General features: G+C 55.1%; 112 protein-coding genes (1 of these 112 running past the window's edge). 55 read left to right on the top strand and 57 right to left on the bottom strand.

Going from position 1 to position 115,343, the window contains the following annotated elements:
* From ACYX34_RS20005 to ACYX34_RS19955, 11 genes are all read left to right on the top strand, one after another.
* Positions 1-88, top strand: the end of a protein-coding gene (locus ACYX34_RS20005) for a hypothetical protein (RefSeq protein ID WP_462078344.1). 824 nt of this gene lie to the left of the window's left edge; the window shows 88 of its 912 coding nt (coding positions 825-912); the start codon falls outside the window, past its left edge; it ends in the stop codon at positions 86-88.
* 130 nt (positions 89-218) lie between these two features.
* Positions 219-914 carry a VIT1/CCC1 transporter family protein gene (locus ACYX34_RS20000; protein WP_462078343.1) on the top strand — a complete coding sequence of 232 codons (696 nt, stop codon included), beginning with the start codon at positions 219-221 and terminating at the stop codon, positions 912-914.
* Between the two features lie 453 nt (positions 915-1,367).
* Positions 1,368-1,865: a BCAM0308 family protein gene (locus ACYX34_RS19995; protein WP_462078342.1), complete on the top strand. Its 498-nt coding sequence runs from the start codon at positions 1,368-1,370 to the stop codon at positions 1,863-1,865.
* 115 nt (positions 1,866-1,980) lie between these two features.
* The gene (locus tag ACYX34_RS19990) at positions 1,981-2,157 is read left to right on the top strand and encodes a hypothetical protein (RefSeq protein WP_462078341.1); all 177 of its coding nucleotides are present in this window, start codon (positions 1,981-1,983) and stop codon (positions 2,155-2,157) included.
* Positions 2,158-2,274: 117 nt separating this feature from the next.
* A complete protein-coding gene (locus ACYX34_RS19985) occupies positions 2,275-2,502 on the top strand; it encodes a hypothetical protein (protein WP_462078340.1) in 228 nt (75 codons plus the stop codon).
* A 58-nt stretch (positions 2,503-2,560) separates the two neighbouring features.
* Positions 2,561-2,725 carry a hypothetical protein gene (locus tag ACYX34_RS19980; protein WP_462078339.1) on the top strand — a complete coding sequence of 55 codons (165 nt, stop codon included), beginning with the start codon at positions 2,561-2,563 and terminating at the stop codon, positions 2,723-2,725.
* Positions 2,726-3,023: 298 nt separating this feature from the next.
* Positions 3,024-3,380 (top strand): TraR/DksA family transcriptional regulator, encoded by a 357-nt coding sequence (locus ACYX34_RS19975; protein WP_462078338.1) that lies wholly within the window; start codon positions 3,024-3,026, stop codon positions 3,378-3,380.
* A gap of 580 nt (positions 3,381-3,960) precedes the next feature.
* Positions 3,961-4,893 carry a DnaJ C-terminal domain-containing protein gene (locus tag ACYX34_RS19970; protein WP_462078337.1) on the top strand — a complete coding sequence of 311 codons (933 nt, stop codon included), beginning with the start codon at positions 3,961-3,963 and terminating at the stop codon, positions 4,891-4,893.
* A gap of 10 nt (positions 4,894-4,903) precedes the next feature.
* Complete coding sequence (locus ACYX34_RS19965) at positions 4,904-5,218, top strand: chaperone modulator CbpM (RefSeq protein ID WP_462078336.1); 315 nt, start codon at positions 4,904-4,906, stop codon at positions 5,216-5,218.
* A gap of 321 nt (positions 5,219-5,539) precedes the next feature.
* A complete protein-coding gene (locus ACYX34_RS19960; RefSeq protein WP_462078335.1) occupies positions 5,540-5,722 on the top strand; it encodes a Clp protease N-terminal domain-containing protein in 183 nt (60 codons plus the stop codon).
* A gap of 399 nt (positions 5,723-6,121) precedes the next feature.
* Complete coding sequence (locus ACYX34_RS19955; RefSeq protein ID WP_462078334.1) at positions 6,122-7,324, top strand: phosphoglycerate kinase; 1,203 nt, start codon at positions 6,122-6,124, stop codon at positions 7,322-7,324.
* Positions 7,325-7,394: 70 nt separating this feature from the next.
* Here the strand turns inward: ACYX34_RS19955 and ACYX34_RS19950 are convergent, their stop codons facing one another.
* The 8 genes from ACYX34_RS19950 to ACYX34_RS19915 form a co-directional block, all read right to left on the bottom strand.
* Positions 7,395-8,588, bottom strand: a complete 1,194-nt coding sequence (locus ACYX34_RS19950; RefSeq protein ID WP_462078333.1) for a dihydrolipoamide acetyltransferase family protein — start codon at positions 8,586-8,588, stop codon at positions 7,395-7,397.
* Between the two features lie 13 nt (positions 8,589-8,601).
* A complete protein-coding gene (locus ACYX34_RS19945) occupies positions 8,602-9,570 on the bottom strand; it encodes a pyruvate dehydrogenase complex E1 component subunit beta (RefSeq protein ID WP_462078332.1) in 969 nt (322 codons plus the stop codon).
* A gap of 7 nt (positions 9,571-9,577) precedes the next feature.
* Entirely contained in the window at positions 9,578-10,543 is a 966-nt protein-coding gene (gene pdhA / locus ACYX34_RS19940) for a pyruvate dehydrogenase (acetyl-transferring) E1 component subunit alpha (protein ID WP_462078331.1), read from the bottom strand.
* 71 nt (positions 10,544-10,614) lie between these two features.
* The gene (locus ACYX34_RS19935; protein ID WP_462078330.1) at positions 10,615-12,255 is read right to left on the bottom strand and encodes an acetolactate synthase large subunit; all 1,641 of its coding nucleotides are present in this window, start codon (positions 12,253-12,255) and stop codon (positions 10,615-10,617) included.
* A 96-nt stretch (positions 12,256-12,351) separates the two neighbouring features.
* Positions 12,352-12,507 (bottom strand): hypothetical protein, encoded by a 156-nt coding sequence (locus tag ACYX34_RS19930; RefSeq protein WP_462078329.1) that lies wholly within the window; start codon positions 12,505-12,507, stop codon positions 12,352-12,354.
* 208 nt (positions 12,508-12,715) lie between these two features.
* Complete coding sequence (locus ACYX34_RS19925) at positions 12,716-12,895, bottom strand: hypothetical protein (protein WP_462078328.1); 180 nt, start codon at positions 12,893-12,895, stop codon at positions 12,716-12,718.
* Between the two features lie 243 nt (positions 12,896-13,138).
* Complete coding sequence (locus ACYX34_RS19920) at positions 13,139-13,309, bottom strand: hypothetical protein (protein WP_462078327.1); 171 nt, start codon at positions 13,307-13,309, stop codon at positions 13,139-13,141.
* A 421-nt stretch (positions 13,310-13,730) separates the two neighbouring features.
* Positions 13,731-13,862 carry a hypothetical protein gene (locus ACYX34_RS19915; protein ID WP_462078326.1) on the bottom strand — a complete coding sequence of 44 codons (132 nt, stop codon included), beginning with the start codon at positions 13,860-13,862 and terminating at the stop codon, positions 13,731-13,733.
* A gap of 159 nt (positions 13,863-14,021) precedes the next feature.
* Between ACYX34_RS19915 and ACYX34_RS19910 the strand changes: the two genes are divergently transcribed.
* From ACYX34_RS19910 to ACYX34_RS19895, 4 genes are all read left to right on the top strand, one after another.
* Entirely contained in the window at positions 14,022-14,423 is a 402-nt protein-coding gene (locus ACYX34_RS19910; protein WP_462078325.1) for a hypothetical protein, read from the top strand.
* A gap of 568 nt (positions 14,424-14,991) precedes the next feature.
* On the top strand, positions 14,992-15,324 hold the full coding sequence (locus ACYX34_RS19905; RefSeq protein WP_462078324.1) for a hypothetical protein: 333 nt from the start codon (positions 14,992-14,994) through the stop codon (positions 15,322-15,324).
* Between the two features lie 298 nt (positions 15,325-15,622).
* Positions 15,623-15,994 carry a PepSY domain-containing protein gene (locus ACYX34_RS19900; protein WP_462078323.1) on the top strand — a complete coding sequence of 124 codons (372 nt, stop codon included), beginning with the start codon at positions 15,623-15,625 and terminating at the stop codon, positions 15,992-15,994.
* Positions 15,995-16,195: 201 nt separating this feature from the next.
* Positions 16,196-16,597, top strand: a complete 402-nt coding sequence (locus ACYX34_RS19895) for a hypothetical protein (RefSeq protein ID WP_462078322.1) — start codon at positions 16,196-16,198, stop codon at positions 16,595-16,597.
* Between the two features lie 749 nt (positions 16,598-17,346).
* On the opposite strand, the gene ACYX34_RS19890 is transcribed toward ACYX34_RS19895, so the two are convergent.
* The 13 genes from ACYX34_RS19890 to ACYX34_RS19830 form a co-directional block, all read right to left on the bottom strand.
* Entirely contained in the window at positions 17,347-17,529 is a 183-nt protein-coding gene (locus ACYX34_RS19890) for a hypothetical protein (protein ID WP_462078321.1), read from the bottom strand.
* Complete coding sequence (locus ACYX34_RS19885; protein ID WP_462078320.1) at positions 17,510-17,752, bottom strand: hypothetical protein; 243 nt, start codon at positions 17,750-17,752, stop codon at positions 17,510-17,512. The genes ACYX34_RS19890 and ACYX34_RS19885 overlap by 20 nt, the downstream gene beginning before the upstream one ends.
* Positions 17,753-17,778: 26 nt before the next feature.
* Positions 17,779-18,324, bottom strand: coding sequence for a transcriptional repressor LexA (lexA, locus tag ACYX34_RS19880; RefSeq protein ID WP_462078319.1), 546 nt, complete (start codon positions 18,322-18,324; stop codon positions 17,779-17,781).
* Between the two features lie 435 nt (positions 18,325-18,759).
* Positions 18,760-18,963 (bottom strand): TOBE domain-containing protein, encoded by a 204-nt coding sequence (locus ACYX34_RS19875; RefSeq protein WP_462078318.1) that lies wholly within the window; start codon positions 18,961-18,963, stop codon positions 18,760-18,762.
* Between the two features lie 191 nt (positions 18,964-19,154).
* A complete protein-coding gene (locus ACYX34_RS19870) occupies positions 19,155-19,547 on the bottom strand; it encodes a TOBE domain-containing protein (RefSeq protein WP_462078317.1) in 393 nt (130 codons plus the stop codon).
* Positions 19,548-19,785: 238 nt separating this feature from the next.
* The gene (locus ACYX34_RS19865) at positions 19,786-20,367 is read right to left on the bottom strand and encodes a hypothetical protein (protein ID WP_462078316.1); all 582 of its coding nucleotides are present in this window, start codon (positions 20,365-20,367) and stop codon (positions 19,786-19,788) included.
* 35 nt (positions 20,368-20,402) lie between these two features.
* Positions 20,403-21,059, bottom strand: coding sequence for a molybdopterin-dependent oxidoreductase (locus ACYX34_RS19860; protein WP_462078315.1), 657 nt, complete (start codon positions 21,057-21,059; stop codon positions 20,403-20,405).
* On the bottom strand, positions 21,056-21,649 hold the full coding sequence (locus tag ACYX34_RS19855) for a hypothetical protein (protein WP_462078314.1): 594 nt from the start codon (positions 21,647-21,649) through the stop codon (positions 21,056-21,058). Before ACYX34_RS19855 ends, ACYX34_RS19860 begins: the two co-directional genes overlap by 4 nt.
* 34 nt (positions 21,650-21,683) lie before the next feature.
* Positions 21,684-22,775 (bottom strand): molybdenum ABC transporter ATP-binding protein, encoded by a 1,092-nt coding sequence (gene modC / locus ACYX34_RS19850; RefSeq protein WP_462078313.1) that lies wholly within the window; start codon positions 22,773-22,775, stop codon positions 21,684-21,686.
* Positions 22,772-23,446, bottom strand: coding sequence for a molybdate ABC transporter permease subunit (gene modB, locus ACYX34_RS19845; RefSeq protein WP_462078312.1), 675 nt, complete (start codon positions 23,444-23,446; stop codon positions 22,772-22,774). Before modB ends, modC begins: the two co-directional genes overlap by 4 nt.
* A 9-nt stretch (positions 23,447-23,455) precedes the next feature.
* Complete coding sequence (gene modA, locus ACYX34_RS19840) at positions 23,456-24,211, bottom strand: molybdate ABC transporter substrate-binding protein (protein WP_462078311.1); 756 nt, start codon at positions 24,209-24,211, stop codon at positions 23,456-23,458.
* Positions 24,212-24,223: 12 nt separating this feature from the next.
* Entirely contained in the window at positions 24,224-25,768 is a 1,545-nt protein-coding gene (locus ACYX34_RS19835; protein ID WP_462078310.1) for an alginate export family protein, read from the bottom strand.
* A 70-nt stretch (positions 25,769-25,838) separates the two neighbouring features.
* Entirely contained in the window at positions 25,839-27,020 is a 1,182-nt protein-coding gene (locus ACYX34_RS19830) for a substrate-binding domain-containing protein (RefSeq protein WP_462078309.1), read from the bottom strand.
* Positions 27,021-27,248: 228 nt separating this feature from the next.
* On the opposite strand from ACYX34_RS19830, the gene ACYX34_RS19825 reads away from it, so the two are divergent.
* From ACYX34_RS19825 to ACYX34_RS19790, 8 genes are all read left to right on the top strand, one after another.
* The gene (locus ACYX34_RS19825) at positions 27,249-27,425 is read left to right on the top strand and encodes a YezD family protein (protein WP_462078308.1); all 177 of its coding nucleotides are present in this window, start codon (positions 27,249-27,251) and stop codon (positions 27,423-27,425) included.
* A 165-nt stretch (positions 27,426-27,590) separates the two neighbouring features.
* Positions 27,591-29,165, top strand: coding sequence for an OprO/OprP family phosphate-selective porin (locus tag ACYX34_RS19820; RefSeq protein ID WP_462078307.1), 1,575 nt, complete (start codon positions 27,591-27,593; stop codon positions 29,163-29,165).
* A 45-nt stretch (positions 29,166-29,210) separates the two neighbouring features.
* Positions 29,211-30,224, top strand: a complete 1,014-nt coding sequence (locus ACYX34_RS19815) for a sulfate ABC transporter substrate-binding protein (RefSeq protein ID WP_462078306.1) — start codon at positions 29,211-29,213, stop codon at positions 30,222-30,224.
* A gap of 33 nt (positions 30,225-30,257) precedes the next feature.
* Complete coding sequence (locus ACYX34_RS19810; protein WP_462078305.1) at positions 30,258-30,575, top strand: DUF2325 domain-containing protein; 318 nt, start codon at positions 30,258-30,260, stop codon at positions 30,573-30,575.
* Positions 30,568-31,359, top strand: a complete 792-nt coding sequence (locus ACYX34_RS19805; RefSeq protein WP_462078304.1) for an aspartate/glutamate racemase family protein — start codon at positions 30,568-30,570, stop codon at positions 31,357-31,359. The genes ACYX34_RS19810 and ACYX34_RS19805 overlap by 8 nt, the downstream gene beginning before the upstream one ends.
* A 71-nt stretch (positions 31,360-31,430) precedes the next feature.
* Positions 31,431-32,285, top strand: coding sequence for a sulfate ABC transporter permease subunit CysT (cysT, locus tag ACYX34_RS19800; protein ID WP_462078303.1), 855 nt, complete (start codon positions 31,431-31,433; stop codon positions 32,283-32,285).
* 14 nt (positions 32,286-32,299) lie between these two features.
* A complete protein-coding gene (gene cysW / locus ACYX34_RS19795) occupies positions 32,300-33,184 on the top strand; it encodes a sulfate ABC transporter permease subunit CysW (protein ID WP_462078302.1) in 885 nt (294 codons plus the stop codon).
* A gap of 34 nt (positions 33,185-33,218) precedes the next feature.
* Positions 33,219-34,286 (top strand): sulfate/molybdate ABC transporter ATP-binding protein, encoded by a 1,068-nt coding sequence (locus ACYX34_RS19790; RefSeq protein ID WP_462078301.1) that lies wholly within the window; start codon positions 33,219-33,221, stop codon positions 34,284-34,286.
* Between the two features lie 122 nt (positions 34,287-34,408).
* On the opposite strand, the gene ACYX34_RS19785 is transcribed toward ACYX34_RS19790, so the two are convergent.
* The 3 genes from ACYX34_RS19785 to galE all read right to left on the bottom strand — a co-directional run bounded on the left by ACYX34_RS19785 (position 34,409) and on the right by galE (position 36,536).
* Complete coding sequence (locus tag ACYX34_RS19785) at positions 34,409-34,951, bottom strand: metal-dependent hydrolase (protein ID WP_462078300.1); 543 nt, start codon at positions 34,949-34,951, stop codon at positions 34,409-34,411.
* 21 nt (positions 34,952-34,972) lie between these two features.
* Positions 34,973-35,437, bottom strand: coding sequence for a tRNA (uridine(34)/cytosine(34)/5-carboxymethylaminomethyluridine(34)-2'-O)-methyltransferase TrmL (gene trmL / locus ACYX34_RS19780; protein WP_462078299.1), 465 nt, complete (start codon positions 35,435-35,437; stop codon positions 34,973-34,975).
* A gap of 73 nt (positions 35,438-35,510) precedes the next feature.
* Complete coding sequence (galE, locus tag ACYX34_RS19775; protein WP_462078298.1) at positions 35,511-36,536, bottom strand: UDP-glucose 4-epimerase GalE; 1,026 nt, start codon at positions 36,534-36,536, stop codon at positions 35,511-35,513.
* Positions 36,537-36,736: 200 nt separating this feature from the next.
* On the opposite strand from galE, the gene ACYX34_RS19770 reads away from it, so the two are divergent.
* A complete protein-coding gene (locus ACYX34_RS19770; RefSeq protein ID WP_462078297.1) occupies positions 36,737-38,476 on the top strand; it encodes a tetratricopeptide repeat protein in 1,740 nt (579 codons plus the stop codon).
* A gap of 475 nt (positions 38,477-38,951) precedes the next feature.
* Here ACYX34_RS19770 and bioB read toward each other — a convergent pair whose 3' ends face one another.
* The 8 genes from bioB to rplU form a co-directional block, all read right to left on the bottom strand.
* A complete protein-coding gene (bioB, locus tag ACYX34_RS19765; protein ID WP_462078296.1) occupies positions 38,952-39,974 on the bottom strand; it encodes a biotin synthase BioB in 1,023 nt (340 codons plus the stop codon).
* A gap of 150 nt (positions 39,975-40,124) precedes the next feature.
* The gene (locus ACYX34_RS19760) at positions 40,125-41,525 is read right to left on the bottom strand and encodes a tetratricopeptide repeat protein (protein WP_462078295.1); all 1,401 of its coding nucleotides are present in this window, start codon (positions 41,523-41,525) and stop codon (positions 40,125-40,127) included.
* A gap of 15 nt (positions 41,526-41,540) precedes the next feature.
* On the bottom strand, positions 41,541-41,951 hold the full coding sequence (gene rsfS / locus ACYX34_RS19755) for a ribosome silencing factor (protein ID WP_462078393.1): 411 nt from the start codon (positions 41,949-41,951) through the stop codon (positions 41,541-41,543).
* The gene (gene nadD, locus ACYX34_RS19750) at positions 41,935-42,675 is read right to left on the bottom strand and encodes a nicotinate-nucleotide adenylyltransferase (RefSeq protein ID WP_462078294.1); all 741 of its coding nucleotides are present in this window, start codon (positions 42,673-42,675) and stop codon (positions 41,935-41,937) included. Before nadD ends, rsfS begins: the two co-directional genes overlap by 17 nt.
* Before the next feature lie 30 nt (positions 42,676-42,705).
* The gene (gene proB / locus ACYX34_RS19745; protein WP_462078293.1) at positions 42,706-43,827 is read right to left on the bottom strand and encodes a glutamate 5-kinase; all 1,122 of its coding nucleotides are present in this window, start codon (positions 43,825-43,827) and stop codon (positions 42,706-42,708) included.
* Positions 43,809-44,834, bottom strand: a complete 1,026-nt coding sequence (gene obgE / locus ACYX34_RS19740; protein WP_462078292.1) for a GTPase ObgE — start codon at positions 44,832-44,834, stop codon at positions 43,809-43,811. Before obgE ends, proB begins: the two co-directional genes overlap by 19 nt.
* A 128-nt stretch (positions 44,835-44,962) precedes the next feature.
* Positions 44,963-45,226: a 50S ribosomal protein L27 gene (gene rpmA, locus ACYX34_RS19735; RefSeq protein WP_462078291.1), complete on the bottom strand. Its 264-nt coding sequence runs from the start codon at positions 45,224-45,226 to the stop codon at positions 44,963-44,965.
* Between the two features lie 24 nt (positions 45,227-45,250).
* On the bottom strand, positions 45,251-45,565 hold the full coding sequence (rplU, locus tag ACYX34_RS19730) for a 50S ribosomal protein L21 (protein ID WP_462078290.1): 315 nt from the start codon (positions 45,563-45,565) through the stop codon (positions 45,251-45,253).
* Between the two features lie 214 nt (positions 45,566-45,779).
* Between rplU and ACYX34_RS19725 the strand changes: the two genes are divergently transcribed.
* Positions 45,780-46,124 (top strand): PilZ domain-containing protein, encoded by a 345-nt coding sequence (locus tag ACYX34_RS19725; protein WP_462078289.1) that lies wholly within the window; start codon positions 45,780-45,782, stop codon positions 46,122-46,124.
* A 193-nt stretch (positions 46,125-46,317) separates the two neighbouring features.
* A complete protein-coding gene (locus ACYX34_RS19720) occupies positions 46,318-47,232 on the top strand; it encodes a branched-chain amino acid transaminase (RefSeq protein WP_462078288.1) in 915 nt (304 codons plus the stop codon).
* Between the two features lie 82 nt (positions 47,233-47,314).
* Here the strand turns inward: ACYX34_RS19720 and secG are convergent, their stop codons facing one another.
* The 4 genes from secG to gap all read right to left on the bottom strand — a co-directional run bounded on the left by secG (position 47,315) and on the right by gap (position 50,816).
* Entirely contained in the window at positions 47,315-47,674 is a 360-nt protein-coding gene (gene secG, locus ACYX34_RS19715) for a preprotein translocase subunit SecG (protein ID WP_462078287.1), read from the bottom strand.
* Positions 47,675-47,680: 6 nt separating this feature from the next.
* A complete protein-coding gene (gene tpiA / locus ACYX34_RS19710) occupies positions 47,681-48,463 on the bottom strand; it encodes a triose-phosphate isomerase (RefSeq protein ID WP_462078286.1) in 783 nt (260 codons plus the stop codon).
* 39 nt (positions 48,464-48,502) lie between these two features.
* Positions 48,503-49,702 carry a phosphoglycerate kinase gene (locus ACYX34_RS19705; RefSeq protein ID WP_462078285.1) on the bottom strand — a complete coding sequence of 400 codons (1,200 nt, stop codon included), beginning with the start codon at positions 49,700-49,702 and terminating at the stop codon, positions 48,503-48,505.
* Between the two features lie 100 nt (positions 49,703-49,802).
* On the bottom strand, positions 49,803-50,816 hold the full coding sequence (gene gap / locus ACYX34_RS19700; RefSeq protein ID WP_462078284.1) for a type I glyceraldehyde-3-phosphate dehydrogenase: 1,014 nt from the start codon (positions 50,814-50,816) through the stop codon (positions 49,803-49,805).
* 233 nt (positions 50,817-51,049) lie between these two features.
* Between gap and ACYX34_RS19695 the strand changes: the two genes are divergently transcribed.
* The 6 genes from ACYX34_RS19695 (at position 51,050) to ACYX34_RS19670 (ending at position 66,626) form a co-directional block, all read left to right on the top strand.
* Positions 51,050-53,467, top strand: coding sequence for an endonuclease MutS2 (locus ACYX34_RS19695; protein ID WP_462078283.1), 2,418 nt, complete (start codon positions 51,050-51,052; stop codon positions 53,465-53,467).
* 374 nt (positions 53,468-53,841) lie between these two features.
* Positions 53,842-55,497, top strand: a complete 1,656-nt coding sequence (locus ACYX34_RS19690; protein ID WP_462078282.1) for a hypothetical protein — start codon at positions 53,842-53,844, stop codon at positions 55,495-55,497.
* A gap of 1,660 nt (positions 55,498-57,157) precedes the next feature.
* Positions 57,158-62,398, top strand: a complete 5,241-nt coding sequence (locus ACYX34_RS19685) for a hypothetical protein (RefSeq protein WP_462078281.1) — start codon at positions 57,158-57,160, stop codon at positions 62,396-62,398.
* 31 nt (positions 62,399-62,429) lie between these two features.
* Positions 62,430-64,448 (top strand): YncE family protein, encoded by a 2,019-nt coding sequence (locus tag ACYX34_RS19680; protein WP_462078280.1) that lies wholly within the window; start codon positions 62,430-62,432, stop codon positions 64,446-64,448.
* A 7-nt stretch (positions 64,449-64,455) separates the two neighbouring features.
* Positions 64,456-65,019, top strand: a complete 564-nt coding sequence (locus ACYX34_RS19675; protein ID WP_462078279.1) for an SCO family protein — start codon at positions 64,456-64,458, stop codon at positions 65,017-65,019.
* An 8-nt stretch (positions 65,020-65,027) separates the two neighbouring features.
* Positions 65,028-66,626, top strand: coding sequence for a cytochrome c/ABC transporter substrate-binding protein (locus ACYX34_RS19670; RefSeq protein ID WP_462078278.1), 1,599 nt, complete (start codon positions 65,028-65,030; stop codon positions 66,624-66,626).
* Positions 66,627-67,079: 453 nt separating this feature from the next.
* On the opposite strand, the gene ACYX34_RS19665 is transcribed toward ACYX34_RS19670, so the two are convergent.
* The 5 genes from ACYX34_RS19665 to queG form a co-directional block, all read right to left on the bottom strand.
* Positions 67,080-68,417 carry a sigma 54-interacting transcriptional regulator gene (locus ACYX34_RS19665; RefSeq protein ID WP_462078277.1) on the bottom strand — a complete coding sequence of 446 codons (1,338 nt, stop codon included), beginning with the start codon at positions 68,415-68,417 and terminating at the stop codon, positions 67,080-67,082.
* A gap of 255 nt (positions 68,418-68,672) precedes the next feature.
* Positions 68,673-69,131, bottom strand: coding sequence for a c-type cytochrome (locus tag ACYX34_RS19660; protein WP_462078276.1), 459 nt, complete (start codon positions 69,129-69,131; stop codon positions 68,673-68,675).
* Positions 69,132-69,382: 251 nt separating this feature from the next.
* Entirely contained in the window at positions 69,383-69,826 is a 444-nt protein-coding gene (locus ACYX34_RS19655; RefSeq protein ID WP_462078275.1) for a group I truncated hemoglobin, read from the bottom strand.
* 61 nt (positions 69,827-69,887) lie between these two features.
* A complete protein-coding gene (locus tag ACYX34_RS19650) occupies positions 69,888-70,841 on the bottom strand; it encodes a multicopper oxidase domain-containing protein (RefSeq protein ID WP_462078274.1) in 954 nt (317 codons plus the stop codon).
* 614 nt (positions 70,842-71,455) lie between these two features.
* Positions 71,456-72,454: a tRNA epoxyqueuosine(34) reductase QueG gene (gene queG, locus ACYX34_RS19645; RefSeq protein ID WP_462078273.1), complete on the bottom strand. Its 999-nt coding sequence runs from the start codon at positions 72,452-72,454 to the stop codon at positions 71,456-71,458.
* A gap of 34 nt (positions 72,455-72,488) precedes the next feature.
* On the opposite strand from queG, the gene ACYX34_RS19640 reads away from it, so the two are divergent.
* The 4 genes from ACYX34_RS19640 to thiE all read left to right on the top strand — a co-directional run bounded on the left by ACYX34_RS19640 (position 72,489) and on the right by thiE (position 75,302).
* Positions 72,489-72,683: a hypothetical protein gene (locus tag ACYX34_RS19640; protein WP_462078272.1), complete on the top strand. Its 195-nt coding sequence runs from the start codon at positions 72,489-72,491 to the stop codon at positions 72,681-72,683.
* A gap of 249 nt (positions 72,684-72,932) precedes the next feature.
* Positions 72,933-74,045 (top strand): DGQHR domain-containing protein, encoded by a 1,113-nt coding sequence (locus ACYX34_RS19635; protein WP_462078271.1) that lies wholly within the window; start codon positions 72,933-72,935, stop codon positions 74,043-74,045.
* Positions 74,029-74,622, top strand: coding sequence for an SRPBCC family protein (locus tag ACYX34_RS19630; protein ID WP_462078270.1), 594 nt, complete (start codon positions 74,029-74,031; stop codon positions 74,620-74,622). Before ACYX34_RS19635 ends, ACYX34_RS19630 begins: the two co-directional genes overlap by 17 nt.
* Before the next feature lie 5 nt (positions 74,623-74,627).
* A complete protein-coding gene (gene thiE, locus ACYX34_RS19625) occupies positions 74,628-75,302 on the top strand; it encodes a thiamine phosphate synthase (RefSeq protein ID WP_462078269.1) in 675 nt (224 codons plus the stop codon).
* Here the strand turns inward: thiE and bioD are convergent.
* Positions 75,253-75,990, bottom strand: a complete 738-nt coding sequence (gene bioD / locus ACYX34_RS19620; protein WP_462078268.1) for a dethiobiotin synthase — start codon at positions 75,988-75,990, stop codon at positions 75,253-75,255. The two genes, thiE and bioD, sit on opposite strands and share 50 nt — an antisense overlap.
* A gap of 135 nt (positions 75,991-76,125) precedes the next feature.
* Positions 76,126-76,902 carry an SDR family NAD(P)-dependent oxidoreductase gene (locus tag ACYX34_RS19615; protein ID WP_462078267.1) on the bottom strand — a complete coding sequence of 259 codons (777 nt, stop codon included), beginning with the start codon at positions 76,900-76,902 and terminating at the stop codon, positions 76,126-76,128.
* 153 nt (positions 76,903-77,055) lie between these two features.
* Here ACYX34_RS19615 and ACYX34_RS19610 point away from each other — a divergent pair, with 153 nt between their 5' ends.
* Positions 77,056-77,829, top strand: coding sequence for a TapB family protein (locus ACYX34_RS19610; protein WP_462078266.1), 774 nt, complete (start codon positions 77,056-77,058; stop codon positions 77,827-77,829).
* Here the strand turns inward: ACYX34_RS19610 and ACYX34_RS19605 are convergent.
* A complete protein-coding gene (locus ACYX34_RS19605; protein WP_462078265.1) occupies positions 77,823-80,771 on the bottom strand; it encodes a proline dehydrogenase family protein in 2,949 nt (982 codons plus the stop codon). The two genes, ACYX34_RS19610 and ACYX34_RS19605, sit on opposite strands and share 7 nt — an antisense overlap.
* A 198-nt stretch (positions 80,772-80,969) precedes the next feature.
* Between ACYX34_RS19605 and ACYX34_RS19600 the strand changes: the two genes are divergently transcribed.
* The 6 genes from ACYX34_RS19600 (at position 80,970) to lipA (ending at position 84,903) form a co-directional block, all read left to right on the top strand.
* On the top strand, positions 80,970-81,833 hold the full coding sequence (locus ACYX34_RS19600; protein WP_462078264.1) for an acyl-CoA desaturase: 864 nt from the start codon (positions 80,970-80,972) through the stop codon (positions 81,831-81,833).
* Between the two features lie 166 nt (positions 81,834-81,999).
* Positions 82,000-82,875, top strand: a complete 876-nt coding sequence (locus ACYX34_RS19595; RefSeq protein ID WP_462078263.1) for an Mrp/NBP35 family ATP-binding protein — start codon at positions 82,000-82,002, stop codon at positions 82,873-82,875.
* 24 nt (positions 82,876-82,899) lie between these two features.
* On the top strand, positions 82,900-83,205 hold the full coding sequence (locus ACYX34_RS19590) for a Rieske (2Fe-2S) protein (RefSeq protein ID WP_462078262.1): 306 nt from the start codon (positions 82,900-82,902) through the stop codon (positions 83,203-83,205).
* A gap of 42 nt (positions 83,206-83,247) precedes the next feature.
* Positions 83,248-83,613: a hypothetical protein gene (locus ACYX34_RS19585; RefSeq protein ID WP_462078261.1), complete on the top strand. Its 366-nt coding sequence runs from the start codon at positions 83,248-83,250 to the stop codon at positions 83,611-83,613.
* A 3-nt stretch (positions 83,614-83,616) separates the two neighbouring features.
* On the top strand, positions 83,617-83,982 hold the full coding sequence (locus ACYX34_RS19580) for a hypothetical protein (protein ID WP_462078260.1): 366 nt from the start codon (positions 83,617-83,619) through the stop codon (positions 83,980-83,982).
* 6 nt (positions 83,983-83,988) lie between these two features.
* Positions 83,989-84,903 carry a lipoyl synthase gene (gene lipA, locus ACYX34_RS19575; RefSeq protein WP_462078259.1) on the top strand — a complete coding sequence of 305 codons (915 nt, stop codon included), beginning with the start codon at positions 83,989-83,991 and terminating at the stop codon, positions 84,901-84,903.
* A 2-nt stretch (positions 84,904-84,905) separates the two neighbouring features.
* On the opposite strand, the gene ACYX34_RS19570 is transcribed toward lipA, so the two are convergent.
* The 3 genes from ACYX34_RS19570 to pgm all read right to left on the bottom strand — a co-directional run bounded on the left by ACYX34_RS19570 (position 84,906) and on the right by pgm (position 89,054).
* Positions 84,906-85,700, bottom strand: coding sequence for a class I SAM-dependent methyltransferase (locus ACYX34_RS19570; protein WP_462078258.1), 795 nt, complete (start codon positions 85,698-85,700; stop codon positions 84,906-84,908).
* A gap of 216 nt (positions 85,701-85,916) precedes the next feature.
* Positions 85,917-87,356 (bottom strand): glutamine synthetase family protein, encoded by a 1,440-nt coding sequence (locus ACYX34_RS19565; protein WP_462078257.1) that lies wholly within the window; start codon positions 87,354-87,356, stop codon positions 85,917-85,919.
* A gap of 51 nt (positions 87,357-87,407) precedes the next feature.
* Entirely contained in the window at positions 87,408-89,054 is a 1,647-nt protein-coding gene (gene pgm / locus ACYX34_RS19560) for a phosphoglucomutase (alpha-D-glucose-1,6-bisphosphate-dependent) (RefSeq protein WP_462078256.1), read from the bottom strand.
* A 237-nt stretch (positions 89,055-89,291) separates the two neighbouring features.
* On the opposite strand from pgm, the gene ACYX34_RS19555 reads away from it, so the two are divergent.
* Positions 89,292-92,690 carry a YhdP family protein gene (locus tag ACYX34_RS19555; protein WP_462078255.1) on the top strand — a complete coding sequence of 1,133 codons (3,399 nt, stop codon included), beginning with the start codon at positions 89,292-89,294 and terminating at the stop codon, positions 92,688-92,690.
* On the opposite strand, the gene ACYX34_RS19550 is transcribed toward ACYX34_RS19555, so the two are convergent.
* Entirely contained in the window at positions 92,659-92,793 is a 135-nt protein-coding gene (locus ACYX34_RS19550) for a hypothetical protein (protein WP_462078254.1), read from the bottom strand. The genes ACYX34_RS19555 and ACYX34_RS19550 overlap by 32 nt on opposite strands.
* Before the next feature lie 144 nt (positions 92,794-92,937).
* Between ACYX34_RS19550 and ACYX34_RS19545 the strand changes: the two genes are divergently transcribed.
* The 5 genes from ACYX34_RS19545 (at position 92,938) to ACYX34_RS19525 (ending at position 99,206) form a co-directional block, all read left to right on the top strand.
* Positions 92,938-94,086: a M24 family metallopeptidase gene (locus ACYX34_RS19545; protein WP_462078253.1), complete on the top strand. Its 1,149-nt coding sequence runs from the start codon at positions 92,938-92,940 to the stop codon at positions 94,084-94,086.
* Positions 94,087-94,117: 31 nt separating this feature from the next.
* Positions 94,118-94,552, top strand: coding sequence for an archease (locus ACYX34_RS19540; protein ID WP_462078252.1), 435 nt, complete (start codon positions 94,118-94,120; stop codon positions 94,550-94,552).
* Positions 94,549-96,000 carry an RtcB family protein gene (locus tag ACYX34_RS19535; protein ID WP_462078251.1) on the top strand — a complete coding sequence of 484 codons (1,452 nt, stop codon included), beginning with the start codon at positions 94,549-94,551 and terminating at the stop codon, positions 95,998-96,000. Before ACYX34_RS19540 ends, ACYX34_RS19535 begins: the two co-directional genes overlap by 4 nt.
* A gap of 571 nt (positions 96,001-96,571) precedes the next feature.
* Positions 96,572-98,776 (top strand): putative bifunctional diguanylate cyclase/phosphodiesterase, encoded by a 2,205-nt coding sequence (locus ACYX34_RS19530; RefSeq protein ID WP_462078250.1) that lies wholly within the window; start codon positions 96,572-96,574, stop codon positions 98,774-98,776.
* A gap of 79 nt (positions 98,777-98,855) precedes the next feature.
* The gene (locus ACYX34_RS19525; protein WP_462078249.1) at positions 98,856-99,206 is read left to right on the top strand and encodes a PilZ domain-containing protein; all 351 of its coding nucleotides are present in this window, start codon (positions 98,856-98,858) and stop codon (positions 99,204-99,206) included.
* 19 nt (positions 99,207-99,225) lie between these two features.
* Here ACYX34_RS19525 and ACYX34_RS19520 read toward each other — a convergent pair whose 3' ends face one another.
* From ACYX34_RS19520 to ACYX34_RS19500, 5 genes are all read right to left on the bottom strand, one after another.
* Positions 99,226-99,879 (bottom strand): response regulator, encoded by a 654-nt coding sequence (locus ACYX34_RS19520; RefSeq protein WP_462078248.1) that lies wholly within the window; start codon positions 99,877-99,879, stop codon positions 99,226-99,228.
* Between the two features lie 264 nt (positions 99,880-100,143).
* On the bottom strand, positions 100,144-100,515 hold the full coding sequence (locus ACYX34_RS19515; RefSeq protein ID WP_462078247.1) for a hypothetical protein: 372 nt from the start codon (positions 100,513-100,515) through the stop codon (positions 100,144-100,146).
* Between the two features lie 33 nt (positions 100,516-100,548).
* Positions 100,549-100,782: a hypothetical protein gene (locus tag ACYX34_RS19510; RefSeq protein ID WP_462078246.1), complete on the bottom strand. Its 234-nt coding sequence runs from the start codon at positions 100,780-100,782 to the stop codon at positions 100,549-100,551.
* Positions 100,783-100,910: 128 nt separating this feature from the next.
* Positions 100,911-102,326 carry a Si-specific NAD(P)(+) transhydrogenase gene (gene sthA, locus ACYX34_RS19505; RefSeq protein ID WP_462078245.1) on the bottom strand — a complete coding sequence of 472 codons (1,416 nt, stop codon included), beginning with the start codon at positions 102,324-102,326 and terminating at the stop codon, positions 100,911-100,913.
* Positions 102,323-103,186: an HDOD domain-containing protein gene (locus tag ACYX34_RS19500; RefSeq protein ID WP_462078244.1), complete on the bottom strand. Its 864-nt coding sequence runs from the start codon at positions 103,184-103,186 to the stop codon at positions 102,323-102,325. The genes sthA and ACYX34_RS19500 overlap by 4 nt, the downstream gene beginning before the upstream one ends.
* A gap of 131 nt (positions 103,187-103,317) precedes the next feature.
* Here ACYX34_RS19500 and ACYX34_RS19495 point away from each other — a divergent pair, with 131 nt between their 5' ends.
* Together ACYX34_RS19495 and ACYX34_RS19490 are read left to right on the top strand one after the other, a co-directional pair.
* Positions 103,318-103,752, top strand: coding sequence for a sll1863 family stress response protein (locus ACYX34_RS19495; RefSeq protein WP_462078243.1), 435 nt, complete (start codon positions 103,318-103,320; stop codon positions 103,750-103,752).
* A gap of 41 nt (positions 103,753-103,793) precedes the next feature.
* Positions 103,794-104,117 carry a cupin domain-containing protein gene (locus ACYX34_RS19490; protein WP_462078242.1) on the top strand — a complete coding sequence of 108 codons (324 nt, stop codon included), beginning with the start codon at positions 103,794-103,796 and terminating at the stop codon, positions 104,115-104,117.
* 97 nt (positions 104,118-104,214) lie between these two features.
* Here ACYX34_RS19490 and ACYX34_RS19485 read toward each other — a convergent pair whose 3' ends face one another.
* From ACYX34_RS19485 to ACYX34_RS19470, 4 genes are all read right to left on the bottom strand, one after another.
* Complete coding sequence (locus ACYX34_RS19485) at positions 104,215-104,676, bottom strand: c-type cytochrome (protein ID WP_462078241.1); 462 nt, start codon at positions 104,674-104,676, stop codon at positions 104,215-104,217.
* A gap of 286 nt (positions 104,677-104,962) precedes the next feature.
* Positions 104,963-106,828, bottom strand: coding sequence for a transketolase (locus ACYX34_RS19480; RefSeq protein WP_462078240.1), 1,866 nt, complete (start codon positions 106,826-106,828; stop codon positions 104,963-104,965).
* Positions 106,829-106,999: 171 nt separating this feature from the next.
* Positions 107,000-107,848 (bottom strand): sulfite exporter TauE/SafE family protein, encoded by an 849-nt coding sequence (locus ACYX34_RS19475; RefSeq protein ID WP_462078239.1) that lies wholly within the window; start codon positions 107,846-107,848, stop codon positions 107,000-107,002.
* Positions 107,849-107,854: 6 nt separating this feature from the next.
* On the bottom strand, positions 107,855-108,289 hold the full coding sequence (locus tag ACYX34_RS19470) for an RrF2 family transcriptional regulator (RefSeq protein ID WP_462078238.1): 435 nt from the start codon (positions 108,287-108,289) through the stop codon (positions 107,855-107,857).
* Between the two features lie 248 nt (positions 108,290-108,537).
* Here ACYX34_RS19470 and ACYX34_RS19465 point away from each other — a divergent pair, with 248 nt between their 5' ends.
* The 4 genes from ACYX34_RS19465 (at position 108,538) to ppdK (ending at position 115,243) form a co-directional block, all read left to right on the top strand.
* Positions 108,538-109,473 (top strand): glycine--tRNA ligase subunit alpha, encoded by a 936-nt coding sequence (locus ACYX34_RS19465; RefSeq protein ID WP_462078237.1) that lies wholly within the window; start codon positions 108,538-108,540, stop codon positions 109,471-109,473.
* 6 nt (positions 109,474-109,479) lie between these two features.
* Complete coding sequence (glyS, locus tag ACYX34_RS19460) at positions 109,480-111,669, top strand: glycine--tRNA ligase subunit beta (RefSeq protein WP_462078236.1); 2,190 nt, start codon at positions 109,480-109,482, stop codon at positions 111,667-111,669.
* Positions 111,670-111,732: 63 nt separating this feature from the next.
* Complete coding sequence (locus tag ACYX34_RS19455; protein ID WP_462078235.1) at positions 111,733-112,224, top strand: hypothetical protein; 492 nt, start codon at positions 111,733-111,735, stop codon at positions 112,222-112,224.
* A gap of 184 nt (positions 112,225-112,408) precedes the next feature.
* Positions 112,409-115,243 (top strand): pyruvate, phosphate dikinase, encoded by a 2,835-nt coding sequence (ppdK, locus tag ACYX34_RS19450; protein WP_462078234.1) that lies wholly within the window; start codon positions 112,409-112,411, stop codon positions 115,241-115,243.
* Positions 115,244-115,343: the final 100 nt, after the last annotated feature.

Genomic DNA, 115,343 nt, shown 5'->3' with positions numbered 1-115,343 from the left:
CAAACTCTCTGGGATGAAAGAGGGAACGTCGATTACCATTGAACTCAACGAAGCAGGCGATGTGATCGAGATCCGGAAGCCCGGATAAAAAGGGGCGGGTCGATAGAACCTACGGCATGGTCAAACTGATCATGGGGGGTATCTATTCTCTACCAAACCGCCGGCCCGTTCTGGAGGATCACAGGTGTCCATCCGCGCGCGCTGCACGAGGCGATATCATGCCACTGACCCCGCATATCGAGAGGCATTTTACCGCAACGGCAACCGTTCGCGATATCGTGATCGGCATGGCCGACGGATTGACGGTCCCGTTTGCACTGGCGGCAGGCCTTTCCGGTGTCGTTGCGTCATCTGGGATCGTCGTGACCGCTGGTCTTGCCGAGATTGCCGCGGGTTCAATCGCGATGGGGCTTGGTGGATATCTCGCCGCCAGGACCGATGCGGACCATTATGACTCGGAGCGAAGGCGGGAGCGACGGGAGGTTGAGCAACATCCACTCAGGGAAGAGGACGAGGTCACCAGCATTTTGGGATGCTATGGACTCAGCCGTGAGCACATTGCTCCTGTGGTCGCAACGCTGCGGGCAAACCCGGATCAATGGGTGGACTTTATGATGCGATTTGAACTGGGGCTTGATGTGCCGGATCCCAAGCGCGCTGGTGTGAGCGCGCTGACTATTGCCGGGTCCTACATTGTCGGGGGGCTCATCCCGCTCCTACCCTACATCTTTCTGGACAATATCTTCACGGCGCTCTGGGGGTCGATTGCCGTGACCCCCGTGGCCCTGTTCATCTTTGGATATGTGAAAAGTGGGTTCACGGGCACTCCGCCGTTGCGGGGAGGGCTTCAAACCGTGCTCGTCGGAGGGTTGGCGGCGGCCGCGGCCTTTGGTATTGCGCGACTGATCGGGTGAACCCTCGCTTCAGAGTGTTTCAGCGTGGCATGAAATGGGAGCAAGCAACAGCTCATTTGCGCCGCAGTGCCACGATCCGGGATCACTGTGACGGGAAGAAGGCGAAGAGTTGCACGGGGTCAGGAGATGTGGGCGGTCACTGTTCACAGCCGACAGCCAGACCCAGACGCACGTGAAGCCTTCCCCTCCCCGAGACTGTGGCATTAGGGGACAAGACTTTTACCTCTCTCTGCCCCCCAATGCCACGCTCTCAATAGAGAGTGCTCTGCAGCTAGGTTGGACTATTCTCTTGCTACTCGTCATTCCCACAGTGTTGAGCCTGTTGCAGAGTGGCATGCCACGTGCAGATTCATCATGTAGAGGACGATGAGGGGTTGGAGAGAGATGAGTCAGGAGAGAGCTCCAGCCGGAATTACCCAAAGATCTCTCATGCGAGAGAGCAAAGGAGCTGGTATGGCGACGTCGCATCTTCCCCGAGACAAGAAAGATCGATCGGTTCGACCCCGAAAGCACGACCCGTACAAAGCCAATGGCAAACTCCAAGGGACGTCGGTGTGTCGTGAGTGCCAGGCGGTGTACCACAAGGGGCGGTGGATGTGGGGTCCTGTGCCGTCGGACAGTCAGGACGTGGTGTGTCCGGCCTGCGAACGGATCCGGGACCATGCGCCGAGCGGGGTGCTGCTGCTGACCGGTGAGATCGTCGTCAGGCATCGAGATCAGGTACTCGGGCTTGCCCGGAATGAGGAGGCTCGCCTGAAGGCCGAACATCCGTTGGCTCGGATTATCACGATCGAGGACCAAACCGAAACACCCCGAGGGGTGGTCATCACCACGACTGATCCCCATCTGGCGCGGCATATCGGCGAGGCGTTGCATCACGCGTATCGGGGCACCTTGACCTGCCGGTATGAGGAAAATGAGGACCTGCTTCGGGCGAACTGGGAGAGCTAAGTGGGTGGGCACGAATGAGACCTCCCTGCCGATCGGGTGAGGGAGAGGAGACGCGGTCTGGTCTCTTTTTCAGTCTCTGCGAGCAGATGATGTGGAGTTTATGAAGGAGAAGCTTATGCAGCTGACACTGACACCTCAGGAACAGGCGGTATTGTTGGAGGCAGTTACAAGTGCCATCTCGGACGTAGGTACCGAGGTTGGGCACACGGACAACCAGGCCATGCGGCAAGGCTTACAACAGAACAAGAAAGTCCTGTTGGCAATTCTTGACCGGCTCAAAGGCACTGCGTGAGATGGTCGCATCTCTGAATGCGAGGGTGACGGACTTCGAGAGACCGAGGCGGCGTATCTGACGAACTGTGTCCCATTACCCTTCGGGCAATGGCCGATTCAGGAGGTGGACAAGAAGATGGCCACGTCAGCTTGGCGTATGAAAGCAACGCAGCGGTGGGGAAGTCATGCCCGATGGCTCAGTGGGGAGGGACCATTTGCCGTAATCGCCCCCTGTCGGGAGTTTTCTTTCTCCCTCTGGGCCACGAAGGATGCTGCGGAAAACGCCAAAGCCCGTCTCAACCAGGCAGGCTGTGGTGTGGGTTGTAACCCGCTGCTTCATCAAGTCGTGGATCTGGGTGAATGACATCGAGCAATCGACGGAAGAAATTGGCATGTCAGCCTCACACGATCGGAGCTAAATCATGACATCCGAAGAGCAAATCGCGAAGATGAAGAGAGCGATCAATCAAGCTATCAAGGTGATGGGGGATCGATTTGGTTCCACGGAGACAGATGTTGCCAAGGCTATCGAAGAACTAAAGATATCGATGCAGGCCAATGACACCACGGCTACGCCACTTCCCTGAACGTAGCTTCGTCAAGATGGGGGAGCCGCGGCCGGAGTGGTGGCAGCGCTTTTTCTTGCCCTGAAGTCGGGGAATAGATTCGTCGGGCCGTGAAGGGAGATGCCAGGTGGACGGAGGAAGACGTCCTAGAGAAGGCGAATGAGATGAGATCGTCCTTGATGAAATAATCGAGCGTGGGAAGCATGTTCTCGCTGAGAAAGCGACGGATGACGAGGCGGCAGTCAACGCTCGACGACAGACAATGAGAAACAGATATAAGTTGTAGCTGACATGGGCGTCGTCAGGGAGGGATATTGCTATGCTACTAGTCGAGGGTATTCGAAAGAAACTGTTAAGCCAACGGCGAGACTTGTTTCGCCAGGTTGCTCAGACTGAAGAGGAACTACGCTGGTTCCAACGTGATATCGAAAGCGAAGTAGAGGAGCGAGGGCAGGACGAGACCATGGTTCAGCTGCTTGATCGCCTGGATGGGCGAGCAAAGGCCGAGATCGAGGCGATCGACCGGGCACTCTTCAAGCTGGGGACAGAGCGGTACGGATCATGCGAGCAATGCGGAACCGGCATTCCCCAGTCTAGGCTGGAGGCAGTCCCTGCCGCAGCCTTCTGCCTGACATGCGAACAGGCGGAGGAGAGTCAGGCGACGCTGAGGAAATGACTGATGCGAACCGTTCATTCTTACGGCCAATGGAGGCAGAGGAGTGGGCACATATCCTTGGGCGTTAGTTGGTTGATGCGTCTCTCACATTCCTATGCCCACAGTTGTGCGGCCAGGAGGGAACCACCATTTTGGAAGAGGCGATGAAGACGGTCGCAATCCTAGCAGCCTCCGCTCATTGGTGCCTGTGCTCCGAGGGACCATGACAAGCACTTCGTGTCTGTAGATATCTGGTGTACCGATACTAAAGGCGATTGTGAATCGTTTCCGCAACGCCGCTGAAGAGATCCTGAACTCCAAAGAGGCCACCGCAACTACACCCTGAAAGTCCCGTATCTGAGAGGGGCAGGCACAGCAGCATCAAATTTTGTCGCATGCTCCAGTCTGGCAGAAGAGGATGATAATGACGGTCGAAGGTGTGTCTGCCTGGTTTGTCCTGGCTTTTGGGCGAGTGGTCAAGGCGAGTGTGGCTCTTGGGATTCGCCCATGTCGATGCTGTGAGGCCCATGCGCTTACCCAGCACAACGAACACCCAGGGAGCTTCCGATGTGGTTGACGAAACAGCCGGAAACGAATCGATATGGAATTTAAGGACTACTACAAACTCCTCAAGGTTGACCGCACGGCGACCGCCGACGACATTAAAAGTGCCTACCGGAAGCTGGCGCGAAAATATCATCCGGACGTGAGTAAAGAGCCGCAAGCGGAAACGCGCTTTAAGGAAATCGGTGAAGCCTACGAAGTGCTCCAGGACCCGGAGAAGCGCGCCGCCTACGACCAACTAGGCAATCGCTGGCGGGCAGGACAGGAATTTACCCCTCCGCCGGAGTGGGCTGCAGGCTTCGAGTTCACTCCCGGCGGCGCGTCTGCAGCTGAAGATACCGGCTATAGCGATTTCTTTTCCACCTTGTTTGGCAACTTCGCCCGTCACACCGCTCCCCCCCGTACTCATGGCGAGGACCATCATGCGAAAATTTTCATTGCTCTCGATGATGCGTTTCACGGCGGTACCCACATGGTTACCCTGCGTGCCCCGCAGGTGAATGCAGAAGGCCAGGTGGTGTTGCGGGAGCGGTCGCTGCATGTGCAAATCCCCAAAGGCGTCCATGAAGGTCAGCATATCCGACTGGTAGGGCAAGGTGTTCCGGGAATCAACGGGATGCCTGCAGGGGACCTCTATCTCGAAATCTGTTTTCATCCTCACTCCCTATATCAGGTACAAGGCCGTGATCTGTCTCTCTCATTGCCGCTTGCACCATGGGAAGCGGCCCTCGGAGCCACAGTCAAAGCACCGACACCGACCGGCGTGGTTGAAGTCAAAGTCCCCCCGGGCTCACAGAGTGGGCGAAAACTACGGCTCAAGGGACGAGGTATTCCCGGTGAACCGCCTGGCGATCTCTATCTTGTCCTGGCAGTAGTCCTTCCGGCAGCGGAGACGGAGCAGGCACAACAGATCTATCGCACCATGGCGCGGGAACTGACATTCAATCCGCGCCACTCACTCGGAGTCTGAGGAAATGGATATGGAGAACGAGATTCTGATCGGGAGTGTGGTTGGTGATGAGGGTGTGCTAGCGCTTGAAGAGTTGGCCAGGGCCTGCGGGGCAGAGGTCGAGTGGATTGTCGAATTGGTGGCGGTGGGCGTATTGGCACCGGAAGGAAGAGTGACTACGGATTGGCGATTTCGTGCGGCGGATCTCACATGTGCTCGACGAGTTGCCCGGCTGCAGAGAGATTTTGGAGCGAGCATGGAGGCGGCTGCAGTGATGATCGATCTCCTGAAACAGATCGATCAGTTACATGCGCGCCTGAAGCAGGCAGGTCTGAATGTGGATTAAGTACGGGATGTCGTGTGGAAGCAGGGACATGGCCCGTTTGCTAGCCTGTCCCACCCGTGCTGCCAGTGCGTGCGCCGATACTCTCTGGCGAGATTCTCTAGTCTCTACTACTTTGTTCGTGCAGGGTGGTGACGAGCAAGATCCCATCAATCTTAGAAACTCTTCTTGGACAACATTCCTCTCGTGGAGTGATCGACAGACCATGCAATGCGGCCACGCTCACCGGGTGATCTTGGCTGTCTACACCCAGACCCGCGGGATGAAGGGGGTGCCGATCCGGCTAACATGGATGAGGAACAAGCGTCACGTTGGGAGGAACGTATGGACATGAATCGCATGACGCTGAAGCTCCAGGAGGCACTGCAGGCTGCTTCAGCCAACGCGATGCGCCGAAGCCATCAAGGCATTGACATCGAGCACCTGCTGCTCGCGCTGATGGAACAAGAAACAGGTCTGCCGGTCTGCTGCTTGAATAGGCGGGTGTCTCTCCGGAGGCGGTATTGAAGGTCACCGAGGCGGCCTTAGACAAGCTCCCACAGGTACCGAGTGGACAAGGAGTTCGGTCATCTAAAGATCGCGCTGTCCATTGGCGTGCATAGGTGTGGATTGAGATTCTGAAATCGTGGCGCCTCATCCTTGATGAGTGGAATCAGGCCGTGGAGTCGATGATTTCCAGCGTCATCCACGCTGCAAAGGCGAAGGGGAAAATTGGAATCTGTGGGTCAGGCCTCCAGAGACTATCCGGACTTCACGAAGTTTTTGGTCGAACAGGGCATTGATAACATCTCGCTCAATCCCGATACGGGTTCTCAAGACGACCGTGACTCTCCTGAAAATGGAAAGCGTGTTACAGCGGTGAAACTCAGGACGAGCTGGCGCCATTCGAGTGAAGGTTGCTGACTCATGAAACGAGTCATTTCCGATCTGCCAGATGATCGCTATACAGGGAGACGTGTCTTCGTTCGGGTGGATTTCAACGTCCCCATCAGCAACGGGAAGATTCGAGAGGATCACCGCCTCCGATGCGCTATCCCGACGATCGAATACCTTTCCCAGCGGGGCGCGACAGTAATCCTGGCCTCTCATCTAGGAAAGCCCAAAGGGACTGTGGTGCCGGCGCTGTCATTGAAGCCCGTCGCCGATCGACTCAGGGAGATGCTGAAGGTTCCCGCGGTGAAATTCGTCAACGCGGTCGTTGGTGAGCCGGTGAAGCACGCCATCGCTGCCATGAAACCTGGAGAGGTTCTGCTGCTTGAGAATCTGCGGTTTGAACGGGGAGAGGAAGCGAATGACCCTGTCCTGGCGAAGCAGCTTGCCTCACTGGCGGACCTCTATGTGAATGATGCCTTTGGCACCAGCCACCGTGCACACACATCGACCTATGGGGCGGCTCAACTGTGTGCTGAGCGGCTGGCTGGTTTGTTGGTGGGGAGGGAGATCGACGCCTTGAGCCATGTTCGAGATTATCCTACCCGTCCCTTCCGGGTGGTGGTCGGTGGTCTTAAGATTCAAGACAAGCTGGCGGCACTGAAGACGCTCCTTCCCAAGGCCGATACCGTCCTTCTCGGTGGAGGGATTGCGTATACGTTCCTGGCGGCGCAAGGCGTGGCGACCGGCGATTCGCCGGTGGAGCAGGACTTCATCCCCTGGGCTCAAGAAATGCTGACGAAGTATCGGGAACACATTCTTCTGCCGCAGGACCATGTGATCGCGAGGAGTATGGAGCAACCAGATGGCATCCAGATCGTCCACGGGACGATTCCTGCCGGGTTCAAAGGATTGGATATCGGACGCAATACGTCACTGGCTTTCGCGCACGAGGTGCTCACAGGCACGGGCTCTGTGTTCTGGAATGGCCCGTTGGGTGCCTATGAGGTCGACGAGTTCGCAGATGGTACGGTCGACATCGCTCGCGCCATGGCGCTGGCGCGGTGGCGTGGGGCTTTCACCGTCGTAGGGGGTGGCGACACCGTCGCTGCGGTACGCAAGGCAGAAGTGTTGGAGACGGAGATCAGCCATGTGTCAACCGGCGGAGGGGCTTCGTTGAAATTCATCGGGGGCGAAGAGCTGCCCGGAATCGCTGTGCTCAGCGAGGCACCACAATAACTTATGGCCAGCCCGCGAGGCGCATGATCTCTATGAAGAAAATGAACGTTGTCGTCAGAGCAGAGCCCCATCACCCGGCTGCTGTCGAACTCGCAAGCTCGTGCGGGTCTTCAAGGAGGCGCTTCAGCTCCGTCAAAAACCTCGCGCCCGTTACCCCATCGATAGCCCGGTGATCGCACGATAGCGTCACCTGCATGCTGCGGCCGGCTTTCACGGCTCCCGCTACGATGACTGGCATGTCCCGAACAGCACCGACGGCGAGCGAGGCGGCTTGCGGCGGGATGAGCACGGCGAGAAAATTATCCACGCCGAACATGCCGAGATTGGAGATTGAAAAGGTGGCGCCGTTGTATTCCTGTGGTTGCAACCGCTTCTGTTTGGCCCGCTCGATGAGCGCCCGAGATTCTGCTGAGATCGTTTCCAGCGTTTTGGTGCCACAATCACGAATGACGGGCGTAATCAGGCCGTCCTCCAGTCCGACCGCCACGCCGATATCGACGCGCTCATACCGCCGGATCGCCTCGCCGGAATAGGACACGTTCAGTTCCGGATGCTTGCGGAGCGCCAGAGCCACGGCTTTGATCAGCAGGTCGGTCATTGAGGGATGGGATTGCCGCTCTTTCTTGAACTGACGGCGAAACTGCTCCGCCGCTTCCATATTGATTTCTCTCGTCAGATAGAAGTGCGGTACCGGCGCTTTACTCTGGACCGTAGCCCTAGCGATAGCTTTCCGCATTTGGGTCAGGGGCTGGTCGGTCCCAGCCGGTAGGGCAGGTGCGGCAGGCTCTTGCGCGTTGGCCACATCCTCTTCGACGATTCGACCACTAGGACCGGTGCCGGTCACTGTGGAGAGATCGACCCCTCGTTTAGCAGCCAGAGCCCTGGCCCGTGGGGAGGCGATGATGCGACTCTCTTCTGTGGGCATGGGTGAGGGAGCAGGCGAGGTTGCCGCTGCAGCGGCGGGCTTGGCGCTGGTCGCAGCCGCAGACATGATCGTGTCAGACAAGGCCTCCGTGATGTCTTCATCCGCCTCGCCGATAACGCCCAATAGTTTTCCAGACTCTACCGTTTCCCCATTCTGCACAAGAATCTTCCGGAGAATACCGGAGGCGAACGCCTCAAGATCCATGATCGCTTTGTCGGTTTCAATTTCGGCGAGCGCCTCTCCGGCCTGCACCGGATCGCCCTCACGCTTCTTCCATTCGAGGAGCACGCCCTCTTCCATCGTATCGGTGAGCTTGGGCATTACAACACGGCTGGCCATGGCTGTCCTCCCCTCACAGTAGCGACTTGACCGCCTCGATCACGCGCGAGAGGTCCGGAATCGCCGCATCTTCCAGCGGACGGCAATAGGGCATGGGTACATCTTCACCGGTGACTCGCCGGATCGGACCGTCCAAATAGTCGAACGCGGTCGAGTACACGCTCTCGGCAATCTGCGCTCCCAGGCCGCAGAAATGCCAGCCTTCTTCGACGATCACCAGCCGGCCGGTCTTCCTGACCGATGTCACGATCGTCTGGAGATCCAACGGTTTGAGCGTGCGTGGATCGATTACTTCCGCCTCAATACCTTCGCGACTCAGCACGTCGGCAGCCTCCAATGCGAGCAACAGCATTTTGGAATAGGCGACGATGGTGACATCCCGTCCCATCCGTTTCACCTCAGCCACCCCGATCGGAATGGTGAACTCACCCTCTTGGACCTCACCCTTCGTCCTGTACAACAGCTGCGCTTCGATGAAGATGACCGGGTTGGGGTCTCGGATCGCACTTTTGAGCAGACCCTTCGCATCATGCGGCGTGGCGGGCGCGATGACTTTCAGCCCCGGCACATGGCAGAACCAGGCCTCCAGGCTTTGGGAATGTTGAGCCCCCAGCTGGTGGGCAGCGCTTCCGGGGCCACGAATGACGAGCGGCACCGACAATTGTCCTCCGGACATGTAACGGAGTTTGGCGGCGTTGTTGACAATCTGATCGAGTGCCAGGATGCCGAAATTCATCGTCATGAGTTCGACGATCGGACGCAGTCCCGCCATGGCTGCCCCAATGGCCAGGCCGGTAAAGCCAGCTTCGGTGATGGGCGTATCAATCACGCGCTGTGGCCCGAATTCTTCAACGAAGCCTTTGCTGACCTTAAAGGCGCCTTGATAGTAGGCGACGTCCTCACCGATCAAAAAGATGCGCTGGTCTCTGCGCATCTCCTCTCGCATGGCCTGATTGAGGGCTTCACGATACGACAACTCCATGACTCGTTTACTCCTGCAAGACGTCGGCGCGCAGATCCGACCGGGCGGGAAACGGACTTTCTTCTGCAAACTTCGCGGCAGCCCGCACGACTTCGCCGATTTCCCGTTCCAGCTGTTTGAAATCCCCCTCACCCGCCAGCTGCTGAGCCAGCACCGTATCTTTCAACAAGAGAAGCGGATCGCGCTTCCGGTACTCCTCCACCTCTTCCTTGGTCCGGTAATGGCCATGCGCAGGGTCTGCCATCGAGTGGCCCATGAACCGGTAGGTCCTCGCCTCGATGAACCAGGGCCCATGTCCCGCACGAACCTGCGCCACCACCCGCTGCATCGCCGAGCGGACCGCGAGCACATCCATGCCGTCCACTGATTCGGCCATAATGCCGTAGGATCGAGCGGTTTCGGCCACATCCGCATAGAGCGCGATGGCCCGCTCGGCCGGAGTACCCATGCCATAGCGATTGTTCTCGCAGATAAAGATCACCGGCAGTTTCCACAGGGCGGCCAGGTTGAACGCCTCGTGTGCTTGCCCACTTGGCAGCGCCCCTTCCCCAAAAAAACAGACCGTGACGAGATCGAGCGATTGATACTTATTCGCAAAGGCCAGACCCGTTGCGAGCGGGATGTGACCTCCGACGATGGCATACCCACCCATAAACCTGTGTGTCAGATCTACCAGGTGCATCGATCCGCCCTTGCCTTTACAGAGGCCGGTCGCCTTGCCGAACAACTCAGCCATGACTCGGCCCGGATCGGACCCACGCGCGAGACAATGTCCATGGTCGCGATAGGCACTGATGACATAATCGTCCTGTCGAAGGGAGGCGATAGCACCGACCGCGATCGCTTCCTCACCGATGTATAAGTGAAGAAAGCCGGCGATCTTCGTAAGGGCATACATCTCCGCCGATTTCTCTTCGAATCGGCGGATCAGCAACATCTGACGATAGAGAGAGAGGAGATCAGCTCGGTCCATATTGACCATTATGCAAGTCGGCTCGGAGCCGACTCAACCAGAATCGTGTGACGATATAGAGAGAAACTGGCTCAGTACGGAAGGGCCTGGAGACGTTCCGTCAGGCGAAGATTCTCGGCATAATCAACCGGGCAATCGATCACCACCGGCACCGTACTCTTGAGTGCTTCGGTGAGCATGGGCCGAAGTTCGGATTGGTCCGTCACGCGATACCCGACAGCGCCGAAACTCTGGGCATAGCGCACAAGATCCGGATTCCCGAAATCCACCGATGAAGTCCGTCCGAAGCGCACCTGCTGCTTCCAGCGGATCACACCGTATCCATCGTCCCGCCAGATCAAGATGACCAGCGGCAATCCCACACGCACCGCCGTTTCCAGCTCCTGCGAGTTCATGAGAAAACCTCCGTCGCCGGTCACCGCCACCACGCGCCGTTCAGGATACAGTAACTTCGCGGCGATCGCACCCGGGAGAGCAATCCCCATCGCAGCAAAGCCGTTCGAGATGATGCACGAATTGGCAACCTCGCACGGAAACATCCGAGCCATCCAGAGTTTATGCGCACCAACGTCACAGATCACCAGATCGTCAGGCTCAAGCACGGCGCGCAGATCCTGCACGATGTGCTGCGGCCGCATCGGCCAGGACCGCATCAGGGCCAGCTCGGCGTCGAATCCATCGACGACTGTCTTCCGGGCTTTCCCGACCCATGGGGAGTCGAACGGCATCACCTTCCCCGCCAGAAGATCCAAGGAAAGACGGAGATCCCCCAGCACACCGACCTCGACGATGTAGTGTGCGTCAACCTCTGCCGGTGACACATCAAGGTGCACGATGCGCTTGTCCCGGCGCGGGTTCCAGAGACAGGGCGCGTATTCCACGAAATCATATCCCAACGTAATCACCACGTCCGCCTGCTCCATGACCACCGAGGCATAATCTCGTGCGAGAAGGCCGATCGTGTACAGTGAGAGCCGATCGCTGTCCGGAAGAACCCCTTTGGACATGAAGGTGTGGAGCACAGGAATCTGCAGGCGCCGAGCGAACTGTTGAACCGCCTCGTGCGCACGACCGCGGATCACCCCGTTCCCGGCAAGGATGACAGGGCGCTGTGCGGCGGCGATCGCTCGAACTGCTCGGGAGATCTGGCTGGGTGCCGGCTCAGGTGTGACCGGTGCTTGCACAAAGAGAGGCTCCATCCCGCCGGCATCGCCGAGCTCTTCATCTGCCACATCTTCCGGAAGCTCCACATGAGTCGCACCCGGCTTTTCCGCCTGCGCAATCTTGAACGCCTTTCGAATCGCTTCGGGAATGACCTCTGCTTTCGGAATCGAGGTGTTCCATTTTGTGATGGGCTTGAACAGTGAGATGACCTCGATGTACTGGTGAGATTCCTTGTGGCGGCGATTCAATGCCGCTTGTCCTGTAAGGGCAACCAGAGGAGCTCGATCTAGGTTGGCATCAACCACGCCGGTCAGCAAATTGGTCGCGCCGGGTCCCAGCGTCGACAGGCACACCCCTGCCTTCCCGCTCAGTCGTCCATAGACGTCGGCCATGAAGGCTGCCCCCTGTTCATGCCGCGTCTCGATAAAGCGAATGCGGGAATCGAGGAAGGCATCCATCAATTCCAATGTTTCCTCGCCGGGCAGGCCAAAGACAAGCTGGACGCCTTCATTTTCCAAACATCGAACCAGCAGTTCTGCCGCCTTCATGAGAGCCTTGTTCCTTGTCAACAACTGGGAGGCTTCGTACCGGTCGGTTTTACGAAACAGACGAACATTGGCTGAACCATCCAATTCGCCTCCCGCCTAACCAGGTTGGTCAACATGTTCATCTTTGCGACAGAACAACGAATTCTCTGGGACGATTAATGCCAGCATGGCCCCGTGTGTTCCACTCATCATCTCGTGCATCCGCTTCTCATGGGCCACCTCGGCATGTGTTAGCGACCCATCTGTGTGCATGATGACCTCCTGAATGTGGCCGTCCTCGTGACACCTCCTGCGAGCACACCACACACTGCATTTGTTGCCATGATCATTTGGATCCAGCTCATAACTCCTCGCCTCATGTTAGTCGGTCAAACGAATGCACTCCGAAACTCTGCATCCCATCGATACACAATACGCCGTTGTGCCCAAGCGTTCATGATCGAATTGTCGCCTCTGGTTGTCACCTGAGCCCCTGATACGGATCATCAAAGATCGCACCACATTCGAGACAGCGCACCTGGCTGGTCCGTTTCCCTCTTTTCGTCAGGACATCATCGATAAGCCGCCCGTGCACGCAAGTCGTCACCGGCGCTGTGTCACCCGAGGGTTTAAGTGTCTTGGCTTCCATGTAAGGCTTCATGGCCACCTCCTTCTGTCCTCGAGTCAGATGTTCGTCTCCCCAATGGAGAGAATTGCTCTTGCCTTGAATTCTTTCGGCCAGGTATCCATGGATCACCCCGCGCCGGGTGCACTGATGCCGACTTTAGGAACCGTTTCGTTTGCGTTTCACAGATCGTGCATCATGGGAAAAAGATGACCAATCACGCTTCAGCCACAAGTACTACAACGGCACCCAGGAGGTCCGGTTAGCATCCGGCGTCCGTCATACCTGACCTGTTCGAGTCAAATAGTCGATCGCCAGAAAGACTTGATCTTCTGTCAGGTTGGAACAGAGCCCCACAACATCATCCACCGAACACCGCTTTCCCTGTTGCTGCAGCACCATCAGGACCTGATCAATTTGGTTGCGATTAATGGCGATACCCATAGACATCCATCAACCCCCCTGCTGTTGCCCGCTGCCACTCGACGCGTGGCAATTGGGAGAAGAGGTTATTGTGACGAACCATAAATCGCATATTCCTCAAACAATGACTGGTCAATAGTGATCACTCTCGCACGAAGACGTTAGCCCGGTGCAAAAGTGCTCACGAACGGCCTCTGCACGTGCAGAGTGCGGTCCTCGCTGTGGTGCTCACAACAAGGGGTCCCAAACGGCTTTCGGGACATTAATTCTGGCGAGTCCGGACAGGAGGCGTCTGGGCTCGCCACCATGGTGAACTCGATCTCTCCTGAGCAATTATGACCAGACGACAGCCGGCCGCTCCAGTATGCTTATTCAGAGGGGTTCTATGCATCACGATGGTTCGCCAAGGCCTGTAAGGAGTGGGGGATGACATGTCAGTGACCGCGCGTCAGACGCCCGATGTGCGTACGATCAGCGTCAGACCATGCAGCAAGACTTGCAAAAAGAGAAAGGCCTGTTGGGGATTCTTGACCGGCCCGAAGACACCGTCTGACGGCGCCTCAACTCGGGAGGTAGGCATGTTATCTCTCAAGCTGGAAAGAGGGCTTCAGTGTTGAACTACGGAGAGCAATCTTCAGTGAAGCGAGTATGTATCTAAAGCGGGTGCCTCGTCTGTTCTCTTCAGCTCTAGTTGGACCGGTACGAATGTCTTTTCATGCTGTTTAGGAAGGAGCAGTTTATGTTGGTCTATCTAGTGGTCCTTGCAATTGTCATTGGATTTCCAGTCTCAGCCTTCCCTCAGTTTATGGATAAAGGCGAGTATGTCGAGGTCGCCAAAGGAACGAAGCTGTGTCCGAACGTTATCCTGGAATCCTCGAAACGACTGTATGATTCAGAGAACCTCTATTGGCGAGTCACCAGTAAGGCACGGGCGAATGGGACACAGACCGTCGCCGTGTTTATCGTTGAAGCTCTGTACGATCGCGAAAGCGGAGAAACCAGGATCAAAGAACGCCGATATGATGAGGACTATGCCACGTTCTTCAAGAGAGATTCTGAGCACAAGGGGATGCTCCTCATCATCAGCCCCAAAGACGGACGAGTTGAAGGGACAGTAGGGGTTTGCAGAAAGAAGAAATAGAGCCGACATCCGATGTGTTTTGATATGCACTCAATGGTGCCTGCTCCTGATGCTTCTCATCTAGATCGCTCCGTTCACGACGTATGTAGCTCGGTTGACTGTGAGTAGGACGGTGAGGCTCGACTAGCGGGATTAACTATAAATGGTTAAGTATTGAAAGTGTATTAAAGCTATGAAACATATAACTTGACTATTTGTGGTAACTTTGTGTAGGTTGATGAATGAGGTGTCAGGTCTCTTAGAGCGAAGTGTTCCTGAGCTCTTGGACGCTATGAAAGTGAGGAACGTAACGTTGGCGAATTTGTTTACACTCTGACGTTCCGGTTTTTCTGACTGTCCCATCCTTTGCGCTTCTCGCATCCTTCCCGGCGCGATCGATTCCTCAGTCCTCGCTGCTTCAACGCCAGAGTGCCGACGATGTTCTACGGTCTGGTGAGGGTGTCTTCACCGACTGATCGTGAGAGCGTCCGTATGTCACCGTCTCTGACAGAGACGACTTCCTGGTCATGGATTGGGATCGTCCTCTATCGAGGCAATCGTGTCGTGTTCAGCGAGGGAGGTCTTCATCATGAGACTCTATATGATTGCGTGGACAGGACTTGTGTTTATCGGAATGAGCGCACTTGCGATGGCGAATCCAGCAATGCTGCCCAAGCATCCAGGGTATCCATCAAGAGGAGAGTTTGCGAACGATACGGGTCAGTCAAACTTGACCTATAAGCAATCGATTCAAGAGGCGGCGAAATCCGGAGATTCGTACATGGCTCCGGTGCTGCTGGACCCGAATAGTGCCAGGTTGCTGGAGCACCAGGGGGCTGGTCGACTCCCGATCGTTGAAGGGGTGACCAAGGAGATTGAATTGCCGGCGAAGGAAGGAAGCCTGATGCCGACGAAGCGGTAGTGAATGGGGTGAAAAAAATAGTTTCCTCGTTCCCCAATAGTTTCGAATATTCTGAGTGAAGAGGAGTGAGAGGATCAGAGGGAGGGGCTGTGGATATGTACGGCAGACGGCGCCATGCCTTGGTGGTCAAGAATGGCGCTTGCTGACGAAGATGTGACGTGTGCCGGAGGGAGGTATTGGGCCGAGAATGGTGACGATGATCCATCTTTGAACGATGGGTGAGGGACGAGTGATCGCAATTGCCTGGAGGCTTGCGGTCATGTTCCTCCGTCTCGAGCCAAGTAGGAAGGAGGCAACCATGACGAACAAAACTTTTACGATGTGGCGAACAATCTTGATTGCAGGGATTGTGATCGGCCTAGCGGGAATTGTCGGCGAAATGATCTGGAACGCTGATAACGGTCAACTCAAGCGGGTGGAACTTATCGGCATGGCGACTTCCACCAAGATCACGATCGACGAGGCAGTGGAGAAGGCTTTGGAAAACATTGTGGGGCAAGTCATTGTGGCCGAATTGGAGAAGCGGGGAGGAATGACGATATGGAATGTCGAGATCTTAACCACCGAGGAAGCGATTGTTGCGATTTCTATCGATGCCGTTTCCGGGTCGGTGTTGATTTCCGAGGAAAAGGCGGTTGGGAAGAGGCTGGTTCACGACAAGACATCGTAACGTGGCTTGCGCCAGCCTGGAGCCATCGCCGTTTGTCAGGAAAGGGTGACGGTTCTAGGCCGGTGTGTGGGAAGGGTCTGGATAAAAAAACGGAACGACCGCCAAATGATCGCTATTGGAGGTTCGTCCGGTATGTAGTTCCATTGAATCTGATCGGCCACGCACAAATGCCGTTCCACTTTTGCGACAGCGGAGGATCACATGTCTAGATACCTATACATTCTTGCCATCATTGTTGGGTTTCCCCTATCAGGTTTTGCTCAATTTGTGGATAGAGGTGAATATGTGGAGGTATTGAAAGGTGTGAAGTTGTGTTCGAATGCCACCATGGATGTCTCGAACGGGATGTTTGATCCAGAAAACCGGTTCTGGCGCGTCATGAGCAAACCGCGGTTGAATGGCACGCAAACTGTGGAGGCATTCGTCCTCGAAAGTATATATGATCGCAAGAGTGGAGAGACCACGATCGAAGCCCACCCATACGATGAGGGTTATGCGACTCGATTTAAGAGGGCTACAGAACACAAGGGAATGCTGTTGATGGTTAGTCCAAGAGATGGTCAAGTTGAAGCGACCGTCGAGATTTGCAAGAAATTGAAGTAGGTGTGGGTTTTCGGTTGCAATGGCCAACATGAATGGCCAGAGATTGCGATGTCATCATTCATGAGCAGGTAAGAGGTGTCACTCATCCAGATAGAGCCGCAGCAGATCTCAGTTGATGCGAGTGATCGGTGAGGTTCCCACCAGGTGGGCGCAACATAGGAGCTAATGCACTTGCCTCTTTCTAGTCTGGTTTTTCGTCACGCTACTCAACGTATAAGCGTGATATCCCAAGTGTATTTAAGCGGGTTCGAGTCATCCCATGAAAATTAGAGTCGGCCTTAAATCGGCTGTCATTGATGATTTGTACGATGGGCCCTAATGCCCTGCGAGGAGATCAACAACCTTTTCGGAAGAGCTGCGCCGGACTGTGGCGCGGAGCCTCCCAGGCAGGCGAAGGATCGACCGCGCCAGAGAATGGCTAGATGAGCGCCTTCCACGACGGGTCAGGAAGCCTCGCCAAAATCAGACGTATCTAGATAGAAACCCTACGTGTTCCCGGCGTGTTCTCTTCACAGCAAAATAGGCCCCAATTCCCCTCAAGTGGACTGACTCAAACTGAGTCCATAAAACGGCACAACGCCTCTCCTGTAGCGTGGTTTCGCTGTGCTGACACGGACTTGGAGGGATCGCTTGGAAAGGTTTAGGAAACCGCTGCTCTATCCAACTGAGCTACGGGGGCGTAGGCCGAACTGTAGCGCATCGGCGGGACGATTGGAAGGGGATGAAAGGAGCTTCTTCTTGCCGTGCTCTTACCCGCAGCATCCGCCCGCGAAGATCTGCTGTTGCTTGTGGGCATTCCAACAGGCGGGGCAGAGTTGAATAGTGGAATGGGTGAAACCATCGACTGATTCCACCCGTTGTTCGACGACCGTTCCACAATCGGAACAGGGGCTTGCTGCAATGGGCTGTGAACTATGCTCTTGGACCATCATGGGCTGTCACTTTCATGTTGGGACGAACATGTCGATTACACACGGCCGACATGAGTGTCTGTTTCGGTTTGGATCCCATCAGGTTCCACAAGCGTTTGGTAAAGGAGTGTCTTTTTGCCTGTTGCATGCCGCACTGGATCATCTGGACGCGGTGGTCCAAGGTCACGATGGTCTTTTCCAAATCGATCAACCGGTCGTTTGGGACTGAGGTGTGTCGCATCATGATCGGGAGGTCCTCCTTCCGCTCATTTAGACTGCACAATGCCGAATGACGCCGATGACAAGCCCTTCGATCTGAAACTCGTCGGAGGGGTGAACGATGATCGGCTGCATCGTGTCGTTGGCCGGACGCAGCTCGATATGGCGTTCTTTCTTATAGTAGACTTTGATCGTCGCTTCTTGATTGACCAAGGCCACGACGGTTTGTCCATTCTTCGCTGTTTCTTGTTTGCGAACGATGACCAAATCGCCGGGTAGAATGCCGTCGTCTTTCATCGACTCACCCTTGACTTTTAAGGCGAAGGTCTTTCCGTCCTGGAACATACTTGGTGGGACGTCGACCAGTTCTGACTGCGGGACTGGCTCGATCGGAGTCCCTGCGGCAACAAGGCCGGCCATGGGAATCTCAGTCTTCTGTCGCAAGTGATTCAGTACGACCGAGACGATGCCAGGAATCCTCCGCATGCCCGCTTCATACCGTGCGACTGATACGCGAGTGGTCTGTAGGGCATCGGCTAGTTGTTGTTGCGTGAGCCCCAATTCTTGTCGAAGACGTCTGACGTCTTGTGGTTTCATTATGTATCCAATGGTAACGTACTGTTATGCTTTCGTCAAGTGGATCAAGATCTGTAGCGAGTTTTACGCAGGAGGCGAGCAAGCAAGATAACATACTTGGTCAAATGGGTTCGTACAGAATGTCGCGGGGGGCGCGATTGTGGTGATGACCAAAAACTAGGCAAGAAGCTCGATCTGAGTGCATGACGTGTGTTTGGCGACGATGGGGATACTTAACCACAGACTTATCCACAGAAATTGGGGAGAGTGACCCCTAGCGATGTGAACGTGCGATTGACGAGACATGAGGTGGGCGGCCATGTGAATGTTGCTAACACGGTATCGATTGTGTGGTAAGAGCGGCAAGAGTAAATCCGCGTGTCGTCGTAGCATCAGGGATGCTACGACGACATGAAGAACGATCCGGTTTTGTACTACGAAGGGGAAGCGACAGTCTTACTTACCGATCATCACTTCGGTGGCCTTGATAGCGACAGTCACTGAGTCATTCACCTTCAAGCCCATGTGTTTCACTGAGCCTTCGGTAATGGCTGCGACAAATTCGAGCTGACCGACCTTGACCAGCACCTCAGCCATAGCCTGGCCTTCAGTAACCTTGGTGACCGTTCCTTGAAATTGATTGCGTGCGCTGAGTTTCATGGTCTGTCCTCCTTAGTGTCGGGAAAGAAAGTGTAGGGAAAGAACTCTCACGGCTTTTAGTGGTAGGGTAACATCGGCTAATGAGAAAATGGCTGATATTCGATGAGAATTTATCGCTAGTCCGTATAAGATTGCTCAGTGGGAAAAGGCTGAGATTTAACCGGTGGTGGATGGTCGCTTGATAGAGCAGGTTAGTCTTTTACGATCATGACTTCAGTCGCTTTGACCAAGGCAATCGCGGTATCCCCGATGCGGAGCCCGAGTTCGTCCAGCGCATCGCGAGTGATCACGGCGGTGATCTTATGAGAGCCGATGTCGACGTCGACTTGCGCCATGATCGCGTCTCGTTTGATCGCCGTCACACGCCCGACGAGCTTATTTCGACCACTGACATCATCGGCGCCTGAGGATTTCTTACCCAACCACCGGTCCAGCAAGGTTTTTGTAAAGCGATATCGGCGCCCAATCTTCGGAGCCTCAATTTTACCTTCCCATATATATCGGTAGAATGTTGGCAAGGTCAGCCGAACATATCGTGCCGCTTCCTGAGCCGTCAGGACATCGCCCATCATCCTTTTCGCCATCGGTGCTCCCATACTCTAACCGCTACCGTATTGGGTTTGCTCACTTCCATCCACGCGATTGACCATGCCGAAGTTATTTACGGCACCGGTGATCAATAATAAGGGGAGAGCTGTGACTAGTTGGAGTGGCTCTCCCCTGATCCGAAGGTGCTGAAACAACCATACTCCTTCGGATGCAAAGGCCTTGCAATGGGAGGGCATATCCGTTGCAGGCCTTTCTGATTCAGCCGCTTGATGGTTATTGTTGTAGTTGGTCGAATCCTATTAAGAATCCCTCCGGCCCGTAGACTTCCAAACGATCGACTTTCCGATGGTTGCGCATCACGCCCGGCTTCAATTGGAACCGCACAATCTTGTCACGTGTTTCGGCATCAAGCGTCGCGAATGCGGTATGAGCCGTCGCCTCCAGTTCCTGTTGCAAGGCGGCGACATCGCTCGTTACAAAGTTCACTTGCACCCAACCGGTTGGATGGGGTGTGCGGAGATCTTGGCGGATGACGATGAGTACGTCGCGATAGCAATAGGCTCGAATGCGATCCGTTTGAGGATGGTCCAGTGACTGCACGAGAGAGGCATGGAGCACGGACTCGAACAACCGTACATGAAGCTGAATGTCCGCTGTTTCAATTTGAATGTTCTCGAATAGACTGCCGTCCGATACTCGACAGTACGCGTTGGTTGGGTGTCCCATCTCTGTATGCGGTTCGCGCGGTACCGTATCCTGCGCCGGTGCCGGAGGCACCGGCGGCAGGTACGATAGGATACCGAAACCGATGGAGAGCCAAAGTGCAATCCGTGGTGTCGTCATATGATTAGCCATGTGCTTTGGATGTCCATTAAGGACCATTCGTCATCTCAGTTGGGTGCCTGCAGCGGCAACGGTGGATCGATTACCTGAATGCGAATAATATTCGAGACGTTGCGCGCTCCGGACCTGTCACCGGGATTGATGATCCGAGCAAATCCATCGGATGATAACAGCACGCCATCCTTCGCATAGGCAACGATGACTTGGTGTTGCCCGCCGATGGCTGGAACCAGTTCGCCCATGGAAAAGGCCTGCTGATAACAATCGCTCCCGGTCACGAGGATGATCTTACGATTCAGGTCGTTTTTCATTCCGGAATTCAGCGTGATTTGGGCTTGCTGAAGCAGATCGTACAGCAAGACACCCGTCCATTCACCGGTCTCGAAGCCGGTGGGGCTCCCTCCTGATCGATAAAACGCCCAGACGGTGGTCTGAGTCAATTGGCCCCGAAGGGTATCGAGGGTGAAGCTTCTCGGATTCTTCACTTTTCCGCCCAGACGGAATTGAGCGGACGGTCCGCCGGGGCAGTTGAGAAAATGCTTGCGCGATTCCTCTGGTGACATGTTCGTCGGCGCCGGTTGGCTGTTTTGCGCCGCCTCCAGCCCTTCAATTTCCTGAGCTTGGAGCACGGGCGTGGCAAACAGACTCGAACATCCCAAGAAGCTCACCAGCGCAATGAACATCAGTCGCATGGATACCTTCATAGAAACTCCTTTGTTGTGAAGAGTGAAGAAACGTTGCCCATGAGGGCTCCTCCGCCGTTGATAGACCTGCCGGGATTGTCTCGGGTTATCGGTTTCAATGGAACTGGCTCCCAGTCCGGGACAAGTTCGACCGCCCCGGGATTGACGACGATATTGACCGGGTCCCATGCGCGAAGTGGCTGAGCCGCTCCTAATACGTGCATCGTGCTCATCAAGGATAAACCTTCGCCATGGACTTTCGCGGTCAAAGTCAGACTCGCATGATGCGAGGCAACAAGCACGATTCGACCGTACCAACGGTTCCACCGTTGTCTGCTTCGACGGAATAAGCTGGCTTGCAAGCGAACGGCCTCGGCGGGAATAACGGCGATGACCGGCTGTCCCATGACGAAACGGCGTTCGTCCTCAAGAGAGAGTTGTATGCGGAGGTCGAGCCGTCGCCCTATGCGGATATGGACTGTGGTGCGAACCGGTCCGATCTGTTGACAGTGAACGACCCCTTTAATTACGGTGACGATGGGATCAGGGGTGCAGACGCTGTTGCCGGGGTGGTTCAGTGCACCGCAGGCATAGACGTGCTCGTCGCTCATCGTCGAACCTCCCTCCAGAAGATGGTTCACGCCGCTATTCCACCAATTCTTCGTTCAACGCGACTGCTTTGACATGGGCAAACACGCGCTGACCTGGTTTCAATCCTAAAGACATCAGCGATTTTCTCGTGATGCTGGCGACCAGCGGTGCGCCGATGTGTAACAGCACGTCGACCGAGGACTGGTTCGTTTCCTGTATCTCCACAATCGTGGTTTCCAGAATGTTCAGTACGCTGGTTGGCACAACGGTTTTCCCTAAGACTAGACTGACATCGTTGGAAAGAATATGGACACGCACAAGGTTTCCGACGGCGACAGACTGAAGCGGCACAAAGAGGGAGTGGCCATTGAATTCCAATTGGGTCAGACCGTATTCCGCGTCATGCGCAGCGACACGAGCATCCAAGATGGCGCCGATTCGATGGCCCACAAACTGTCCACGGAGCTTCATGGACGTGATCATCTCATTGAGCGTACCTGCCGCTGTCACCGTCCCGTCTTTCAAAAAGACGACTCGGTCGGCCAGTTGCAGAATTTCGGCGATCGCGTGACTCACGTACAGCACGGGGATGTGCAGTTGTTCGTGGAGCTGACGGATATAAGGAAGCACTTCTTGCTTTCGCTGAAGATCAAGCGAGGCGAGCGGTTCATCCAACAGGAGCAATTTGGGACTGGTCAGCAGTGCGCGCCCGATCGCCACCCGCTGTTGCTCACCGCCGGAGAGCTTGTGAATGCGGCGATCTAGGAGATGGCCGATTCCCAGGATCTCAATCACCTGTTCCGGAGCAACTCGACGTGCGTCGAGAGGGATCCGTTTGTAGCCGTACAGAAGATTCGAGCGCACGTCATAATGAGGAAACAGGCGCGGCTCTTGGAAGACATACCCGATCGGGCGTTCGTAGAGCGGTAGACAGCGCCCGCGGCTCTCATCCTGCCACACCTCCTCGCCGAATTGCATGAAGCCCTGCGGTGCCCGTTCAAGTCCGGCCAGACATCTCAACAGCGTGGTCTTGCCTGATCCAGAGGGGCCGAAGATGGCGGTAATGCCTGATATCGGTACATCGAGATCCACGTTGAGACGGAACGTCGACAATTGTAGATCGAATCGTGCTCGTAAGTGACTCATGAGACGTGGATGGGAAATCGGCGGTTCACGACGTACACCGCCAGCAAGACGAGAAAGGAAAAGATCAACATGAAGGCAGAGATGGCATGCGCCTGAGCGTATTCCATCACTTCGACATGCTCAAAGATCGTCGTCGAGAGGACGCGCGTTTGCCCCGGGATCGATCCTCCCACCATGAGGACGACCCCAAATTCTCCCATCGTATGTGCAAAGCCGAGCACGATGGCGCTGATATAGCCGCGCAGAGCGATCGGAGAGACGACGGTCAGGAAGGCATCGAATTTTGAGGCGCGGAGTGACCACGCTGCTTCGAGGGGAGCCTTGCCAATGGCTTCAAAGACACCTTGCAGCGGCTGGATCACGAATGGCATGGAATAGAAGACCGACGCGATCACCAACCCGGTGAAGGTGAAGGCAAGTGAAAGGTTTGCCAGTTGGCCGAGCGGTCCATGGGGACCCAGCGCGACGAGAATGTAGAATCCCAGGACGGTGGGAGGAAGGACAATGGGGAGCGCAACCAGGGCCTCAATGATCGGTCTGATGCCTGAGCGGGTATGGGCCAGCCACCAGGCGAGTGGCGTGCCCACAATCAGCAGGACGATCACCGTCACCGTCGCCAGTCGCACGCTGACCCACAGCGCGCTCAGATCGAGGTTCGTTAAAATGTCCATGTGTAGGCTCTATTTCAACTCATATCCATAGCGTTCGATAATCTTCTTGGCTTGCGGGCCGCCAATGAATTCCATCAGCGCTTTTGCCGCCTGGTTGTCTTTTGCTTTTGCCAGCAAAATCACGTCCTGATTAATCGGTTCGTGCAGATTAGCGGGGACATCCCAGCGACTGCCTTTCCCTTTGATCTTCGGGTCCAGCACCTGTGACAAGGCGACAAACCCCAATTGAGCATTCCCGGATTCAATGAACCCCATGGTTTGGCCGAGACTCTCCCCCATGACGAGTTGGGGCTGAAGGCTGTCCCACAGTGTCAGCTTTTGCATGGCCTGCATGGCTGCCACACCGTACGGTGCGGTCTTGGGATTGGCCATGGCTAGCCGCTTGTATTGTTTCGATCGTAGTGTCTCCTCCCCCTTGATCAGGTTCTCGTTCGGACTCCACAGCACCAGACGACCGATAGCATACGTGAAGCGGGAATCCTTGACACCTAGGCCTTCGTTTTCCAAGAGCTTGGGGCGTTCCATATCGGCAGAGAAGAACACATCGAACGGCGCGCCGTTCTTGATTTGTGAATAGAAATTACCGGAGGACCCTCCCGCGACCTGCAGTTGATGGCCGGTCGATTGTTCAAACTCCAGCGCGATCTCGCGGAACGGTGGAATGAAATTGGCTGCAACCGCGACCAACACCTGTTCGGCAAAGGCCGACGTCGCCGCCGTACTCACGATCACACATAGGCACCAGGCCAGTAGTCTCTGTTTCATACCCAATCCTTTCTAGATCCTGACTCGCACGGAGGCATAGAAATAATCGCTGTCCTTGTTCCCGCCGGACGGCATTTGGCTGAGGATGGCGGGGTTGTCGAAATACGAGCCCTTGAACCAATGGACGTACCCGAAATCGAAGTCCAAGTTGGCGTTGACGGCATACTGGGCACGCAGCTCCAGATCATGCCCGAGCGAGCCACCGGCCTTTCCGGTGATATCCCGCAGGCCGGAGCTGCCGAAGAAGTCCTTGTTCTGGGCGAGGTACCAGACGCGATGCTTAAGCTGCAACGTCAGGTTTGGCATCGGCGTGACGATGATGCGCCAGCCAGGCGAAATGAGGTTCGTTCTGAAAAATGGAAGGAAGACACCGGTCGGGCCGTACTCCCATCGCCGGGCGCCGAATAAGGTATCGAACCCTTCGTCCTGACTATCATTTGGCTTGTGATCTCCGCTCGCATAGTCGAAGTGAAAGAGTAGTCTGGGGGTCCAGGGCAAATCGAACATATAGCCGATATCCAGATGCTGAAAATGGGCAAAGTGGTCGGTTATCCCTCTCGTCCCGAACTGCCAGGTGGTCTCGATTTCATAATCCATTTCTCCCGGCTTGGGGTCCTTGTACAAACGGCCTCCGAACGTGGAATAGGTCCGACGGTTGGCGACATTCCTCAACCTGACATCGTTCAACCCGAAGTAGTAGGCATCTGTCTGAAACCAGGGGAAATGCTTGCTTTCAAAGTAGGTTCCCCAAAAAAGTGACTTGTCGTTTTGACGGTCGAGGGTCACAAAATCTCGGATGACCGGTTCAACAAAGAATCCCCGGAAGCGCCAGGTCTGACCTTGGCCGATTTGCCAGTGGAATCCATCAAAAGAGTTGGAGGTGTTCCGGAAATCATTGCGTGCAACCAGTCGCCGTCGTCCGAAGTCCATCGTCATACGGCCGAAATGGAAATCGGTTCGTAATCCGGTTCCCATGAGATTGTTCACAGTCAATGAACCGAGTAATTGCAAAATGTCGAATTCATTGACGGTGGTAGTATCGCGGAAATCTCCGCGGTCTCCATTTAACAAGGAACGGGAATCCTGCCCTTCGAACAGGAATCGTAGTGGCCCGTCCCCACCCAAACCGAAACGAATGCGTGACCGCATTGCAATTTGGTCGTCCGTTCGTCCATTGCCGATCACTTGATTCGTCCGCCAAGGGTGGTCCACCGACTCAAAACGGGTTCGTTGTTCGAGGCCGAGATCGATCCAGTCCGGCAAGTGGAGGCCGGTTTTGAGGTAGCGATTCCAGTCGAGTTCTCTCCGCTGGTTGAGTACGGCATCGGCCGGCTCGATCCAATTTTTGCCGGTTCGCTCTGAAACTTGAATATAGCGCTCATTGGAGATCCACCCAATATCACGCATGAGCTTGAATACGGGATCTTCCGTATTCTTGAACTCCCATTTCCCATCCTTTTGAACCAGTTCGCCATATTCGACGGCGTGGACTGGGCTGGTTGCTGCAACGGTGAGGAGGGTGAATGCGAACGCCCAGTACAACATGCTCTTCAACATCGAAACTCCTTTCCTGCTTCTGATCGTAACTCGCAATAAGGGTAACCTGCCATTTGGGTACGCAAACGGACTAGGTGGCGCGTACGGTGTGGACTTTTCCCGTTTCACTCGTGTCATATCCGCCAAGAGCGGCAATCTCATTGCGGAATGGGCGGCTGACCAGCGTCTCAAAGAGGTGCGGCAAGGTTGGATGGGACTTGAGGTATGATTTCGGCACTACCAGGTCATAGCGGGCTGCCTGGAGCGGCACAAAGTCCAAATCAAAGTGTTGGGCAGCAGATCGTATTCCAATTCCGACGTCTGCGTGTCGTTCGGCAATAGTTCTCGCAACCTCAAAGTGCGACGATACGATCCGGTCGTACCCTTGCACATGCATCGGGACAACTCCGGAGGATTGCAGCCGCTGGTCCAGCAACAATCTCGCCCCAGAGCCCTCTTCCCGATTCACCACTGTCACCATGGACTCTGCAAGGTCTGCAGCCGTACGAATAGACTTTGGATTGCCCCGTCGAACGAGGAACCCTTCCTCCCAGGTGGCGAACGTTACGACATCGTAGCTGGACTCTTTCACCGTTCGTTTAAGAAACGGCAGATTGGACTCACCTGTGATTGGATCAAAGAGATGGAGTCCTGCGACATGCACCTCGCCGCGCTGCAGGGCTTGGAGTGCCGCCATGCTTCCCATCTGCCAACCTACGACGCTTGTTCGGTCTCTGTGGTGCCGTAAATGTTCGCCGACCAAGAAAATCGCCGGGTCACAACCGGCCACGGATATTTCTTGTGCGATCGCGTCTCGATCGCGTGAAAGTGTGACCAGGACCGCATTACCGGACAGCGTTCTGTCTGCTGCGGTGACATAGCCGTCGGCTGGAACGGCGAAGGACAGTTGATCGCCCAGATCGGTGACAGGCCGTACGACCGTTCGCTTTCCAACGGTAGAGACTTTCACGCGGATCGGTTGAGTACTTGTCTCGGCATATGGGAGATGGCCAATCAGAGTCCCCTCAATGCGGTCCTCAGTGGGAGCAAGGCTGAACAGATCCTCGACATGGCACTCCAAGACCGACGCCAGCTTCAGGGCAACGGCCGTCGTGGGGAGGTAGAGGTTTGATTCAATAGCCGAGACGGCTTGTCGGGTAACGCCCGCTCGCGTAGCAAGTTCGCCCTGAGAAAGCCCCAACTTCATGCGAACAGATCGGAGGCGGTTCGTGAACTGAACTGTGTCTTGAGCGCGTTGATCTTGGGTGCGCATGCTTCAGTGTGTAGCAATATAGCTTTGCATATGTCAACTATACTTTCTCAAATTGTTTATATTTTAATTGGATTTTTAGAATCAGTTAGAATTTATATTTGATAAATATTCACAAATGTAGTTTGTTGACAATGTTTATTAACTTGTATTATAAACAGTAAAAGTTAATCTTGATCGGAAATATAGTGATTTGGCGGATCGATTCGAGAGTTTGTTCAAGAGAGGATAATGACTGTGTCTCAGATTGACCAGGAGGCGAGAAGACCGTATGCGGATCAGGAAGTTGAGCAGGCAATTCGATTCGCATTGAAAGGGATTCGATTTGGGTCTGTTGAAATTACCGTCCACGACTCGAGAGTGGTGCAGATTGAACGGAAAGAGAAAATACGAATCGAACGTTCCTAGCTGCTTGGCCTAAGTGTGGTGATTCGACGCTGTCGACAGAATTAGGAGAACACGCGACGCCTCGGCCACCCAGACAGCGGGATGCCGACGTCGCAGCATTCAAGATGGCAATCGGTGAATTGACCGGACCACCGGAGATTCCTCTCATGATAAGGAGATTGTTCAATGAGGAGTTCGTGGTTGTTCGGTGGAGTCATCGTGTTGGCGAGCATGAGCATCGGACCGTGGGAACCGGCTCATGCGCAAGAGGCAGGACCCCAGCAGAAGTCGCTTGAACAGCGATTTGAGGAGTTGGATCAGGAAGTGCGTATTCTCAAGCGAAAACGTGAAGTGGAACAGGAAGCGGCGGAGGCTGCCAAAAAATCGGTTCCGGTCGTGAAGACCGGTAGCTCAGGGCTCTCCGTTGAGTCTGCGGATGGGAACTTTAGCTTTCGGTTTCGCGGTATTGTGCAAGCCGATCACCGGCTCTTTTTCGACGGTGTGAACGATATCCGCAATCGGACAGACCAACGTGCCGGGGATCTCAATTCGGACGGCTTCCATGCTTCCAATAATTCGTGGCTCCTGCGCCGACTGCGTCCGACATTCGAAGCCACCTTCTGGGGGAAATACGACATCCGCATCATGCCTGATTTTGCCAACGGCACCGTATCGTTATTCGACGGATACCTTGATGCCCGCCTTGATCCGGCGTTCAAGATACGGGTTGGGAAATTCAAAAGCTTCGTCGCATTGGAACGTTTACAGGGCGGGAGCGATATCAAGTTGATCGAACGGAGCTACGTCTCCAATACGCTGCTGCCCAATCGTGATTTGGGGATCGCCGTCCACGGTGATGTGTTGAACAACACCTTGAGTTACGCATTCGGGCTGATGAACGGTGTGAGTGATGGTGGAAATATCAATACAGGACCGCAATTCAGCGGACGCAAAGAGTTTACCGGGAGAATTTTCGCCACACCGTTCGTCAATCATGAGACGGTATTGCGCGGCCTTGGCATCGGGGTGGCTGCTACCTATACGAGTGTGAACGGCGAACGAAACCTGAATTTTACGGATACCTCTCCGGCGGACCAGACGCGAAACGGCCTGGTCGGTTATCTGACCGACGGTCAGAATACCTTCTTTCGATATAGCGGGGCGACGGTGTCCGACGGCGCACGGATCCGTGTGTCCCCTCAAGCCTATTATTTTGTCGGTCCGCTGGGAATCATCAGTGAATATGCACGCGTGATTCAAGACGTCAGTTTGACGACCGGTGGCTCACCGGCTGAGGGCGGAGCAGGAACGAATACGGTCTTTACTCCAAACAGCGGGCGCAGGCTGCATCATCAAGCGTGGCATGTGACGGTGGCCTATGTCCTCACCGGAGAAGACAACTCTTTTCAAGGAGTCAAACCCAGGCACAATTTTGAGTTTGGCCGTGGCTGGGGTGCCTGGGAGTTTGTGGGGCGATACAGTGAAATTCATCTCGATTCCGATACATTTAAAAATCCAGCCGGGACGTCCTTCACGGGAGGATATGCCAATCTCGCTGATAGTGCGAAATCGGCACGCTCGTGGACGATCGGGTTGAACTGGTATTTGAACCCAAATGTCAGATTTGCCGTGAACTATTCAGAAACAAAGTTTAGTGGTGGGGCGGGAAACGGTGTCGCTCCCATCAATGCAGCTGGAACCAACGTGCTAGACCGTCCTGATGAGCGTGTGTTCCTCAGTCGGATGCAGTTGGCGTTTTAAGCGTGTTATGACCGTCACATCACATATGAAGGAAGGGCATCTACTATGAAGAGGCCGTGGAAGATATTTATTGCACTAGGCGCGCTGCTCATCGCAGCCCACCCACTAATCGGACAGGCGGAGGAGATTACCCTGTTGAATGTCTCCTATGATCCGACGCGGGAATTGTACCAAGGCTTCAACGCCGCATTTGCGAAGTATTGGCAGAAGGAAAAAGGTCAACCCGTTGTCGTGAAGCAATCGCATGCAGGCTCCAGCAAACAGGCGCGGGCCGTGATCGATGGGCTGGATGCCGACGTGGTAACGCTGGCCCTGGCCTACGACGTGGATGCGATTGCAAAGGCCAAGCTCTTACCGACGGATTGGCAGAAGCGGTTGGCGCACAATAGTTCCCCCTATACCTCAACGATCGTGTTTCTCGTGCGTAAAGGGAACCCGAAGGGCATTCGAGATTGGGACGATCTCGTGAAGCCCGGAGTCGCGCTCATTCCGGCGAATCCCAAAACCTCAGGGGCTGCGCGGTGGGCGTACCTGGCGGCTTGGGGGTATGCGCTGAAAAAGTATGGCAATGATGAGGCGAAGGCGAAGGAGTTCATCGCAAAGTTTTACGGCAATGTGCCGGTCCTCGACTCCGGGGCACGGGGTGCCACCACCACATTTGTGGAACGGGGGATCGGTGACGTGCTGGTGGGGTGGGAGAATGAAGCGTACTTGGCACTCAGGGAATTCGGCGCAGGCAAGTTTGAGATCGTGACCCCAACGATCAGCATTCTGGCTGAACCGACCGTGTCGCTGGTTGATAAGGTGGTGAAGCGACGGGGTACCGAGGCGGTGGCGCAGGCCTATCTTCAATACCTCTATTCAAATGAAGGGCAGGAGCTTGCCGGCAAGCATTTCTACCGTCCTCGTTCGGAGTCGGCCTCGGCAAAGTACGGGAACCAGTTTGCGAAACTGAATCTGTTCACCATCGATGACGTGTTCGGAGGGTGGCAGAAGGCGCAGCAGACTCATTTTTCGGACGGCGGGGTGTTTGATGAAATCTACAAAGTGAACAGGTAGTTCACCGACTGCATGATTTGTAGGAAGGGAGCCATGAACCTACTGATAGTGGGGGGCGATTCAGCAGAAGTTTTCCGGCAACGCGCGACCGGCAGGACGAGTCGTGTGGAACATTGGTCCGGATGGAAGCATCGTGATCTTGTCCGGACCATTCCGAAAGCGACAGAAGCCGTTGTCGTCGTGTTGGATCGCGTCAGTCATGCGCTCGCGAAGCGGGTGCGTGGCGAAGCGTCGCGCCGGGGCCTTCCAGTGTACTTTCTGAAACGGGGCCAACAGCGTGATGCCGGCTCTCAGCTTGGCTCAGCCTGTTTTGATTCACGGCAATACCGAAAGTTGTCGGCGCATGGATAATCGTGTGGAGCGTATCCCGCATATCGGCATTGTTGCTGGAACGGCAGAAGGCGCGGCGCTTTGCTATCGGACTTTGTGTCAGGAGGCGGAGGGCCTGATGGGGCGTCGCTATGCTCACCCCGAAGTGACGCTCCATTCATTTTCACTTCACCGGTATCTCGATGCGATTGATCGGGACGATTGGGCAGGGGTGGCTGCCCTCATGTCTCAATCGGCAGCCAAACTGGTGCAGACGGGAGCGGACGTGATTGTGTGTCCGAACAATACGCTTCACAAAACCCTGAGCCTGGTGGAGTCGACGGTTCCATGGGTTCATATCGCGATACCAGTCGTGAGAGAGGTGGTAGCCCGTGGCTGGCGTCGGGTGGGGATTCTCGGTACTCAGACGGTAATGGAGGGATCGGTCTATGCGGAGCAACTACACCGAGCAAACATTGAAGTCATTGTTCCTGACCTGGATGATCGATCTCAACTTCACCATATTATTCGAAACGAATTGATCGTAAGCGCGTCTACGGTCGAGTCAGCGCTCTTTGTTCAGCGGGTTATTGCGGACATGGGGCTCAAGGGGGCAGAGGCGGTGATCCTTGGATGCACGGAACTGCCGCTGCTGCTGTCCGACTATCAGACAGCTGTTCCATTGCTTGATTCAACGCGCTTGCTCGCGCGGGCTGCCTTGCATTGCATGGTACAGGAAGAGCGGCATTTGAGTGAGGATTGCCTCATTGATCGTGGGACCATCATCAGAGATCAAGAAAGAATGATATGCGCCAACCATCGCTGACCGTTTGATGAAGAAAAGAGTGACGATGAAGTCGGTTTTATCGGATATGTGCGGAAGTCATCCACTGCTTCATGAAGGATATGAATCTCATGAATCTTATCTTGAAACAGCCCAGCGTGCTTCCCGGATTTGGCCTTACACTGGGATTTTCGATTTTCTACCTCAGTGTCATCGTACTGATTCCGCTCAGCGGACTCTTTGTCAAGACGAGTGCCTTGTCGTGGGGCCAGTTTTGGGAGACCATCACAACCGCTCGAGCGATAGCCTCCTACCAACTGACATTCGGTGCTTCGCTGGTGGGAGCGCTTATCAACGGCCTGTTCGGGTCGATTATTGCCTGGGTGCTGGTCCGGTACCGCTTTCCTGGGCGGGCCCTCATTGATGCCCTTGTGGACTTGCCATTTGCCCTGCCGACGGCGGTCGCCGGCATTACGCTGGCCGCCATCTATGCCTCGAATGGTTGGCTCGGACGCTATCTCGATCTCTTCGGCATCAAAGTGGCGTTCACTCCGCTGGGTGTCTTGGTCGCACTGACGTTCATCGGGTTGCCCTTCGTGGTTCGCACCGTACAGCCGGTACTGCAGGATTTGGATAAAGAAGTTGAAGAGGCGGCCACCACGCTTGGAGCCAATCGATGGCAAACGTTTCGAGCGGTCATCGTGCCGGAACTGTGGCCGGCGCTCCTCACGGGAATGGCCATGGCCTTCGCCCGTGCCGTCGGAGAATATGGGTCCGTTATCTTCATCGCAGGCAATATGCCGATGAAATCGGAGATCACTCCGCTCCTGATCATGACCAAATTAGAACAGTATGACTATACCGGGGCCACTGCCCTGGGCGTGGTCATGCTGGTGGTCTCGTTTGTCCTGGCCTTGGCGATCAATCTGCTTCAATGGTGGAGCAGCGCTCGCTACATGAATCAATAGAGAGAGAGGATGAAATGAGTTCCCTCAGCAACACCGCCGACAAGAGCCTGCAGTGGAAAGACTCGATCACGACGGAGAGTTCGTCTGTCCGCCGACTGTTGATCGGCGCAGCAACCTTGCACCTCACACTTTTTCTCCTCATTCCCTTGACGGCGATTTTTGCTGAAGCATTGAAGCATGGACTGGCTGGGTATTTCGACTCTTTCGCAAATGATGATGCGCTGGCCGCTATCCGTTTGACGCTTCTAGTGGCTGGTATCGCCGTACCGCTGAATGCCGTGTTCGGGGTCGCCGCAGCCTGGGCCATCGCAAAGTTCGATTTCGTCGGCAAACAAATTCTGATTTCCCTGATCGATATGCCATTGGCCGTCTCGCCGGTCATCTCGGGCTTAATCTACGTGTTGCTCTTCGGCGCGCAAGGGTGGCTGGGCCCGTGGCTGGCCGAGCATGAGATCAAGATCATTTTTGCATTGCCCGGAATCGTCCTTGCGACGATCTTTGTCACTGTGCCGTTTGTCGCGCGTGAGCTCATCCCACTGATGCAGGCACAGGGGCGAGAGGAAGAGGAAGCGGCGCTCACCCTGGGGGCTCCCGGGTGGCAGATGTTCACCCGTGTCACATTGCCGAACATCAAATGGAGCCTGCTCTATGGGCTCATCCTATGCAATGCGCGCGCGATGGGAGAGTTCGGTGCGGTCTCGGTCGTCTCCGGCCATATTCGTGGATTGACGAATACGATGCCCCTGCATATCGAAATTCTGTACAACGAGTACAACGCGGTTGCGGCGTTCTCGGTCGCATCCCTCTTGACCCTGTTGGCGCTCGTCACCCTGATCGCGAAAACAGTGATTGAACGAAAAACCGTCTCTCACAATCAACGAAAGAGTGGACTGTCATGACAGGTGAGAGGCTATCTACCTGCAGGAGTTCATCATGAGCATTCAAGTCGACCATGTCACGAAGAAGTTCGGAACTTTTACGGTGCTGAACGACGTCAACCTGCATGTGCAGTCGGGGGAATTAATCGCGCTACTGGGTCCTTCCGGTTGCGGCAAAACGACCTTATTGAGAATTCTTGCCGGACTGGAAAGACCTGATCAGGGGCGCATTGTTCTGCACGGCAGGGAGGTGACGGATCATCGGATCACGGAGCGCCAGGTCGGGTTTGTCTTTCAACACTATGCGTTGTTCCGGCACATGACCGTGGCGGACAATGTGGCATTTGGGCTCACGGTGAGGCCCCGAGCTCAACGACCTTCTGCCGCTCGCATACAGGAAAAGGTTCGTGAACTGCTGACACTCGTGCAGTTGCAGGCCATGGCCGATCGGTATCCCAGCCAATTGTCGGGAGGTCAGCGACAGCGTGTCGCCTTGGCCCGCGCGTTGGCCGTGGAACCAAAGCTGTTGCTGTTGGATGAGCCGTTCGGAGCGTTGGATGCCAAGGTTCGGAAGGAACTCCGGCGCTGGTTACGTCGGCTTCATGACGAGCTGCACATTACCGGCATTTTTGTTACCCATGACCAGGAGGAGGCGCTAGAAGTCGCCGATCGTGTGGTGGTGATGCATCAGGGGAATGTCGAACAGATCGGCACGCCCGACGAAGTCTATGAAAAACCAGCCAATCCTTTTGTTTATCGCTTCCTAGGGGATGTCAACATGTTCCATGGACGTATTTTTGAGGAACAAACCGTACCGGAAGGGTCTGAAGGAACATCAGTCGAGTTGACGAGTACGGTTGCGGAGCACGAAGTGACGTTCGTTCGTCCTCATGACTTAGAACTCAACCGATCTCGTACGAATGATGATCAGTTTGAAGCGACTGTGCGGTATGTTCTTACTGCTGGGTCTCGAGTTCGTGTTGAATTGAAGGTTCAAGATTCGGAGGAGACCATCGAAGTCGAGTTAACCAAAGAACGATATCGCGAGCTTGATCTTCGTGAAGGTGAAATTGTGTTCGTGCATCCGCGGCATCGGCAGGTTTTTAAGGTGCCGCAAACATAAACCAGTAGTGCCCCATGGTTGGAGGTGTGTGGATAGCGTACTTTCTGGCTCTACCGAACGGTTTGCCGTCACAGCCCGACCTTCATTTGTTGTTCAATTTGGCAGATCCTGTGATTGTTCCTTCAAGACCGGTCGATCCTTAGACGCTGAATCCCTTGAAAAATGAGGAACACCGAGATGGTCGGGAGCCAAATCCATATGACCTCACTGGCGAGGATCTGAACAGCGCTTCCATTGAAGAAGTTTTCGATACCGATTGGTGATACGGCGACCGGTCGCACCGGGAAGAAATATCGGCTCGTGTCGAACGGAGAAAAGAACGCCACGCCGAGTCCTCCATTCGTCAGCGCGTCGAGAACACCATGTGATGCTGTGCAGAGAAAGAGATACACAAAGATTCTCAGCTGTGCTGCCCTTGCTCGGTTTCTATAGAACCCTGCCACGAGAGCTGCACTGAGCAGTCCGGCAAAGAAGAACGAATGGGTCATGCCTCGGTGGCCCCAGAGGTCACCGTACTGAATCCCGAAGGCAAAGCCGATCACATCGAGATCCGGTACCATGGAACAGACGGCACCGGTCAGGAGAACAGGCCATGTAATGGCACGATGCGATGTGATCTTGCCGAGTGTGAGCGCCACGAACGCGTGAGAGAAGGCTGAAGCCATCTTGTGCTCAAAGACTGAACGTCATTGGCCGTTCTCAAAGCCTATCTGCCGCCAGGCCTCGTAGACAACAACCGCGACCGCGTTCGAGAGGTTGAGGCTGCGACTCTCTGGGCGCATGGGGAGACGTATGCGACGCTCCTGCTCAAATGACTCCAGTAGATCCATCGGCAGTCCACGAGTTTCCGGGCCGAACAGAAACGCATCGTCTGATGCATAGATGATGCGATCGTACCGCTGAGTATTCCTCGTCGAGACGGCAAACACGCGACGATTATTGAACTGCTCAGCACACTCGCCCCAATTTTCATAGACGCTGAGGGTCGCGAACTCGTGGTAGTCCAACCCGGCCCGCAGCAACTGTTTGTCTTCGAGGGAAAACCCCAAAGGCTTTACGAGGTGCAGCCTTGCTCCGGTATTAGCGCAGAGGCGGATGATATTGCCGGTGTTCGGCGGAATTTCAGGTTGATAGAGGATGATATCGAACATCGAGAAAGCAGTGTAGCACGGTGCCCGGGCTCGGCACGGCGACTGTACGGGATGCGAGGCACAGCGGCACGGTCTAACGGGGAGGATTGTATCCGTGCGGATTCAGGCTCTGCCACTTCCATGTATCGGCGCACATGTCAGCGAGGCTCCGTTTCGCTTGCCAGCCAAGCAGGGCAATCGCCTTGCTGGGGTCGGCGTAACAGGCTGCAACGTCCCCGGGTCGCCGAGGCGCGATCTTGTACATCACCGGCTTGCCGCAGGTTTGCTCGAATGCCCGGACAATCTCCAGTACGCTGTACCCGGTTCCGGTTCCGAGATTGACCGTGAGGCATTCCGTCTGGTGCTTCGCGCGCTCAAGCGTCTCCAGTGCCTTGAGGTGGCCGATAGCGAGATCCACGACGTGGATGTAGTCGCGCACGCCGGTCCCGTCCGATGTGGGGTAGTCATTCCCGAACACGTTCAGGTGCGGGCGGCGACCGACCGCCACTTGCGCCACAAAAGGCATCAAGTTGTTTGGCGTACCCTGTGGATCTTCACCGATCAATCCGCTGGCATGCGCACCGACTGGATTGAAGTACCGGAGAATCCCGATGCGCCACGACGCATCGCTGTGCTGTACATCACGCAGGATGTGCTCCACCGTCAGTTTCGTTTGCCCGTAGGGATTGGTTGTCGAGAGAGGATGATCTTCCGTCAGCGGCAGCCGCTGGGGGGCACCGTAGACCGTGGCGGAGGAACTGAACACCAGTGTCTTGACTCCGCAGAGGCCCATGGTTTCCAACAGGCGTAGAGACCCGACGACATTATTGTCGTAGTAGGATAACGGCTGCTGAACCGACTCGCCGACGGCCTTGAGACCGGCAAAATGAATCACCGCTTGTGCGCCGCTATCGCGCAGCGCCGTCACCAGCGCCGCCCGGTCGCGGATGTCCCCATGGATGAAGCGGAGCTGTTTCCCTGCGATTCGTTGTATCCGCTCGAGTGATTCGGGGTGGCTGTTAGAGAAATTATCAAAGACGGTCAAGTCGTATCCCGCCCGGAGCAGCTCGACACAGGTATGAGACCCAATATATCCGGCACCGCCCGTCACGAAGATCACATTTTTTCTCCCGTGGAATTGTCTTCGAGGATTCGACTCAAGCTAGACTAGCGAGATCATGAAAGGAGGTCAAGGAAGGGAATGAAACAACCGGGCGATCCATGGGAACCGGTATTGCTGAAGCCATGTCGGATATATTTGTTTTGCTTCTTGGTATAGTGGGTTTCAAAGGCGGAGCAGTTTACAGCCTGAAAATGACTGTGGCATTTGCTAGGCAAGGCTTTGTGGGTACACAACATCTCTACGTCGAAATCGTTCGTGTGATAGTAGTGCTGGCGCTTATTGTGGTGGCTGTTCCCTGTGCTCTCGCCGATGCTGAGCAAAGGGTGACGGTTGAACAGGTAGTCGAGCAGGCCAGAGCGGCCTGGGAGAGTGGGGCGGTCACGTCTGCACTCGAACTAGTCGAGCAAGGGATTCAGGACGATCCACAAGCGCTTGTCCTTCATAAATTACGAGGTGATATTCTTTCGACCTTTCGTGAGCTGAAAGAAGCTGTTCAAGCCTATGACCGAGTCCTTGCTGCAGATCCTGCCGTACTCGACGTACGCTGGGCAAAATGGGCTGTGTTGGTTCGATGGGGCCAGGAGGAAGAAGCCATTACGGAGCTGCGTACCATCGCGAAGCTCGATGCAACGAACCCCTTGACCCACTGGCGACTGGCGCAGGAGCTCCGTAAGGTAGACCGCTTGGAGGAATCGCTGGAAGTCTATAAACGGGCGGTTGAACTGAAACCGGAGTTGCTGGGCTGGCGACTCGCCTTGGCTCGTGCCCGTTTTGACCTGTTGGATTATTCAGGGGCAGATGCTGATCTCCAGTATGTACTGGAACATGCTCCGTCTGGCTCTCCTCTGGAGCTTCCCGCCAAGAATCAGCGGGCTCAACTCCATGAGTCGATGGAGCGAGGGCGACGCTTCATACCCACAGTGACGCCTGCGGCCAACGCGACTCAATTGAGGGAATGGGCCGCCATTCGATCGGATGCCTGGAACCTGTTCCAGGCCGGACGTTTTCAAGACGCCGAGCCGCTATACCGAAAGCTTCTGACACTCAACCCCAGTGATCCCGTTGCAGCCCATCAGCTGGGACTGACGTTGATGCAATTGGATCGTTGCGAGGAGGCGATCGCCGTATTCGGCAATATCTCGAATCTCAACCCGAGTGAGGAAGATTTCGCCGACACGACCTATCGGATGGGACAGTGCTACGTGAAATTGGAACGCTGGGACGAAGCGTTCGTCCATTTTCAACTGCTGTATGACGCAGCCGTTGAGTTTGAACAGGCCAATCGAGATGTCCCGTTTCCAGCCGGCACTCGCGTGCTGGCGAAAGACAAAATCGCTCGTTGGCTCGATAAAGTAAAGCCCCATGTTCCTGAGCTGGTGAAGCTGAAGGAGGAAGAGGACAAGAGGGAGAAGGACTCAGGAACCCAGGCAGCTGTACTCTCGGAAGAGGCTCTGTATGCGAAGGCGATTGAGAGGATCAACGCTCAAAAAACGTTAGAGACGGGAGTGGCGATTGCCGGTCGTGATGCTGACTTTAGTTGGTTTCTGTTCGTGATTCCAGCGGTCAAGGTCGTGCGGGATGATTTCCCGACCGGGGCTCACGAGTTCATTCCACTAAGTCCTGGGGATACCTTCCCCACCACTCAATCGGAAATCTATTTAGTGTTTCGGCTGGTCTCAGATTCATTTGACGCCGTACCGCTGACTGCACGTTGTGCACCAGAAACGTCCGACATGACGGAGGATTCAAAGACAGCAGTCCATGATCGTGTCCTGACCACGACAAATGACCGATCCGGCTATTTTCAGCTCAGTCCCCCGAAAAACGGTTGGTTACCAGACACCTACCGCTGCGGTCTTTTTACCGGAGAGCAAACCTCGGCCTATTCCTATGTGGACGAAGTCCGATTTCGGATTGTCGAACCCCACCGACCTTGAAGACTTGCCCGGTTTGCCTTGTAGAGACAACAGATTGATCTAGACCATTAGCGGCTCACATGACTCACTACTATCCTGGTCAAACAAGCTGAGTAAGGAGTTGGTCTCGACTGATTTTAAAATGAGTGGCCACGTCCGTATGGATCGATGAGAGCGTTCCCATACGGAGGGGTGAATGTTGTGGGATTGTGACGTGGTGCTCGCCATGCTGAAGCGTGGTGAGGCGAAGGTGGCTACCGATCCGGAGAGTAATGGAATAACCGAGCTAACGGAGTGCTTGGGCGAGATCGTTTTTCGATAAACCTCAGGGAAGTCTCATGCCGCGATGACTTCTTCGCGGACATGGTGAAGACGGATAATCTTTGGACCATTCTCCTCTTCAAAGTGACGGTGGACTGCATCTCCCAGCCAACAATGATCGAGATGCTTCATGCTCACAGATAATGAGCTACTTGCACCGCAACAAGGAAGTCAATCAGCCAGCCACAGGTTGCTGATAATCCACTTCAATTGTGAACCCGAGATCTTCAATCATACCCCAGACTTCCGGAGCTGGTGCACCAGGTGTCGTCAAATAGCCATTGACAAAGACGGAGTCAGCCGGATAGAGCGCCAACGGCTGGAGACTGCGTAGATTATGTTCTCGACCGCCCGCGATGCGGATTTCGGTCCGAGGATGCAAAAACCGAAAGAGGCAAAGCACCTTGAGGCAGCGTTGAGGAGTGAGGTTGTCGGCCTGTTCGAATGGGGTGCCGGAGACTGGGGTGAGCATGTTCAAGGGAATGGAGTCCGGCTTGACGTCTTGCAGGGCCGTGGCCAGCTCGATCAGATCTTCGTCTGACTCGCCCATACCCACAATGCCGCCGGAGCAGATTTCCAAGCCTGCCGCGCGTGCATTTTTAATGGTTGCGAGGCGGTCTTGAAAGGTATGGGTTGTGCAGATCGAGGCATGAAAGGCTTCGCTGGTGTTCAAATTGTGATTCACGCGGTCAACCCCGGCGGCTTTGAGTCGTTTCGCTTGGGATTCGCTCATCAGACCGAGTGAACAGCAGATTTGAATCGGGACTTCTTGTTTGATGGAACGGACGGCTCCGGCTATTTCGTCAATCTCCCGATCTAATGGGCTCCGTCCGCTGATGACAATGCAGTAGCGCTGGGCCTTGGAGGCAGCGGCTTGACGAGCGCCTTCCATCATCTGTTTCTGTGGAAGCAGGTTATACCGTTCGATAGGGGCTGTGGAGATAGACGATTGCGAGCAGTAGTGACAGTCTTCCTGGCAGGCTCCACTCTTGGCGTTCTGCAGCATCTGGAGGCGGACCGTTCGGCCGAAGTATTTGGAGCGAACCTGAAACGCTGCATCTAACAAGGCAAGCAGGTCGTCGTTGGGGGCATTCAAAACAGAGAGGCATTCTTCTCTGGTCAGAGGTTCGTCGCGCAGCGCCTTTTCGGTCAGAGCTACATACTCGGTCATCTCAGTTGCCTCTTGTGAAAGATTCATGGTGAACGTTCGTCGTGTCAGATACGCCTCAGAAGTTTCGGGTTTCAAGTTTCGAGTTCTTCTACTTCGAAGGGAGTTTTGCGCGAAACCAGAAACACGAAACTCGCAAACGAGCGTCGATTCACGAGGAGCCATTGTCGAGGGGGAAAGTTACACGGTTTCAAACGGAGAAGCAATGCCTCGGTAGGGGACAGACGAGCTGGGAGAGGGTTCTTTCTCCGGGTTAGTCGAGACTTGACTGGTTTCGATCCAAGGGAGGGCCGTGAGCGTATTCCACTTGGCACAGCGGCGGCACCGCCCCGTCCAGTCGGCGGATTCCTGCTGACACTGGGTGCAGATATAGGGTACGACCACCCGTTTTTTGAAACTTAACGCTTTCTTGAGCGATGTAATGGCCTCTTCAAACTGCTGTTTCCGGAGATAGAGGTTGGCCATAATCTTATGATAGTCGAGAAGGTGATCTTGAGGCCCTTCAATCGTTGACAGAAGATCGAATGCCTCATCCACCATTTCAAGCCGATAGTAGAGCTTGCCCAGATAGAATTGGAGCACGGGATTCTGCGGGTTTTGCTGCAATGCGTCCTGATAGACTCGGATGATTTCGCTGGGTTCGCCTTGATCGAGGAAGAGCTCTTCCAGCCGATGGAGAATGATGACGCTTCGCGTGCGTGTGTAGACCTTCTTCAGAATTTCGACCGCGTCTTTGGTCTTCCCTTCATGAATCAAAATTTCCCCGATGCCGATGTAGGCGGGGAGGAAGGCACGATCTTTCTTGATGGCGCCGCGGAAGTACCGTCTGGCCTTGTCAGGATGGCCGCGTTCGAGCAGCTGGCGTCCCACTTCATACATACATCCCAGGAGCAGGGCGGCTTCGGCCTGTTTTTCTGGGGCAGGGAGGTTGGCTTTGAGCAGGCGGTGCTGGAGTTCAAGTGCCTCGCTCCATCGTTCCAGGCGGATGTTGAGGTCTCGTTTTCGGATCAAGGCCGTGAGATTGTCAGGCTCAATCTTGAGGATTTGCTGCAGGGCCTGCAGGGCCTCTTCATACCGCTTGGCCCCTTCCAGATCCTTCCCCAATTCCAGCAACACTTCGATGTTCCGATCGTCCACCCGTTGTGCGTGTTGGTGGAGTCGGATGGCCTCAGAAAAATTCTGCTCCGAACGATAGATGTTTCCCAGCCACAGCAGTGAATCGACACGTGTCGGGTCGATGGCCAGGGCCTTTTCCAGCAGCGCGATGGCTTCCGAGGGACGTTTCGACATGAATGCGTGGGTCCCGTCCCGGTGAAGCGTATCAACCTTTTCTTTGCGGCGTAGGAGACGTTGACTGCGCCAATTGAGAATGAGATGGGCGGTCTGTTGCAAACCGACGACGAATGTCGCAAGGACGGCTCCTCCAGCCATTGAAATTAATACGAGCGTGACGAGATTGAGATCGAACTCCACTCCGGGACCGGTATGGATGACGACGGTGCCTGGATTGAGCTCGCGGAAGTAGCTGTAGACAAACACGCCGGCACTGATGAGAAAAATGGTGATCAGCAGTTTAAACATCGCTTAAACCATCTTCTACGAACGTGCTTTCCGGGTCAGCCGCTCCTTTGCCTCTGGAGTCGGTGCTGATGAGGTCTTGTCGGAAATGGGAATCTGTCGTGCGTCGCTCCAGAGCCGCTCGATCGCATAATGTGATCGGGCCTCCTGTCGAAACACGTGGGCCACGACATCACCGAAGTCGATGACGACCCACTGGCCTGAGGTTGTTCCCTCAAGGCTGAGTGGCCGTTGGTTCATACGAGAAAGCGCGTCGACGACCGAATCAGCGACTGCGCGCGTCTGCCGGTCGGATTCAGCCGACCCGAGAACCAGGTAGTCAGCGATTGAAGTCAGCGGGGCGACATGGAGGACTTGAACATCAAGGGCCTTCTTGTCGAGCATTGCCTTGGCGACGGCGAGGGCTGTGGCCTTAGATGTGCGTGCGATTACGGTCCTCCTGATAAAGCCTCTGCTGAAGTATATAAGATTCCACTGAGGGGGGCAACATATTTGCCAGCGGTCCACCGCATTGCACCCTCTTCCTGATCTCTGAGGCAGAGATCAGACAGGGGGGAAGGGCTACACATGTGAGACCAGAGGAGTCTGGAACGGGGAGTTCCACCTGGTCTAAGAGGCCAAGATCCAATTGCCTAAGGGCCTGTGCATTCAGGTTGGACAGTAGGGGCATTTTGCTGAGGGATTGGAATGATTGTCCAGGACGAGGGACAATCACAAAATGGCAGAGTCGCAAGAGTGTCTCAGGGGATCTCCAGGTGGAAAACTCAAGAAAAGCATCTAACCCGATGATAAAGAACAGTTTCCATGACGGACCATACTGCGCTTGGACCTCACGGACTGTGTCAATTGAGTATGATTTGCCGACCCGATCGATCTCAATCGTCGATAGCTCGAAAAAGGGAGATTCCGCGATGGCAAGCTTGACCATGTCGAGTCGAGCTTGCGCGGGGGCCAGCGATCTGCTCTGCTTGTGGGGCGGGTTGCCGGTCGGAATAAAGAGGACTCGAGAGAGGTGCAACCGTTCATACACCCGATGGGCGATCGCGAGGTGGCCGTTGTGAATGGGGTTGAAGCTGCCGCCGAGAAGCCCGAGACGATGTGAAGCAAGGTGCGGAGTGCGGAGTGCGGAGTGCTGCGATGTGGGGAAGTTCATAACTCAGGACTCGGCACTCAAAGCGCAGAACTAAAGAATGACCAGATTGTCGCGGTGAATGACTTCCTCATATTCTTGGGGGCCGAACTGTTCTTGGATCACGGCCGTCTTGAGGCCTTTCATCCGCTCTAAGAGCTCCGCTGACACGTTCACCAAGCCTTTCGCAAATTCCTTTCCGTCTGGGGCGATGCAACTGACCGGATCGCCGGCTTCAAATGGTCCGATGATCTTTTGAATGCCGGATGCGAGCAGGCTTTTTCCCCGTTGAGCAAGGGCATCGACGGCCCCTTGATCGAGATGGATTCGGCCACGCGGGCGAAGTGTGAACGCGATCCAATGTTTTCGGCTGTTCAGACGGCGTTCCCTAGCCAGAAAGAGACTTCCACCGGTTCCTGTGGTCAACGCTGTGGCGAGGAGCCCTGCTCGTTCTCCGCTGAGAATGAGGGTAGAGACCCCGTATTGGCCGACTTTTTTAGCCGCCCGAAGCTTGGTGGCCATGCCGCCCGTGCCTTCGAAGGTGCTGGACACGCCAGCCAGTTGCTCGATCTCGTCGGTGATGGCCGGAATGAACGGAATCAGGGTGGCAGAAGGGTTCTTCCGAGGATCTTCTGTATACAGTCCGTCGACATCGGACAAAATTACCAGGAGGTCTGCATCTGCCAGGTGAGCCACTTCGCTGGCCAGGGTATCGTTATCACCGACTCTGATCTCATCGACTGCGACGGTATCGTTTTCATTGATGATCGGAATGATACCAAAATCAATCAGGGTCGAAAGGGTATGGCGTGCGTTGAGAAACCGGCGTCGATCTTCGAGATCCTGGTGTGTGAGGAGAATTTGCGCCACCTGGATGGAGAGACGCTCGAAGGCCTTTTCATAGGCCCACATCAGGCGACTTTGCCCCACGGCTGCCGCAGCCTGCTTGACCGGAAGGTGCTTCGGGTACTCTTTCAGCTGCAGTTTTCTGATGCCGGAGACGATGGCTCCGGAGGAGACGATCAGAATCTCTCGTCCCTGTCCCTTCAGAGCTGCGATCTCGTCGGCCAACCGCTCAATTCGGTCGGGGCGTAGACCATCCGCACGCGATGCGATCAGGCTACTGCCGATTTTGACGACGATCCGTGTGGCCTGTGTTAGGACTGTGTCTCGCATGGCAGCGTCCGCAACATATCAACCTGTTTCCCGACATAGAGGATCAACCGATCCAGCCCTGTATTCGTGGCGGCCGAAATTGGGAAGCAGGGATACCCTCGTTCTTGGCAATAGGCTTGGATCTGTTCCAGCCGTTCACCTGCCCCAACAACATCAATTTTGGTTGGGACGACGGCAAACGGGCGGGTGGTCAGGCCCTGGTCATAGGCGGCCAGTTCCTGCCGGAGAGTCTCAAAGCTGTTTCTTGGATCGTCGGTGGCCCATTCCGAGACGTCGATCAAGTGGAGTAAAAACGCGGTCCGTTCGATATGGCGAAGAAACTGTACCCCCAGGCCTTTCCCTTCATGGGCTCCTTCGATCAAGCCTGGGATATCAGCCACAACAAAACTGCGGTCCGATCCCCATCGGACGACGCCGAGATTAGGAACCAATGTGGTAAAAGGATAATCGGCAATTTTGGGACGAGCCGCAGAAATGGCCGAGATAAGGGTTGATTTTCCCGCATTGGGAAATCCAACAAGACCAACATCGGCTAATAACTTGAGTTCGAGTCGTAATGTCCGCTCTTCGCCGGAAGTCCCTGGAGTGCACTTGGTTGGTACGCGATTGACGGATGTGGCGAAGTTGCTGTTGCCTTTCCCGCCACGCCCCCCTCGGGCGATCACGGCTGTTTGGTCGTCTTCGGTAAAATCTGCGAGGACGTCTGTTGACTGCTCGTCATAGACAATGGTTCCGACTGGCACATGGATTGTGACGTCGTCACCGGAACGTCCGGTACAGTTTGAGCCACCGCCTGGTTTCCCGTCTTGGGCCTCGTAGTGATTTTGATACCGGAGATCGAGCAAGGTCACGAGGCGATGTGATGCAGTCATGATGACATCGCCGCCATTGCCTCCGTCACCGCCATCCGGGCCTCCGCGTGGGACAAACATCTCTCTCCGGAAGCTACAAATGCCGTTTCCGCCTCGCCCGGCCCGTACTGTCACACGTACTTCGTCGACAAACATGAGGTTCCGTTTCCTACAGCCAAGTCATGGTGAGGAGATGTAAAAGTATATCCGACCCTGGGGCGAAGGGGGAGAGGGAGACTGTCTTTCTACCTTGCTCGTGAGGAAGAGAGAGTGGAAATGGAAGGCTAGGGCTTCGATGAGCTCGGATACACACTGACTCGTCGTCTGCCGCGTCCACCTTCAAACTTGACCACGCCGGTCGCTTTGGCGAACAGCGTGTGGTCCCTACCCAGATCTACATTGAAGCCGGGAAAGAATTTGGTTCCGCGCTGGCGGACGATAATGCTACCGGCTGTCACTGTCTGACCGCCATACGCTTTTACTCCCAGATATTGGGGATTACTGTCGCGACCGTTACGTGAGGATCCGCCACCTTTATTTGTTGCCATGGTCTATCCTTTCCCGCTCTTACATTATGCCGTTGCAATACCGGTAATCAGAAGCTTGGTGAATCCCTGCCGGTGCCCACGCGTACGTCGGTAGTTTTTGCGGCGTTTCTTTTTGAATACGGTAATAGACCGAGTCCGTCCGTGACGCACAATTTCCGCTGTCACTTTGGCTCCGGCAACGAGTGGTTGCCCGATGAGGCACCCGGCGTCGCCATGCACGAGACGGACTTGGTCGAGTTCTACTTGTGAGCCGACATCGCCAGGCAGATTTTCAACCTGGATCGTTGCCCCTGCTTCTACCCGATACTGCTTACCACCAGTTTCGATAATCGCGTACATATCTCTTCTCCAGTCTTGAGGAACGGTTCATTTAACATGTGAGTGTGAGAAGTGTCAAGCCATGGAGAGTGTCTCGCCTGGTCAGTGATCATGTAGTCCCCCTCTTTTGAGGGCTAGGATCACGTTCTAGGCACCACGTATTCTTGCATCACGAAAATTCAATCGTCGTCGACGTGATGGTGACTGCGATTCCACTGCGACAGGTGATGGAAACATGGCTCCTACCGGCAAGTTTGTGATTCGTACGTATCACCGAATTCCAGTTCGTTGTGAGGCCTACTACATGGGTGGTGACTTTCTCGGAAAGGGAACGATCGTGAACCTGTGTCGAAACGGGTTTCGTGTGTTGGGCGATCATCAAGTCGTACCTGGAATGGATCTGACCGTTCGTCTTAGCCTCCCTGACAAAGAGGAGCCGGTAGAAATTCAGCGTGTTGTGGTTCGCTGGGTGCGCGGGCTGTTATTTGGTGCTAAAGTCGTGACGATGAGCCCGGTCGGAGAAGATCGAGTTGGCGCGTTCCTGAGTACTCGCCTTCGTGCCTATTGTGCCTCCTCCTAGACAACCCGCTGAGGGATGCAGAGAGCCTCAACCCTCGGGCAGCGGCGGACGTGCCATACACGCTTTGCCGGCGGAATTATTCGTGAACTGGCCGAGCCCCCGTTTGCTTGACCCGAGACCAACTGCACGCTATAGTCCCTCACGCTAATCAAAGCAGTGTCCTCATTATCCGTTACGGGAGCTTGCATTCCATATGTTGGAGCCGGTTGAAAAAATCTGGATGGACGGAAAGTTCGTGGCCTGGGGGGAGGCGAATGTCCATGTCCTCACCCATTCCTTGCACTATGGTCTGGCAGCCTTCGAAGGTGTGCGTTGTTACAAAGGCAAGTCGGGATCCGCTATCTTTCGGCTTCAGGAACATGTCGATCGATTGTTCGACTCGGCACACATCAGCATGATGACCATGCCGTACGATAAGAAACAGATGACCGAGGCCATTATCGAAACAGTTCGTGTCAATCGCCTGGATGCCTGTTACATCCGCCCGTTAGTCTTTATTGGGTATGGGGCGATGGGGGTCCATCCGGGGGACAATCCGATTCGAGTGGCTATCGCTGCGTGGAAGTGGGGGGCCTATTTAGGGGATGAAGCACTTGCGAATGGGATGCGCGCTTGTGTGTCTTCCTTTACGAGACACCATGTGAATGTGTCCATGACCAGAGGGAAGATTTCCGGGTATTATGTGAATTCTATCCTCGCGAAGCGACAAGCGAAGGCTGATGGGTATGACGAAGCGATTCTTCTCGATCCGGAGGGGTACGTCGCTGAAGGAACAGGGGAGAATGTGTTCATCATCCGCCGTGGTATTCTCAAGACGACGCCGCTGACGTCGGTGCTTGAAGGGATTACGAGAAATTCCGTCATTCAATTGGCGGAAGAGCGGCACATCGCGGTCGTCGAAGAACGGTTCACACGGGATGAAATGTATATTGCGGATGAAGTGTTTGTGACAGGCACGGCGGCTGAACTGACGCCGGTCCGAGAGATTGACAACCGCCGTATTGGCACCGGGACACCCGGGCCGATTACGCGCTCCCTCCAAGACACATTCTTCTCAATCGTACGAGGTGAGGATTCCACACACCAATCCTGGTTGACCAGGATCTAACAACACTGCCGGATGGGAACAACCCATGCCCCTTCCGGCAGGTACCTATTTGTGGATAACCTAGGTTGTTTCCCGTGATCGATTAGTGACCAGTTGAGGAAGATTCACCAGAGGAGGAGTGCGACTCTCCAGATGGTTGAGCCGGTGGTGCAGCCGGAGGAGTTGCCTGTTCGCTCTTGTGCTCAAGGTCAATGACCGTCGAGGAGAAATTTCTTTGTTTTGCCAAAATGGCCAGGCTGAATGACGTCAGCATGAAAATGGCTGCAACGAACACAGTCAGCTTACTGAGGAAATTGGCCGGACCACGGCTCCCGAACACCGTTTGACTGGACCCACCAAAGGCAGCTCCAATCTCCGCGCCTTTCCCTGACTGGAGTAGAATCGCTCCAATCATCAGAAAACAGATGAACACGTGGACGACCACGATCAGCGTGTATAACATGGAAGTTCAAACTCCGATGGATCGAGTGGTAGAAGCAAGCTTGATGATTGTAGCAAAGGAGGTTACGTCTAGACAAGCGCCTCCGATAAGCGCGCCATCCACCTGGTCCGACGATAAGAGTGCAGCGATATTCTGCGTTGTTACGCTCCCTCCATACAGAATTTTCGTTCGTTCGGCAATAGCGGGAGAGGCTGTGGTGGCAAGAACCGCCCGAATCGTCTGATGTGCGGCAACGGCCTGCTCAGTGGTTGCTGATCGACCGGTACCGATTGCCCATATCGGCTCGTAGGCGATGGTGAGACTCGCCAGGGTCTCGGCAGTGAAGCTGGACAGGCTTTCGTGGATCTGTTGCGAGAGCACCTCGTTGGTTGAACCGGCTTCTCGCTGCGCGAGTGACTCACCGATACAGAGGATCGGGTGGAGGCCATGCGCGAAGGCCGCCTGAATTTTCCTGCGAATCCCGTCACCCCGTTCTCCAAAGAGTGTTCTCCGTTCGGAGTGGCCAATAATCACATAGCGGCAACCGAGATCCTTCAGCATGGGGGCGGAGATCTCTCCGGTGTACGCTCCCTGCGTTTCCCAAAACAGATTTTGGGCCCCGAGCTGGATCGGAGATTCTGAGCCCAATACTCTGCGGACCGATTCCAATGCCGTAAATGGGGGAGCAACAACCAGTTCCACGCTTGTGGGGGGCTTAGAAAGATGCCGGCTCAGCTCGCCAACAAACGTTGCCGCTTCGGACGCGGTCTTGTTCATCTTCCAATTGCCGACAATGAGCAGTGTGCGCACAGGGTTTCCTGAGGTTGAGATTGTATGGAGGAATAGTCGTTAATTCTGTCGATCCGGCAATGCTGCAAGGCCAGGCAACGTCTTGCCTTCCAGCAGTTCCAGAGCTGCGCCACCACCGGTCGAGATAAATGACATGTTCTCTGACACCCCGGCTCGATGAACGGCGAGGGCTGTTTCACCGCCACCGACGATCGTGAGGGCGTACGCATCGGCGATGGCATGGGCCATGGCTAAGGTCCCCCTTGCGTAGGCGTCGATTTCAAAGACACCCATCGGTCCGTTCCACAGGATGGTCTTGGCGTTTTGGACCGCCTCATTGAAGAGTTTGACGGAGGCCGGGCCAATGTCGAGGGCGTACCACCCTTTCGGAATCTCCTGAACAGGGACGATCTTGGTTTCTGCACCGACCTCTCGACTAGCCGCGACCACACAGTCGACGGGGAGATAAAATTTGACTCCACGGGAGAGGGCATGGTCCTCGATGCCTCGCGCGAAATCCAGCATGTCCATTTCGCAGAGAGAATTGCCGATCTCCATGCCTTTAGCCTTCAAGAAGGTGAAGGCCATACCACCGCCGATGATGACCTTGTCCACTTTCTTGCCGAGATTTTCAATAACTCCGATTTTCCCGGACACCTTGGCCCCTCCCAGGATGGCGGCAAATGGTCGTACGGGATTCGCAACGGCTCCTTCCAGGTACTCGATCTCCTTCTTGAGCAGGGCCCCTGCCGCGGCATCTTTGATGTATTTCGTAATGCCGACCGTCGAGGCGTGGGCACGGTGTGCTGCTCCAAAGGCGTCGTTGATGAACACATCCCCCAGCGAGGCCAGGGCCTTTGCGAAGCCATCGTCGTTTTTTTCTTCGCCGGCATGAAACCGGAGGTTTTCAAGCAAGAGCACATCCCCGTCCTTCATTTTGGCGACCAGCTTTTCAACGGCCGGTCCCATGCAATCCGGAGCGAAAAGTACTTCTTTGCCAAGCAGTCGCCCCAAGCGTTTGGCGACAGGAGCGAGACTGTATTTGGGCTCGAAGGTCCCCTTCGGTCGGCCAAGATGTGAACAGAGAATGACTTTGGCGCCCTCATCAACGACGCGATTGAGCGTGGGCAGCGTCGAGCGAATGCGGGTGTCATCCGTGATGTGGAGCGATTCATCGAGCGGGACATTGAAATCGGCCCGAATGATGACACGCTTGCCACGAAGTTGCACATCGTCGATCGTCTTTTTGTGCAAGTTCATGAAGCGCTCCTTCAGTTAAGGTCGGTCAGTGTGAAGCGGGGTTCGCTGAATAATGACTGTTCTGAGTACAGACCTGCGTACATGGCTCTTCGATGGATCCTTAGCGAGTCGCTGATTTCCCCGCCAAGACCTTCACAAGATCGCGGACACGGCAGGAATACCCCCATTCGTTGTCGTACCAGGCCGTCACCTTGACCAGGCGTTTGTCGACGACATTAGTCAGCGGGGCATCGACGGTCGCGGAGTGAGCATCGCCTTTTTGGTCGATTGAGACGATCGGATCTTCTGAATACTTGAGAATACCCTTGAGGGGGCCATCTGCGGCCTTTTTGAAAGCGGCGTTCACGGAGGAGATATCGCAATCCTTTTCAGTTTCCACTGTCAGGTCAACCAGCGACACATTCGGGGTTGGGACTCGAATGGCCAGCCCGTCCAATTTGCCCTTGAGTTCAGGGATGACGAGGTGGAGCGCCTTGGCGGCTCCTGTGCTGGTCGGGATCATCGACATGCCGGCAGCACGGGCACGACGAAGATCCTTGTGGGGCAGATCCAAGAGTTGCTGGTCGTTGGTATAGGAGTGGATAGTGGTCATGATGCCGTGCTTGATTCCGAAATTTTCCAGCAAGACTTTGGCCACCGGGGCAAGGCAGTTTGTCGTGCAGGAGGCATTGGAGACGATGTGGTGGGACTTGGGATCGAACTTTTCATCGTTCACGCCAAGGACGATCGTCACATCAGGATCTTTGGCGGGGGCTGAAATAATCACGTGCTTGGCACCGGCGGACAGGTGTTTGCCCGCTGATTCACGGTCAGTAAATCGACCGGTCGATTCGATGACGACGTCCACGTCCAACGCCTTCCAGGGCAGTTCTTTAGGATCTTTCACGGCCAGCACTTTGATCGGGTTCCCATCGACGAGGATCTGATCCTCTTTGGCCTCGACGGTCGCCGGCAAGGTTCCATGGACGGAATCGTATTTGAGCAGGTAGGCAAGCGTGTTAGCGTCCGTGAGATCGTTGATCGCGACAATCTGCAGGTCCTTGTCCCCCATTGATGCGCGCAGCACGTTACGCCCGATACGTCCAAATCCATTGATTCCGATACGAATGGCCATGGTGTATTCCTCTACAGGCAAATATGTTGATTGAAAACAGACAGGTGGTACCGCACAAAAACGGATACTATCGATGCCTTCTCCTTGTTGTCAAGATAGAACGACGGGTGTTTCTGGCGAAAACGATATGACAATCTGCGGGCTTCGGAGTCTGTCGAGACTGCAGGAGTTGCTTCCGGTTCTTCTGGAAGGCTAGAGTTCTGAGGTCTGTCGAACGACGGGGTATCTGACCAATGAGCCGAACATTATTCGATCAAGCGACGCAGGCATTGGAGTGGCCGCGTGTGCTCGAGTTTCTGGCCCTCCACGCGCAGTCGGCGATCGGGGGATCTCGATGCCGGTCACTGTCACTGGCCAGCGAGCTTGCGGATGCCCGTCGACGGCAACAGGAGACGAGCGAGATGGTTGCATGGCTTGAAGGGAGTGATCCGGTCCCTGCGCTGGGCTTCCCTGATATTCGTGAACCATTGCGTCGTGCGTCCAAAGGCGGTGTGCTCGAGAGCAGTGAATTGCGGGATTGTGTCATCGTGCTGACCGTGATGGCTGAACTGGAACGCTATGCGGAATCTCACAAGGGCGAGACGCAACGGTTGGCGCAGGTTTTGGAGCCGCTTCGTGCCACGAAGGCTCTGCAGGGAGTGTTGCGGGCGATCGAGGGGGCTATCCACCCGGATGGAGCCATGAAAGAGACGGCCTCGCCGGAATTGCGCCGCGTAACGCATCACGCCCAGGGATTGAAGCAAGAGATGCGGGACCACCTCGAGCGGATCCTCCATTCGCGGCGATATGAAGAGGTGTTGCAAGAGTCGTATTTTGCTCAGCGAGAAGGGCGTTATGTCATACCGGTGAAGGCGGACATGAGGGGGCGAATTCCTGGGATCGTTCATGATGTGTCTGCGAGTGGAGCCACTGTCTTTCTTGAGCCACGGGAATTGGTGGAGCTGAACAATTCCATCAAGGTGGCGGATTTGGAGATCGAGCGGGAGGTGCAGCGTATCCTACGGGAGCTGAGTGCTGTCGTCGCCTCCAAGGCAGATGTGATCAACCAGGGGATTGAGGTGTTGGCCCAGTGCGATGTCATCAAGGCCAGGGCCGAGGTGAGTCGTCGACTGAAATGTCATCCTGTCGCCTTGAATGAGTCCGGTCGCGTCATCCTCAAGCAGGCCCGGCACCCGCTCCTGCTGCTTACGAAGGATGAGGTTGTTGCGAACGATATCGACTTGGATGAAACGGTTCGGGTGCTCGTAATCTCGGGGCCGAATACGGGTGGGAAGACCGTCACACTCAAGATCGTCGGGCTCTTTGCACTCATGGTCCGCGCAGGGCTGCATCTTCCCTGCGCGCCGGAGTCGGAGATGGCTCTCTTTACCGATCTCTATGCCGATATCGGTGATGCTCAGGATTTGAGTCGCGATCTCTCCAGTTTTTCGGCCCATATGACACAGATGATCCGGCTCCTCACTGAGCATGCCGCCTGTTCGACGACCGAGCCTCCGGCTGCACCGTGTTCGTTGGTACTGCTTGATGAACCGGTGACTTCGACGGACCCCCAAGAAGGGGCTGCATTGGCGGAGGCGTTGCTCTGTCGTTTGGCGGAACTCAATATGAAAGTCGTGGCCACGACGCATTACGGGGCGCTCAAAGAGCTCGCACAAACGACTCCTGGTTTTGGGAACGCCAGTGTGGGATTCGATGTTGAACAGTTGGCCCCGACCTATCGATTGTTCATGGGTATTCCGGGTGGCTCGTCAGCACTTGAGATTGCCGGGCGCCTCGGCATGGATGAGTGTCTGGTGAATGACGCGAGGAGGCGCCTCCATCGCCAGAACTACCGACTCGATGAATTGATGGCGGATTTGCAGCGCAAACAGCGCCAGCTTGCCGAGGATCGAGAACAAACCAAGCGGTCGAGGCAAGAAGCCGAACAAGCGGCACGCGAAGCCCACGCGTTGCGAGCCCAACTGGAAGCCGCGGAGCAGGAAGCTCGACGGGGGCTTAAAAAGAAACTTGGCGAGCAGTTTCAACGGGCTCGGGCCGAGGTTCAAGCGACGGTCGACTCCCTGAAGCGCGAACAGAAGCTCATCAAGGTGAAGGAGACGAAAGAGCGGCTGCGTGAGTTAGAGACGAAGAGCAGGCAGGAGCTTACACCGCCGAACGAGCCGATTCCGATCGAACGGCTTGCTATCGGCGATACGGTGGAGATTGCAGGCTTGGGCATGACAGGAACTTTGCTGGAGATACCACAAGGAAAGAAACGGGTTCGTGTCAAAGTCGGAGAAGGGGAGATCTTAGCCACCGTCTCGAACCTCGTTGGGATCGTCGGTGAGCCGTGTTCTGGGCCGCCTCAACCGACTGCCGCAGCATTACCCCTTCACCGGAGTACGACAGATACAGGACTAGGGTTAGGTGAGCAGACCGTCGTGGATGTACGAGGCCAAGCCGTGGATGAGGCCCTGGATCGGGTTGTGGCGGCGTTGGATCGAGCGACCCTCGATGGCGCGCCGTTCCTTCGTGTCATTCATGGCCACGGAACCGGCCGGCTCAAGTCCGCCCTACGAGACTATTTGAAATCGTCCCCCTACGTGGCAGCGTTTCGCCCTGGTGATCGGGCCGAAGGAGGCGATGGCGTGACCGTGGCAAAGCTACGATAGGCAAGGGGCTGTGAAAGAGTGCGCCACTGCCTGGTAGTCCTGTCATACTTTGAGACTCCATACGTATCTATTCAGATTCACTCCCTGTATCTTTTTCGATTCAGCTCGGACCTCATCTAGCATGGTGTTCAGTTCTCTCTCACCTCTCTGTAACCGTTAGAACAACAGCGCAGGATTCTCGCCCTTACCGGCAACTTGCCATGGCATCGAGTTTGCATCGTTTCGCGTCACACACGTAAGAACACTTGCCAGATATCTACTGATAGGTATAAAAGGGCCGGCTCACATGATCGTGAGGCAACCAATTCTGGAAACCAAGAGTAAAGAAAACCCAAAGACATCCGTTGTGACGACCTAATGCGAAGGGGGAACCCATGAAGCGACAGCGTGTTGTTCAATTCGTCGGGGGATTTGCAATGCTTGGATTTGTTGGGATGGCCGTCTCAGTGAATGCACAGACCGCTACACCGTTTCAGATAATAGGCCATTTGGAGACCTTCGAACTGGTAGATAGTGCTGGTAACAAAATTGCCGACCCTGTAGCAGCTCTTCCATTTTCTGAGGCACGGATGGTCGTTAATGGGATCAGTATCCGTATTCCTCAAAATCTAGTGGTGACTATGCCTGCCGCCTATAAGTTTCCCCAACAGATTTTTAAGGAGGCCACAGGACCATCACTCACTAACAAGAATTCGGGTCTGGCACTTAACGATGATCCCAAACCGCTTGCGGCCTTCGAAGTGTCAATTGATGGTAACATTGTGTGCCTCCCCACAACGCCGCCCACAATACCGCCGAGTTGCACTGATACATATGTTGCGGGTTTAGTCAGTATCTCCCAGCAATCGCTCAATAATAGTGCGGGATACATTCATCAGATCGATCCCGATGGGGTTATACATGTGGGCGCTAATCCAAACGCGACATCGGTCCAAGCTGGTGATACGCGACTGCGTGTGAACGATCCGGCCATTACTACTGGTGGAACAGGTCGCTACGGACTCTCAAATGAGCAACAGTTTGGTCCAGGTGGGAATTCCTCTGATGCTCGTTATCCAGATGCTCGATTTCAGGTAGACCAGGATAATCCCACTATTCATGCACTTACCGGCTATCCCATGTGTGTACCCCGTTCAATAAATCCAGCAACCAAAACGAGTACCGACCTCAAATGTCCTGCAGGGAATCGCCCTGTTGATTCAGGTAATGGTCGGTTTCGAACCACTTTTGTTATGAATAATGTCGATCTCAACCCTCCCGCTAATTTTGGCAACGTACCCATTCCTGCATGTGGTTTAGGGCCTGGACAATGCAACCAGAATGAACAAGCGCCTTTCGTGATCGGTGATTACGTCACGTATGCCGGTACTCATGCGAAGGATGCAGGTGGGGAGTTTGTTTCGGTGCATACCATGGTCGCGAATGTGGGGATCTATACGAAGCCTGGTGCAGATCCTGCCTACATAACTCTGGATGAATCGTTAATTGGGACGATGGGCCCACTGGCGATCTGTGCAGGGACTTCGGCTGAGTGCCAAGATCGGATCAAGATCGAAGGATTCTTGACCGATCCATCACGGATTGATTCGGTCCATGTCTATGCGCTTGATTATCCGGTCATTGGAGGAGGAGTTTCGCTAAAGCCGAAGGTAAGGCGTCTTGGCCCAGCCCCGAAAGATCAGGCGGTGTATGGGCGGTTTCGTTATATCACTGGAAAGCGTGCGTTGGTTCTGTTCGATTCAACAGGCACTAGAGGCGCAACCCGAGAACTGATGGTGCGTATCGATGGGAATGTGCCATTGGCTGACGGTAGTGACAAACCGGATCCACCTGGGATCTATGCGGCGCCGATCGGGGAGTATATTTTCCCTGAGCCAACCGGGGTACAGGGCGGCCCCCTGCCGCCTCTGAATTTTGAGTGTCTGGCTTTCCTTGTAAATGGATGGTCCACGGATGAGAGCACGGTGATTGGGCAGCTGAAACCATGGCCAGGGGCAACAGTGCCGTCAAGTGTTGCTTGCAGCCAATAGAATGAATTGAAGCAGAATGTTTGGTGAGAAGGAGCGGAAAGTCATGAAGACGTATATCGTTGCAATGTGTAAAAGGTACCAGCGTCGTCCCTCTAAAAGGGTCCCACACATGGGTTGGGTGAAATCCTTGAAGCGGTGTGGACTGACCTCCCTCTTGTTAAGCCTGACAACTGTAATTTGGGGTTGTATGACCTCTCCACATGTACCAATGAAGCAGGCCTATGAGCATGAAAAACCAACTTGCGAGCGGATCATTACAGCTGACGTAGTGGCTCTAGAACAAGTCTACTACTACAACCGATTCGGATCATTTAACCCCGCAGGGATTATGTATGCTCTTCGACGCGATGTTGTTCTCCAAGATGAGGTTCTGCAGGATTCAAAAGATCGCATTGAAATCATAAACGAAGATTTGGATGCACTATCGAATGATCATGAGATCCATATCCCGCTCAAGCCCCAAGCTGGCCAGGATGTCATGATTGTTAAGGACAAAAAAGGTGATGAAAAGAAAGTTGCATTGGCCGGTCACGTCAAACTCCGTTCTGATAAGCGACCACGTCCATTAGTCTTGCGTGCCAATGAGGGGGATTGCTTGCGAGTTACCTTCACCAACTTGCTGGCCCCTACTGCGGGTGGGCAAGAGGTAATGAATGATCCGGAATTCCGCCTGACCCATCCAGACAGGGTGATTGGAAATGAGAGTGATGAGACCAAAGGGGCTAAACATAAGAACGATACTGGAAGCAACAACGGCAATGTCGGAAAAGAACTAATCAGGGATGTAATCGACGGAGAAGAGCCTGCTACACGCCACGCATCGATGCATGTGAATGGCTTAAGTCTTGTCGACTCGATCGACTCGCAAGGGGTGAATGTTGGGATGAATCCCTCTTCCTTGGCCGCACCGGGCGAGACCAGAGTCTACACCTGGTACGCCAAGAAGGAAGGGACCTATTTCTTCTATTCCATGGGAGCGCCAGCCGGGGGGGAAGGGGATGGCGGCCAGCTTGGGTTGGGGCTCTTCGGATCCGTCAACGTGCAGCCCAAAGATGCGAAGTGGTATCGTTCGCAAGTCACTCACGAGGATCTTACAGAAGCGACGGTGAAACTGACTCGCTATGGCCAACCCAAGATCGATTATGAAAAGCTCTTTGAAAAGGGAAACTATAAGGGCGATCCAATTTTGAACATGCTGAAAGAAACTCGTCCGAGGAACGAGCGCGAAGTACCGGTGGGGAAAGGGCGTACGGCTCCATGCGCAAAGGAAGAATACCAGTACGAGCATGAGGAGGATCCGGTCAGCCATCTAGTGCGGTGGACCTGTGTAGCTCCAGCTGTCTATGAAATCGTGCACTCAGATTTGAATGCTGTTATCGATATCGAACGTGAAGACGATTGCGACCAACAGGGCGAAGGCCATGCCTGTGGGAAACCCTATCGTGAATTTACAGTGATCTTTCACGATGAAGTGACCGCCGTCCAAGCTTTTAAAGAATTGGACGAAGAAAACTCGCCGTTGAGCTCCCTCAGAGATGGGATGGGGATTAACTATGGAGCCTCAGGGGTTGGTCCGATGGTGGTGGCCAATCGGAAACAGATTGGCCCCGCACGGGATTGCGTCGAGTGCAAACTTGAGGAGTTTTTCTTAACTTCATGGGTGAACGGCGATCCGGCCATGGTTGTAGGCTATCGGCGAGACAAAGAGACCGGAAATCTGGTGCCGCAATGCCGGAAAAATAAGGATGGGACGGAAAAGAATTGCCAAGAGAAGGGGTCTGATCATCAAACAGCTCCAGTGATTCTTCCAGATGGAACGATCTTCAAGCGCCTTGATGATGAAAGTATCGAAAAGATTTTTCCGAATGGAACTCGCACCAAGGCACGTCCTGAAGAAATCACCTTCGAGTTTCCCTATCTCTATAAAAAGGAAGCCAAGTATCCAGACGATCCATCAAATGTCCATCATTCCTATCTTGGCGATCCAGTGCGATTCCGCAACATGCATGCTGGTCCAAAGGAGACGCATGTGTTTCACCTGCATGCTCATCAATGGGTCGAAGACAAGCACGATGCGTTATCGCATTATCTGGATTCACAAACAATTTCGCCAGGATCTACATTTAGCTACGAAGTGCATTATGGTGGCTCCGGAAATCGAAACTTAGGACCTGGCGATTCAATTTTCCACTGCCACCTTTATCCACATTTTGCGCAAGGCATGTGGGAACTGTGGCGAACGCATGACGTGTTCGAGGATGGGTTTTCTGGTGCCAAGGATAAGAATGGGAAGTTTAAGGGGGGAGTCTTTGACCCTAATAAGCCCATCAGTGAGACGAACAACCCTCGCTGGCGTAATCTTCCTGATGCTGAAATTGAAGAAGGTACGCCAAATCCCGCCATTGTTCCATTGCCTCGTGCTCCGTTGCCTCCTGTGCCGATGGTAGTGAAACAAACGGCGAAAGATGGAAAAGAGATAAATGAGGAGGATGCTTCAAAGAGTTTTAGAGGATATCCATTTTACATCGCAGCACAGAAGGGCCACAGGCCACCTCAGCCACCGCTGGACCTAGATGGAAAACAGGATAAAGAGACTTTACAGCGACATGTCATTGTCGGCGACAAAGGAATTTCCAAGGATGGCATCAATGCTGACGAACCTGCTCATGTCGTAAAAGATTCCAAAGGTGGGCCTGCTCCTATTCCGCCTCGCCAGACCTCAAGTGGTAAACCGTTGCTCTATGAGGACGGAAAAAATCTCTCAGATTACACAGCCCGTCGTGTCTATCGTGATAATCAAAACCCCGATTTCTTCGGGCTAGCCCGCCAATTGACGATAGCAGACATTAGAAGTCTTCCGGAAACAGGTACTAAGCAGGAAAACGCCGCAATGCAATTTCACGCTGGGATATTGCACCTTGAGAAGCACCATACTGACAAAGGTCACCCCGAAAGTCATGACGAACTAATCAAGCCCGGCAACTTAGGGTGGACCCACACGGCCTACAACTGGGATGCGCCGGGGTATTCAAGCTGTTTGCCTGATGGGACCTGCGATGATGAGAAAGGTACACGTGTGTTCTTCCGCGTCAATGGAGGTGGAAATGTCGGGCATGAACCAGCGACTGGCACAAGCAGGTTGGGAGATGGTGCAACAGGCGCTCCGTTTTCCAATCCATGCCCGAAGCATTACATCGATGAATTCGGACGTGTGAGCCCCGTGATGACACGAGAATACCGGGCGGTTTATATCCAGATGGATATGACAGTCAACAAAGCCGGATGGCACGATCCTCAGGCGCGATTTCCCGTGTTGGAAGAGGATGTGAAAGCAACATTGAATGGCTCACGTCCAACAGAACCATTGTTTTTCCGGGCCAACTCGGGGGAATGTATCGTCTTCAAGGCGACCAATTTGATCCCCAGTAATCTCAACTTGGATGATTTCCAGGTTTACTCACCGACCGACGTGATTGGGCAACATATTCATCTTGTGAAGTTCGATGTCACGTCATCAGATGGTTCTGGAAATGGTTGGAACTATGAAGACGGCACGTTGGCTGCCGATGAAGTGCGCGAGCGCATTATCGCTAATAACGCTTTTGTAAAGCTTTGTAAAGAACATCCTGAGAGCCCTATATGTCCAACAGACCCTAAGGTTAAGAAAGAGTTATCTCTGCTGAAGCCTAAAACACATCCCATTTTTCTCAAGAAAGGGGAGTTAGGTGCAAAGGAGGACGGGGCATTGGCTGGCGATACACGTGGTCAGTGCAGCGATATCACTAATAAGGAAGCAGATGATCGTGATCCTATTGGCCACCCTTGGTGTGGCGCTCAGACAACTATCCAGCGTTGGTGGGCTGACCCTGTGCTCAATGGGAAGCCTGGGGGGAAGTCTGATCAGAGGGATGTAAAGGATCGCACGCTTCGCACTGTATTCACCCATGATCACTTTGGGCCAAGTTCGCATCAACATCATGGTTTCTATGCGGCTCTTGTTGTTGAGCCGCGCAACTCAAAATGGTCCTTTCTCGATGGGCGAGATATGGGTGGAGCCGATGAAAAAGGGAACCCTCTTCGTGTCATAAATCCAGAGACTGGCAAGGAGCATCAAGATGGTGGTCCCACGTCTTATGCCGCCAACATCATTGTGCGCGATGGAGGGAAAGCCTGTTTGAATGCCAAATCTATGGAATGTAGCCCGCATCTCGATAATAAAAATAGTATCGATAGACTGAGAACAGGGCGGGAGTTCAATCTCGCTTTTGCAGATTTTGCGATTGTGTACACCTCCGACATGAAGAACGAAGATGAACCGGAAGGCAATAGATTTCGACCAGTGAATCCTCCGAACCATATCGAAGGAGGGGTATTAAATCCCGAGATACCTGGTCGGATTCCATCTCCAGAAGGGATTTCAACGAAAGATCCTGGCACGCAACTGATCAACTATAGAAACGAACCAATTCCGCTCCGAATCGGGGATTGGAGCAAGCCCAAAGAGTCTTCGAAAAAGGACGGACTGGTAAGTCCCTGGTCGTGTCTGCCGGTGATGGGAGATGTGAGCAAGAAGTCTTGCTTTGAGCAGAAGCTTGGTGATGAAGGCGACATGGCACACGTGTTCAGCTCAAAGCTCCATGACTATCAGGGGTACAAAGGTGCATCGCTTTTCACGGAGTGTCTCTTAGGAGTCTGTCCGAAGGATCGAGAAAATGAAGATCTGAAGAAGCGGACGGAGAATGAGAAGAATCGAATCGGCCGCCAGAAAGGTGATCCCGCTACGCCGTTGCTGCAAGCGTATGATGGCGACCGAGTCCAAATTCGACTCATTCAGGGGGCTCAAGAAGAGCAACATGTCTTTATAATGCATGGCGCGCGCTGGCTTGCTCAGCCTGATTCTCAAAATAGTGGGTATGTCAATGCGCAACACATCGGTATTTCTGAGCACTTTGAGTTTAATGACCGGATGCTTGGGTTATCCAACTTACCCTCTGGAGTACTCGGTCATGGAATCGAAGCGATTAAGTGTCAAAAACCCGGCGAACAACCATGCCGAACCGATCTCCTGCTGAGTTCAGCGGCGATGGATAATCTCTGGGATGGCCAGTGGGGTTTGATGCGGATTTACCCAGCAGAAGAAAATAATCTCAATCTCAATCGGATCATAGCACGACTGCCCGGCAATACAGATAAGAACCCCTTTACCGATGCTCTCAGTGCGCCAGGGTTGGATGAGCGACTTGATTCAGAAGCAGAGCCACCCGTGGTGAAGACGGAGAAGCGCTTCGTGCACGATCCGGTCGAGGCTTTTTGCAAAGACCCAACGCGGAAAGAGTTCCTCCAGACCTTTTCAGTTGAGGCCCGGATGGCTAAGGATCTACTGGGCGAAAAAGGGCTCGTGTACAACAAAGCATTTGGTATCACTGATCCTTACGCGATTCTCTTTGTTGAACAGAAAAATGTATCGGCTATCCAAAGCGGGAATCGAAGACTTGAACCTCTGATTCTTCGGGCACGGGCCGGAGATTGTATAGAGGTGACGCTCGTCAATAAGCTTCCTAAAGAGATGCCGGATGACCACAGATTCCTGATGGATGCCAACCCTTTAGATGATTTGAAGTTTCAACGTTGGCAGAAGACTTGGTCCTATAACATGCTGCCGCCTATTATTGAGGGCTTCAATTTTAACCAGGTTCGCTCTTCAAATCGTGTCGGGTTGCATGCGGGACTCCTCGATCAAAATACCAGGCGCCATGATGGAGCGCATGTCGGGTTCAACGAAGATTCAACTATCGAACCGAATGACAGTAAGACCTATCTCTGGTATGCAGGTGACCTGACTGGCCGGAAAGGCGGAATACGTGAAAGGCCGATTGAGTTTGGGGTTATTCCGCTGACAGATCAGGCAGACGTCATTAAACATCCTGCCCATGGAGCGATTGGTGCCTTGGTCATTGAGCCACAATGTTCGGAATTCAGGGTTGAAAAGGTTAAGGACAAGGACGGGGAAAAAGAGTCAAGTGCTGTTGCGACTGTAACCTGGTGGGAGCCAGAGAGAGAGGGTTCTCGGGATGGGAAATACGGAAAAGCCCCTCGGTGCCCAGCGAAGAAGCCAAATGAACGGACGAAGATGTCGACCTTTCAAAAGAAACTCGATACTATCCTGACCCCCGGTTCATGGACCAAAACCGATGATGAGCGTTTTGAGGGAGTCAATCGATTCAAGGAGTTCGTACTCCTCTACCAAGATGCACTGGCGCTCCAGCAGCATGGCCAGCCCATGCCAAACTTGAGAAACGGGGATGATGCTGAAGATTCAGGGCAAAAGGCTTTTAACTATCGTACTGAACCACTCTGGGCTCGATTAGGTGCCAGTGCTGCCGATGAGCCAGATGTGATGAGTGAATATGATTGGTCGAATGTGTTGAGTTCTAGGGTTGTACATGAGGGATGTTCAACTCCACCGTGCGATCCTGAAACACCTATTTTTGAGGTGGATGCCGGTGAGCCAGTACGGTTCCGTGTGGTTCATCCAGGCGGGCATCCGCGTCAGCATGCTCTAGCGATCTTTGGACACAATTGGTCGCTCAATCCGTGGGCTTATCGCTCCAGTGTTATGGGCTGGAACGAGGACAGTCCAACTAGGTTTGGGGCGACGAATGGCATTGGGCCTGGCCGTCATTTGAACATCCAAACAAGAGCAGGTGGTGACTGTGCGGTGAAAGGTGACTATTTGTACCGTACGCAGGAAGGATTCATGTTCGGCGGTGGTCTATGGGGAATTCTTCGGGTGAATAAGCCGGAGGACCCGGGCTGGTGGCGCCCTGGCATTCATCCACAGAATTTAGTTAAGCAAGATGATAATGCCTGTAAAGTTGTGTTGCCGGATGCCAATAAATAAGGGTTTATATCCATAACCGGAGAAGTCTGACGTGCGTGGGTTTGGTTTTGAGATCGTGAAGTTGACCGGGATCTGGGCAACAGGAGTTTTGCTTGCGAGCCAGGTCTGGGCCGATCCCTTGCTACAATCGAAGGTTGCACCGGCGCGAGAGGCGATTGCTTTGCAAGCGACGGCACTGGATCAGGTGCAACAGTTCGAGCAAGATGGGGTACGGATCGAATTCTCCTTGCGAGCTGTTGAAGCGAATAAAGAATATCTGGAGGCACAAGTCGGGCAAACAGCTCTGGCGCAGTTTGCCCTGCGAGACGCTCGCTCCGGGCAGCCGTTGTCGCTTGGACGACCCAAGGCGTGGATGAATGCCAGGTTGTCGGAGACGGTTGCCGGCGAGCGGACCTGTGCCGATAAAATTCGTGGCCTAGCCAGTGGGCAACTGGGAAGCCGTCCTGAGGTGGATCTCAATAGCTATGCGATTGCCACATTGAACCACGATAAGACGATCACCTTCATCAATCCCCATGTAGCCTTTAGCCCTACCAAACTGGAACATATTATCTCGTTGCCAGGTATTGGTACGGATTGGCTCCAGACTATGGACGGTCGATTTCTGTATGTAACGCTTTCGGATGAAGGCATCATCGCCGTCATCGACACGACGACCTATCGGCTGATCCAGACGATTTCAACCGGGGCTGGTTCGCGGCCCACTCGCTTGGCGCTTCAGCCGGACGGACGTGCTGTCTGGGTGGGGTTGGACGGCACGGCACAGGTTGTAACGATTGACACGGAAACCCATGTCATTGCCAAGGTGATTGCTGTAGGAGCGGGCACACATACTCTCGCGTTTAGCCAAGACAGCTCCTATCTTGCGGTTACGAACAGTGAAGCGAACACGGTTTCGATGATCGATCTCCGCATAGCTGCTGTCACGGTCACAGTGCCTGTTGGGAAAACACCAGTCACGGTAGCGTATGGGGCGGCAGCGAAGCGCTTTTATGTGGGATCGTTAAATGACACGATGATTGAGGTTCTCGATCCAGCTACGCCTCGCAGCGTGGGGACGATCCCAACGAAGCAGGGGGTGGTTGCACTGCGATTCGAACCGACCGGTCGTTTTGCCGTATTCGTGAATCAACTCGACAGCACCCTGTCGGTAATCGATACAGCCACGAATGGGGTCATCGGCTCCATGACAGTCGTCAAGGATCCCGATCAAGTGACCTTCACCGAGCGATACGCCTATGTGCGTGGAATCGAATCTGAAAAGTTCTCGTTGATCGATCTGGCGGATCTTCGTAAAGGAAAACCGGCGTCGGTCGAGATTCAAGCCGGACAACATGCACCCAGTATGGTTCCCGATCAGCTCGGGATCGCCGATATGCTCGTGCCGGCGCCGGAAGGGAACGCAGTCCTGGTAGCGAATGCGCCAGATCAAACCCTCTATTTCTATCAAGAGGGTATGATGGCGCCGATGGGGACATTCTCCAATTACAAGCGGATGCCCCGCGGTATTTTAGCCCTTGATCGAAGCTTGAAGGAAGTGGCGCCGGGTGTGTACCGAGCTCCGGTCACGTTCTCAAAAGCTGGGCGATACGACGTGCCAATCCTCATTGATCGTCCGAGGACTATGCATTGTTTTCAAGCAACCGTGCGAGAATCGTTAGACGGAGCTTCCTCTGCGGCAGCACCACGTCCCCCCGTCATCCGTACGGATGTTGGTACTGCACCGGTCCAAGTTCGCGTCCCTACCGCCATGACTTTCATGGTACTCGATGCAGCCACTCAGCAACCGATTGTCGGCCTGCGCGATGTCCAAGTCTTGGTGTTTGAACCGCCGGGAACTTGGCAGCAGCGGCACTATGCCCGTGAGGTTGAACCGGGACGCTATAGAGTGACTCAGTCTTTCCCGCATGCCGGGGAATATCGAGTCATGGTGCAGACGGTATCGGGTCATCTGCGCTATGCCCAGGGGACGGCTGTGGTGCAACGCGTGACTTCAGCTGCACCGACTGCAGAGAAAAAGATGCAGCGGGCAGAAGGGGTTCGACGTTGAAGTGGTCATGACTCGTCATTTCTTTGGAGTGGTACTCGGTTGTTGGATGTTGAGTGCTGGAGCAATTGCCTTCGCTGAAATTTCAACACCAGTTATTCCTGATGTTGAAGTAATCGATCAGAATGGCAGCACCCATCGTCTGTATTCCGATCTGATTAAGGGGAATACTGTCGCAATCACGTTTCTGTTTACTTCTTGCCAGACGAGTTGTCCGGCAATGACGGGCCTGTTCGGTGCGGTGCAGCAAAAGCTTCAGGGCACCCGACATTCCTTGGTCACGCTCCTTTCAATCAGTGTCGATCCTGCCACTGATCGGCCGGCGCAGCTGAAAGCCGTTGCCAATAAATTCGGTGCCAAGCCCGGCTGGTATTTCTTGACCGGGTCTTCTCAGGATCTGACCCGTGTGTTGACCGCATTCGATGCCAAGTCGCCGCAGCGGGTGGATCATCCGTCTCTCATTCTCGTTGGGAACGATGCGACTGGACAATGGACCAGACATTATGGCCTGGCCTCTGTTCCAATGGTAATGGATCTCATTGACTCAGTGAATGGTTCTACGGCGCATCGTTGATTGATTGAATGCCGATCACGTCTCTCTTCGTTGCACTTCTTTCTCTCTTCTCGTTGATGAGCACGATTGCGATGCCAGGAGAGAGTCGTGCCTGGGATGATCCGCTCACGCCTGATGAACGTCTGGGGCGACGTATCTATCATCAAGGCAGTGTCGAGTCTGGCTCGGAATTACTAGTAAGCTTTGTAGGAGTTGATGGCGATCTCTCCGCCACGCTCTTCAGATGTGTCCAATGCCACGGCGTAGAAGGACAGGGGACTCAAGAAGGAGGGCTACGCGTGCCGCCGCTCACACCGGCGGTTTTACGAAGTTCCCATGAGTCACGTCAGACCGGCCAGTCGCGCGCGGCGTACACAGACCAGACACTGGCTCGCGCGATTACGCAAGGGGTTGACACTGTCGGACAGCCGCTCCATTCCGGCATGCCGCGTTATCACCTCACTGATCATCAGGCAGCTGCAGTAGTGGCTTATCTCAAAAAACTCGGAGCTGATGACGACAGCGATCCAGGTGTGACGGCAACGACCATCACTGTTGGCGCTGCGCTTCCACTCTCTGGGCCATTGGCTTCCATTGGACATGATGCACAAGCGGTTCTGCAGGGATATTTTCGTGCCGTGAACGAACGGGGCGGGATCTATGGGCGACAGATTGAGTTGATCAGTGAGGATTCCGGGAAGGATGTTTCGCAAGGGGTCGCAACCGAGCAGCTGATCAAGACGGAGCAGGCCTTTGCACTCGTCGGAAGTTTCGAATCGGGAGACACATCCAAGACGCATCGTCTGCTCGAACATGAGGCTGTACCCTTGATCGGCCCCCTGGTCTTGTCTCCACAACCCGCTGATCCACCGAATCCATACGTGTTCTATTCGCTGCCCGGTTTCGATATCCAATACCGGGTGCTGTTGGACTTCTTGGCCTCTCAATCTCATTCATCGGCGGGTCAGGATCGTCCCAGAGTTGCGATTGTGTCCCCACCAAAGACTCCGATCTTGAATGCGGTCCTTACATCGGTGAGACGAAAGGCCATGCACATCGTGATTGAGCACGAGTACGGGCGTGGGGCCGTCGGTGGAAGTGGACTGATGAGACGGCTGAAAGACGAGCATATCGATGCCGTCGTATTTGTCGGCAGCGGCGAGGACTTTCTGATGCTTGCCCAAGAGTTGGATCGCCAGCACCTCTCGCCGATGTTGTTGGCGCCTGCTGGGATGGTAGGGCATAAGGCATTTGCCGTTCCGTCTCAACTGAAGTCCAAAGTCGTGCTTGCTGCGGCGATTCAGCCGCCGACAGAACAAGATCTTGCTGACCTGCAGCGGATTGTGGGGCAACACCAGTTGCACAACCTAGGATTTGCACGAATGGCGCAGGGAGCTGCCGCTATGCTGACTAACGCGCTGATGCAGGTTGGTCGGCATGTGACGAGGAGCGTCTTAATGGATAGACTCGAACACTTTCGTGAGCAGGATACAGGAGCTGGATTTACGCTGACTTATGGGCCACACAGACGAATCGGGAGCGTCCGTGTTCGTCTGTTCCACGTCGCGTCCGACTCGTCTAGTTTTATTCCAGCTACCGAGTGGGTGGTCCCACAGGATCCTTCATAGCTGTAACAGGGGTCTCGCCCACCATCAGTTGGTGCGATAGATTGTCTTGTCGCTGGTATTGTTTCTGATCCACCTCGTATCGGATCAGATACACACTTGATTCAATCACGTGGACATTCAGTCGATCCGTCATGACCTATCTCATGCAGTGGACGATTTTGCCAGTCGATGTAACATACGGTGTGTGGAACTACGTTTGCATCTTCCGCAAGTGTCCAGCGGCCCATCATGGTTCTTTCAAATCGTTCTCGTATATCCCGGAGGTTGTAATGCGAAGGTCAAAACCCATTGATAAGCAGGGTTCAAGAACACTCGATGTGAAGCGGCTCACAGAGTTGGAGTATGAGAACAGTCTCCTCAAGCTTCTGTATATGGATCTGTTGCAGAAATTTTCAGCCCTGAAGGATGGATTTATTCGCAGCGGGGGGGCTGCGAGACGGAGAGAGTGTCAGCCTACTGGAGGTGATGCTTCGCCATGCGGTAGCGGAGGGTATTGCGGGTCATCTTGAGAAGACGGCTGGCTTCTGAGACGTTGCCCGATGCCTTCTGTAACGCTTCTTCCAGCAACTTCTTTTCCATCTCTTGAAACGAGAGTCCAAAGGCGAGGAGCGATGGGATGAGGTCAGGACTTTGGTGGTCGGTTGCCGGACCCACCTGTATGGATGTCGGTAGGTGATGCGGTTGGATCACCTCGTCTTTACAGGTGATCGTGAGCCATTCAACGACATTGTGGAGTTCTCGGACATTGCCTGGCCACGTGTGACTTCTGAGGACCGTCAGCGCGGATGGGGCAATGGCCTTCACACGGCATCCGCGTTCCTTTCTGGCTCGCTCTAAGAAGATCAAGAGAATCGGTTCAATATCTTCAGACCGTTCGCGGAGCGATGGAATGCGGAGTTGATACACGTTTAATCGATAGTAGAGATCAAGGCGGAAACGTCCGGCTTTGATATGGGCGAGCAGATCTTCGTTGGTTGCCGCGAGGATTCGGATATTGATCTTGTGACTCTGGGTATCGCCCAGAGGATCAACGGTGCGGTTTTCCAGCACACGGAGGAGCTTGGCTTGAGCAGTGGGACTCATTTCTCCGATCTCGTCGAGAAAAAGCGTACCGCCCTCCGCCATTTGGAATCGTCCGGGTTTGGCTCGTTTGGCATCGGTAAAGGCTCCTGGTTCATAGCCGAACAGTTCCGCTTCTAAGAGATGTTCCGGGATCCCGGCGCAATTGAGGGCAACCAATGGACCATGGGCTCGGAGGCTGGAGTAGTGGATGGCCTCTGCAAACAATTCCTTTCCGGTTCCGCTCTCTCCGGTGATAAGGACAGTGGCGTCGGTTACGGCCACTTCTTTGGCCAGGTGCTTCATCAAGTTCATCTGAGGGGAGACACTGACGATGGGGGCGAAGGGATCTCGTGGTGCAGTAGAACTCATGGGAAGAGACCGTCTGAGGGTACGGCCGATCGCAGTCCGTAGATCTGCCGGAAGCAAGGGCTTTGTCAGGTAGTCGGCTGCCCCGATCCGCATGATGTCGACGGCATCTTTGACGGAGTGACGGTCTCCGATTACCAGCACAGGCGGGGAAGAAGGTAGCTGTCCGGCATATTCAAAGAGCGGCACGAGCGTAGAGGACGTTCCTTCGCTGATCACCAGTCGGGGGGAAATCGTCGACCACTGTGCGAGCCCCTCTGCGATGGTCGGTGCTGATTGAACACTGATCTGTGGTATGGCAGCTTCGACAAGCTGTCTGAGCTGGGGATCCTTCGAAATGAGAAGCGCTATCTTACGGTTCATCGGAGTACTCCTCGGCCTTGCCTCCTCTGGAACCATCAAAACCTAGTATAGCGTACACCTCTCGCTATACAGAAAAAAAGGGGAAAGCGCGTCGACCGTGAACTGGATAGCCGGGAAGGGGTGCTGGTCAGTGAGTATGTCGTGCAGGAAACTCTCTCAAAATAGGAAAAGTGATTGAAGGATTCATCGAGGCGAGAGAAAACCATGGGGCTGTAGGTCGAACGAGTCGACCTACAGCCCCATACAAACTAACTGTTATTCTTTGTCCTTACAGAAGCTTCGCTCGTAAGCGATGATCGTCCAGGCTTCTTCCTCGGTGAGGATATTCCCCTTCACCAGAGCAGGCATACCGGTACCAGGGCTTCCGTTCTTCACGACCCAGAACAGTTCCCCGTCGTTCCGCTTCTTGTGAAATTTGCAATTGGTAAAGTTTCGTGGACCTGGTGTGAGCAGCATTCCTCCCGCACCGTCACCCTCGCCACTCTGACCGTGACAATTTGCGCAGGTGCCTTTGCCTTCATAGAGATCCTTGCCCTTTGCGAGGACGTCAGGAGTCACGGTGATCGGACTCTTCAGTTTTCGTGCATCCCCACGTTCGGCGTCTGGAACACGCGGCTTCAGAGGATCGGACTCGGGGCCGGACCAACTTGCCGTACTCCACATGGCAATGGCAATGAAACTACACAACGTCACAATCACACGCTTCCCGCTCATGGCTCCTCCTTGGTGATACCACTGAATGTTACAGCTACATGCTTGTTCGTGCTGCGTGGTAGTTGGCGCACGAAAATCGGTACATCATAACACGACAATGTCCTAAGTGGCAGTGCCCCTCTCTCGGAGAAATTGCCTGGATCTGAGATTGGGAAGGTGTGGGTCTACCAGCCTGAGGACCGCGTCAACCAGGACCTCGCGGTCCTGGTTGACGGGAAAAACTACATTGCAGTGTCGGGCATTGTCAGTCGTTACTTTGCTTCGACAATGTCACTCTTCATCGGTCCAAGAATGGCCAGGAGCTCGCCCTTTTCCTTTGCTGGAACGTTGAAGGTATCCAATGCACTGACCAGGTCCTCCACGAGAGCGCCGAAAGCGGCGTCGGTGACCTTCATGCCCTTGTGCGTGGTCTTCATATCCCGACCGGAGTAGCTGCAGGGCCCACCGGTTGCCATACAGACCTGTTCAACCAAGAGCTTGTTGAGCTTCTTGAGGTCGGTGGTGGCAAAATAGCTATTGATCCGCTTGTCACCGCCCACGTTGCCGATGAATTTGGTGACGACGGCTTGAATCGCGCCTTGTCCGCCGAGACGCTCATAGAGCGACGCCTCTGCGGCAAAGGACGTGGCGCTGCTCAGCGTCCAAGCAGCCGCGACGGCAACGACCATACTCATAATCTTCTTGCTCAACGACATATCATCTACTCCTTTGTATGAGAATGAATGGACTGTTAAATCTCCGTACCCCGCTCATTCATTACGGGTTCCAGGGAGTGTTGGGCATCAACTGACCCTTATAGTCCTTGGGATTCTGGTTGGCGATCACCACCGCAATCGCACCGCGTAGGGCACTCGTTAAGGAGTGGGTCACAACCGGATAGGCTCCCGGGTTATCCGCGATCATATCAAAGGTGGCAGCGCTGCCTGGACCGACCACATAGGTCTGGACCCCCGTGAACTTGTTCGCCGGGTTGCCGCTCTCGTAGACATTATCCCAGATTTCAGCGATCGGATGAAGTGCAGAGAACTCGTTCGGGCCGGCATTCACGAAATAGATCCGCACCCGCTCGCCGACCTTGACTTCCAAGGGCTCTCCGCCTGGGAAGAAGGGATGGTACTTAAAGACACCGCCGTTGAAGATCGTGTAATCAAATTTCCGATCAAACATCCCTTGAACGTTGTCCGGGTTCTTCCAGAGCTCGGATTGCACCAAAACGAATTCACGATCGGCCTTTGGCCAGGCACTGGCATCCTTCGGATCCACGATGATGGCACCGAACATGCCACGGGCGACGTGTTGGATCATGGGGCTTGCACCGCAGTGGTAGAAGAACACGCCTGGCTTCTTCGCCACAAAGGAATACTTGTGCGTCTCGCCCGCTGAAACGGTCTTATGATAGTTCTTCAAGAAGTCGAGCTCGGCCGCATGGAAGTCCATGGAATGTGGGAACGAGTTATTCTTGTCGCCGATCAGGGTAAAGTTCACCGTGTCGCCTTCGGTGACCCGCACGACTGGGCCGGGCATCTGTCCGTTGAACGTCCAGGCCTTGTATTTTGTCCCGTTTCCGTCAATGACAATTTCCGTTTCCATTGCGGTAAACGTGACCTCATGAACCTTGGCCCCGGCGGACCCTGGCATTGTAATACATCCACTGGCTCCCAGTAGGACAGCAAGTCCTAGGGTGGATGCGAGTAAACGAAACCTCTGCATAATAGCCTCCCTTTAGTTTGGTTTTATGGCACAGAAAGCGATGCAGCGAGCGAGCACGGTCAATTGCGTCCCTCCTAACTCACTCGTCGAGCAGTCGCCGGGTCAACTATCTATCAAATTCTGATGGGAAAGTACAACACATATGGCTTCTTCTGGCCTCTCATGAAATTTCTCTGGTCACACCCGTACCTCAGTTATCATGGCCTGGACCGTAAGAGACACCAGTCTTTTTCCCCCTACGCACAATATGTGCCATGGACATGACTTACGACGATGCTTGGCTGGCTTCAGTCATCGCTTCAAAAAATCAGAGGTCTTTCTGAGCATTTGGTGAGGCAGCCATTTGGAAGTATCGATTTCGATCGTTCGAGTGAGCAGGGTAAAAGAGGGAGTGGAGAATCTAAAGAGATACACCCTGTATCTAATTCGATTCATGCTACAACCTAGGCGGAGTAGCCTAATCTGACTGGTTTTACACATCTCATTCAGTGTTGCAGTGTTGTTGGATATGTCGCAATTCGGATGATGCGCTCATCCCGAGAGTAAGGGGGCTGGAGCTGGTGGGCATTGCTAAGGAGTGCGGTATTCAAAATCGGCTCAGAGGGTTGAGGAGTTTATGAATGGGGCATATTGTTCTGTGCAATGGCGACATTTCGACGGAACCCATGGATCTTTGCCCGTCGAATCGGACTCTGTTGAAACAGGGTTACGAAGGTCTGTTCATCGAGCCGAGAAAGTGCATCCAAACTCGGTGCGAGGGTGACCGAAGAAGGTTGGAATGTGGCCTCGTGGGTCGGTTCAGCGCGCAAATTAAAAGGGCACACATCGAGGCAATCGTCACACCCGAAGATCTTGTTGCCCATGCCCACTTGTAGTTCATGAGGAATGGTGGTCTCATCGCCGCGCCATTCAATGGTGAGGTAGGAGATACAACGAGTGGCATCGACCACATAGGGTTGCACGATCGCGTTTGTCGGGCAGGCCTGAATGCACAGGGTACAACTGCCACAAAGATCGGTCGCCGGTTCGTCCGGGCTGAGTTCCAATGTGGTCAGCACTTCTCCCAACAAGAGCCACGAGCCATGGTCGGCTGACACGAGATTGGAGTGTTTCCCGATCCATCCCAGACCGGCCCGTTCCGCCCAGGCCTTTTCCATAATAGGCCCGGTATCCACGTAAGACCGGGTTTGCGCCTCAGGCGCAAGGGTGGAAATTCGTGCTTCCAGCTGACTGAGCCTTTTGCTCACTACCTTGTGGTAGTCCTTTCCCCAGGCATACCGGGCGATGCGACCATATCCAGGCTGTTCGTTCGCGCGATGTTCGGTGAGGTAGGTCATGCCGACGGAGATGATCGATCGACAACCAGGAAGGACCTGGCGGGGATCGGCACGTCTCTCCGGTGTTCGTTCCAGCCAGACCATGGTCCCGTGATGGCCTCGCTGAAGCCACTCCGTCAGGCGATCAAAGAGACGCCGGAGAAAAGGTGATTCAGCCGGAGGTGCTTGTCCGGTAGCAGGATTGCTTGATCCTTGCTCGTCAGACACCTGCGTGATCCCGACCGCGTCGAATCCCAAGGCCCGTGCTTCTTGTTTGATGATTTCTGCGAGAGACATGGAGGACAGGTGGACGGATTACTGAGAAGTGCACATGAACCGAACGCTGAACTTGACCGAGCAATGGACAGACTGGCATTGGCCGCACGCACCAGTGATCGTGGTCTTCCAGTTGGTTCCCTTTTCATCGAACCGACACTGGAGCTGGCCACCTTTAGAGATCGTCGTCCACGGATGTGTGGTTCCCGGTATCGTGGCGACCTGGCATCCTTCCGGGAACGGAACCTGACAGGGGCGTGCGGTCTCACCTTTATCCATGGCGAAGCTGCATGACAACTCTGTGGTTGCTCCCGCGTCCTCCATCTCTTGAGCATGAGAGGGAGAAGCCGGCATTATCAGCAGAAGAGCAACCCAGAACGGGAATGTGCCGTGTCGTGATCTCATGGTTGGAGATGCTAGCACAGTCCTTTGTCTTGCGGCCATGAGGGAGCGCGCGTAGAATCACCACCAGCTTCGGTTCCTACCCAAGGGAGGTCGTATGCTGGCGACGCGAATTACCCAGAAGGAAGGGACGTTTTATTTCATTGCCTACAACGCCGGTGATTTGTTGGAAAAGGTTCGCTTCACGAGCCGGTACTATTTTGAAGGCGAAGAAATTGCGCAAACGAAGATTGCCGAACACGATGAGGTCGCGCAATTCATTGCGGGGATTGAGCGGAGTGAAAAGGGGTTTCAGCGGGTCCTGAACCGGCAGAAGGTCAAACAGATCGTCAATTTTTATGAGACCGTCGTGGCGCAACCGATGATTCCCGGCACGGTGTTGCTCTTTACCGATGAAACGCTTCGTTTCCAAAAGGTGGAAGGTTCGGAGTCGATCGGCCACTTGAGCGAGCCAAAAGGCAAGTACCTGGTCATTGATGGACAGCATCGTCTCGCCGGACTCCATTTTTTCCACGAGAAACATCCGGACCAGAGCAGGCAGGTCGAAGTGCCCTGTCTCTTGTTCGACGGGCGGAGTGCCGATTTTGCGACGGAGATGTTCGTGATCATCAACTCCACCCACACGCGTATCAACCGATCACATCTGGTCGATCTCTATGAGAAGGTGTCTTGGGAGAGTCCTGAAAAGAAGTTCACCGCCAAAGTCGTCAATCTGCTTTACAGCGAGTCCGACTCGCCGCTGCAGTACAAGATCAACCGCCTTGGAGGACGGAGTAAGCAGGAAAAATGGATTCTTCAGTCCGAGGTATTCAACGAACTCTTAAAAGTGGTGACGGCCCATAAGCGTTGGATCGAGTCACATTTAGACATGAAGGCCGATCGGTGCTATGCGTTGGTGCGAGACTATCTCAAAGGTGTCAAGGATGTAATGGGTGAGATCTGGGGACAGAACGAGCGCTATATGTTCACGCGCGACGTTTCCCTCAAGGCGTTGATCCGGGTGCTGGACGACCTGATTGTGGATCGTAAACTCATCAGCGCCTGGGAGGACCAACGCTCACATCAACCGTTCGCTGAGCTGGTGAAACCTTGGGCCACGCTCACCAAGGATTTCCGTGCCGATGGTTTTTACGAACGGTTCCCTGCCAAAGGTCAACTTGAACGGGTTCGCAAGATTCACCAACGGCTGCTGGATGCGATTGTGGGATAGACGCAGTGCTGTCCTACTGGTGGTCCTGTGTCTGCTGATCAGTCAGAGTCTTCCGTCGACGTTCGTCGCAGGGCCAGGTGGTGCATGGGCAGCGGATACTGATCGCCTGGATGTCACGATCGAGCCAAAGGGTGGAGTTCGGGCGACGGCCAAAGTGCTCTTCCCAGCCAAACCGGCGATCGTTCAAGTGTTGTTGACCGATTATCAGCACTGGCCCGAGTTATTTGAAACACCCATGCGGGTGGCTGAGGTGAACGTTCACGAGGGGGTGGCGACCGTCGATCTGCGCATTACACATTCTGTGATGCCGGGTGAACACCGACTGGTGACGGAATCAAGGGCTTTGTCGAACGGTGTCCTGTCCACGGATCTCAAGGCCGGCGATTTCAAGCGCTATCATCGGGTGTGGACGTTGCAGCCGGTGGGAGATGGGAATCAGACGTCGGCAGGTTTCGAGCTGGTTGTTCAGCCGGCCTTCATGGTGCCTGATTGGCTTGTGGCGATGGTGACCAGACAAGAATTGGAAACGCACTTCCGTCTCGTCAAGCAGAAGCTTCTCGAACAGGCCACACGATAATTGCTATGACCCAGATTTCGGGGGAGAACGATCACCGGAGGGCAGGACTCACCGGCCTCTATGTCATTCTTGATCCATCGGTCAATCCTGATCGCCCGCTTGTGGAAGTTCTGAAAATATCAGCGGGAGCGGGAGCCAGGTTCTTTCAGTATCGGAACAAGACTGTGTCGATGAAGGAAGCCTATGCGGAGGCCTTGCCTCTCCGAAAGATAGCGCGTGAGCTGGGCGCATGGTTCATCGTGAACGATCGCTGCGATTTGGCGTTGGCCGTCGATGCAGATGGAGTCCACTTGGGGCAAGGAGATTTGCCGCTTGGCCTCGCTCGAAAGATCATGGGGCCGGACAAGCTGATCGGGATTTCGACGCATAATCCAGAGCAAGTGCGGGTGGCAACGGCAGGTGGGCCGGACTACCTCGGCTTCGGTCCGATTTTTAAGCCGGGCTCGAAGACCGATCACGATCCCGTCGTTGGTGTGGCCGGGTTGAAGGCCATTCGTCCGCTGACGCCGCTTCCGATCTTTGCCATCGGCGGGATCACGCTTGATCAGGTCGGGGATGTGATACAAGCGGGAGCGAACGGAGTCGCGGTGATCTCCGCAATCCTCAAGGCACCGGAGATTCGGCAAACAATCAGCGACTTCGTCGCTCGGCTCTCTTCACCAACTGCGCCAATTTCTTAATGGCCGCTGATCGGGCCAGATGTTGAACGGCGGGTCGGAATCGTCCCGGAATGCCTGGTTCATAGGGAAGGGGGCCGAGCACTGGGACGCCCGCCTGTTTGCGAAGAATCTCCAACGTAGTCCGCTGTTGTAAACGAGCGACTGCTGATCGAGCCGATTCGGTTTGGTTGAGGACCAGGGCGAGGATGGGAATTCTGCTCCGCTGCAGCGCCTCAATGGTCAGCAACGCATGATTGATGCCTCCCAATCCGGATCGCCCGACCACGACGACCGGAAGACGTAGCAATCGGATCAAATCAGTCACGCCGATTTTTGGGGTAATCGGCACGCGCACCCCGCCAACTCCTTCTACAACCATGAAGTCGTATCGGCTGGAGAGGAGCCGGTAGATCTTCTTGATCGTCTCCAAGTTGATGGCCTGTCCTTCCTTTTGTGCTGCAGCCAGCGGAGCAACCGGCAGTTCAAACGCATAGGGACGGATGGCGCCCAGCGGTTCGTCGCTCTCAATGATGGCTCGGAGCCGTGCGGCATCGGACTGGGCTTCCCTTGACGGTGAGACCCCTGTCTCAATGGGTTTCATCACGCCGACCGATAATCCCTGCTTTTTAAAATGAAGAGCGAGCGCCGCAGTGACCAGGGTCTTTCCGACTCCTGTATCAGTGCCGGTTATGAATATGCCGTGGTTCATAGGACAGAGGTGACTGTTTTGAGTTTCAGGTCTAATGTTTCATGTTTGAGGTTTCTGCACAACTTGAAACTTTGAACGTGAAACTTGTGACTCGCGATCGACGGAACGAGCGTCTCATCACAAGATACGTTCCCATTATAGATGCCGGCTATCGCTGTTCCACACCTGTCCAGAGGTATCCTTGAGTTGAGCCAGATGCACGATCGTGCCGACGACTTCGTCAAGCGCAGCCGGCCGGCGTAAGGCATGATCGAGCCAGCCTTTGTCTTCGGGGAATATTCCCTCCGTCAAGTCGGTCTTTTGCCATCCCGGCAACACGAGATTCACCCGAATGTTCTGCGGCCCCCATTCCAACGCGGCCGATTTGACTAACCCAATCAGCCCCGCTTTCGATGTAGCATAGGCACTCTGTCCCCTCGCGCCGTGGAATCCGGTGTGCGAGCCGATGACTATGATGGAGCCTCCGCCGCGCGCGAGCAAGAGAGGTGCGCTGGTTCGCAAACAGTGAAACGTGCCGGTGAGATTCGTGGCGATGACATCGTCCCAGATGTCGTCCGCATGACGCACAAGCAATTCGCTCTGTCCGATTCCGGCGTTACAGATTACGGCGACGGGGCCATGGGTATCGCGGGAGAATTGATCGAACATGCGGCGAACGGACTCTGGTTTCCGAATGTCCGCGGCGTAGGCCTCACCGGTTCCTCCGACCTTGCGGAGTTGGTTCAATGTCGCTTCGGCTGCCGATTTGTTCTGATAGTAATGGACGCCCACATACCATCCAATCTGTCCAAAGGCCTGACTGATCGCTCGACCGATCCCTCCTGAAGCTCCGGTGACGAGGACGGATGGAGGATTAGCTTGTTTTTCTCGTTGACCTATTACCGCTGGTGTCGGGAATGTCTGATTTTCCATATCTGGCGAGGATTATGCGGCGAGAGGCTAGTCAAGGCAAGCACAAGGCGTATCTTGATAGAGTACCGATCGGCTTGCCGCTATTGTGATAGCTATGGTACCGTGAAAATCACGTCTCTGTAGTGCACTGAAATGATGAAACCTGGAGTGGCTATGCGATTGGTCTTGCAAGTGGGAGTCTGTTTGCTGTTCGGTCTCTTGACCTGGCCTGGGGTTGGTGGGGCGGAAGAGCCCTTCACGATTGCCAAGTCCGAGGAGTATTTCCCTGATACGGTCGGCAGTCGTTGGACCTATCGTGGTCAGATCACCGAGGGACCGTTGCAGACGATTGAACGGAAGTTCTTCGAGAATGTTTCCACGGTTTCGGGAACCAAGACCCTCAATGGGGTGGCGGTGACCGTTTTTCACGATACGAACCCGGGCAATCATGGAGATTCGGATAGTTTTTATCGCCGCGATGTGGTCGGGATCGTCTATTATGGATCGGAGCCGGGCACGCCGCTGGAGAAGCAGATCACCCCCTATCAGATTTTCCGGTTTCCCCTCAAAGTCCCGTCTTCGTTCCAACAGTTTGATCGAACGGGGCTCGACTTCGGAAGCGACATGGATCGTGACGGAACGGACGAAAGGGTGGATACGCAGGGGTGGAGCAAGGTGATCAGTCGCGATATTGTCACGGTTCCGGCCGGAACGTTTCAGGACGCCGTCAAGGTTGAAGCGCGCATGAATATGCACATTCATCTATCCGACAGCAAGCGCACCGTGTCAGGCATCGATGTCATGACGGCCTGGTTCGCCAAAGGGGTCGGCCTTGTGAAATATACCGAGCGCCAGGAATTGTCCGCCATTAAAGAGGACCGTGGTGTGGTGACGGAGATTATGGAGGAGCTGGAAGAGTACGAGATCAAACCCGCCAAGGGTCACTGAGTCGATTCGAATCCCCGTCGGAGGGTATTTTCACTCGTGATGCGGGTGATCATGAACTGAGCCAAGTAGTCTTCCCCGCCGGCTTTCGCGCCTACCCCTGATAAACGGTGTCCCCCGAAGGGTTGCCGAGAGACGAGCGCCCCGGTGATGGGGCGGTTCACATAGAGGTTTCCTACATCGAACTGCTCACGGGCCATGGCGAGGTTGGCGGGGCTTCGTGAATAGATTCCGCCGGTCAGGGCATATCTTGTCGCGTTGGCCATCTCCAGTGCCTCAGCCAAGGTCGTCGCTTTCATGACCACCAGCACCGGGCCGAAGATTTCTTCCTGTGCCAACCGATCGTCTGGCCCGACATCGGCGAATACGGTCGGGCTTACGAAGTACCCCGGTCCTTCCGTAGCACGGCGAACGATCACCCGATGCGTTGCCATACCCAACGTGATGAATTCTTCGATGCGTCGCTTCGCCCGGTCATCGATCACGGGACCGATCTGCGTGCCGGGATCGCACGGGTCGCCCAGCGTGAGACTCATCACGGCATCACGCAGCCGCGTAAGAAACTGATCGTAGACGCTGTCTAGCACGATGGCGCGGGAACAAGCCGAACACTTCTGCCCCGCGTAGCCCGTGAAGGATGCGACCACGCCGGCGATGGCTTCGTCGAGATCTGCCGTGTCGTCGACGATGATGGCGTTTTTACCACCCATCTCCGTGATCACCCGCCTCACCAGTGTTTGACCGGGGTGGACCGTCGCGGCGTCAGCCCATAACCCCAGTCCCACATCCTTCGATCCGGTGAAGGCGATCGTGGCGATTTCCGGTCGCTGGGACAATGCCCGTCCGATCTCAGGGCCACCGGGAAGGCAGTACAAAACATCTGTCGGCACACCGGCTTCATGGAACAGGTCCGTCAACAGCACTCCCAACAAGGAAGCACGCTCGGAAGGCTTAAAGAGTACTGCGTTGCCGGTGACCAGGGCCGCACTGATCATGCCGGCTGGAATCGCCAACGGAAAGTTCCAGGGCGCGATCACCGCGGCCAGGCCACGAGGACGATACCACCGTTGATTCAACTCTCCGGGGTAATGTCCGAGTCGGAGCGGCTCGCTGAGACGCGTCATCTGCTGGGCGTAGAACTCCAAGAAGTCGATGGCCTCCGCCACGTCGGCGTCGGCTTCCCGCCAGGGCTTTCCGACTTCGAACAGTTCCCTGGAAGCCAGGTCATACCGGCGCTCGCGCATGAGTCCAGCCGCGCGTCGCATCACGGCGATTCGTTCTACTGCGGGCCGTTGCCCCCATGCTGCGCCCGCTGCCACCGCAGCGCCGACTGTGGCAGCCACGTCGGCCGGTGAAGCCGCCTGAACGGTCGCGACGAGTTCGTCAGGCCGTGTGGGGTTGTGCGACGCCATCAGGGGACCGGTCAGCCGCTTCCCCCGAACGGTCGACGGCCAGGTCCGCCCCAGATCGGTTCGCACCCGGTCGATTGCGGTCTGCATGGCCGTACGGATTTCCTGCCGGGAAAAATCGCTGTGCGGCTCATTGAAAAACGAATCGTCCTCTCTGGATCGTGGCAATGTGGAAGCGGGGACCATCGGCGGAGTGAGGAGGGTCGCCAATGACTGCGACTCCACGTACTCCTTCCGTAGAAACGATTCGTTCGACGTATTTTCCAGTAATCGCCGGACCAGATAGGCCATCCCCGGTAGTAATCGGCCGACCGGCGTATACAATCGCACTCGCCGGCCATGCGCGACCATCGCATGCTGAAACGGTTCCGCCATGCCGTAAATCATCTGATACTCGACCGTCTCCGGGCCGCACCGGTGCGCGTCCGCCTCCGCTTCGATGACGGCCAAGGTTCGTAGATTGTGCGTCCCGAATGCCGGGCGGATGACCTGACGGTGGTTCAGGAGCAAGGGCACGAGTGCCTCATAGTTCGCGTCGGTCTCCGCCTTGTGCTCAAACAGTGGGACCGGCCACCCCGCCTGGCGGTAGCGCACCGTGTCCGAATCCCAATAGGCTCCCTTCACCAGTCGAATCGTGATCGGACAGTTCCGTCGTTCCGCCCAGGCGATGAGGGATCGAATGTCCTGGTCGGCTTCCCGATGATAGGCTTGCATCGCCACGCCGGCGTGGGGAAAGGTCCGAAACGCCGGTTCGTCGAAGAGGTTCCTGAACATCTCGAGCAGCAAGGTTTTCGTCTCCGCTTGCTCCATATCAAAGATCAATCCGCACCCGAGGGTCGCCGCCTGTTCCACGATCGGGTGTATCCGGGCCGCCACGGCCCGATAGGTGCCGACGGGATCGATCGGGTCTAACCGCGAGGTCAACGCGGAGATCTTCAGAGAAAGTTGTGCTCGCGGCAGCGAGCCGAGATGATCCTGTTCCAACATCGTCGACGACGGCCATGTGTCGACGGTCTTGCCTAGTAGCGTCAAGGCGTCCAGGCATCGATCCCGATACCGGTCCGCCTCGATGTCGCTGATCGTGGCCTCGCCGAGCAAATCCACCGACCAGGCACGTCCGTCTTTCCAGAGGTTCGCCAGGACGGGGAGTGCCTCTTCCACCGAACCCCCGGCAATGAACATGCGCGCCATCTGCTCGACCTGATGACGGATGGATTTCCCCGTGATGGTGGCCCCGACACTCGTCGCCGCCAACGCCTTGAGGCCCCATTGCAGTCCGAACACTTGACCATGGAGTGCTCCAAAGTATTCGTCCGCCATCCGCACGACGGCCTGATCCGAAGCGACGGCGGGGAGCACATCGATAAACCGGAATAGCTGCACTTTGAACGTGGGATCTTTCATCGCCAGGTTGATCACGCTTTGTGACCACCAGCGACTGTCGAAGACGGTCGGGGTACGACCGGCGGACAACTGGGCCAGGTGTTGTCCGATTCGGAGTATGACTGGTTCGCGCGCCGATGGATTCGTCGTCATGCCGCCTCTTTCCTGGTCGTCCCTGCTCCTATGGGTAGTATACTCCCAACGACTGCCACGGAGATCATGTGTGAGCGATCCTGTCCGTCGGCTGGTTGAAAACGGGCAGTGGTTCCGTTACAGTGCGGCGTCTGCAACACGTTCACCGAAGCCCGTTTGCCATGGTGGACCTCGTTGGGGTTGTTGACCACAGGACACATGGCCGAGACGGATCCGCTCGCATCACACCCGACATCAGGGTTTTCCTACATCACATGCGCGCTCTTCTGCGCAATCGTTGCCGTGACGGTCGTCGGCGTATGCCTCTATGGGTACTATATCGGCTATACGCTGTTTGACTGGATACATTTTTTCGTCATGTACATCGTGACAGGGATGGGGATCACGGTCGGTTATCACCGGTTAGTGGCGCATCAAAGCTTTGACTGTCCCGATTGGGTGAAGTGCCTGGCTTTGATCGCCGGCGGGTGGGCCTTACAAAACTCGGCGTTGGTCTGGGGTGCGGACCATATTCGCCATCATGCTCGCACGGACACGGATGAAGATCCCTATAATGCGACCAGAGGATTCTGGCACAGCCACTGCGGCTGGCTCTTCTACAATACGCCGCACCGCCTCGGTAAATATGAAATTCGGCTGCGCCGAGACCCGGTGATTCTCTGGCAACACCAGTACTACTGGCCGATCGTCGCTTCCGGCCTTGTCGTCCCGTTCTGTATCGGATTCTGGTGGCATGGTACCCTTTGGGGCGGTATCAGTGGGCTTCTCATGGGCGGGCTGTTTCGGATGTTCATGGTCCTCAATTCGACCTTCACCGTCAATTCCCTCTGCCATATGATCGGCAGGCAGCCCCACGGCACGCAGGACAGCAGCCGCGACAGCTGGCTGATCTCTTTCATCAGCTTTGGCGAGGGCTACCACAATTATCACCATACCTATGCCCGCGACTACCGCAACGGCCCGCAGTGGTACAATTTCGATCCGTCCAAGTGGATCATCTATGCCTTGTCACTGGTTGGCTTGGCCAGCAAGCTGCGCCGGCTCGATTCCTCGGTGTATTGACCATCACCCGACCTTCCCCGGTCGGCATATCACGGATAGCCCGACCGACCCATATTATTTTTCGTATTCCATCGTTTATGATATTAAATCGGTGTGTCATGGCGGCTCGATGTCTGTGTCAGTGCATAGTAATGAACGACGAGTCCAATCAGATGGGAGAAGAGATATGGCTGATGAACATGGTCATGGGGCACAGCAGCCCCAGGCAAAAGATAATTTGATCCCTGGAGTCAAACACGTCATCGCAGTGAGCAGTGGAAAGGGTGGCGTCGGCAAATCTACCGTTGCCGCAAATCTGGCCTGTGCGCTGGCGGTTGCCGGTGCAAAGGTTGGTCTATTGGATGCGGATCTGTATGGCCCCAACATTCCGATGATGATGGGAAGCACCACTGGACCAGAACAAAAAGACGGCAAGATCGTTCCCGTCGAGAATCACGGGGTGAAGCTCATCTCCATGGCCTTTCTGGTGCCGGAAGAAGCTCCGTTGGTGTGGCGTGGGCCGATGGTGCATCAGTATCTCCAAGCCTTCTTCCGTGATGTACTCTGGGGCGAACTGGAGTATTTGTTGATTGATTTGCCGCCTGGTACAGGTGATGTGCAACTTTCCTTGTCACAGATGGTGCCGTTGGCCGGTGCCATTACCGTGACCACGCCGCAAGAAGTCGCCTTGTATGATGTCCGTAAGGGCATGGCCATGTTTCAGAAGGTGAATGTGCCGCTCTTGGGGATTGTCGAGAACATGAGCTACTTTGTCTGTGGTCATTGCCATGAGCGGACAGAGATTTTCTCGCATGGAGGTGGAGAACGGGCAGCGGCTAAAGTCGGTGTCCCATTCCTGGGGCGAATCCCCATCGATCCCGCGATTCGCGATGGTGGAGATACCGGTCATCCGATCGTCGTGGCTGATCCGGCCTCGCCACAGGCCCAGGCGTTTCGAGATATCGCCCAGAAGCTCATGGATCAGCTGAAGGGTAGCGGGAACAGCGGTTCGTCGATCGACAGTTTACTCAAGAAGATCAAGCAGCCGTTCAGCACGAATTGATCGGCCTGACGTTGGAGGGAAGCTATGGCGGAGTTCGTACGGGTCGCGGCATTAGCGGATATCAAGCCTGGGCACGGAATTGTGGCGGAAGCACAGGGGAAGACACTGGCTGTCTTTAATGTGGATGGGACGATCCACGCGATTAATAATACTTGTTGCCATCGGGAGGGGCCCTTGGGGGAAGGCGAGTTGGAAGGTAACGTCGTCACCTGCCCGTGGCATGGGTGGCGGTTTGATGTGACCTCCGGCGCGTGCATGAACAATCCATCCGCCAAGGTGGAAGCCTATCAGGTGAAAGTAGAAGGCAGTGACGTGAAAGTGTTGCTCTAGCCCGGTGCGTGAAGCGGGCTGTACCAATGAAGGAGTGTGACCATGTCTATTTCATCGACTGATCAGACCGAGATCGCCGCAGCGCTCGTACGCCTCTATGTATTTCTGACGCAGTATCTCGATCGCTGTACCGATGAAGCCGCTCGGAAAGGGTATCCAGATTCAGAATTGCAAATGCATTTGGATGAGACTCGCCGACAACTGATGGAAATTCTGTCAGTCAATCCGGTCGTAAAGCGGAAACTCGCCGATGAGTGTGACCGAATCCTGCATTTGGGTGCGTCTTGTTTGAAGCTCGGTGCGGACGATGCGAAGACCCGTGAAGCCATACAGGCTGAACGAGCCGTCCTTAAGAGCAAGACCATTGCACTCAGTGATCTGGTGGCTGTCTACCGGGCGTTAGCATGAATCATGACGCAGGGTGGGTTTGACAAGCATCAACTCGCCGGGCTGGATAACAGAGAGCGGGGATTTAGCCGTCCGGTCGAGTGTGAGCAGGCAGGGGAGGGCTATCGGGCTGTCTTGCGGTACGAAACTATTCGCGTTGCAACAGACGTCCACCCGTCTCAGGACGATGCACTCACGGTCTTGATCCAAACCTTACATGCGCAAGGCTACCGACAGCTCAAAACCCAGCGGAGTTTTCGCAATGGCGTCTATCTGGGTTCCCAAGAGCTCTGGGTAGAATATCCGGATCCTCCACAGGCTGAGCCGGAGCGATCTGGTTTCTTTGGGAAGATCAAGAACTGGTTTACGCCGCGCTCTACTAATGGGTAACCAACCATGAGCTTTGTCCCTCTTGATCATCTCCGGTCCTCCTTTTCTACCGCCCCTCACCCATCAACGCTCAGTGCCCCCCGTCTTCCTGCTTGGTTCAAGGTCACAGCGAAGACCGGTCCTGATTATCTCGATCTCAAACAGACCATGGAACGGCTCAAGCTCCACACGATTTGTGAAGAGGCTCGTTGTCCGAATCGATGGGAATGTTGGAATGCCCGTACCGCGACGTTCCTGATCCTCGGCGATATCTGCACCAGGCGCTGTCACTACTGTTCCGTGGAGACTGGAAGGCCGCATTTGGTAGATCAAGATGAACCAAGCCGGGTTGCAGAGGCCATCCATGCGCTGGGATTACGCCATGCGGTGATTACCTCGGTCAATCGCGACGAATTAGATGATGGTGGGGCATCGGTCTTTGCAGAAACGATCAGGCAGACCAAACGCCTGAATCCCACCTGTACCATTGAAGTGTTGATTCCGGACTTTGAAGGTAACGAAGAGGCGCTTGCGACGGTTTGCAAGGAGAAGCCGGAGATTCTGAATCACAATATTGAAACAGTGAGGCGGCTCTTCCCATCGATTCGCCCGCAAGGAAAATATCAACGGTCCATCGACTTGCTCGCGAGGGCGAAGCAGCGTGGAATGAAAACGAAATCGGGCTTGATCCTGGGTATGGGAGAGACACTCGATGAAGCTTACGAGGTGATGCGCGACCTCCGATCAGTTGATTGTGACATCATGACCATCGGCCAATATCTCCAACCGACTAGAGAGCATCTGCCCGTTGCCAGATTCTACGATCCCTCCGAATTTGCATTGCTGAAAGAAGAAGGGCTTGCCATGGGTTTCAGCCATATCGAATCCGGTCCACTCGTCCGTAGCTCATATCATGCGGAGCAGCAGGTCTCCTCAGATTGAGGTCAATTCTTTTTCCATCCTGATAGGACACAGCGCTGGGCAATAAGCGGTGTGAAGCTTTGGACGTCCTCTGATAGCTTCACCATGAATTCCTCTGCACGCCGTTCATCCTCAAAACATTCATACACGTCGTCGAGAAATCCACCACGCAGGAGTGGGTGATAGAGAAATTCTTGGCCAGGGCCAGTTTTTACTTCAAGCGGGTATTCAATGGCTCCAATTCGCTCAAGGTCAAGCTTCTCCAACCACGTTTGTCCTTCCTGTGCCGATGGTCGTTCATGCAGATAGGCCTGGAAGCGTTCTCGCTCCTTGAGCAGCCCCTGCTGGATCATTGCCGTATCCACTCGCTGCCATAGAGAATCAAAAGTACCATAGGAAGGAAAAGTCAGGACAATCTGCCCTCCTGGTGCGAGGTGCGTCACCAGACCTTGAACTGCTTGAAATCGATCGGGGCGGAAGAACATCACGGAGAGGTTTCCTGTAATGCGATCAAATAGTGGCAGATCCGGAGGTAGGGAACGCATATCCATGCACTCGAATCGGAGCCGTGGTAATTGCGCACCTTGAATGGCCTTTGCGCGGGCAACTTGTCCAGCACTCAGATCAATGGCCAGTACTTCTCCCGTGGAACTCACTTGTTCAGCGAGGTAAAAGGCAGGGATGCCGTGTCCGGAGGCGATATCGAGGATTCTCAGGCCTGATCGAAGGTCGAGGTGTAGTAGTAACGACTCAGCGAACGGGGTGGACCAAAAGTCGTGCTTGGGAAGACCCCAACGAGGAGCAGGAGGAATGTTCATGTTAGAGAGGGAATCATGCCGACCAGCACTCATGCCGAACCGCAGGTTGCCCAGAACGTCTTCAGAATGGTCATGGTTCGATGCGCGAGGCAGGCCGAAAGGATGAGATGACGCGGATAGACCAAATCATTTGGAGGCGAGGTGCGAATGGCTTTGGTGCAAATCCATGTCTCGTACGTGTGCGCCATATTTTCCACATCGGCTCGAACCGTTGCATCAGAACATTGACCATAGCCACTGGTTGGTGACCTCGTGGTGGAATTGAACCTCTGCCGGCTTAATCAAGGTACCGAGTTGCTTCGGACAACGATCCGCTGCCAACTGTTTCAGCTCGGCGAACTTGTCACGTACTTCCTCACCGTACAACATCGACGTCAGCTTGCTCGATGTAAACAGTCGAATGGCATCGACAATGTTGCCTGGCAGGAAGTGGGTGTTGCTGCGCTTGGTCTCTGCATCCTCCTGTGACGTTGGGCCGTCAAGCCCTGTGCGGATGAGAGTATAGAAGACCATATAGGGATTTACGTCCGGGGCGACCGATCGGACCTCAATCCGCGCCGAACGCTCATTGCCGAGCGGGATGCGGACCATGGCGCCGCGGTTGATCGCAGATGCCGTGATCTGATTCGGTGCTTCATAGTGGGGGTCGAGGCGGCGGTACGCGTTGACGCTGGGGTTTAGGACAAGCGCGATGTCGTTCGCGGAATTCAGGATACGGTTGATGATGTCCCAACCAGCTTTCGATAGCCCGTCTTTGCCACTGGGATCGTGGAACAGGTTCTTGCCGGCACGCGCCAGGCTGATATTCGTGTGCATGCCGCTGCCGTTCACGCCGGTGACCGGCTTCGGCAGAAAGCTTGCCGTGAGGTCGGCCTGAGCGGCCACTTGCCGGCATAAGAGTTTGTAGAGTTGCACCTGGTCCGCCGCGACGAGCGCGTCCGAGTACGAGAAGTTCATCTCGAATTGGGATGGCGCCACCTCCGGGTGATCTTTCTCGTTCTCGAAACCCATCGCGCGCTGTACCTCGGCGGCGCGATCGATGAACGTGCGGAGTGCATCGCCCGGCAGTGAATGGTAATAGCCTCCGGTCGACACAAACTCAAACTTGCCGGACTCGGTGTAGCGCCGCTCGGCATCTTTGCCCTTGAAGAGGAAACCCTCGATCTCAGTTGCCACGTGAAAGACGGTACCGTCTTTCTTATAGGCTTGCTCGCACCACTGTTTGAGCTTGAGGCGCATGTCGGCTCTGTATGGGTGGCCGCCGCGCTCGAGCACGTCGCCGAAGACTACGACCTTGCCGGGACCAAAAATATCGGCGGGCACCATGTAGAAGGCCGTCCAGTCGATGGCCAGGCGCAAGTCGGACTCGGCTTGCTGAGAAAACCCGCGGATGGAGCTACCATCGAAGGTGAGGTTGTCGCCGTTTCTGAGCAGAAACTTCTTGTCGTAGTCCAACATATGCAGGCGGCCTTCTAGGTCAGTGAAGCATACGGTGACGGCTTTGATGCGCTTTTCGTCGGAGAGGTATGCTTGTCTGCGCTCCCTGATCTGGTCGGCCGAGGTCGGGCCTAGTCGTTCCTCTTTATACGCGAGGTTCATCTCTTCGAGCTTGTCGTACGGAATCTCAAGAAAGTCTCGAAGTAGAACGCTGTTCATATATTCTCCATTTACAATACTTTCGCACCGTCATTGACCTACCCAGTCCGGTCACTTTGGCTGGGATAGTGCTCTGGCGATCAGCACCTGCGCCTCTTGTTGGATCTGCTTCAGATGCGTTTTCCCTCTGAAGCTCTCCGCATAGAGCTTGTAGACATCCTCCGTGCCAGATGGTCTGGCGGCGAACCAGCCGTTCTCGGTCACGACCTTCAATCCCCCAATCGATGCACGATTGCCCGAGGCCTTGGTGAGCATCGCTGTGATCTTATCGCCTGCCAGTTCCGTCGCCTTCACTTGCTCCGGTGATAGTTTGGAGAGAACGGCTTTCTGTTCCAGGGTGGCAGGGGCGTCGATTCGCTCGTAGACCGGTTCCCCCAATTCTTTTGTGAGGTCTCGGTAGAGCTCAGATGGATCTCGGCCCGTCTTAGCCATCATTTCAGCCGCCAGTAGATCCATGATGATTCCGTCTTTGTCTGTCGACCAGACGGTGCCATCGCGGCGAAGGAACGATGCCCCAGCGCTTTCCTCGCCCCCAAATCCGAGTGAGCCGTCGAGTAATCCGCCGACGAACCACTTGAATCCCACCGGCACTTCGACCAGTTTCCGTTTCAGTTTGGCCGCGACGCGGTCGATCAGACTGCTGCTGACCAAGGTCTTGCCGATTCCGGCGGTAGATCTCCAGTTAGGGCGATTGGCAAAGAGATAGGCAATCGAGACAGCTAAGTAATGGTTGGGATTCATTAAGCCTGAGCGGGTGACGATTCCATGCCGGTCATTGTCCGCATCATTTCCGAATGCGACATCGAAGCGATCTTTCAAGGCGATGAGATTGGCCATGGCATAGGGGGATGAGCAGTCCATACGGATCTTTCCGTCCCAATCCAGCGGCATGAAGCGAAAGGTTGGATCGACTGACGGATTCACAATCTCAACATTGAGCCCATACTGCTCGATAATCGGTTTCCAGTATGCGACTCCAGATCCACCAAGGGGGTCAATCCCAAGCCGAAGCCCGGCGGTCTTGATCGCAGCCATGTCGACGACGTGGTTCAGCTCACCGACGTAGGCTCCGATGTAGTCATGGCGATGGGTGGTGGCTGCCTGTTGCGCCTGTTTGATCGGAAGTCGGTTACATTCCCGTAGTTTGTTCGTCAAAAGAGTATTGGCTCTGTCCTCGATCCACTTGGTGACCTGTGTATCGGCTGGGCCGCCGTTCGGGGGGTTGTACTTGATCCCACCGTCTTCCGGAGGGTTATGCGAGGGAGTAATGACGATGCCATCAGCGAGACCGGAAGTTCGGTTACAGTTATAGCGCAGGATGGCATGTGAGATGACCGGTGTCGGCGTGAAGCCGTTATCCTGATCGATCATGACCTCCACGCCATTGGCCGCGAGGACTTCCAGGACAGTCACGAAGGCTGGATCGGAAAGGGCATGGGTGTCTTTACCCAGATAGAGCAGACCGGTCGTACCCTGCGTGGCACGGTACTCACACACAGCCTGAGCGATCGCCACGATATGATGTTCATTGAAGCTTCGCTTGAAGGAGGAGCCGCGATGTCCTGATGTGCCGAATGACACGCGCTGCTCGTGGGCGGAGGGGTCAGGTTGCTCAGCCCAGTATGCAGCGAGGAGCGTGTCGACCTCCACCAAGCTTGAGGGAGGTGCCGGTTGGCCTGCGAATTGATGAATGGGCATACGTAGAGGTGTAGTTCCAATGCCTGGTGGCTGTCAACTCTTAAGATTTGATGGAGATGGGATGACGATATACCTGATCAGGTGATGCTGTCATCGGTCGTGAGGATGTTGGGTGTTGCGCAGTATGGAGAAGGTATGGCGAAAAGTCGATGGAGTCGGTCTTACTCGAGACATGTGGGATGGGAATCTCCTTGTGAAATGCAGAGTTGATAGATTTCATCTAGGTGATTCGGTAAGATGCCGCCGAAGCCCTGTCCGGTATTCAAAGGGGGTGGTGTGTCTCATTTTCGGCTTGCCTTCCTGAGCCTATTGATCTTCATCGTTCTTGCCGGCGCGTTCCTCGCCTTTTCGAGAGAGCTGACCGGTCAAGACTATCTCAAGGACTTTGTTCTGGAACAACTGGAGCAGAGTCTTGGTCGAAAAATCGATGTCCATCGAGTGAAGTTTGTGGTGTTCCCTCGCATTCGTGTGGAACTGTCAGAGGTCGCCATCCATGACCCGCAATCGGCACAAGTGGTGCTGACGGCGAAGCGCGTCGATTTGGTCCTTCGGCTCCTTCCGCTCCTGAAGAAGCAAATAGTTGGAAAACGACTGCTGATTGAGGAGCCCACGCTGACCCTACGGCGAAACGAGCGTGGTCGGTGGAATCTCTTGGACGGGGTGAATGGGCAATCAGAGACTGACCAGCAGACGATGGGTCTGATGGCACGGACCTTCATGGTCAGACAAGCGAAATTGGTCAATGGAACCATCACGGTGATGGATGCCGCCAGACCCGATGGCATTCGATCCATCACCTTGGAACATGTTGAGTTCGACATCACCGTTCGACCGGAGCAGGGACAGGCCGATGTGCACGTGGCGATGTCCCATCAGGGCTCGCATGGCGTCTCGAGGGTGTCCTTGGACGGAGTGATCAAGCAGGCGGAACAGCCCGTGGCATTGTCGGGTGATGATGTAGGAGAACCGGTTTCGAGATTCCAGTTCGACGGCCATATCGATGCCGCTGATATCAAGGTGCGAGACGCCGCCGATTTTCTCGGTCCGAGACCGGTTTCCGATCATCTCCAAGGCGCGGTGAATCTTCGGAGTGCCGTACGTGTCATGCCGGGCGTGGCCGGTTATGACATGGTGTTGTCCGATATGAGCGCACATCTGAACGAGATTACCCTGACGGGTACTGCCAGTCTTGCCGGCGTTTTGACTCCACAGCCCACCTTCGCTGTGACATTCGCCAGTTCGCTTGTGGCGCTGCCGCAACTACTGAAAACCATTTCCCCGGAATGGCTCCACCCGCAGTTGCCGGACATACTGGCGGAACGGCAGATCGACGGAAAGGTACAGGTTGTGAAGGCCACCCTGACTGGCTCGACTACGACCGGCCCTCAATTGTCGGCGACCGGGGAATTTCGTGTCCAAGAAGGTCAAGCGCTTATCGGTCGTGATCATATCGCGGCAAAAGACTTGGCGGCGGTGATCCTGGTCGAAACCGGGCGAGTGCGTATCTCCAAGATTGCGGGGAACTATGGAACGATGCAGCTGACTGACGGGAAAGCGGAGGTCTCTTTCCTCGATGCAGGCCCGTGGTTGGACCTGGAGATGACGGGTGAGATGGGGGCCACATCCTTGGTGGAGTTTCTCTCGAAGACGGTCAAAACAGAGCGGATGGCACAGGTGTTTGCCGGTGTTCGGGATGCAGAGGGAACGGCGGTCGCGACCTTTCGCCTCGTCGGTCCGTTGAATCAACCAGGCGGAATCACGTTTGCGGGTGGGGAGATTACGGCTCGCCACATCAGCCTCAATCATCCGGCACTACCGGAGCGGATGACAGGGGTGCAAGGACGGTTTGTGTTGGCTGATGGCGCGACTCAACTGGATCAGGTGACCGGAAATCTTGGTGGGATGGCCGTGCAGGTCCAAGGGACGATTACCGGCGGACCGACCGGTCAGTTTCAAGATGTGTCCATTCGGATACGTGGCGATGCGACTCAGATGGTCCGGCTCTTCCGATCCTCGACGATTGGGCAGGGTATGCTGGAAGGGACTCTGAGTTCGACGGCGACGCTCTCGGGCGTGACGACGAGACCTCATGTCCGAGGATCCATTGTATTGGATGAGGTGAAAGTTGCGCTTGGGGTGATTGATAAACCCATTGGGTCTCGCGCGACGGTCGAGTTTGAGGGGGTGCTCCCTCAAACGGCGAGCATCAAGCTGGACCGAGTCGCACTGGTTCTGCCCTCCTTGACGATTCCCGCCAAGGGCACGATGCAGTTCGGGAATGGTTTCCTGGTTGATATGGCGGTCGCGACCGGGATCATTCCGGTCGCCAGTCTTCCGAAATGGATCTCCAAGAGCGGACTTGAAGTGGGAAATCTCGAGCTCTCGTTGGACATCAAGGGCCGAGAGCCCGACTGGCGAGCATGGCGAATCACCGGGTGGATGGGCTTGACGAATGGGGTGCTGCAGGCCAAGGGAGTCGATGGGCCAATTCAGGATCTCTATGCCCGTGTCAGATTTCTCCGCAACGAGGCTGAGCTCAAACGACTGTCGTTCAAAGTTCAGGGCAGCGATGTCGCCGTGGAGGCTACGGTTCGAAATTGGTCGGCGAAGCCCTCCATCATTGGAAAGATTGAATCGAATCAGCTTGACCTGAGCTTGCTGATCCCGAAGGGCGGGCGCTCGCCCGTCCGAGAGTTCCTGGAGGCGCTGGCGACAACCAGTCAGGTGACGATGACTGCAGCCGTGGCACGTGGGCATTACCAGCATCTGAAGTTCAACGCGTTGTCTGCACGCATCACCATTCAGGATGGGGTACTCGACGTGGATCGCTTGTCCGGTGAATCCAATCATGGGCATGTGGCGGGGCGGCTGGTTGTACAGCTTCCACCGAACGCGCCGGCCGACCTTGATCTCTCGTTTCGAGCCACGGGGGTGGAATTTGAGGACGTCTTGAAGCTGGCCAAGACACAAGCGCATGGGGTGTCGGGAGAGCTTCGGATCAGTGGTGCCATTCGTGGCCATGGACGAAATCCCCATGGGATCTACCCCTCGCTGAATGGCAAGGTTGACGTCTTATTGGAAAACGGACGAATTCTGAAAACAAATGAGCGAGCGGTCTGGAAAATCATCAGTCTGTTGAATCTTCCCGCCGTCCTGCAAGGGAAGGTCGAGTTAGAAAAAGAAGGGCTCCCCTACAACAGAATTTCCTCGACCATTGCCGTCCAAAACGGGATGTTTCAGACGGAAAATTTGATCATCGACAGCCCAATCCTCAAGATCACTGCGGCGGGGAATTATGATTTACCCACGGACCAGCTGGATCTTGCGGTGGCGGTGAGCCCGTTCGGATCCTATTCTCAATTTCTCAAGACGATTCCACTTTTCGGACGAATCATCGCGGGAGATCGCAAAGGATTGGCCACGGCAATGTTTACAGTGAAAGGAGGGCTGGAAGATCCGGAGGTGACCTACCTGCCGGTGAAGTCGTTTGCCTCCGGTCTCTCAGGCTTGGCACAGCTTGCGGTCGATGTGCTCACGAATACCTTGACGCTGCCGATGGATTTGGTGACGCCTGATGAAGAATCCGGTGTGCGACCCAAAGATCTCACGCCATCGCCGGCTCCCGCCAGGCCATAACCGATCGCAGCGTTCGTCCGACCGAATTCTTGACCGACCCCGGCTCCCATGCTAGCATCCGCTCAGGATGTTGAAAATGCTCGCCAGCTGCGTTCTCAGTCATTTGAACTCCTCGACGTACCAATCAAGTACGCCCCGTCATTCAAATTTCTTGCGGCCTTGCTGGACGACCATTTTGAACATCCTGAAAACTGTACTCCGATCGTCTCAGATGGTCTACTCGGTGCCACTGCTCCGCTAGTTATCCATGAAACGCAGTACGATCTCTCAACCTGAAGTGGCTACTCTGTTCATTGCTGCCAGTGAACTGGATTCGAATTTGTACTATGCCACGCGATTCATGGCTCCCGATCCCTTCATCTATCTCGAAATCCGAGGTGAACGGGTAATGGTCATGAGCGATCTGGAAATGGATCGTGCCAGATCTGAGGCATCGGTGGATCGAGTACTGTCGTATTCTGAGATCGAGCAGAAGGCGAAGAAGCAAGGCATCAAAGCCCCGACCGCCGTGGATATCGTCCATGTGGTCTTGAAAGAGTCGAAGATCCGACGCCTGTCGGTGCCCGCGAATTTTCCGGTCATCCATGCAGCCCGATTACAGGAGCGAGGCTACAGCCTCAAACCGAAGTCGGATCCGTTCTATGAGCAGCGTGTGGTGAAGACGCCGGAAGAAGTGCGTCATATCGAAGAGGCACAACGAGCCACAGAGGAAGCCGTGACCGCGGCCCATGCGATGTTGCGCCGGGCCGAGATCAAGGGTGCGCAGCTGTGGTTGGATGGTCTTCCGATGACCTCGGAACGGATGAAGAAGTTCATCAACGTGAAGCTCATGGAACGGGACTGTATCGCCCAACATACGATCGTGGCGGGTGGGGAACAGGCCTGTGATCCCCACAATGAAGGGAGCGGACCGTTGCCTGCTCATCGCAGCATTATTTTCGATGTGTTTCCCCGCTCCGCCTCGAGTCGCTATTTTGCCGACATGTCGCGCACGGTGATACGTGGGACGGCGAGCGCTGAGCTCAAGCGGCTGTATAGCACGGTGAAAGATGCGCAGGAAGAAGCCATCACGAAAATCAAGGACGGCGCCGACGGCATGAAGATCCATCAAGGTATCTGTTCACGGTTCGAGAAGGCCGGGTACAAGACAGGCCTGGTGAACGGACGCATGCAGGGGTATTTTCATGGGACAGGGCATGGTGTGGGGCTGGATATTCACGAAGCACCTCGCATCAGCCGAACGGGGTCACTCCTTCAGGAAGGGCACGTAGTCACGGTCGAACCGGGCCTGTACTATCCTGGATTGGGCGCGGTTCGCATCGAAGACATGGTGCTCGTGACGAAAGATGGCTGCCGTAATCTGACGAACTTCCCGAAGCAATTCGTGCTCGACTGACATCCGCTCTTCTGAGATTCTGCTTCCTTTGATGGCGCATTCGTTTCGATTCCTCGACGATATTGCGGTGGCGGACCTTGCGTTTGAGGCGGAGGGTGACTCCGTTGAGGAGCTGTTTCGTGCCGCGACCGACGCGTTACTTGAAACACTGGCCGATCCTTTATCAGTGGCAGTGACATGGGAACGCAAAATTGAACACGTGTGCGAAGATGTCGCGGATCTCCTCTTTGAATGGTTGTCGGATCTGGTGTATTGGAAAGACGCAGCGGGGGTGGTGTTCCATGACGCGGACTTGTCCGTCATTCAAGAAGGTCCCACATGGATCCTTACGGCTGTCCTGCGTGGCGCTCCTGTGGACCAGACAACACAGACACTCCACAATGATGTGAAGGGTGTCACGAAGCATCTCTATGAAGTGAAGCAGCAGGGAGCACGCTGGTATGCCCGGGTGGTAGTCGACGTATGAAGTTGAATACCGATATGCGAGTTGATCGGGTGACCGATGAAGTGTGGGAGATCCCCGTCACTGAGAAAGCCGGTATGCTGGTCCCGGCACGGATCTATGCCACGCCGGGTATTTTACAGGCGATGGACCGTGGCGTCTTCGATCAAGTGACGAATGTGGCCTGTCTGCCTGGCATTGCGCGCTACGCGCTCTGCATGCCGGACGGGCATTGGGGTTATGGGTTTCCCATCGGGGGCGTGGCCGCGTTTGATACCAGGTCTGGAATTATTTCTCCTGGAGGGGTGGGGTATGACGTCAATTGCGGGATGCGCCTCATTCGTACGGATCTGACCCTGGACGATGTGCAGCCGAAACTGGAACGGCTGATGACGGAATTATTCCGCCGTGTGCCGGCCGGAGTTGGGGCGGCAGGATTTGTTCGGTTGAGTCGAGGTGCGTTCGAAGGAGTGATGACACGAGGCGCTCGCTGGTGCATTGAGGAAGGCTATGGCTGGCATCGGGATCTCGCGCACATTGAGGAAGGAGGTTGTATCGCAGGTGCCGATTCCTCGAAGGTCAGCGACCATGCGGTGGGGCGAGGGATCAACCAGTTAGGGACACTGGGATCCGGAAATCACTATTTGGAAGTTCAGGTTGTCTCGAGTGATCGCGTGTTCGATTCTGAGACGGCGACTGCGTTGGGCATCACCGGCCAAGATCAGGTTGTGGTGATGGTCCACTGTGGGTCCCGCGGGTTTGGCCACCAGGTTGCCAGCGATTATCTCAAAGTCTTTGAGAAGGCGATGCGGCGATATGGGATTTCCGTCAAAGACCAGCAGTTGGCCTGTGCTCCGTTCCGTTCGCCGGAAGGGCAGGACTATTTCTCGGCCATGAACTGTGCCGCCAACACGGCCTTTGCCAATCGACAGGTCATCACCCATCAGATTCGCGAAGCGTTTGCCGCCGTGTTTGGGACGTCGGCTGAAGAGTTGGGCATGGAGTTGATCTATGATGTGGCGCACAATATCGCCAAGGTCGAGCGCTATCCCGAAGGAGATTTGCTGGTCCATCGCAAGGGATCAACCAGGGCGTTCGGCCCGGGCAGTCCGGATTTGCCATGGGATTTTCAGAAGACCGGTCAGCCGGTGATCTGTGGTGGGTCAATGGAGACCGGCTCTTATCTCCTGGTCGGCACGGACCGGGCTGTCGATGAGACATTCGGTTCCACGATGCATGGGTCTGGGCGGACGATGTCACGGGCCCAGGCCAAAAAATCGATTCGTGGCGAGCAGCTGCAGCAAGAGATGAAACGGCGGGGGATTCTTGTCAAAGCCGTCTCAATGTCGGGCTTGGCGGAAGAAGCCGGGTTTGCGTACAAGAATATTTCTGACGTCGTCGAGACCGTCGATCGTGCCGGTATTACCAAAAAAGTGGCGGAACTCCGTCCGATCGGGAACATCAAAGGATAGTCCTCTTGTGCCACGAAAAGAGATACAGGCTGAGCGCGCCGCTCGCTGAGCTGTGTCGTGAGCAGGCCTCCGTGCGTTCGTTCGAATCCCGCTTGTGTCTTTCAGCATGCGTGCAAAGCTATTCCCACATAGTGGGTGTTGTGCTGGGCAGTGCCTCGCCAAAGAATCAGCGCTCTTCCTGAGCATACGAAATCTCCCAGCTGGTTTGCACAACGATGCGAAGCTAATTTTCGGCAAATTCTTTACGCGTCAAAAATTGCTGGTATCGTCAGGTGTCAGGGCAGAGAACCGAATGGTCGAACGTGTGGCGGAGGGCTGATTGAGATAGAATCTCTAAGAGGAATATCCATTCCTTGTGCGCCCAAGTGCATAGGTTGAAGCGACTCACATTCTCCGCTGGAATGCATTGCTGCATGGGCAATGTAGACCCATCGCCCCAACTCTCGACCTTCTTCGGTCGTCGCACGAGGCGTGGACCGCGTTTCTTGTGTATGGAAGTAACCAATCAGGTTGAAACAGCACATCAGTCCCTCAGCCGAACGCCCCGGGGACTCTTGGAGAAGGTAGCGGCATGAGTCGTCCAGAGGGACGACCAACGAGAAGTCTTCGGAGTGAGACCGAGCGGGAGATGCCAGGAGTAGATGAAGCAGGAGCGGCCGTCGTCCTCGTCGTGGATGATGACGAGCTGATCAGAATATTTGTGCGCGAGGCTTTGGAGCAGGCCGGGTTCGAGGTATGCGAAGCATCAAATGGGGCGCATGCCTTAGAGCAGTTTTCCGCGCGGCGTCCCGATCTGATCATCATGGATGTGGTCATGCCCGTCATGGATGGATTTGCCGCCTGTATGAAGCTGCGGGAATCGGTAGAGGGGAAACGTGTGCCGATCCTGGTCATGACCGGTTTGGATGATGAAGACTCGATCGGCCGTGCCTATGCGTACGGCGCCACGGATTTCATCGCCAAACCGACGAACGCGACGATCCTCAGCCATCGAGTTCGGTATATGCTGCGAGGGAGCCTCATGCTTAATGCATTGCTCCGTAGCGAGGCACGCCTGGGATTGGCACAACGGATTGCCAAGATCGGTAACTGGGAATGGCATCCCTCCACCGGGAAATTTCTCGTGTCCTCGGAACTTTGTCGGCTGGTGGGAATTCGATCGGAAGATTTTCGAGGGACGAAAGAGGCGTTTCTTGACATAGTCCATGTGGATGATCGTGATCTGGTTGACCGAGCTCTGCAATTGATCCTTGCGGAGCGGAAACCTTGCGACATCGATCACCGCATTGTGTTTCCACATGGGGGTGAGTTTACGGTGAATCTACAGGCTGAGGCGGTCTTTGATGATCTGCTGAAAACCGTGGCGATCGTGGGGACGGCCAAAGACATCAGTGAACGGAAACGCTCAGAGCGGGAAATCCATCGGTTGGCCTATTACGATAGTCTGACCGGGTTGCCGAATCGCGTCTTATTCAAAGATCGTGTCACGCAGGCTCTCGCCCATGCACGTCGCTACCAATCCACGCTTGCCGTGTTGTTTCTTGACCTGGACCGGTTCAAAGTCATCAACGACACATTAGGTCATAACATCGGCGATCTCTTATTGAAACAGGTTGCAGATCGCTTGGCGGAATCGATCAGGCACAGCGATTCCGTCAGTCGGCCGGTGGAGAAGGGCGAGGGCCATGAATTGGCTCGCCTGGGGGGAGACGAATTTACAGTCTTGTTGACGAACATCCGGCAGGTTCAGGATGCTGGCCTGGTTGCCAGGCGTATTCTGGAATCGCTGGCACGATCATTCTTGATCGACGGTCATGAAATTGCGGTGACCACCAGTGTGGGGATTGCGATCTTTCCGACCGATGGGGACTCAGTGGATCAACTCCTGAAGAGTTCCGATGTCGCAATGTATCAAGCGAAAGAGCGAGGTCGGAACAACGCACAGTTTTACTCGGCGACCATGAATTCAATGGCTGCAGAACGGCTTGAGATGGAAAATGAGTTGCGAAAGGCGCTGGATCATCGCGAGCTTGTCGTGCATTACCAGCCCCAAGTGGACATGCAGACCGGTACGATCGTCGGTGCGGAGGCATTGGTCCGATGGCAGCATCCCTTGCGTGGCTTATTGATGCCGGCCGTGTTTCTTTCTGTTGCCAACGAGACGGGCATGATTCGAAAGTTGGATGAAGCCGTGTTGGGTATGGCGTGCCGGCAAGGCAAGGCTTGGCAGGATGCCGGTTATGCCCCCATTCGGGTGTCGGTCAACATCTCAAATTCCTTCTTTCATGGGTCCTCGTTGACGGCCGCCGTTTCCCGAGCCTTGGAAGAGACCCAGTTTGATGCTGAATTTCTGGAGTTAGAGCTGACCGAGTCGATTGCGATGCGCCACGTCGAAACGTCCATTGAGATGTTGCAGCAGTTAAGGGCGATGGGCGTTAGACTGTCGATCGACGATTTTGGAACCGGGTATTCCTCCTTGAGCCATCTACAACGGTTTCCCTTGAACATGCTCAAAATCGATCAATCATTCGCCTGCGATGTGCCTCAGAATGTCGCCAATGTGTCGATCTCCCGCGCGATTGTCTCCCTTGCGCATAGCATGAACCTGACAGTGTTGGTTGAAGGCATTGAAACCGAAGCGCAGTTGCAGATATTTCGTGAACAGGGCTGTGATCAAGCGCAAGGACATTACTTTGGGCGTCCGATGCCGGCAGAAGAATTTGTGCAACTGCTCCCTCGGGCTGATGCCTCTACGCGAGGGAGACGTGCAGCCTAGATACCTCTGACGCTGCACCAGAACCCCGTCAGAGAGGGAAGACACAATGGACGTCGGTTCTGGAAGAGGAGAGAGGCCCATGGAGCAACGGAGAGATCGTAGATTCCCTGTTGGATTTCGGAGTTCATTCATCTCGACGAACAGTCTGTCCGGCGATGGGACATTGAATGAACTGTCCATTCGGGGGTGCCGCATCCGAAGTTTGGTTGAAGTGAATCCGGGCACGGTTTTTCAGCTGAGGGTCCACGTGTCTGATCACGAGTCTCCCATCGTGATCTCTCACGCGATTGTCAGGTGGTATCGGGACGGTAGTTTTGGATGTGAATTTGTGAATCTTGGAGCAGAGGAATGGGCCAGGCTTCGCGCGATGACGACGGAATTGGAGAAAGAACCCTACCAGAAGGCGAAAGACGATGGTGAGGCCGCATAACTCCACCGCGGCGAAGAAGTCACGCCGCTCGCCCCCGGATCTTAGCTTCAAATATCTTGCAGGCCAGCTCGACGCTTTCTATGAGCGGATTCAGCAGATGGGCGGCGGAATCCAGTTGCTGTTGTCGCGCGAGTCGCTCGATTTCTCCTGCTTGAAAGCTGGTGGCGAGAGCCCCGACTTGTGCACTTGTTGATTTCAATTGGTGCGCCCCATCTGTGAGCGCGGCTCCATTTCCTGCCTGGATCGCATCACGAATCACTTCAATGAGTCGCCTGGAATCTGAGAGATAGAGTGAGAGAATCTTGTGCAGGGGGTGCGAGCGGCCTGCTCGTTCCATGGCCAGCAGATTCTCCCAGACGGCGTCATCGATGATGGGAATTCCTAAGGGAGTTGTTGGGGCGATCTGTTCATCGAGTGTCTGAGAACTGGGCAGAGAATCCGTCGGCTTCGTGTTGCCCCACCGACGTATGGTGGCCTGCAAGCTGTCCTGCGAAAACGGTTTCGAGAGATAGTCGTCCATTCCAGCATCCAGACACTTCTCCCGATCGCCTTCCATCGCGTTTGCCGTTAAGGCAATGATGGGAACATGCTGGCCGCTGCCGCTCGCGGCTTCGTGTTGGCGAATGGCTGCGGTGGCGGCAAATCCGTCCATCACCGGCATCTGACAATCCATCAACACCAGATTCTAGTGGTGTTTCGAGACAGCCTCAACAACTTGGTGGCCATTCTCGGCCATGTCGACGCGGCAACCTAGGAGTTCCAGCATCCCCAATGCGACTTCTCGATTGACAGGATTGTCTTCAGCGAGAAGGACGTGAGCTCTGAGTACGGCTGGTTGTGGTTCCGGCTGTTTCGTGAGGGGTGCCGTTTCCGGCAAGGCGTACCGTTGCCGCAGTAAGCAATCTCAAAGGAGGGACTTTCGAGCCGGTTTCCGGAGTCAGGTAAAAAAGTGCGATGAGTTCGCCTGATAGTAATCTCCTTGGACCGTCACGGAGTCATTCGCCGCGAGATCCCAACCGACACGAAACCCAGTGCGCCCCATACGCCAGTCGTCCTGGGCCCCTTCAGAGCCGAAGCTCTTATCTCGCTCAAAGGCTTTTCCGTAGACACGAAAATTGAAGTCCTGACCGATCTTGCCGCCATGTGGTGTGTCTTGGACTTCCCAGAACGTACCGGCTACCAGTGGGGAGTACACCATTCGGCCATCCATCAGGACCAACAAATCATCGGCAAAGCGGTCGTTGAATCCACGTGAGGTGATTGCCCATTTGTTGGAGTCGATGCGGGCCACATGCAGGCCTGGCACCATTCGGAGTACCTTGTGAATGCTGTTGGCCCCGGATCAGCGGATGTCCTCCTGGGTGACGACGAATACGGCGGCCGCTTGCGACAGAGGTTGCGCTTTCTTCGAGACGGAGGTCACCTCCATCGTCATTAATTCCTCCAGCCTCAACTCGGTGAGGTCCTGGACAGTAGTGTCATTCGGCAGGGTGGTCCCTGCAGCATGGACCACCGACCCTTCCAGGGGGACGCTCCCCACGGCTGTGAGTAGCCACGAGACTAACGTCGTGGACATAGTTAGGACAAACCTCAAAGTGAACAACTTCGTGCCTTCCTCCGTGGATAAGAGCCTGCAAGGCGATATCGGCCAATGGAGTCGATCTCTTGATGTGATTTAGGGGGTGTGAATGGTTGGGTCCGCTACTACGCAGCTTTGGCCTGTTGGCGTTTGGCTACTTGGCCAAGGATATCCAGCGCAGCGATGCGGTAGGCTTCGGCGTAGGTCGGAAAGTTAAAGACGTTGTCGATGAAAGATTCAATCGTTACACCGCTTTGTAATGCCAGTTGTCCGATGTGGACCAATTCCGTCGCAGAATCGCCTACGACCTGCACGCCGAGGAGCCGCTCACCCGCCGGATCGGCGATCATCTTGAGGAGCCCTTTCCCACCACCGGAGATCTGTGCACGGGCGATTTCTTCAAACTTCGCTCGGCCAATGAGCGGATCCTTATACCGTTCTCTGGCACCCCTCTCATCCAGTCCAATGCTGGACATTTCAGGGATGGTATAGATGCCCAATGGAATGGTGGATGCGGCATCACCAACGGGGAGATTGAGAGCATGTCGAACGGCGCGTCGTCCTTGTTCCATGGCCTTGGAGGCGAGTGCAGGGCCGCTGACCATATCTCCAACCGCGTATACCTGTTCGATATTGGTCTGGCAAAACTGATCCACGGGGATCAATCCCTTGTCCGAAAGGGAGATACCAGCTGCATCCAGATCAAGATCTTCAATATTCGCTTGCCGACCGAGAGCGACCAGCATTTTTTCGCTCCTGATGATGGCCCCACTCTTGAGCGTGGTTACGACATGGGTGATCCCGTCCCATCGCACGTCGGCGATGTGGCTGTCGCCGAGATAGTGGCTGCCATAACTTTCAAGACCTTTGACAAACTGGTCGACGAGTTCTTTGTCCATAAATTGCAGCGGGTATGTGGCACGGTCGATCAGCGTGACCTCAACCCCAAGCAGGGCAAAGATCGAGGCATACTCGCAGCCGATGACCCCACCTCCGACCACGGTCAAGGATTGGGGGAGGTACATCATCGACAAGAGCGAGTCGCTGTCCAGAATATGCTCATGGTCGACCGGAATTTCTTGTGGGTTTCTTGGACGTGACCCGGTCGCAACGACGATCGTGCCCGCCGTGAATTGTTGCTGTGCCCCGTCGACGGTTTGCATCTCAATGGTACGGGCGTTGACGAATCGTGCGCGTCCATGGAACAAGGAGATGCCGTTTCGGCGAAGTTGCTTGCTCATGAATGAATCATGGGCCTGCACGACGTCTTCAAGTCGGCTGAGGAGTGTTGAAATTTGAGTGTCCGGTTTCAGGTTGAACTGCAACGCTTCACCAGCCCGTTTGAGCCGATCGAGGTGGAGGGCGCTTTCTCTCAACGTTTTACTGGGAATGGTTCCTCGATAGACACAGCTCCCGCCGATGCCTCGTTCTCGTTCAATGAGGGCGACTCGTTTGCCGGCCTTGGCGCCCTGAACTGCGGCCTTTTGACCGGCAGGACCGGCGCCAATGACAATGATGTCATAAGTACTTGGTGTGCTCATAGGTTCATCGTATTCACAATGGTCAGCACATGGTCATTCATCTTCATGAGCTGGTCAATGTCTTGGGGGTATAGGTTGAGTTCGGCAAACACGGGATGGTCACGAAGTGTCTCCTCCGGCATCTCGTCCGGACTGAGAAGGTGGCTGGCCAACCGATCGGCGACACAGGTGAGTAAGCACTCCTGACGGAAGGCCGTGGCATGGTCGTAGTCTGCATAGTATTGAATGGCGGCTGCGACTTGCTTGGGAAGGCCCCACTTGTCTGCGATGAGGAGGCCGACTTGAGTATGATAGCCATCCACCCAGCTGTAGAGTAGAGGTTTATCGAGTGGAAGGCGGCGTTCCTGCGCCAGCATGGTGACCGTACGCAAGATGACCGGTTTTCCGATGGCATGGAGGAGACCACATAAGTACGCGCTTTCGACGTTCACACGACGCATGCGGGCTACTTCTTTGGCGTATGCGCCGCTGGCAAGCGAGTGCCGCCAGAGTCGTTTGACGTCGTCTTCAAACCCAGGAACCTTGAAAGCCCCAGTTTTCAGGGAGGCGGTAAACGCGATCTCAGACAACAAGGTCATGCCGAGCATAGCGACCGCATGTTGGAGTGAGACCACAGGGCTACGGGACATATAGGCCGGAGAATTGGCAATTCGTAAGACGTGTGCGGCAAGGGCCTGATCCTGATGAATCAGCGATGAGAGTTTTGCCGCATCGGCATTGGGGTCCGATGCGAGCGCCATGACGCGGCTGGCGGCTTGTGGTAGGAGTGGAAGTTCGACATTGCCGGTCGTAATATTCTGTGCGAGAGCCTGTTCAAGCTGTTCGAGTTGAGTCCCAGCCGGCTGTGCTTCAGATGGCATGGAGAGGCTCCCAGGTTGTGATCCTGCTGTTTACGACAGTGCTTTGTCGGTTGCTTACCTTAGAAAGTTTAGCAGTCGTGACTTTGCTTTGAGTCCTGATTATACTGACCTCTTTGTAGGAGGCAGCGGCGATGCGATGTCCATGGTGGAGAGCTGTGTTTTGGGTGCCGATAGCCGGTTTGATGGTCTGTCAGAATGTTGGAGCTGAGTCGACGACTGGGACGGACAAGATCGTTAAGGAGGCCCGTGAGACGCTCGAGGCGACCAAGGAGTATACCGTCCAGCAGAAGGAGGCGATTGAGCGGAAGGCGCAAGAAGAGTTGGCGGCGCTCCAACGGCAAATCACCGAATTGCGGGGGAAGGTGACAAAATCGTCTGAAGCGACGCGCGCGGAGTTGCAGAAGTCGCTCAACGAATTAGAAAAAAAGAAAGACGGAGTAAGAGAAAAGCTCGATGAGCTGAAACAGGCCACTGATAAGAAGTGGCAGGATGTGCAGGGTGGGATGAACAGCGCGTTGCAGGAGCTCAAACAATCTTATCAGAAGCTGTTATCGCGTATGCCCTAACATTCAATTTCATTGATGCACGTGACGTGAATGGAGTGCCCATGATGAAGGTCATCACGCTGGCGGACTGTCAACAGTTTGCCAGCGACAAAATGAAGAAGAACAATCTGTTTCAAACCGAGCGTTTGTTCTGCGATATCTACTGCTTCGAGGCAGGTCAGGAGCAAAAAGGCCATGTCCATGGCCATCAGGACAAGGTCTACATTGTTCTGGAAGGGCAGGGGACATTTCAGGTTGGCTCAGAACGCCGCATGCTTGAGGCTGGGCAAGGTACGCTTGCCCCTGCTGGAGAAGAGCACGGCGTGAAGAACCACACGACCCAGCGGCTCAAAGTGCTGGTATTCGTGGCTCCGAACCCGGCCTGACGGATTGGGTGGAGTATTGCGTGTCCTGAAATATGAGAAGGGGAGAAGCGGGTCACCGCTTCTCCCCCTCTTTTCTATTGAATCAAAGCCTGACTAATTACGGCTTGTAATCCGAATGGTCGGACGGCTTCCCGTCGTGTGAGAACATGTGCTGATAGGCGATAACCTGCCAAATTTGCTGTTCCGACAGGAGTCCCTTCCAGGCTTTCATTTTCGTCTTGGGGATCCCTTCCGATACACGCCAGTACCAATAGCTGTCTGAGTACCGCGTCGTATTCTTCGGGTCGCGGAGGTCCCGTGCACCCTTCTTGACCGGCTTGCCGTCCTTACCATGGCAGCTGGCGCAGTTGATGTCGGTATTGAACTCGCCGCGATAAATCTTTCCACCTTCTTCGATGGCTTTCGGATCGGTCCATCCACCCGCAGGCATGTGTTTGCCCGCATAGTCCGCAGGGACCGGAGCGATGGGCGAGAGATCTTCGGCTGAGGCTACACCGCCTGAAAGTATCAGGGCACATCCCATTGCCAATACTGAGACACTGATAATCCTTCTCGTCATTCGTCCCTCCTATTGAGTTGTAAGATGACCTGCCTGTCTTCTGTGTTGACGTCGAGCGACATGTTCAACGTATTGATCCAATCGGCATAAACTATAGCACAGTTTTTTTAGGAAAATGTGAAAACGTCATACGGCGGGGGTGCCTTCGTAGCCGAATAATTGGGTATCGTACAATCGTGTTGAACCGTGCCCTAGAGGCCTCTTGTGCTTCCGAAGGATCGGATAAGCCATGATGTTGGACAGCAATGAGGTGAAGGGACCCTGGCGCATGATCTGAAGTTCAACATTATTTGACGATGGCCTTTACAGCCTCCACGATGGATCGCACGCCGATCCCGTAATGGTCGATGAGTTCATCCGGTTTCCCACTGTGTGGAATTTCGCGAACGGCGAGTTTATGGATGGACATCCCTTCGGTACTCACGGCACTGAGGACGGCATCGCCCAGCCCTCCATGGGCATAGTGATCCTCCACCGTGAGGATCCGGCGCCGGGTCGCTTGTCCACTCTCCAGCAAGGCTGTTCTATCGATCGGGGCGATGCTGTAGAGATCGATGACACGGACGGCGATGCCGGCTGCTTTGAGTTGGTCATAGGCCTTCAAGGCTTCAAACAGTGTCACGCCAGCCGCCACGATGGTGAGCACATCCGCTGCGCTTTGCCGGAGGACTTTACTTCCGCCGATATGGAAACGCTCGTCTGCTCCGTAAATCACCGGGTTCTTCGGTCTGCTTGCTCGGACATAGACCATTCCCTTATGTTGGGCCGCAGCCGTGACGAGGTGATAGGTCGAATTTCCATCGGAAGGATAGAGCACGGTCACATTGGGCTGTGCCGCCATCATGGCGATATCTTCCAGCCCCATTTGTGAGGGGCCATCCTCGCCGATGCTGACGCCGACGTGGGTTCCTACCAGCTTAATGTTTGAGCCACTGACGGCCGCCATGCGGATAAAATCGTAGGCCCGGCTTAAGAAGCAGGCGAACGTCGCAGCAAACGGAATTTTCCCGCAGGCAGCCAAACCAGCGGCAGCTCCCACCATATTTTGTTCTGCGATGAAATTTTCGAAGAATCGATTGGGAAACTTCTTCCCAAATTTGTCGGTATATGTCGAATTTTTGACGTCGGCATCCAGCGCGACGGTGAGGGGATGCACAGCCCCCAGGGCTTCCAATGCCGCTCCGAACGCTTCGCGTGTCGCAACGGAGTCACCGATTTTGTATGGAGCTGCCGGCATGGTTTCGCTGGACAGCGAAGGGCTGGCTGGAGCCGATGGTTTGGAGATCTGGATTGCCGTACTGTTCGGACGTAACTGTTGAGTCAGTTCGTCGATGGCCTTCTGCAATTCCTCACCTTTCTTCAGTGGTTTCCCATGCCAGTCTGCTTTATTCTCGATGAAGGAAATACCCTTGCCTTTGTACGTTTTGGCCAACAAGACAGTTGGTCGTCCTTTTGTGTGTGCGGCTTCATAGAATGCCTTGAGAATGGCTTCAATGTCATGGCCGTCGATGACGATCGCATGCCACCCAAATCCGGCCCATCGGGAACGATAGGCCTCCATGTCGTGCTGCAGCATGGTGGGGTCGCTCTGACCCAATCGATTGATATCCACGATGGCGCACAGATTGTCTAACGCGTAGTGGCACCCGACTTCGGCGGCTTCCCAAACCGATCCCTCAACTGATTCACCGTCTCCCATCAGTACATAGGTACGATAGTCTAGTGTATCGACGAACTTTGCATTCAGTGCGATCCCAATTCCGACAGAAAGTCCCTGTCCCAGCGAACCGGTAGCCATATCGACGAATGGCAAGCGGGGAGTCGGGTGTCCTTCCAGGTCGGACGCCAGCGTACGCAATTTCAATAGATCGCTGGTCGGAAAGAGCCCGGCTTCGGCCCAGGCTGCGTATAAGAGCGGAGCGGCATGCCCTTTTGAAAGGATAAAGCGGTCACTATTGCGGGCTTTCGGATTGTGCGGGTCGTATCGCATGACGGAGAAAAACAAGGCGGCGACGAGATCCGCCGCCGAAGCACAACTCGAAGGGTGTCCGCTGCCCGCTTCGCTCGTGGCTCGCACACTGTCGATCCTGAGTTGGGTTGCTTTGTTGTGTAAGGCGGTGAGGAGTTCGGACGAAGCCACTGAACCGGCCATAGCGGAATCCTTTCAGATAGAGATAGATGTCAAACTGCGTAAGCCGTGTACTGCCCTCTTTTCGGAAACTACAAAAATAGCGTGACGTTAGCAAATTGCCTGAGAGAGGTCAATGAAGTGAACTGGGCATGTCCCTTGAGAGGAGCTGTGAGGGGTGATGGGTCAGAAGAACTAGGACGGAGCGGAGGTGGGATCACCACGATCTCTGAAAAATCGAAAGAGCAGGTACCCATTGATCAAGATTACGATGGACAAGATGCCGTACGTGGTCATCGGCGAGGCCAGATCGAGTTCCCCCAAGACGCGGGAGAGTCCGAATCCCACCACCAGGCCGTCGAATGCCATGCAAATACGTCGAAAAGTTTCCGGGTCCATCAGGTGAATGATATAGGTTCCAAGAGGGATCCCGATGATAATGCTCGGAATAATGTAAGGGATAATTTCCAGACTGCCTGCACTATAGAAGCCGATAAAACCGTAGGCAATGGCTGTCAGCGACGACTCCGCTAAACGAATGATTCCCAGAGCGGCGCGGAAGTCTTGTTTGGGGTACCCTTGATTGTTGAAGAGGAGCGCTAACGGCGGGCCGGAAATTGTCGTGACGGAATACAGGGTGCCCAGTCCAAGTCCGAATGGGACGGCAATGGCTTTTTCCGCGCGGATAGGCTTCCGAATGCCTGCGGCTTGGAGGAGAATCAAGGGCAACAGGAAAAAATAGGTGACGAATTTGATCCAAGCCGGTTGTACCAAAAAGAGGAGATAGCTCCCGATGCCGACTCCCACTGCCAGGCCACCAAGAATTGGGGCGACGCGCCAGAAGACGTTGGGAATACTCTTCCGGTTTACGAACAGCACATAGGCATTGATGACCAATTCAACCAGGACAAGGGCGGGGTTGAGGATTCGATTGGTGTAAAACACCAGGGCAATAGGAACCGTAATGGAGGAGAAGCCATATCCGAGTGCACCATTGACCGTGGCGGCGACAAACGTAATCAAAACCAGAACGACCGTATCCATGAGTGCTTACCCTCTCCGATCGCCTGCGGCAAAGTCGGCCAGCGAATAGTGATCGAGTATCCCGGCGATGGCATCACGGACGGTGCCCATGGCTTCCTGCACAGGACAGCGAGGGGTGTTCGCGTAGGGACACTCGTTGCATTTCTGGTATGCCGTTTTACTGACACAGCTGATCGGTGCGAGCGGGCCGTCGAGGATCCGGATGACTTGACCCAGGGTGATGTCTTTGGGTTGCTTGATGAGCGCATATCCGCCTTTCATCCCGCGGCGGCTTGAAACCAGTCCGGCACGTTTGAGCATGAGAAGAATCTGTTCCAAGAATTCGATGGGGATATGTTGGCGGGCCGCAATCTCCTGGCGTTGGAGCATGGCCTTCCCATAAGTCGTCGCGAGCTCGAGCAACGCTCGGAGACCATATTCGCTTTTCTTGGAGAGTTTCATATCAACTTAAATTAAGAGTAAGTTTGTCAACAATTTGTACAATAGGAGAAACCTCTTACTCACGTCAATCTCAAAAATCTCAAGGGAACGGTGCAGGGTCTTGTGTTGATGTGCAACGTCGGCTCGGACGCCAGATCGTCGATCGGAACCGGCTTGTTCCTTGACAGGGCAAAAGCGTTCTTGCTAGCTTGACGTCCTGTCTCACAGGCAAGTATCAGATCATCTCCCCTGGCCAGGCTGTAGATTCAGTGACGTTCCAAGAACTGATCCTTACCCTCCATCGCTTCTGGGCCGATCAGGGTTGTGTCATTCACCAACCGTACGATATGGAGATGGGCGCCGGGACGTTTCATCCTGCCACATTTCTCCGCTCACTTGGTCCGGAGCCTTGGCGCGCTGCCTATGCGCAGCCCTGTCGTCGTCCGACGGACGGCCGCTACGGGGAAAACCCCAATCGCATGCAGCATTATTATCAGTATCAGGTCGTCCTGAAACCGGCTCCCGACAATATCCAGGAGCTTTATCTGGAGAGCCTGGCCCGACTGGGAATCAACCCCAAGCAACACGACATCCGTTTCATGCAGGATGATTGGGAGTCGCCGACCTTAGGTGCTTGGGGCTTAGGCTGGGAAGTGCGTTTGGACGGGATGGAGATCACCCAATTCACCTACTTTCAGGAAATCGGCGGGATTGAGTTGAGTCCTATCACCGGAGAAATTACGTATGGGACCGAGCGGATCGCCATGTATTTGCAGCAAGTGAACAATGTGTTTGATCTGGCTTGGACGGACTCGATCAGGTATGGCGATATTCACCATGAAACCGAGGTGCAGGGATCGCGATACAACTTTGAAGAGGGCGATGTGCCGATGCTGATGCAGCTGTTTCAGTCGTATGAAGCGGAATGCAAGCGACTGTTGGCCCAGACCGACAAGCGACTGACGCTGCCCGCCTATGATTACTGCATCAAGTCGTCCCATGCGTTCAATCTCTTGGATGCGCGGGGGGCCATCAGTGTCGCGGAGCGGACAGGGTACATCGCCAGAGTACGGGCCTTGGCCAGGCAGTGCGCTGAACGCTATATCGAGGAACGGGCTGCGATGGGCCATCCGCTGTTGAACCGTGAGGAGAATGTCGCGAGGTCCGGCAAGGCCCATTCGAAGGCCAGAGCAGGACGGCGATAACCCGCTATGGGGACTCGGAAGAAAATCGCACGACGGAGTGCCGCCCCGAAAAAAGGCAAACAGGTGTCAGGACCTTCCGTGGCGGAGCTGCTGCTGGAAATCGGCGTGGAAGAGTTGCCGTACCAGTTCATCGTTCCTGCACTCGCCGCACTCAAGGAATCCGCTGAGCGACTGTTTTCCGGTCAACGACTGACCCTTCAGTCGGTCCGTACGGTAGGTACGCCACGTCGCCTGACGGTCGTGGTCGATGGCTTGGCGGCGAGACAGACGTCCGTGACCAAAGAGGCGATGGGGCCATCCAAGTCCGTTGCATTCGACCAAACCGGCCAACCAACCAAAGCGGCTGTTGGGTTTGCCGCAGGTCAGGGTGTTGCGGTTCAGGATCTCGAAGTGAGACAAACGCCCAAAGGCGAGTATTTGTTTGCAGTGAAACATGAAGCAGGCCGCCCCACGGCCGCTCTATTGATCGAGATACTGCCGCAACTGGTGGCAACCCTCTCGTTTCCCAAGGCGATGAAGTGGAATGAAACCGGTGTTCGGTTCGCCCGTCCGGTGCGGTGGGTGGTGGCGGTCTATGGGGGTTCGGTCGTACCGATCAAGGCTGCTGGCATTACTGCATCCAACCAAACAAAGGGGCATCGGGTCATGGGAGGAGGGAAGTGGGCGTCGGTTCGCGATGCTGCTTCCTATCATAGTACCTTGGCGCGTCAGGGCGTCATCGTCGATCCGCAGCATCGCCGCACATTGATCGAGAAGCAGATTGCCGCAATTTCCCACAAGGCCGGCTTGCAGCTGAATCAAGACGAAACCGTACTCGACCAAGCCGTGTACTCGACCGAGCAACCGACCGCAATCATAGGGTCGTTCAAAGAGGCCTACTTGGATGTGCCCGAGGAGATCCTCATCACCTCCATGAAAGAGCATCAGGGATTTTTCTCGCTACGGCACAAGCAGACCGGTAAGCTGGCACCCCATTTCATTGCCGTGGCAAACAACCGAGCCAAGGATATGTCCCTGATCCGTGAAGGCAACGAACGGGTGCTGGCTGCGCGATTGGCTGATGCCAAGTTCTTTTTTGATGAAGATCGAAAGGTTCGCCTTGAAGAGCGGGCAAAGAAGTTGGGAGGGGTGACGTTCCATCAGAAACTCGGAACAATGGCCCAGAAACAAGAGCGGGTCAGTAAACTGGCGGGGTTTATCGCTGAGCAGAGCTTTTCCGGTCAGACACAGCTGCGACAAATTGCCGAACGTGCGGCATCTCTTTCCAAAGCCGATCTGCTGACCGGCATTGTGGGAGAGTTCCCAGAATTACAGGGGATCATGGGCGGCGAATATGCTCGGCATGACGGTGAATCAACGGCAGTCGCGCAGGCGATTCGGGAGCAGTATCTCCCTAAGGCTATTGAAGGGGAATTGCCGGAGACTGAGGCAGGACAGGCGCTCTCACTCGCGGATCGGCTGGACTCCATCGCGGCATTCTTTCATGTGGGGCTGGTTCCGACAGGATCGGAAGATCCGTTCGCGCTTCGGCGGCATGCCACGGCGATCGTGCGCATCATCCTGGAGCGGATGTTGAGGCTGAATCTTGCCGAACTGATCGATCAGGCGACAAACCTGGTTGTCGGCGACGGGTTCAAGGGGGGGAGAGATTCCTCACAGGTGGAGCGGCAGCGAATCAAAGATTTTCTGTTCGAACGGGTTCGACACTATGTACGACTTGTGTACGGGTTACGCGATGACGTGATCGAGTCGGTATTGAAACAGGCCCACGGTTCGATGATTGATCTCGTTGATCTCGTCCAGAAGATGAGAGCGCTCGTAGCTGTGACCACAAAAGCAGATTTCGATCCCTTGATCGTTGGGTTTAAGCGGGCGCACCGCCTTGTCGAAAAAGAACAATGGACCAGAGAGCCCGTGGACGCTGCACGGTTTCAACATCCGGCTGAGTCAGCGCTGCATCAGGTTGTGAGGGGTGAGCATCAACAGATCGAGGCGTCCATTCAAGTCGGGGAGTATGATCGGGCGCTGGAGGCGTTGGTCCGTCTCAAGCCGGCCATTGATGAGTTTTTTGCCGGTGTGATGGTCAATGCCGATGATCAGACCGTCCGCAGCAATCGGTTGTCCCTGCTCAAGGAAGTCGATGATCTGTTCATGTCATTCGCGGACTTCTCCCAGATTGTGGTACAAGGGCGGTAGGTAGGTCGCACCGGACAATACGCGGGCGGACTTTACTGAGGGGCGTATCCCACCGGAGTGGTCATGGATCAGCCGATGACGGATGAATGCCGTCGGGCGGTGAAGATCCGGCGATTTTCTTTGGTGGTCTCGCTTGCGCTGATCGTCGGCTGCAACGCGGTGCTTTTCATCGGATTCAGAATGAGCGGCATCAACTTGGATGACCTGGTCAAGTCCCCCGATCTATTCGATGCGAAACACGATGTGTGCCTTCGGCTATCGTGGCAATCGTTGCCTGGGGCGAGCGAACCGATCAGGCTTTGTTCGGAATGGCTGAATCTGTCCGACCCGAGCGGCACGCCCCACTCTCTTCAGCCCGACACGAAGCTCAAGAAGGGGCCTGACGGCCAGTACTATGTCGATCGCTCGGTGCAGGCTGACTATCGATTATTGTTGCTGCTGTTGTTTGTCACCGTCATTATTATCGGAGGTGTCCGAGCGAAGTGGTTCTTGGTGAATCGCTATTGTATGCACCTGGAATCAACCGACGGTCATCGTGCGTCGCCCGCTCGTTGATCCGCGCGTTCTTGGGAAGCTGCGGCGAACTTGGTTCGTATTGAAGCGATGGCCGAGGTTCTCGGTGCGGTGTTAACGCCAGATAACTTCCGGATGCTCAGACAGGCTGTCCAACAAGGCTGCTGAGAGACACCAGAACGCCGCTGGCGGATTTGTTCAGCATCCTACGAGAAGGAGAAGTCACGTGGCAAAGAAATACGTCTACTACTTCGGAGACGGAAAAGCCGAGGGTACCTCCAATATGAAGGAGTTGCTCGGCGGAAAAGGTGCGGGATTGGCCGAGATGACGAATCTCCGTATCTCCGTCCCACCTGGTTTTACCATCACCACAGAAGCTTGCATCGAATACTACAAGCAGGGGAAGAAATATCCGCCGGGGATGTGGGACACGGCACTGGCCGCGCTGAAACGTGTCGAGCGGTCCATGGGGATGAAGTTCGGCGATCCCGAGAAGCCCCTGCTGGTGTCGGTGCGATCCGGTGCGCGTGCTTCGATGCCCGGCATGATGGATACGGTACTCAACGTAGGGCTCACGCTGAAGACGGTCGAGGGACTGGCTGCGAAGACAAGGAACGAACGGTTTGCTCAGGATAGTTACCGTCGCTTCGTCACGATGTTCGGCAGCATCGTCATGGGGGTTCCTCGCGAACATTTCGAAGCGATCCTGAACCATAAGAAAGAGGAAATGGGCGTCACGCACGAGACGCAATTGGACGCGCGGGCGTTGCGAGACCTCGTCGGACGATTCAAGTCGTTGGTCAAGGAGGAAACCGGGAAAGATTTTCCGGACGATCCGAATGAGCAATTGAAAATGGCGATCAACGCGGTATTCTCATCGTGGAACGGCGCACGGGCGATTACCTATCGGCGGTTGAACGGGATCCCCGACCATTGGGGGACTGCGGTCAATGTCGTCGCGATGGTGTTCGGCAACATGGGGGACACGAGCGGAACCGGTGTGGCCTTCACTCGCGACCCGAATACCGGTGAACATACATTCTTCGGCGAATGTCTGATGAACGCCCAGGGCGAAGATGTGGTCGCCGGCATCAGAACGCCGCTGCCGGTCACCGCGCTGGCCACGAATGTCCCGGCTGCCTATAAGGAACTCGAACACACCTATAAGAAGCTCGAAAAACATTACCGAGATATGCTCGACCTGGAATTTACCATCCAGGAGGGCAAGCTCTACATGCTCCAAACGCGCGTCGGGAAGCGTACCGGCATCTCAGCCGTTCGGATCGCGGTCGAGATGGTGAAAGAAGGACTGATCACGAAGCGAGAAGCCGTGCAGCGTGTGGGTCCCGATCAATTAGCCCAATATCTCTACCCGATTTTCGACTCAAAGGTCGAATCCAGTTCGACGCCATTGGGGAAAGGGCTGCCGGCCGGGCCAGGCGCGGCAGCGGGGAAGATCGCGCTGACGCCGGATCGTGCGGTGGAAATGAAAGCGGCCGGTCAGCGCGTGGTGTTGGTTCGCGACGAAACCAGCCCGGACGATATTCACGGCATGAACGCGGCAACCGGGTTCTTGACGGCACGTGGCGGGATGACCTCGCACGCCGCCGTGGTGGCACGGCAGATGGGGAAGGTCTGCGTGGCCGGTTGCGAGGCGGTCCAGGTGATCGATGCCCAATCAGTGAGGATCGGTTCGAAAGTGTTTCACGAGGGAGATTATCTTTCCGTCAACGGATCAACCGGGAATGTGTATGACGGTGATGTGCCGGTGGTGGAGTCGGAAATCATTCAAGTGGTGCAAGGGAAACTGGATGCCAAGAAGTCCGAGAAGTACCAGCTGTTTGCCACGTTGCTCTCATGGGCCGATGCCGAACGTCGGTTGCGCGTCCGGGCGAATGCCGATGTGCCGGATCAGGCGAAGATTGCGCGGGGGTTCGGGGCTGAAGGCATCGGATTGTGCCGGACCGAACATATGTTCTTCGCCGAAGATCGTATCTCGATCATGCAGAAGATGATCTTGGCACGGACGAAGGAAGAGCGTGAGAAATTCCTCGATCAGCTGCTGCCGCTGCAGAAACAAGATTTCATCGGTCTCTATCGGGAAATGGAAGGCTTTCCGGTCACGATCCGTTTACTTGATCCGCCGCTCCACGAGTTCTTGCCCAAGCGGGAAGAATTGATGGTGGAGATCGCGCAGCTGGAATTGACGGCGAACGACGGGCCGAAACTCGAGGAGAAACGCCGCTTGCTGACTCGTGTCGAAGAACTCCATGAGTTCAATCCGATGCTCGGGCTTCGGGGCTGTCGGCTCGGGATTACGATGCCGGAGATCACGCGCATGCAGGCCCGGGCGATTATGGAGGCGGCCTGTGAGTTGGCGAAGGAAGGGAAGAAGATCGTGCCGGAGATCATGATCCCGCTCGTCGGTATGGTTTCCGAAATGAAATCGCAAAAAGACTTGGTAAAAGAAGTGGCCCAAGAGACGATGAAACGCTACGGCGTGAAGTTGAATTACCTGGTCGGGACGATGATTGAGTTGCCGCGTGCGGCGGTAACGGCTGATCGGATCGCGCAGGAGGCGGAGTTCTTCTCCTTCGGGACGAACGACTTGACGCAGACGACATTCGGTTTCTCGCGCGATGATGCGGCCAAGTTCATCGACTTCTATAGGACCGAAAAGATCATGGACTCGGATCCTTTCGCGGTGCTTGATCGAGAAGGTGTCGGGTCACTGATGGAGCAAGCGATTGCGGGCGGGCGCAAGACGCGAGAGAATATTAAGCTGGGGATTTGCGGTGAACATGGCGGCGATCCCAGTTCCGTCGAGTTCTGTCATCAATTGGGGTTGGATTATGTCAGCTGTTCCCCATTCCGCGTGGCAATTGCGCGGTTGGCGGCGGCACAGGCAGCGATCGCCCAAGCATCTGCCAAGCCAGCCACATCCAAGAAAACTGCGGCTGCGCGTGTCAAGACGGTGAAGTCCCCCAAGATGCCAACATCGCTGTCAAAGCGAGCGAGGCCGTCGCCCAAGACATCAGTAGGTAGCCGCAAGAAACGGTGACCGACCGTACACGAGATCTCCACTATATGACCCTGGGGGGGGGGAGGGGGGGGGGGGGGGGGGGGGGGGGGAGGGGGGGGAGAGGGGGGGGGGGGGGGGG

It is taken from the genome of Nitrospira sp. CMX1, assembly GCF_054902215.1.
This window is presented reverse-complemented; position numbering and strand designations above follow the sequence as displayed.

Bases quoted from the DNA above. Each gene is read 5' to 3' on its own strand.
- ACYX34_RS20000 (WP_462078343.1), top strand. From the start codon at position 219: ATGCCACTGACCCCGCATATCGAGAGGCATTTTACCGCAACGGCAACC.
- ACYX34_RS19995 (WP_462078342.1), top strand. From the start codon at position 1,368: ATGGCGACGTCGCATCTTCCCCGAGACAAGAAAGATCGATCGGTTCGA.
- ACYX34_RS19990 (WP_462078341.1), top strand. From the start codon at position 1,981: ATGCAGCTGACACTGACACCTCAGGAACAGGCGGTATTGTTGGAGGCA.
- ACYX34_RS19985 (WP_462078340.1), top strand. From the start codon at position 2,275: ATGGCCACGTCAGCTTGGCGTATGAAAGCAACGCAGCGGTGGGGAAGT.
- ACYX34_RS19980 (WP_462078339.1), top strand. From the start codon at position 2,561: ATGACATCCGAAGAGCAAATCGCGAAGATGAAGAGAGCGATCAATCAA.
- ACYX34_RS19975 (WP_462078338.1), top strand. From the start codon at position 3,024: ATGCTACTAGTCGAGGGTATTCGAAAGAAACTGTTAAGCCAACGGCGA.
- ACYX34_RS19970 (WP_462078337.1), top strand. From the start codon at position 3,961: ATGGAATTTAAGGACTACTACAAACTCCTCAAGGTTGACCGCACGGCG.
- ACYX34_RS19965 (WP_462078336.1), top strand. From the start codon at position 4,904: ATGGAGAACGAGATTCTGATCGGGAGTGTGGTTGGTGATGAGGGTGTG.
- ACYX34_RS19960 (WP_462078335.1), top strand. From the start codon at position 5,540: ATGGACATGAATCGCATGACGCTGAAGCTCCAGGAGGCACTGCAGGCT.
- ACYX34_RS19955 (WP_462078334.1), top strand. From the start codon at position 6,122: ATGAAACGAGTCATTTCCGATCTGCCAGATGATCGCTATACAGGGAGA.
- ACYX34_RS19950 (WP_462078333.1), bottom strand. From the start codon at position 8,588: ATGGCCAGCCGTGTTGTAATGCCCAAGCTCACCGATACGATGGAAGAG.
- ACYX34_RS19945 (WP_462078332.1), bottom strand. From the start codon at position 9,570: ATGGAGTTGTCGTATCGTGAAGCCCTCAATCAGGCCATGCGAGAGGAG.
- pdhA (WP_462078331.1), bottom strand. From the start codon at position 10,543: ATGGACCGAGCTGATCTCCTCTCTCTCTATCGTCAGATGTTGCTGATC.
- ACYX34_RS19935 (WP_462078330.1), bottom strand. From the start codon at position 12,255: ATGAAGGCGGCAGAACTGCTGGTTCGATGTTTGGAAAATGAAGGCGTC.
- ACYX34_RS19930 (WP_462078329.1), bottom strand. From the start codon at position 12,507: ATGCACACAGATGGGTCGCTAACACATGCCGAGGTGGCCCATGAGAAG.
- ACYX34_RS19925 (WP_462078328.1), bottom strand. From the start codon at position 12,895: ATGAAGCCTTACATGGAAGCCAAGACACTTAAACCCTCGGGTGACACA.
- ACYX34_RS19920 (WP_462078327.1), bottom strand. From the start codon at position 13,309: ATGTCTATGGGTATCGCCATTAATCGCAACCAAATTGATCAGGTCCTG.
- ACYX34_RS19915 (WP_462078326.1), bottom strand. From the start codon at position 13,862: ATGCCTACCTCCCGAGTTGAGGCGCCGTCAGACGGTGTCTTCGGGCCG.
- ACYX34_RS19910 (WP_462078325.1), top strand. From the start codon at position 14,022: ATGTTGGTCTATCTAGTGGTCCTTGCAATTGTCATTGGATTTCCAGTC.
- ACYX34_RS19905 (WP_462078324.1), top strand. From the start codon at position 14,992: ATGAGACTCTATATGATTGCGTGGACAGGACTTGTGTTTATCGGAATG.
- ACYX34_RS19900 (WP_462078323.1), top strand. From the start codon at position 15,623: ATGACGAACAAAACTTTTACGATGTGGCGAACAATCTTGATTGCAGGG.
- ACYX34_RS19895 (WP_462078322.1), top strand. From the start codon at position 16,196: ATGTCTAGATACCTATACATTCTTGCCATCATTGTTGGGTTTCCCCTA.
- ACYX34_RS19890 (WP_462078321.1), bottom strand. From the start codon at position 17,529: ATGATGGTCCAAGAGCATAGTTCACAGCCCATTGCAGCAAGCCCCTGT.
- ACYX34_RS19885 (WP_462078320.1), bottom strand. From the start codon at position 17,752: ATGATGCGACACACCTCAGTCCCAAACGACCGGTTGATCGATTTGGAA.
- lexA (WP_462078319.1), bottom strand. From the start codon at position 18,324: ATGAAACCACAAGACGTCAGACGTCTTCGACAAGAATTGGGGCTCACG.
- ACYX34_RS19875 (WP_462078318.1), bottom strand. From the start codon at position 18,963: ATGAAACTCAGCGCACGCAATCAATTTCAAGGAACGGTCACCAAGGTT.
- ACYX34_RS19870 (WP_462078317.1), bottom strand. From the start codon at position 19,547: ATGGCGAAAAGGATGATGGGCGATGTCCTGACGGCTCAGGAAGCGGCA.
- ACYX34_RS19865 (WP_462078316.1), bottom strand. From the start codon at position 20,367: ATGGCTAATCATATGACGACACCACGGATTGCACTTTGGCTCTCCATC.
- ACYX34_RS19860 (WP_462078315.1), bottom strand. From the start codon at position 21,059: ATGAAGGTATCCATGCGACTGATGTTCATTGCGCTGGTGAGCTTCTTG.
- ACYX34_RS19855 (WP_462078314.1), bottom strand. From the start codon at position 21,649: ATGAGCGACGAGCACGTCTATGCCTGCGGTGCACTGAACCACCCCGGC.
- modC (WP_462078313.1), bottom strand. From the start codon at position 22,775: ATGAGTCACTTACGAGCACGATTCGATCTACAATTGTCGACGTTCCGT.
- modB (WP_462078312.1), bottom strand. From the start codon at position 23,446: ATGGACATTTTAACGAACCTCGATCTGAGCGCGCTGTGGGTCAGCGTG.
- modA (WP_462078311.1), bottom strand. From the start codon at position 24,211: ATGAAACAGAGACTACTGGCCTGGTGCCTATGTGTGATCGTGAGTACG.
- ACYX34_RS19835 (WP_462078310.1), bottom strand. From the start codon at position 25,768: ATGTTGAAGAGCATGTTGTACTGGGCGTTCGCATTCACCCTCCTCACC.
- ACYX34_RS19830 (WP_462078309.1), bottom strand. From the start codon at position 27,020: ATGCGCACCCAAGATCAACGCGCTCAAGACACAGTTCAGTTCACGAAC.
- ACYX34_RS19825 (WP_462078308.1), top strand. From the start codon at position 27,249: ATGACTGTGTCTCAGATTGACCAGGAGGCGAGAAGACCGTATGCGGAT.
- ACYX34_RS19820 (WP_462078307.1), top strand. From the start codon at position 27,591: ATGAGGAGTTCGTGGTTGTTCGGTGGAGTCATCGTGTTGGCGAGCATG.
- ACYX34_RS19815 (WP_462078306.1), top strand. From the start codon at position 29,211: ATGAAGAGGCCGTGGAAGATATTTATTGCACTAGGCGCGCTGCTCATC.
- ACYX34_RS19810 (WP_462078305.1), top strand. From the start codon at position 30,258: ATGAACCTACTGATAGTGGGGGGCGATTCAGCAGAAGTTTTCCGGCAA.
- ACYX34_RS19805 (WP_462078304.1), top strand. From the start codon at position 30,568: ATGGATAATCGTGTGGAGCGTATCCCGCATATCGGCATTGTTGCTGGA.
- cysT (WP_462078303.1), top strand. From the start codon at position 31,431: ATGAAGGATATGAATCTCATGAATCTTATCTTGAAACAGCCCAGCGTG.
- cysW (WP_462078302.1), top strand. From the start codon at position 32,300: ATGAGTTCCCTCAGCAACACCGCCGACAAGAGCCTGCAGTGGAAAGAC.
- ACYX34_RS19790 (WP_462078301.1), top strand. From the start codon at position 33,219: ATGAGCATTCAAGTCGACCATGTCACGAAGAAGTTCGGAACTTTTACG.
- ACYX34_RS19785 (WP_462078300.1), bottom strand. From the start codon at position 34,951: ATGGCTTCAGCCTTCTCTCACGCGTTCGTGGCGCTCACACTCGGCAAG.
- trmL (WP_462078299.1), bottom strand. From the start codon at position 35,437: ATGTTCGATATCATCCTCTATCAACCTGAAATTCCGCCGAACACCGGC.
- bioB (WP_462078296.1), bottom strand. From the start codon at position 39,974: ATGAATCTTTCACAAGAGGCAACTGAGATGACCGAGTATGTAGCTCTG.
- ACYX34_RS19760 (WP_462078295.1), bottom strand. From the start codon at position 41,525: ATGTTTAAACTGCTGATCACCATTTTTCTCATCAGTGCCGGCGTGTTT.
- nadD (WP_462078294.1), bottom strand. From the start codon at position 42,675: ATGAACTTCCCCACATCGCAGCACTCCGCACTCCGCACTCCGCACCTT.
- proB (WP_462078293.1), bottom strand. From the start codon at position 43,827: ATGCGAGACACAGTCCTAACACAGGCCACACGGATCGTCGTCAAAATC.
- obgE (WP_462078292.1), bottom strand. From the start codon at position 44,834: ATGTTTGTCGACGAAGTACGTGTGACAGTACGGGCCGGGCGAGGCGGA.
- rpmA (WP_462078291.1), bottom strand. From the start codon at position 45,226: ATGGCAACAAATAAAGGTGGCGGATCCTCACGTAACGGTCGCGACAGT.
- rplU (WP_462078290.1), bottom strand. From the start codon at position 45,565: ATGTACGCGATTATCGAAACTGGTGGTAAGCAGTATCGGGTAGAAGCA.
- ACYX34_RS19725 (WP_462078289.1), top strand. From the start codon at position 45,780: ATGGCTCCTACCGGCAAGTTTGTGATTCGTACGTATCACCGAATTCCA.
- ACYX34_RS19720 (WP_462078288.1), top strand. From the start codon at position 46,318: ATGTTGGAGCCGGTTGAAAAAATCTGGATGGACGGAAAGTTCGTGGCC.
- secG (WP_462078287.1), bottom strand. From the start codon at position 47,674: ATGTTATACACGCTGATCGTGGTCGTCCACGTGTTCATCTGTTTTCTG.
- ACYX34_RS19705 (WP_462078285.1), bottom strand. From the start codon at position 49,702: ATGAACTTGCACAAAAAGACGATCGACGATGTGCAACTTCGTGGCAAG.
- gap (WP_462078284.1), bottom strand. From the start codon at position 50,816: ATGGCCATTCGTATCGGAATCAATGGATTTGGACGTATCGGGCGTAAC.
- ACYX34_RS19695 (WP_462078283.1), top strand. From the start codon at position 51,050: ATGAGCCGAACATTATTCGATCAAGCGACGCAGGCATTGGAGTGGCCG.
- ACYX34_RS19690 (WP_462078282.1), top strand. From the start codon at position 53,842: ATGAAGCGACAGCGTGTTGTTCAATTCGTCGGGGGATTTGCAATGCTT.
- ACYX34_RS19675 (WP_462078279.1), top strand. From the start codon at position 64,456: ATGACTCGTCATTTCTTTGGAGTGGTACTCGGTTGTTGGATGTTGAGT.
- ACYX34_RS19670 (WP_462078278.1), top strand. From the start codon at position 65,028: ATGCCGATCACGTCTCTCTTCGTTGCACTTCTTTCTCTCTTCTCGTTG.
- ACYX34_RS19665 (WP_462078277.1), bottom strand. From the start codon at position 68,417: ATGAACCGTAAGATAGCGCTTCTCATTTCGAAGGATCCCCAGCTCAGA.
- ACYX34_RS19660 (WP_462078276.1), bottom strand. From the start codon at position 69,131: ATGAGCGGGAAGCGTGTGATTGTGACGTTGTGTAGTTTCATTGCCATT.
- ACYX34_RS19655 (WP_462078275.1), bottom strand. From the start codon at position 69,826: ATGTCGTTGAGCAAGAAGATTATGAGTATGGTCGTTGCCGTCGCGGCT.
- ACYX34_RS19650 (WP_462078274.1), bottom strand. From the start codon at position 70,841: ATGCAGAGGTTTCGTTTACTCGCATCCACCCTAGGACTTGCTGTCCTA.
- queG (WP_462078273.1), bottom strand. From the start codon at position 72,454: ATGTCTCTCGCAGAAATCATCAAACAAGAAGCACGGGCCTTGGGATTC.
- ACYX34_RS19640 (WP_462078272.1), top strand. From the start codon at position 72,489: ATGAACCGAACGCTGAACTTGACCGAGCAATGGACAGACTGGCATTGG.
- ACYX34_RS19635 (WP_462078271.1), top strand. From the start codon at position 72,933: ATGCTGGCGACGCGAATTACCCAGAAGGAAGGGACGTTTTATTTCATT.
- ACYX34_RS19630 (WP_462078270.1), top strand. From the start codon at position 74,029: ATGCGATTGTGGGATAGACGCAGTGCTGTCCTACTGGTGGTCCTGTGT.
- thiE (WP_462078269.1), top strand. From the start codon at position 74,628: ATGACCCAGATTTCGGGGGAGAACGATCACCGGAGGGCAGGACTCACC.
- bioD (WP_462078268.1), bottom strand. From the start codon at position 75,990: ATGAACCACGGCATATTCATAACCGGCACTGATACAGGAGTCGGAAAG.
- ACYX34_RS19615 (WP_462078267.1), bottom strand. From the start codon at position 76,902: ATGGAAAATCAGACATTCCCGACACCAGCGGTAATAGGTCAACGAGAA.
- ACYX34_RS19610 (WP_462078266.1), top strand. From the start codon at position 77,056: ATGCGATTGGTCTTGCAAGTGGGAGTCTGTTTGCTGTTCGGTCTCTTG.
- ACYX34_RS19605 (WP_462078265.1), bottom strand. From the start codon at position 80,771: ATGACGACGAATCCATCGGCGCGCGAACCAGTCATACTCCGAATCGGA.
- ACYX34_RS19600 (WP_462078264.1), top strand. From the start codon at position 80,970: ATGGCCGAGACGGATCCGCTCGCATCACACCCGACATCAGGGTTTTCC.
- ACYX34_RS19595 (WP_462078263.1), top strand. From the start codon at position 82,000: ATGGCTGATGAACATGGTCATGGGGCACAGCAGCCCCAGGCAAAAGAT.
- ACYX34_RS19590 (WP_462078262.1), top strand. From the start codon at position 82,900: ATGGCGGAGTTCGTACGGGTCGCGGCATTAGCGGATATCAAGCCTGGG.
- ACYX34_RS19585 (WP_462078261.1), top strand. From the start codon at position 83,248: ATGTCTATTTCATCGACTGATCAGACCGAGATCGCCGCAGCGCTCGTA.
- ACYX34_RS19580 (WP_462078260.1), top strand. From the start codon at position 83,617: ATGACGCAGGGTGGGTTTGACAAGCATCAACTCGCCGGGCTGGATAAC.
- lipA (WP_462078259.1), top strand. From the start codon at position 83,989: ATGAGCTTTGTCCCTCTTGATCATCTCCGGTCCTCCTTTTCTACCGCC.
- ACYX34_RS19570 (WP_462078258.1), bottom strand. From the start codon at position 85,700: ATGAACATTCCTCCTGCTCCTCGTTGGGGTCTTCCCAAGCACGACTTT.
- ACYX34_RS19565 (WP_462078257.1), bottom strand. From the start codon at position 87,356: ATGAACAGCGTTCTACTTCGAGACTTTCTTGAGATTCCGTACGACAAG.
- pgm (WP_462078256.1), bottom strand. From the start codon at position 89,054: ATGCCCATTCATCAATTCGCAGGCCAACCGGCACCTCCCTCAAGCTTG.
- ACYX34_RS19555 (WP_462078255.1), top strand. From the start codon at position 89,292: ATGCCGCCGAAGCCCTGTCCGGTATTCAAAGGGGGTGGTGTGTCTCAT.
- ACYX34_RS19550 (WP_462078254.1), bottom strand. From the start codon at position 92,793: ATGACTGAGAACGCAGCTGGCGAGCATTTTCAACATCCTGAGCGGATG.
- ACYX34_RS19545 (WP_462078253.1), top strand. From the start codon at position 92,938: ATGAAACGCAGTACGATCTCTCAACCTGAAGTGGCTACTCTGTTCATT.
- ACYX34_RS19540 (WP_462078252.1), top strand. From the start codon at position 94,118: ATGGCGCATTCGTTTCGATTCCTCGACGATATTGCGGTGGCGGACCTT.
- ACYX34_RS19535 (WP_462078251.1), top strand. From the start codon at position 94,549: ATGAAGTTGAATACCGATATGCGAGTTGATCGGGTGACCGATGAAGTG.
- ACYX34_RS19530 (WP_462078250.1), top strand. From the start codon at position 96,572: ATGAGTCGTCCAGAGGGACGACCAACGAGAAGTCTTCGGAGTGAGACC.
- ACYX34_RS19525 (WP_462078249.1), top strand. From the start codon at position 98,856: ATGGAGCAACGGAGAGATCGTAGATTCCCTGTTGGATTTCGGAGTTCA.
- ACYX34_RS19520 (WP_462078248.1), bottom strand. From the start codon at position 99,879: ATGGATTGTCAGATGCCGGTGATGGACGGATTTGCCGCCACCGCAGCC.
- ACYX34_RS19515 (WP_462078247.1), bottom strand. From the start codon at position 100,515: ATGGTGCCAGGCCTGCATGTGGCCCGCATCGACTCCAACAAATGGGCA.
- ACYX34_RS19510 (WP_462078246.1), bottom strand. From the start codon at position 100,782: ATGTCCACGACGTTAGTCTCGTGGCTACTCACAGCCGTGGGGAGCGTC.
- sthA (WP_462078245.1), bottom strand. From the start codon at position 102,326: ATGAGCACACCAAGTACTTATGACATCATTGTCATTGGCGCCGGTCCT.
- ACYX34_RS19500 (WP_462078244.1), bottom strand. From the start codon at position 103,186: ATGCCATCTGAAGCACAGCCGGCTGGGACTCAACTCGAACAGCTTGAA.
- ACYX34_RS19495 (WP_462078243.1), top strand. From the start codon at position 103,318: ATGCGATGTCCATGGTGGAGAGCTGTGTTTTGGGTGCCGATAGCCGGT.
- ACYX34_RS19490 (WP_462078242.1), top strand. From the start codon at position 103,794: ATGATGAAGGTCATCACGCTGGCGGACTGTCAACAGTTTGCCAGCGAC.
- ACYX34_RS19485 (WP_462078241.1), bottom strand. From the start codon at position 104,676: ATGACGAGAAGGATTATCAGTGTCTCAGTATTGGCAATGGGATGTGCC.
- ACYX34_RS19480 (WP_462078240.1), bottom strand. From the start codon at position 106,828: ATGGCCGGTTCAGTGGCTTCGTCCGAACTCCTCACCGCCTTACACAAC.
- ACYX34_RS19475 (WP_462078239.1), bottom strand. From the start codon at position 107,848: ATGGATACGGTCGTTCTGGTTTTGATTACGTTTGTCGCCGCCACGGTC.
- ACYX34_RS19470 (WP_462078238.1), bottom strand. From the start codon at position 108,289: ATGAAACTCTCCAAGAAAAGCGAATATGGTCTCCGAGCGTTGCTCGAG.
- glyS (WP_462078236.1), top strand. From the start codon at position 109,480: ATGGGGACTCGGAAGAAAATCGCACGACGGAGTGCCGCCCCGAAAAAA.
- ACYX34_RS19455 (WP_462078235.1), top strand. From the start codon at position 111,733: ATGGATCAGCCGATGACGGATGAATGCCGTCGGGCGGTGAAGATCCGG.